Genomic DNA, 115,343 nt, shown 5'->3' with positions numbered 1-115,343 from the left:
TATTGGTGATGGCGTAATGGGTTAGTTCTACATTACTCTTTATTTTCAATTTTTCGAAAATACGTACCCGATAAGTGAAAACGGTACTAATGCTTAATTGTAAATCGGCAGCTATATCTTTTACCTTTTTACCCGAGGCAAGTAAATACATAATTTCCTGTTCGCGGTTCGACAAGGATTCATGTGGCAATTGCTCTCCTTTATCAGGCATAAAGTCAAACGCCAATTGTTCGGCCAGCGTGGTGCTGAGGTACCGGCCTTTTATAAATACTTTACGAATGGCTACCACCAACTCTTCGAGCGCTGTATCCTTACAAACATATCCCGAGGCTCCGGCTTTAAGCGTACGAAGTGCAAATTTGTCTTCGGGATGAATGCTCAGCACCAAAATGTGCATATGCGGCTTCAGTTTTTTCAGATCTCCAATTAAATCCAAACCACTGCGTCCGGGCATATTCATGTCTAACAACATTATATCACAGTCGATGTCTTTAATATTTTGTAAGACTTCATCTCCGTTCTGAGCTTCACCAACGACTACGAGGTCTGCTTCTTCTTTCAATATTTTCTTTAGTCCTTCACGAATAATTTCATGATCGTCTACAATAAATACTTTAATCATAACTATATATATTTAAGCGTTTTAGAATTTAATAATTTAATGTTATATTATGTTGCTTGGTTATCTTTTTCACTAAAAGGCATTTCTATTCTTATTTTAGTTCCTTTGCCCGGCTGACTGGATATTTTCAACTCACCATCGAGTATAAACATCCGTTCCTTCATTCCTATAAGTCCAAAGGAATCAGGTTTATGTCTTTGGTTAAGATCCATTCCTACTCCATTATCGCCTATTTCAAGAATCAGCTTATCGTTTTCACTAAAAAGAAGTATCGTCACCGAAGTTGCATTGGCGTGTTTAACCACATTAGTTAAAGACTCTTGCAAAATACGGAATAATGCTACAGACTTTTGCATGTTCAATTCAAGATCTGGAATTGAGCAATCGTAGTAGCAATTAATTCGGTGCCTTTCCTGAAACTTATTTACCTGTATTTTAACTGCTTCTGTAAATCCCACCAGATATAAGACTTCGGGTCTTAGATCCGTCATAATTTTCTTGGTTGTTTTTATTGTATTGTCAACCAAAGAAAAAAGATTATCAAAAATAGTCAAAATATTTTCTGTATCCTTATTTTTTATGATTTTTAATGTCTTTTGCTTCATCATACCCAAGTCTATCTTTATTGCTATTAAGCTTTGACCGAGTTCATCGTGAATTTCACGAGCCAGGAGGATTCTTTCCTCCTCTCGAACTGTTTGTAAATGAGACGCGAAGCTCTTTAACTGTTCTTGCGAGTTCTTCAAGGCATTCTCAGCAAGAGTTCTGTTTGTTATATCCCTTATAACTAAAATCATCCGGGTTGGTTGCCCATTCTGATTCCTTATAATATCCCCATTAACCTCAGCAAAAAACAGCGATTCATCAGCTCTCCGAATTTGGTAAATTATGGTGCCCATATTACCATTCGGCATAAGAGAAACATTTTGATATGCTCTTTGTTTGTCAACTGGAGCTACAAAATCAAACATGCTTTTCCCTATCAATTCATCCTTATCAGCACAACCATACAATGACAAAGTGGCAAGAGAAACCATACTAATAATGCCATCCAACTCGACAATAATAATTGCATCAGGCGATGCATTAAGTATAGAACGATATAGCTCCTCACTCTCTCTCAAAGCTATAGCTGCATTCTTGCGTTCGGTAATGTCTTGTACAGTCCCGATCATTTTAATCGGTTCGCCGGCAGCATTATATACCAATTCGCCTAAACCGTGAACCCATCTCTCGACCATATCTGATTGGCGAATGATTTTGTATTTTTTATCAAATTTATTTTTCCCTCCAATCACATAATCAACCATATAATCGTTCATTACCTGCTTCCACTCAGGATGAATGATGGATACCCAACCAGAAACCGATTTATCAAAATCTTGTTGTATACCAAAAATAGAATCAAGCACGTCCGAGCTAGTCCAATTTCCCGATTTCACATCCAGCAAATAGGTTCCAAGATGCCCAATTATCTGGGTTTGCTTCAGGAAATGCTCGCTCGCCCGCAAATCAGCTTCTGTTTGATACTTCTCAGTTACATCCGAGAAAACCAGTACTACGCCGGTAACTTGTCCTTGCTTATTTCGAATAGGAGCTGCACTATCTGCAATGTGATATTCGATACCTGTTTTTGAGATTAAAACGGTATGATTGGCCAGCCCTATAATTTTACCGGTTTCCAATACTTTATTAACCGGATTATCAACTCCGATACGAGTTTCGGAATTTACGATATTAAACACTTGAACTAGTGGTAACGATAAGGCATCACTAAGCTCCCAACCACAAAGATGCTCTGCCACAGGATTCATATTGGTTATCAATCCCCGATTATCTGTCGTAATCACTCCATCCCCGATGGAATAAAGCGTTATTGCCAATGACTCTTCACTTTTTTGCAATAAATCATATGTTCGCTCCAGTTCGGCAATTTTTCGTTTCAGCTGTTGTTCTTTATATATCCTTTCCGATAAATCATTTGCATACACAAATAGCATATTAGCAATCTTTTTAAATTTTTCGGTTGACATTACCGGTACTTCTCTCATCGCCTCAATGAACTCATCCTTGTTTGCCCCTATTTCATCAGCATAAGATATTAGCTTGTTTTCATCAATATCCTCATTCCTTATCTGACCTATTAACCAGTTGGCAATATGTTTGTTACCGATGGTAATACTGGCTCCGGCATCCCACAGACCTCCACTCAAACAAGGCTGCAAGGTTGGCCCAATAAGATTATGCGTTCCGATAACAGCATCAGACCGAAAACAATTTGAGCAGCCCTTCTCGGTCTTGCGAATAATATCATTGCATAACCTGCAAAAGTTACTTGGCTTTGTAATTGGAGTGCCATCGGGATGAGTAATGATTGAAGCTACACCCGTTGCGTCTGAAAACAAATCCTGTATACGCTGAATTTCTTCAACGTCAAAAATATCCTTGGCTAATGGTTCTGCACTCTCGCCAAAAACTGGAAATGGAATTCTAAATTCAGTTTTCATTGGTACTAATTTAAGGCAATTATCTAAACTCTGAAAGATAATTAATTCCAGAGCTATATCATTTATTGTAAGGCATTGTAATCTTTATAGTTGTTCCTGTATTTTTTCCACTTATTATTGCAAGTTCTCCATCCAACAAGAACACACGTTCCTTCATCCCAATAAGTCCATACGAATCGTGATTTTTCTTTTGATTTTCATCAAACCCGACCCCATTATCTATGATTTCTAATATCAGACTATCATCTTTTTGTTTAAGTTTTACTTTTACTTCTGTTGCTTTAGCATGTTTTGCCACATTATTGAGGGCTTCCTGTATAATACGAAAAAGAGCTACGGCTTGCTGTGAGCTAAATTGCAAATCATTGTCTGTGTTCTCAAACTTACATTGCACTTTGTGCCTGTTCTGAAAAGCTTTAAGATGCTGTTTTACCGCATCAATAAATCCGAGCAAATCCAACACTTCAGGCCGGAGATCCGTCATAATCTTCCGGGCTGTATGAATTGTATTGTCAACCAAACTTGAAAGACTTTCAAATTTTTCTAAGACTTCCGCCGAATGCTGATCGTCAATGCCTTTAAGAACATTTTGTTTCAACATTCCCATATCTATCTTTATAGCAATGAGTATTTGCCCCAACTCATCATGTATTTCTCTCGCCAACAATATTCTTTCTTCTTCCCGAACATTTTGAAGGTGAGCAGCAAATTTCTTCAATTGTTCCTGGGATTCAGTCAACGCTTCCTGAGCTTTTTTCCTATCAGTAATATCTGTGTGCTGAATAATAACATGTGTTGTTTCACCATCTCTGTCCTGAATAGGATAAGCCCAATTACTGAACCAAGCTTTTCTATTCTCATTTGTTGAGGAATCAGGAACACTTTCGGTAGAGCCAATTTCCCTAAACATTTCCCATTCTACTGTTTTCCCTTTAGTGAATACTCTCTCCAGCTTTTTGTTGATCCCTTTTTTCAGAATCTCTACATCTTCAAAAATATTATATACTTTCCCTTCCATGTATTTGGCTTCAACTCCAAAAAGTTGGGTTAACTTAGGATTTACTCGCTCGCACCAACCTTCCTTATCCAGAATCTGCGTACTGAGAGATGACTGCATAAACATTTGCTCGAAGAACTGCTTCTGGTCTATCAATTCCTTTTCTATCCTTTTTCTGTCTGTAATATCAATATTAAATCCGGCTATTCCGATTAATTTCGAGTTTATATTAATCGGGAATATGATTTGCTGAAAAACATGTTCTTCGTTATTCCAGAAAAATGTGTACTCCTCATCAATCATTTCGCCTTCAAAAGCCCGTTTATTATTGTATTCCCACAACTCTCTGAGTGATTCATCAATCGTCGGATCAGTGTTAGGGGTTTTGCCAATGATGGAACCAAAATGATCAACTAATTTTTTATTCTCTAAAATCCCTACGCTATTAATATCTCTTGCCCAAATCTCAAAAGGTGTATTTTCGATAAATGTTCGAAGCAACATTTCACTTTTGTGTAAAGCATCCTCGGCTTGCTTTCTGGCAGTTATATCGTGCAGGCATAAGAGTAAACTTTTACTTTTACCATAATTGATAATAGCAGTGGAGCCCAAAAGTGATACGTCTTTCTCTACGTTATTTATTCTAAAAACAGATTGATATTCTACATTCTGATGCCCTTCGCCCGTAATAAAGGTGCTCTCCATAGCCATGCGTAAGCTGCACTCCGAACACTTTGAACCATGCCCACATCCTTTAGGACTTTCAAATGAATTAATACAACCTACTACTCCTCCTACTACATCTCCAATCAAATCGACCTCTGATACGCCCGTTAACGAAGAAAATGCTTTGTTGGCAAATTGAATTTGTCTTTTCTCATCTACCACACACATCATTACCGGAGCATAATCATAAATTGTTTTTAACTCATTTCTACTCTTTTCCAATGCTTCTTCAGCTTGCTTTCGCTCTTCTTCAGAATCGATAACATCAATAGCATATGAAATATCTTCTCTGATTTCTAACAATAATTTCTGCTCTTCATCGTCAAAGAAATTGACTTCAGATGCATAGAGAGTCATAGTTCCAATAGCCTTTCCCTTCCGAAAAATAGGGGCAGCAAAAGATGATTGATAGCCTCGCTTAAGTGCTTCTTCTTTCCACAAAGACATCATTGGATCTGAGGCAATGTTATTGCAAAATATCATCCTTTCTTCTCTAAATGCAGTACCTGTAGGGCCATTTCCATTTTCTCCCATCGGATAGATTTTTAGACTTTCTAAGTATCTATCATCATCTCCTGAAGAAGCAATCGGATTTAGCATACCTGTTGCCTCATCATAAATTCCCACCCAACACATGCGGAATTGTCCAAACTGAACAGCCAATTTGCATATTATTTCAAATAACTCATCAATATTCTTAGAGCGAATAATTTCCTGATTTATCTGGCTCAGAAAAGCATACAATCGCGTAACATAATTCAGCTTCTTCTCAACTTGCTTTTGTTCAGTAATATCTACAATAAGTCCTCTTAAACCAACTGATTTATTGTCTTTATAAATAGGATTTGAATATATCAGTGCTGGAAAAGTCGTTTCATCTTTCTTCTTTACATAGTACAAGTTGCTATCAATCGGCTTGCCGGCTATCCTGTCACGTAAAACACCCTGTGCAACTTCGCGATCTGAGTATTTAATGAAATCCAAGCCGTTTGTACCCAACAGTTCCAGACCCTCTTCTTCGTTGTATCCACATATCGTGAACCCATGTTTGTTTACGTAAGTCAGGTTTCCGTGCACGTCCGATTCAAATACAATTTGAGGCAACATATTTGCCATTTCGCGGAATTTTTCTTCACTTTCACGTAGTCTTTCTTCCGCTTTCTTTTGCTCCGTAATATCAATAATTATACCTCTGGCTCCTACATTACGTCCATCTTTAACAATGGCATTTGAATAAATCAAAGCTGAGAAGATAGAACCATCTTTGGCTACTAACCGAAACTCATTATCTTCAACTCGTTTTCCTAAAAGTGCTTTTTGAACAATACCGGTTGCTCTTTTTCGTTCTGCTGGAATATGTAAATCAAGCGAGTCCTTGCCTATTAACGTTCCATTCTCGTATTTGAATATTGTGTAAGCCTGCTCATTCACGTAGGTAATAATTCCGTTCACATCCATCTCAAATACCACCTGTGGTAAAAGGTTGGCCATATCACGGAATTTTTCTTCGCTTTCACGAAGAGCTTCCTGAGCTAGTTTTCGTTCAGTATTGTCGCGGATAGCAAATACCAATCTGCTGGGATTACCATCAGCATCACGAACAAATTCTGCATTAATTTCTGTATTTAAAATAGTTTTGTCTCTTCTGTAAATCTGATATTCTTCGGGTCCTTTAAAAACTCCCCGAAACATAGATTCAACATTATTTCTAGCCCTTTGAACTTCTGATGAAACAAGAAATTGTTCTATATTTTTTCCAATTATTTCTTCACTGTTTTTATAACCAAACAACTCCAATCCTCTCGGTGAAACCATAAGTATATTACCCTGTAAGTCGGCTACAGTAATGTTATCCGGTGATGCATTAATTACCGATCGATACAATTCTTCGCTTGCACGTAAAGCCTCCTCGGTTTTTTTCCTTGCTTCATTTTCATTTTTTAAATCTTCCAGTAGGTTTAAGGTGGCGCTGTGTGTTTTCTTTAACTCAAGCGTGCGAGCCTCCACTAGGGCAGCCAGACGTATATTCTCATCGCGTCTTTGAATATTCCCTATCTTTATTTTCAACATAGCCCTTATTTGGGCAATAAGTTCGCTTTGGTCAATAGGCTTGGCCAGAAAAGCCTCACCACCAACTTCGAGTCCTTTAATTCTACTTTCTTTATCTCCTTTGAGCGCCGTGACAAAAACGACGGGAATATCACGTAACCGTTCATTTTCTTTTAACTGTCGACAAACTTCAAAGCCATCCATATCCGGCATCACTATATCAAGCAAAATCACATCGGGATCCTCTTTAGAAGCTAACAGAAGACCTTCATTGCCGCTTAATGCCTTTATAACTCTTGCATAGGGAAACGATTCAAGAACAAGTGCCTGAATAATAATTAAATTATCCAAGTTATCATCAATGGCAAGAATTTTTATCTGATCACTTTCCATAAAGTACTTTATTTATCGTTTTAAAAAAGACTTTTTCATCAATAGGTTTAGACAGATAAGCATCAAAACCATACGCCAAAATCGTTTCTCTGTCGGATGTCATTGCACTGGCAGTAAGAGCTATAATAGGAATGTGTGACAGCTTGCCATCGTTCCGAATTGCTTTGAAAGCTTCAATTCCATCTACACCGGGTAATGCTATATCCATTAGAATAAAATCAGGAATATGTTTCTGTGCCATAATTACACCCTGAATTCCATCCACAGCCTCAAAAATTTTAAACTTTTCTCCTATTATTGCCTTTACTGTAGTCATATTATCCTGATTATCTTCAACAATCAAAACCGATGCTTGACCCTCTGTTGGCAGGAGTGGAATTACTCTGCTGATTTTTTTCTCTTCTTCCAAATGCAACATACCAGCCACAGAGCTAAGCAGCTCATTGCGGTTAACATCTCCTTTTTGAATAAGCTGATGTATATTATTTTTTTTCAAAAATTTGAGATCTTCTTTCGTGATATGCTTTGCCGTAAGGATCAGCACCGGAATATGTGCTGTTGGCTCAGCTTCACGAAGGGTTTTAAGCACTTCAAAGCCATCGACCTCTGGCATCATTAAATCTAAAATCATAGCGTCCGGTATAGTGTGCGAAATAATATCCAACGCCTCGCTTCCCCCGGTGGCAGTGAGTATATTGTAACCGCTTTCTTCCAAAAAATCTTTGATCTGTATAATTGCCGGTTCACTGTCTTCTACCAACAAAATTGTTTTTGGCGAATTGTTAGCCGGTGGAAACTTAGGAGTCACATTCTTAAAGCTCGTTTCAAATCGTGGGGTTTCAACAATTCTGTTTTCTACCGAATAATTCTCTGGCAACGAAAGTGTGAAAGTTGAACCTTCGCCTAGTATGCTCTTAACCGTCACTGTTCCGCCCAGTAAGTTAGCATATTTTTTTGCTATTGCCAGCCCTAAGCCCGTACCACCAAATTTGCGCGATGTACCCCCATCAGCCTGTCTGAATTCATCAAAAATATGGTCAATATTGCTTTCGGCTATACCAATGCCAGTATCAGTAACTGATATCTCGATTGCATTCTGAGTTTTTACAACATCGATTGACACACTCCCTTTCTCTGTAAATTTAACAGCATTTCCTACTAAATTTTGGAGAATATGCCGACATTTATCTATATCGCTGGTTATCACAATATCTTTAGAAATTGTTGCTTTTATTAGATCAATATTTTTCTGTTGAGCTTGCGGCTTAATAATTGACACAATGTCAGTAACAAGTTCTTCAACAATAAACTTTGAAACATCCACCTCTTCTCTTCCTGATTCAATGCGCGAAATGTCCAAAATATCATTAATCAATGACAGAAGATGCTTACCATTTCGCTCAATAACTTCGAGATAACTTAACTCATCCGCCGGAATTTTTTCGTTCAATCTACGGCTTAAAACTCCTGATAGCGCAATAACTGAATTAAGCGGAGTTCGTAATTCATGACTCATATTCGACAAGAAATTCGTTTTGAGCCTACTCGCCTCATGTAATTGTATTTTCTGCATCTCCAACTCTCTGTTTTGCTCAGCCAATTCGCTCGATTGAGCCTCCATCTCGGTCTTTTGCGCTTCGAGCTCACGGTTTTGAAATTCAAGGGTTTTCGAAAAATTTTGAATTCGCTGATAAGACAGTACGCCTTCTATACGGGCGGTCAACGTATCAAGTATATTTTCAATCAGCAATGCCGATTGTGTGCTATAGGTTCTAACACTAGCTAATGAAATAATAGCAATCACTTCTTTTCCGGATATAATGGGGATGGAAATAATTTCTCTCGGAACAATCTTACCACTTACTGTGTGGAACAGAAAACGCGTATCCTTAGGAATGCGCTTAATGGTTTTGACTTTTCTGGTAGATAATACCGATCCGAATTCACCCTCCAGGCTTGCAATATCAAAGGTAAGTTTTGATGTGTCGGACATGCCGAATGAAGACAGATGCTCGAAACGTTTTTTATCTTCAGATAGTAGATAAATAGCCGCCATTTGAGAATTGGTTTGCTCTGCCAGTGTTGGTAACACAGTTGCAAAGAATCTGCCCGGATCTTCTTCAAGCAACATTATCTGCGAAAGTTCAGCTGTTTTATGAGTTAATTCTTCATTCGTTTGTATACTCTGTAACATCGAATTGAACGCCTTCGATAAAACACCTATTTCATTTTGGGAGTCATAATGACTCCGAATACTCATATTTCCAGATTGAAATGCTTCGACAATATGAGTCAATTTTTTTATTGGAACTTTTACATTTACTAGAAGCAGAAAAATAATAATTCCGGAGAAAATCAGAATCAAAATAATCAATATGAATAACCCCCAGTTTAATGAGTCTTTTATTTTATTGGAATTAGCATAAAAAGTTTTACTCATTCTACTCTCATAATTATCAATCACCTGAATTCGGGACATAAATTCTGTTCTGTATTTTCCTACGATTCCATCTGGAGCAACATTTTTTTTAACTTCGTCTAGTTTACCGGCTAGGGCTAATTTCGTATTTATATCACGCGTTGTTTTCCAATTTATCATGGCTTTATAAGCCAAATCTATATCTGAACGCGGTCCGGAGTATTTCTGGCTAAGAGTATTAAATTGAGTCTGCATATCGGCAGAAGCTAGTTCAATTGATTGGATGGCCGCCTGTTTTTCCTCATCAGAAACAGCAAGCATTAAATCTCTTGTTCCCAATCTCATGTTGAAGATATCAATTTTTATATTGTTTACGACTCTCCCTAGTTGCAACGGATGGTTATATAGTTCTTCAGTTTGCACATGTATTTTATCAGCCTGAATATTGGATACAATTCCGAGGATGATAACAAACAAAACCATTGCTCCAAAGCCAAGTACAAGCTGAGTTCCTATTTTTAAATCTTTTATTTTCATGTTAATTTCTTTCTTGTAAAATATAGCAACCAACAAATGGTCTGAATACTATTTTAATGTTCTGTTTAGTCTATCTACAAGTTAATACTACATAATATCATTTGAAAATAGCCGACTGAGGATAAACCTCCTGAAAACCGGCACTTAAAAGAAATTCTCTCTCTGTTTCACTGGTCAATATAAACCCATTAGATGAAAGACAATGACTGGCTTTATTGATTATCTTTGACCTGAAAGCAGGCTGATAATAAAAAAGAAGATTAGCACAAATGACTAAGTCAAACTCTCCAAAAATACTTGAAGGAGGAGACGTGTGATAATCACTTAATAAATCAAAAACAGAGAAATCAATATTCTCTTTTAAATCCTCATTTATCTTATAATTATCGCCAATCTTGCTGAACCAGTTCTTGTGTCTTCTCAATGTTACGTTGTTCAATGTAGACTCTGTATAAATTCCGGCTTTGGCTTCTTTAATCTGTAATTCAGATTGGTCAGTGGCAAAAATACGGAAATTAATTTTCTCTCCTATTGCTTGAGAAAACTCTTTTAGAAGTATTGCCAAACTGTAAGTTTCTTGTCCGGCTGCACAAGCAGCCGACCAGATTCTAATTTCTTTTCTTTTTATTCGAACTCTATCCAACATAATAGATGGAATTATAATTTTTTCTAACACAGAGAACGACAGGGAATTTCGAAAAAATTCGCTATAACTAACAGATAAAGAACTGATAAAATGTTTACTTTCACTCTTATCCTGTCTAACTAAATCAAAATAAGAATTATCAGAATCACATAGAGTCTCGATCTTTCTTTTTTGAATCGATTTATTCAGAAATCCGGCATCATATTTAGAGATATCAACTCCGTGTCTTTCCAGCAGCAATTCTGATATTGGAATATTCATTTTTTTCATTCAACAATTTTATATTTGGGTTGCTGACCGGAGTTAACTAACATTCTATTAACCTCTCGTTTTAATTCAATCATCATCATTTCACGGTCTATTGTTAGATTATGGAATCTCAATAATTCATCCATCTTCTCTTGCAAAGCAAGTTCGCTAATTTTTCGTTCGGTGATATCACGTAAAACACCCTCATGAAATAAAACATTACCGCTTTCATCAACGTTATACCAACCATGGTCTTCAATCCAAATCGCAGTTCCGTCTTTCTTTTTCAATTGAAATACACTTGTTTCTTTGTGAAACTCATCTAAAGTCAGACTTTCTCTGTCAGCCTGATTGAAATACAGTTGAGTTTTAATATCAATAGCCATCAGTTCTTCCTTACTATCATATCCAAGCATCTGAATCATAGCGGGGTTCACATCTACAAACTTACCAGCACTAGTACTTTTATAAACTCCATCAGGAATTCGCAGAACTAAATTTCGATAAAGCTCCTCGCTTGCTCGCAATGCTTCCTCGGCTTTTTTTCGTTCTGTTATATCTCGTCCAAAACTCACCACTCCTTCAATTTTTCCATTATTGTAAATAGGAGAAGTGTTGACAGAAATAGTCAATAACGTAGTTTCTGATTTTTTAAAACGTAATTCATAGGTGCAGTTTTCTCCTGCCATCGTTCTTTGAAATACATCAGTCAGCATTGCCAAATCTTCAGAGAGAACAAAAGAGTCAAAAGATTTTCCAATCCACTCATCAGAATTAATTTCAGCAGTATTTATGGCCATTCTATTCAAAAAAGTAAAATTACCTTTACTGTCCAGTGCCCAGATCAAGTCATTTGAATATTCAATCATTGTCCTGTATTTATCCTCACTCTCCCGTAACGCATTTTCAACTTTCTTTCTGTGTGTAATGTCGTGAATAATAACCAAGATTCTGTTTTCGTTACCAAAAACCACACTTGTTCCATTTAGTTCGGCAAAGAAAGTAGAGCCATCTTTGCGTTTCAATTCAAGTTCTACATCAATAGCTTTTAGTTTTTGATCAATTCCTTTATTGAATACTTCGTAAGCCATAGGCAAAGATTCTTCTACAATAAATTCTAAAAAATGATGTCCCTGCATTTCATCAGGTTCAAATTGGAATATCGTTTTTGAAGCTGGAGATGCATACTGAATAACTCCCGTCAAGTCGCAAATAGAAATATAATCGGAGATTTGCTCTGTAATAGATCTGAATTTTTCTTCGCTCACTCGAAGAGCTTCTTCTGCACGCTTATTTTCAGTTATATCGCGGAAAGACCATACCCGCCCAACAATTGAACTTTCGATACGTTGCGGAATTGAATAACGCTCAAAAATACGGCCATCTTTCAGAAAAACAGTGTCTACGCTTGTTGCTAAGTGATTATTATACAAATACTTGACATTTGAAGCAAATTCATCGGATTCAACAATTTGATCCGCAATATATTCCAAAAACTGACGACCACTCTTGGCTGCAATAACACTCGTCGGAACATTCCACATTTCGATAAATTTCTTATTGAAGATGATAGGTGTACCCTTTAAATCAACCACCATAATTCCATCGGCTGTCGATTCAAGCGTTGCATTCAGTAGCGAAAACGAGTTCTTTAATTCTTCTTCAGCCTTTTTCCGAAGTGTAATGTCCTGAACAAGAACATGTCTTGCCTTTCTTCCATTGGAGATAATGGAAACAGTAGTTATGTCTACATTTATTATGCTTCCATCCTTTTTTATATGCCTCCATTCTCCGGCAAGTTTATGCTTCTTCTCATCAGCCCGAACATCAATTAAAAGTTCCGGAATATCTTCCGGTGGACGAATATCTGTAATTTTCATCCTAAGAAATTCTTCTCTTGAATATCCATAACTATCAATTAGTGATTGGTTTACCTCCAAAAAATATAGTGTTTCCATGTCACAAATGTACATCGGCTGGGGATTGTTATCAAACAAATAACGGTATTTCTCCTCACTCTCACGGAGGTCATTTTCCATCAACTTACGATCAGTAACATCACGCGCAGTAGCCAACAATACCTCCTTATCAAAGTACTTTCCTTTATTTACAAACACTTCTTTCAAAAAAACTTCTCCGTTTTTACGTACGCCCCAAAAATCTAAATTAGCAGGTGTACCTGTTTCGAAAGATCGTTGTATTATTTTTTGCACATTTTCGATGTTATTTAATCCCGGAGCTGAAACCGATTCCGGAGTAAGCCCTATGAGTTCCTCTCTTGACCGCTGATACATCCTTTCTGCACCCTTATTCACTTCGATAAAACAGCCGGTTTCATCTATTACATAAATAGCCTCCGAAACTGAATTAAAAATATCGAAATAGCTTTGTTTAGCCTGAATAATAGCTTCTTCGGCTTGTTTCCTCTCAGTTATATCCTGAATGGTAGATCTGATTCCTGTTATATTGCCTAAGTCATCCCGTAAAACCTTGTCTTGAATTGATACAGTGATAGTTGAGCCATCTTTTCGTCGAATATCCCTTTCAAATGGAGTGACAGAATTAGATCGCCCATTAAGTTTATCTAGAGTCGATTTGATTGATCTTTGTTCATCTACTGCATTTTTCCATACATATAGTCCAATTTGTTCTTCAGCCGTGTAACCCAACATATTCAACTCCGTTCTATTAACACGTACAATGCGACCCTCCGTGTCAACTTCATGGTAACCGATTGGTGCATTATCAAAAAGGTCTATAAAATCCTCACGACTTATAGTCCGTTCTGTAATATCTCTGATAATAACCAACGACCCTTTTTGTGAACCTTGTTCGAAAGCAGTTCCGTTTAGTTCTCCTATAAAAAGTGAACCATCTTTTCTCCTCATCGTCAACTCTAAATCAACAACTCTTATATTCAGATTGACAGTATCTTTAAATGAGGACATTGCCTTTTCGATAGAAGAATCATCAAGAAATTCAACAAAATTATGACCAACCATCTCTTCGGTCTCAAATCCAAAAATAGACTTACTCGACGGTGAGACGTACTGCACAACGCCATCAACATCAGTTATTGCTATCAAATCGGTAGTTTGTTCTGTTATTGAGCGAAATTTATTCTCGCTTTCTCTGAGAGCTACTTCAGCATTTTTACGTTCAGTTACATCTCTAAAGTTTATGACCAATGCTTCAACTGCAGGATCATTCAACAAATTGCTAAATGTACTTTCAATCCATATCCAAGTGCCATTCTTGTGTTTAAACCGATATACAATCGTGGGTGTTAAACCAGGATTTTTGAATAACTCATCCAACGTACTCAAAACAAAGGGTAAATCATCAGGATGCGTTAATTCATCCGGTATTGCGACTAATTCATCTGTAAGGCTATAGCCAAACATCTTCAGAGCAGATGGACTGAAATATTTAAATTGCCCTTCTGAATTGAGCAGCACAAAACCATCAGGTGCATTTTCTATTATAGCCTGATAATGTTTACTTAGTTTAATAATTTCTTCTTCAGCTTTTTTTCGCTCGGTTATATCATGAATCGTAGATATTACACCAATAATCTCATCATCTGTATTTCTCAGTACCGATATTGAATCGGAAAGCCAGACAGCTTTTCCCGAAGCTGGATAATAGTGAAAAAACTCAATCTCCGGACCGACAATACCCCGAAGTGCTTTCATTATATTCTCCAAAATGCCTACATCCTCCAATAAAGGGCTGAATTTTGAAACATGTTCGCCGATAACATCCGAGGCAGGAATTCCGGTAAGTTCTTCCATGAATGGATTCCATGTCTGAAACTTCAGGTCTTTGTCATAAACTACAATTCCTTCCTGAGCACTGGCTACAATTTGTTTATTGAACTGATTGGATTCTATTAAAGCCAGTTCTATTTGTCGTATCTTTAATTCATTTTGTACTTCTTTACAAACCCGTGTAATTACTATCGGTATTAAGTCCAAAAAGTTAGCATCTTTCACTATATAATCTCGCGCACCAAGCTTCATCATTTCAACAGCAATTCTTTCGTCTCCTTGCCCGGTAGCCAATATAAAAGGCGGTATCATCTGATATTCAGACATTAAATCAGCAATGAATTCTTTACCATTCTTATCGGGCAAGCTGTAATCAAGAAGAATCAATGAGGGTGTTTGATTTTTAATCCAATCAAATGCCTCCCTAGCCGAATTTACATTAGCTGTCTGAAATCCCTGCTCTTGTATCCTCTCATTCAGCAATTCAACTAAACCCGCATCATCCTCAATAATGAGTATAGTTTCTTTCAACGCTTCCATTTTCTGCTGGTTTTAAATTTTTATAATCTGTATAAACAAACCGAGCCTGGTTAGCATTTCGGTGAATTTATTGAAATCAATAGGTTTAGTAATGTATATGTTGCAACCCAATTTATAACAGGCCTCTACCTCCCTTGGGTCATCGGTTGTCGTGAGCATCATAATTGGGATTTCCTTTAAATCATTATCCGATTTCATTAGTTTCAATACCTCAATACCGTCCATTTTTGGCATATTGATATCAAGCAGCAATAAATAATTATTTTCCTGAATAGTTTTCGAATCTTTTGAAGAGAAAAAACTCCAGAGCTCTTCGCCATTGGAAAAACGAATAATTTCATTCTTAACTCCCGATTCTATTAATCCGTTATTAATTAATTCGGCATGTCCATCATCATCTTCAGCAATGAGGATGATTAATTTTTTATAAACTTCCATGATTAATGCGTATTAAATTAAAGTTCTAAGAAATCTTGTTTTTGCAATTCTATAAAGAATGTACTACCTTTTCCTTCAACAGATTCTACCCAAATCTTGCCATTGTGTTTACTGGCAATTCTTTTAGCAATACTCAATCCAATTCCTTCACCCACTTGAGAAGACTTTGCATCAACACGGTAAAAAACATCCCAGATTTTTTCAAAACTGTGAGAGCTTATTCCAATCCCGGTATCAGAAATTGCATATCGAACTTTTTTGTATTGAACCTCTGACGATATTTCAATTTTCAACAGTCTGTTCGGATCGTGATATTTCAGAGCATTATCAATAATATTTGAAAAAAGCTGATTCAATTGATTTTCATCTCCATAGCAATAGTCAAGGTTCTGAATAATAACTTGGGCCGAAAGTTCTGTGATTTGATAGTTATGAGCAGCAATAATTTTATTAATTAGCTGATTCATATCTATTTTATTCACATTCAGCATTAGCCGTCCACTCCTCGATATCTGCAACAGGCTCTTAATGAGCGTATCCATTTTAGAAACATTAGACAATATAAAGTCCACTGTTTTGGGCATTCCTTCATTTGTTATTTTATCGATTTCGGCCTTCTTTTCCGATTCTGATTTTGAGTCCGCCAGTATGGCTTTTATATCTTCAGATTGCTTTTGTAATCGCTGGCTAAATCCTTGTATATTTATCAATGGAGATCTTAAATCGTGCGAAGCCACATAAAGGTAGTTTTCAAGCTCCTTATTCTTATCGGTAATCAGCTCCTGAATTCTTTGAATATCAGTTATGTCTGATGCAATGGTAGAAAAACAGTTTTTCTTTGTTGAGACCGCTGAGATTAAGAAATGCCTCCCTGCAGGAGCATAGAAAGTATTGAATTCATACGACTCGCCCGTGATTCCAACCTTACTGTATAGTTCCAGATATGGTGCCGATTCGCAATGATAAAACTCCGTTGCCAGTTTTCCGATTACATCTTCTTTTTTTATTCCAAAAATTTGGCAGTAAGCATTATTACAATCTGTTATCTGGTAATTAATTACATTTCCATCCTCATCAAATACAAGTTCGTGCATAGCCACCATTTCTGTCATAGAGCTAAAAAGCGTACTGAGTTTTTCTTCGCTTTCTTGCAGGGCCTTTTCGGCTTGCTTTAGTTTATCAATATCTCGTGTGATGTTTAGAACATGTTTAACTCCATCTAATTCTATAATAGAAGCAGACATCATACCGTACACAAGTTTACCGCTTTTTGTTCTGAACTGCGCTACAAGATTTTCAATAAACCCCTTTTCTTTTACTTCATTGACCATTTTTTTACGGTCATTAGCATCCACCCATACATTCTTATCGATAGATGATTGTCCCAGTATTTCATCTCTATCATATCCCATGATGCGCGTAAATCCATCATTTACTGAAACATAAACACCATCTTCCAATCGATTAATACTTACTGAATCCGGACTTGTTGTAAATGCCTTCTTAAATTTCTCTTCGCTTTCATTCAGAGCCTTTTGCGCTCTGACCCGACTGGTAATATCATGTATTATCGTAAACAGAAAATTTTTATCTCCATCCTTTATTGGTGTAGAAAAAGCTTCTATATCACGTAGTTCCCCATTAGCTTTTCGATGAACAAAGTGAAAATGTTTCCGTCCTTTCAACTTCGCATCTTTCATTACATTAAAAATTTCATCGGAAGGAAGTATATTTATATCGGTTATCTTTTTCGTACAGATCTCATCATAAGTCCAGCCGTAAAACTCACAGGCCGTAGGATTTGCATCTACAATTTCTGCTGTTTCTGGATTTATCAACAACATGACTGAAGTATTATTTTCGAACAATGAGCGATACTTTTCTTCACTGGAACGAAGACTATTTTCTACAAGTTTTTGTTTCGTAATATCTCGTGTAAGGCTAAGTACATGAGGAATTCCGTCCAACTCAATGATAGCAGCTGATACCAGCGCATAAATTAATTCCCCGGTCTTAGTCCTAAATTGAGTCACAAAGTTATCCACTTTCCTATCTTCAAATAATATTTTAATCCAATTGTCCCTCTCTGCTGGATTGAGCCAAATATTCATTTCTAAAGAAGTCCTACCTATGATTTCATTTTCTGTATATCCTAAAATCTTTGTAAATCCTTCATTAGCCAAAACGTATGTTCCATTATCCAGCCTGTTGATATTCAAACAGTCCGGACTTGTCATAAATGCCTTTTTAAATTTTTCTTCACTCTCACGCAAAGCCTGTTCTATCTTCTTTCGCTCAGTAATATCTTGCATAGTTGATAAGATGCAACGTTCTCCGGCTAGTTCTGTAATTTGTACAGAAAACATTAGTACCAGTGGCTTCCCTGATGCCGATTTCGCCTGAACCTCAACATCGGTTAATATACCATTCTCTATCAACTGAGCTTTCAACTTTTGTCTGGTATCTTTGTCAATTAAATTAAGTTCTTCGGGGGTTTTCCCGATTACATCCTCTCTATGTAATTCCGCAATAAGAAGGAAACTTTCATTTACAGCAATGTAAGATCCATTTTTTTGGTTAGCAATGCTCATTGCCGCAGGACTTGCATTAAATGCCTGTGAAAACAGAATCTCCGTTTCCCTGATTTTTTCTTCAGCTTGTCTTAGCTCCGTAAGATCATGAATTATTAATTGTACAGCATGTTTACCATCAAATTCAATGGGTATCGATTTTACTCCTACATCTACATAAGAGCCATCCAGTTTTATAAGCCTCTCATTTATCAAAGGTAAAACCTTATGGTTTATGGATGCCTCTTTCATGCGGCTTGCGGCCAGTTCTTTAAATTCAGGATGTATAAAATCAAGTACCTGTTTATCAATCAGCTCATTTCTGGTTGTAGCTCCTATTAATTTGAAACATGCATTGTTTACAAATACAACCTTTTCGTCACAGTAAATTGCAATAGCATTCGGAGAGTTATCCACCAAGCCTCTGTATTTCAGCTCGCTTGCCTTTAATGCATCTTCTATTGCTTTTCGTTCAGTTACATCTTTGGAAAATATCGACACTCCAATCACTTCATTCTTACGGTTCAGAATCGGACTGTGCGAAACTTCAGAATAAAGCTGCTTTGATCCCGAATATCCTAAATAAACATACTCCGTAAATGTTTCACCAGCTAAAGCCTTGTCAATAAATGATTTTGCTTTAAGCCAATCAATCTGTAGGGTTTGATAATCGGATAATTTATCTCCTAACTTTACATCAACATTGTATAGCTCCTTCATGCGCCTGACATGTAACTCATTATAACCGGTGTAACGGTATTCAAAGTCAACCGAGAAAAAAGCATTGGTGATACTATTAAGAATTCCATTGACTAATAAGTCATGGTTTGCTTCTGCAATAGTAATTGAGTTTGCATGCATCTGTTTTTTCATGTCACAGGAGATTAGTCCATCCGGTTTTTAGCTATGCTGAATACAGTGTAAACTGCAAATAAAATGTCAAAACAAATTTTGATTTACATTTTTATGCTACTGTAGTAGTGGCAAATATAATAATAATTACATATTAATTTAATAGAAAGACAGATATATTTAAGGTTATATGTTTAGAAGCAGATATTTCAGGCTATTTTTGTAGCAATTATTCTATTTGACTGAGGCGCAAATTATTACATGCGCTGTTTTTATGTAACAGTTATAAGTCGACATCTTTATAAAAAGAAGCATAATCCGGCTCAAAGAAAATCCTTAGATCATAAAGATTTTAAGATATGAATAGGCACTGTGTGATAAGTTGAGAGTTAGTTATAAAAACGGAAAAATACCGCGAGACGTATTTAGTGTAAATAATACCCTTAAAAAGGCTTCAATTCTCTTAAATATAGGGGCAAAATAGCAAATATATGTTATAAAACATGCTTATAGAGCATTTTTTCATGGAAAACTATTGTTTTGTATTGGAAAAACCCGTAATTTTGCATCGTGATTTTTTCATAGTATTAGATTTAAGGTTAACAAAGATTGGTAGTAAGGCGTTACTACCTTTCGCGTTTTATAGAGACATGTTTTTGAATAATAAAGGATTTGTTCATAAAATCAATATATACCCAAAAAAGCCGCTGAAGATTTTAATCTTAGCGGCTTTTTTCTTTAGAATATTTCCAAAAACAATTTACATGAAGTTATTATATGTTATAAAACATGCTTTTAAAACATTTTTCTTGGAAATTTCTTGCATCGTATTGAAAAAACACATAATTTTGCATCGTGATTTTTTCATAGTATTAGATTTAAGGTTAACAAAAGATTGGTAGAATGCCGTGAGGCAAGCTACCTTTCGTCTTTTATAGGGGTTTGTAATTTTCATTCGGAATTAATGTAAACCAAATGTAACATTTTTAGTAGTCCCTCCTCCTACCATTATCTTTATGTTTTATACAAAAATATCTTTCTTTTCAAGTCGAATCGTGTGTGTTTTTATTAATTAAGTATAAATTCAAGCTACAAGAACAACTATTTAACGCATTTCATTTGGAAAACATTAAAACGCGATATATATTTGCATCATGATTTTTTCATAGTATTAGATTTAAGGTTAACGAAAGATTGGTAGAGTGCCGTGAGGCAAGCTACCTTTCGTCTTTTTATAGAATACACTTCAGGCTAACCAGATGGAATTCTGACAAAACTTTCCTACAGACTTCAACATCCCCTCACTCCCGCCCGACAAAGCAATATCTCTTGCCTCTTTCAAACAAAAAAGCTACTTTTGCAACTCAAATTCATTCAATTATCACATATGAACATTCTTCTCCTCGGTTCAGGCGGACGCGAACACGCAATGGCTTGGAAAATAGCTCAAAGTCCTAAACTCACGACACTTTTCATTGCTCCGGGCAATCCGGGAACAGCCAACGTTGGAACAAATCTTCCCATTGCGGCAGATAATTTTCCGGCTATTAAAACCGCTGTATTGGAAAATAACATCAATATTGTGGTTGTAGGGCCTGAAGATCCCTTAGTGAAAGGTGTTGTTGATTTTTTTGCTGCTGATAAGGAGTTGAAGGATATACCTGTTATCGGACCCGATAAAATTGGCGCTCAATTAGAGGGCAGTAAAGATTTCTCGAAACAGTTTATGTTCCGCCACAATATCCCTACTGCGGGCTACCTGAGTGTGACCTGCGAAAACATTGCAGAAGGTATTGAATTTCTCAAAAATCATGAAGCTCCTTATGTTTTGAAAGCCGATGGTTTGGCTGCCGGTAAGGGAGTACTGATTTTGAATGATTTGGACGAAACAATTTCGGAATTGAAATCTATGCTCGATGGAAAATTCGGCGCCGCAAGTAAAACGGTTGTTATCGAAGAGTTCCTATCTGGCATTGAATGTTCGGTATTCGTAATCACAGATGGTAAAAATTATAAGATTCTTCCGGAGGCGAAAGACTATAAACGAATTGGTGAAGGAGACAAAGGTTTAAACACAGGCGGTATGGGTGCCGTTTCGCCCGTTCCGTTTGCCGACAAAGATTTCATGCGTAAAGTTGAAGAACGCATTATAAAACCAACAGTCGATGGACTTAACAGCGAAGGCATAGTTTACAAGGGATTTATTTTCTTTGGATTGATTAAAGTAAACGGTGAACCGTACACCATTGAATACAATGCTCGTATGGGCGATCCAGAAACCGAAGTGGTAATGTTGCGGATTAAAAGCGACTTTGTGGATCTACTGGAAGGGGTGGCCAATGGAAATCTGAATGAAAAGACAATAGAAATAGATGAACGAAGTGCAGTTACCGTCATGCTGGTAGCAGGAGGATATCCCGAAGAGTATGATAAAGGAGATGAAATCATCGGTTTGACGGAGGTAAGTGAAAGTATTGTTTTCCAAGCAGGAACTGCTCTGAAAAACGGTAAATTAGTGACAAATGGCGGTAGAGTCATGGCCATAAGCTCGTATGGTTCAAGCAAAGCTGAGGCATTGGCAGTTTCGTTTTCAAATGCTCAGAAGATTCAATACAAAGGAAAATACTTTAGAAGCGACATCGGATTTGATTTATAAAACAATATGGCAAAAATACTGGTAATTGACGACGAACGCAGCATACGCAATACGCTCAAAGATATACTTGAATTCGAAAAACATCAGGTAACTTTAGCCGAAAACGGTAAGCAAGGACTTGAAGCAGCACAAAATGCTGTATTCGACCTTATTTTTTCGGATATAAAAATGCCCGAAATGGATGGTATCGAGCTTCTTGGTCATTTACACGAGATAAGTATTGAAGCCCCTATTGTTATGATTTCCGGTCATGGAAACATTGAAACCGCTGTAGAATGCATCAAAAAAGGAGCATTTGATTTCATCGTTAAACCAATAGATTTAAACCGTTTACTGATTACTGTCAGGAACGCTTTGGAACGCAATACACTGGTTACCGAAACTAAAACACTGAAAAAGAAAGTAGCCAAGCGACATCAAATGATTGGTACATCTCCGGCAATAGAAAAAGTACGTTTGATGATTGAACGCGTAGCACCGACTGATGCCCGGGTTTTAATTACCGGCGATAATGGTACAGGTAAAGAAGTGGTGGCGCGACTTCTTTTTGAACAAAGCAACCGTACAGAAGCACCCTATGTGGAAGTAAACTGTGCAGCCATTCCATCGGAACTTATTGAAAGTGAGCTTTTCGGGCACGAAAAAGGAGCATTTACTTCGGCTATCAAACAACGTATCGGAAAATTTGAACAGGCTGACGGAGGAACAATTTTTCTGGATGAGATTGGCGACATGAGCCTGTCGGCACAGACAAAAGTGCTCCGGGTACTACAAGAGAACGAACTTACACGGGTGGGTAGCGACAAAAGCATCAAAGTAAATGTGCGCGTATTGGCCGCAACAAACAAAAACCTCAAAAAAGAAATAGAAAGCGGAAATTTCCGCGAAGACCTGTTTCACCGCTTGAATGTTATTCCCATTCACGTTCCAAGTCTGGATGAGCGGAAAGAAGATATACCATTGCTGGTTAGTCATTTCTGCGAATTAATCTGCAGCGAACAGGGCATTCAACCCAAAACTTTCGAAGAAGCGGGAATCGAAACACTTAAATCTCGCTCATGGACAGGCAACATACGCGAACTTCGCAATGTTGTAGAACGTCTGATCATCCTTGGTGGAGCTACTATCAGCAAAGAGGATGTTGAAATGTTTGCCTGAAATCCACTACCCCACCATCATTTTATATTTTGCCACAAAAAAAGTTGAATTGCCACTGGTGGTATGTTCAACTTTAATTGTCATACAAACGGAGAATGCTAAGCCGGAAATATAATTCACAACAAAAATTTATATCTTTGTCGCTAGACTGGTAAGGAATAGTAATTCATTATTTTCAAAACATGTTAGAGACAATAAAGGATTTGCGGGAAGGAAATCACTTAGCATTTGAGCAACTTTTCGACGATTGTTATGAGGCATTGTGCAGGTATGCATACTCTATTTTAAGAGATATGGATGATGCCGAAGACATTGTTCAAAAGACATTTTGCAAATTGTGGGACCAGCACGAATCGCTGGATATTCAAAGTTCCGTCAGTTCATACATGTATCGCATTGTACACAATAATTGCCTGAACACTATTCATCAGAAAACCAGTCATCTGGAACATAACCTGAACTACATTTCGTCAATGAATACAGATGTAAACTCAACAGCAGATTACATAGAGAGCACAGATTTACAGAAAGCCATTGACACTGCCCTGGCAAGCCTGCCACCGCAATGCCGGAAAGTATTTGAAATGAGCCGTATAGAACAGTTATCGTATGCTGAGATAGCGTTGCAACTTAATATCTCTACCAATACGGTAGAAAATCATATTTCGAAGGCTCTGAAAATCCTCCGGGTAGAATTAAAAGATTTTTTATTTTTATGTTTATTGCTTCGGTTACTAAAATAAAAAAGCCATGAAAGAAAATACAGATAATTTACTGGCGCGATATTTTGGTGGAAATTCATCAGAACAAGATATGCAGGCATTGGAACTATGGATTTCAGAGTCGGCCGAAAATCAATTGTACTTTGATGAACTAACCGAGCTTTATGCCAAATTGGGCACTGCCGATAGAAATATACCCAAACCAAACACCGAGCGTGCGAAAAAATCGTTCATGGCTTACATGGCATTGCAGACAAACAACAAAACACAAGCGGTTGAAACAAAACACAAACCCTTGTTCAAAAGTTGGTTATTCCGGGCTGCGGGAATTGCTCTAATACTAGCTTTTTCCTTTTCTGCCTGGATGATTTTCTCGGAACACGATGTGGTGCTAGCCTCCAAAGAAACTACAAAAGAGGGCACATTGTCCGATCAGACAGAGATTAAACTATCAAAAAACAGCAAAATTATTTACAGCTCAAGATACGGAAAGAAAGCACGGAAAATACGGCTGGAAGGTCAGGCATTTTTTGCTGTCGGACACAAAGGGAAAGGTATTTTACAAATACATGCCGACGAGACATTTATAGAAGATATCGGAACAAAATTCACAGTATCCGCTTATCCTGATAGCGACAAGGTAAAAGTAAACGTGAGTGAAGGTAAAGTACACTTTTACACAACCACCAACGACGGAATTATTCTGTCGGCAACCGAAACCGGCATCTACGATAAACAAAGTAAGAAATTTTCGGTTATAAAATCAGAAGTATACTCTGTAACCAAAGACATAAAACATATAGAGTTCAACGGCAAAAACCTACACGACGCCATGGATATAATAGCCAAAGAATACGATATAAAAATACGTTTTGAGGAAGCCTCTATCGGCAATCGTAAAATAACCGTAAACTTCGATGGCGAAAATGTGGATATGGTGCTCAATGTAATTGCCGAGACACTTGATTTAGACGTAAAAAAAGATACCGGAGGTTATCTTCTGCAAAACAATAACAAATTACCCAACTAATGACTAAACTGATTAGCCGTTTGATTATTTGCATTCTTTTATTATTTCCGGCAAGATTGGTTGCACAAAACAGTTATGCCAATAAGATAGTCAGTTTCCCGGCAGGACACAGTACCTTAAAAGTGGCTCTTAATACATTGAGCAGGCAGACGGGTTGCGTTTTTTCGTACGATCCCACAAAAATAAACGATAAGCAGGAGTTTACGTTCCCACAACTCAACAAACAACCCCTGAAAACTGCGCTCCAGAAATTATTACCCAAACCCATTAAATTCAAATTTACAGGAAAATATGTGGTTTTGCTGAAACCTGATGCGGCAAAAATTGACCCTCCGGTTAAGACTCCGGCGTTATCTGTTCATACCGTTCCGGTAAATACTAAAACAGAATTTAAAATTGCCGAAAGTTTCACTATCATTGCAGCAACTGACACCATACAACCAATAAAAGAGACCTCTACTGCCTATACAGTAAATCCACCCGCAGACCCGATACCACTGGAAACAAGCCCTACAGTAGAAACACCTGTGGCACAAACTATTCAAAAAATTACAACAGCTACGCCCGACACTGTAAAATCCAAAACAACAAGTTCAATAATTGACCTGGGCTTTGCTGCCAACAAACACTTATCAGGTTTCTTTGCTCATATTGGCGTCAACCAGCTTTATGCAATTATTTCTACAGGTTCGGACTATCATAAATCCTACCATTTGGGATTGGGTGCAGGCGTAAAATTTCAGTTCACTAAACACTGGGGAATAAATATAGACCTGATTCAGTATGCACTCGTCAGAGGAAAATCCTATAAAGTCAATGTAAGAGCAGCCACCACCGAGCTGACCCCTATGTTGGACTTCGCTGTAGTACCACGCCTTAAGCTCTTTGCCGGACCTTCTTTCTATCTCATAAAATCGAGGTATTTAAACGGAAATCCCACCGGCAGTTTAGGAAAATATGTCGGATACAGTGCATTGCTGGGGCTTAAGATTGATTTGGGTAAGTCGAAAGTGCGTAAAATATAAAGAAATCGTAAAAAATATTTTCGACATAAACTACATATTTACAGCTACCTACGGCAAAATTCATCTTCATTACAAAATATTTTCTAATCTAAAAGACATTTTTTTCAACTTACAATAGTGGTACTGATTCAATTGTTTGTCTTAGGTATATAAAGCAAACAAAATTATCAACAACTAATAAAAAAACTATTATGAAAAAAGTAAATCTATTGGCAATAATTGCTATTTCATTCAGTCTTTCTTCGCTAGTGTCGTGTACTACTGATTTAACCGGAACAACCGATGCATCGTTAACTGCCACAGCAACCGATGAAGGTCAGGCAGCAACTGTAAATGATCAGATTGTAAGTACTGCGGACGACTATGTAAACGTTTTGGATGCATCGGGCTATCAGGCAGTGAAAAGCACAACCGATTCGAACCCGCAAAAAACAAACATCAAAATTACGATGGACAGCGTGGTAATTACTGTTGACAGAGTGGGGTTAAACGATTACCCAAAAAATATCTGTCTTGATTTCGGCACCGGCGTTACTGTAAAACGCGGCAACAGACTTAAAGGTAAGATATACATTACTGTTAGTGCTAAAATGAACATTGCAAATTCAACCAGGACATTTACTTTCTCTGACTTTTACGTAAACGATAACCAGCTTAAAGGCGGAAAAACTGTGACTTTCAAAGGCTATACCGACCTACAGGAACCTTACTGGAGAATTGTAGCCAAGGATACACTTGTACGCACCGATGGAACAAAAGTGATATGGAACACCGAACGTACGCGTACACGCATTGGCAACAACAATACACCGCTTATCTACTGGGATGATATCTATTCGATAACAGGATCATCAAGCGGCGTGAATGCTAAAGGAGTGGCTTATACGATGGTAATTCAGGATTCCAATCCATTAATCATAAGCGGCAATTATCCATACTTTACCAAAGGATCTGTTGTAATTACTACCGATAGCAAAACAGTGCTGGTAGACTATGGCGATGGAACGAAAGACAATAAAGCAACTGCCACCATTAATGGAGTAACAAAAGAATTTACCTTGAAAAAATAATTTCAGTTACAAATTACAAGATAAGAAGTTACTAGCGACACTTCAATTTAAAGTCAAAAGGTCTGTCAGAATAAACTGACAGACCTTTTTGTTTGGAGCAGATTGCGTTATAACTGTATAAGATCAATGTAATGTCTGTCAGAATTCACTTTGTCATCGGGGATGAAAATTTAATCCAACTTGTCTTCTCTATCAGGCTTAAACATGAATTGGATAAAATATGTGAGATATGATGGTAGTGTAGATGCTTATAATAGTAAGAGTTTGACGTCGTATTCTTCCATCTTTTCTTGACATTTCTTTCCGCCGTGGGCGGAAAGACCAAAATGACCGTTTTTATGATTCCGCCGCAGGCGGAAGTTGTTTCTGATCACTATTTAGCTTTCCGCCTTGGGCGGAAATGTTTTACAGCATGTTTTCATGATTCCGCCCGCGGCGGAAAGGGTATGATGATTCTTTTTGCTTTTCCGCCCGGGGCGGAATATTGATGATTAAAATATTGACGCGCATTTATAGGTTGTGAACAAAAAAACATTGATTATTTAAATGAAAGGAGGTCTGTCGAAATGAATCGGCAGACCTCGTTTAAGATTGGCAATAGCCCCTTTAGGGGTTGGGGTCATTTACACATTAAAGCGGAAGTGCATAATATCACCATCGGTCACCACGTATTCTTTACCTTCAACACTCATTTTCCCGGCTTCTTTGCAGGCAGCTTCCGAGCCCAGGGTGGTGAAATCATCATACTTGATCACTTCGGCACGGATAAATCCTTTCTCGAAGTCGGTGTGAATAACGCCGGCACACTGTGGAGCTTTCCAGCCGCGTCCGAAAGTCCATGCACGTACTTCCTGTACACCGCAGGTAAAGTAGGTCTGTAGGTCTAATAAATGGTAGGCTGCACGTATTAAACGAGCCACGCCCGATTCGTTGAGTCCCACTTCCCCGAGGAACATTTGACGTTCTTCGTAAGTTTCCAGTTCGGCAATATCGGCTTCGGTAGCCGCAGCCACAATTAGAATCTCAGCTCCTTCGTCTTTAACCGATTCACGCAAGGCATCAACATAAGCATTACCTTTAACAGCTGACGCTTCATCAACATTACATACGTACATCACAGGTTTGTCGGTAAGCAAGTACAGGTCTTTTACCAGTTTTTTATCCAACGGATCCAACTTTACCGTACGTGCCGATTTTCCCTGCAATAAGGCATCACGATACTGAACATAAATATCATATACCGTTTTGGCTTGTTTGTCGCCGGCTGCAGCTTGTTTCTGTACTTTGCTAATGCGGCTCTCTACTGTTTCGAGATCTTTGAGCTGTAATTCATAGTCGATAATTTCTTTATCGCGCACCGGATTGATGCTTCCATCCACGTGTGTAATATTATCGTTATCAAAACAGCGTAACACATGTAGAATAGCATCCGTTTCGCGGATGTTGGCCAGGAATTTATTGCCTAACCCTTCGCCTTTGCTCGCACCTTTTACCAGTCCGGCAATGTCCACAATTTCTACGGTTGTCGGAACAATACGTTGTGGGTGAACAAGTTCTGCCAGTTTATTTAGTCGTTCGTCCGGAACTGTGATTACGCCTACATTGGGTTCGATAGTACAAAAAGGGAAGTTTGCAGCTTGAGCTTTAGCATTTGAAAGACAGTTGAATAACGTTGATTTACCAACATTGGGTAAACCCACGATACCACATTGAAGAGCCATATTTTTTGAATGTTTAGTTGTTGAATTGTGTAATGACTGAATCGGGTCAGCATTTTCGGGTTGCAAAGATACGATAAAAAACCGGAGCAGAAAATAGGATTGTGTGACTTCAAACTAAGCAATGCCAGCTACTTACTACTTGCAGCTTACCGCTTGCAACTTGTGACTTGTTGTCATCCCCATAAATTGGCAATTACTTCAGGGAAATACCGATGTTCCAGCGTGTGTACTTTTTCGGCAATCATATCGGGGGTATCTGTTTCAGACACCGGGCAAGTTGCCTGAAAAATGATATTGCCTTCGTCGTAGTTACCATTTACATAATGTATGGTAATACCGGATTCGGTTTCGCGGGCATCAGCCACCGCTTTGTGCACATGGTGTCCGTACATACCTTTACCGCCAAACTTTGGTAATAGTGCCGGATGTATATTGATAATCTTATTAGGGAACAAATCGATAAGCGTTTGTGGAATTTTGAGCAAGAACCCGGCTAGTACGATACAGTCTATATGGTGTTTTTGTAAAATATCGGGAATAGTTACTCCATCCAAAAATTCATCACGCGAGAAAGTAACCGAAGGAATTCCAAGCAAAGCAGCACGTTGATGAACATAGGCATCCGGCTTATTGGAAAGAATGAGCGGAAAATCGAACTTATTATTTCCGGCAAAATATCGAATTATATTTTCGGCATTCGAACCGGATCCGGAGGCTAGAATCGCTATTTTTAAAGGCATTTCATTTTGTTTAAACCTGCACAAAAGCAAGGGATTTGTGCAAAAATAACATTTTTTTTCATGAAAAATGAGGTTATGTCGATAAAATTTGTTTCCTTTGCACCGCAAAATTATAAAAACAATTTCAATTTATAAACTTTAAAAAAAAATTATGTCAGAAGTAGAAGCTAAAGTAAAAGCAATCATCGTAGACAAATTAGGCGTAGAAGAAGCAGATGTAACTCCAACTGCTAGTTTTACAAACGACTTAGGTGCTGATTCATTGGATACTGTAGAATTGATTATGGAATTCGAAAAAGAATTCGGCATTTCTATTCCAGACGAACAAGCTGAAAAAATTGCTACCGTTGGTGACGCTATCGCTCACATCGAAGCATTACAAAAATAATCGTTTTCCAGAATAATTTATTATGGAATTGAAAAGAGTTGTAGTAACAGGTTTAGGTGCAATTACTCCATTAGGAAATTCTACCCCCGAATTGTGGGATAATATACTAAATGGTGTTAGTGGAGCCGGACCTATTACTCATTTCGATGCTTCTCAGTTTAAAACCCGCTTTGCATGCGAGGTAAAAGATTTCGATCCTTCGAAGTATTTTGACCGCAAAGAAGCCCGCAAACTGGATATTTACGCGCAGTATGCCATAGCAGCTGCCAAAGAAGCAATTGAAAACTGTGGGGTGGATTTAGAAACAATTGATAAAGACGAAGTAGGAGTTATTTTTGCAGCAGGTATTGGTGGTATTCTTACTTTCGAGCAAGAAATTGCATACTACTATACCAATAAAGAACAAGGACCTAAGTTCAATCCGTTCTTCATTCCAAAAATGATTTCGGATATTGCCGCCGGTCAGATTTCCATCATGTATGGTTTCCGCGGACCAAATTATTCGACCGCTTCAGCCTGCGCTTCTTCTACCAACGCTATCATCGATGCTTTTACATACATCCGTATGGGTAAAGCCAATATGATTGTAGCCGGTGGTGCTGAAGCTGCAATAACTCCCGGTGGAGTTGGTGGTTTTAATGCTTTAACGGCTTTATCAACCCGCAACGATGAACCAACTGCTGCTTCGCGTCCATTCAGCAAAAGCCGTGATGGCTTTGTAATGGGTGAAGGTGCCGGCTGTCTTGTTCTTGAAGAACTTGAACATGCCATTGCCCGTGGAGCCAATATTCTTTGCGAAGTAGTTGGTGGAGGTATGTCGGCTGATGCTTATCACCTGACTGCAACACACCCCGATGGTTTGGGTGCTAAACTGGTAATGAAACGTGCATTGAAAGATGCCGATTTAAATCCGGAAGATATTGATTATATTAATGTTCACGGAACATCTACCCCGGTAGGAGACATCTCTGAGTCAAAAGCGATCAAGGAAGTGTTTGGTGACCATGCATACAAACTCAATATCAGCTCTACCAAATCAATGACAGGCCACTTACTGGGTGCTGCCGGTGCTGTTGAAGCTATTGTTTCAGTATTGTCTGTAGTTAACGATATTGTTCCTCCAACCATCAATTTTACTGAAGGCGACGAAGATCCTGATATCGACTATAATCTTAATTTTACCTTCAATAAGGCTCAAAAACGAACTGTAAATGCAGCATTGTCCAACACCTTCGGGTTTGGCGGACATAATGCGAGTGTAATTGTAAAAAAATACTCAAAATAAGTTTGTGATTAAGAATATTCTTTTAAAAATAAGGCTCCTTTCGAAAGCTCGAAAAGAGCCTTATTTGTTATTCCACAAAGTACTCGGTTTTTATCCTGATAAAATTGAGTATTATCAATTGGCGGTTCGTCATAAGTCCGTATCCATCCCTACCGAAAACGGACGCAACCTGAGCAACGAACGACTGGAATTTCTGGGAGATGCTGTGCTTAATTCTGTTGTAACAGACATCCTTTACAGACGCTACAAAGAGGAACGTGAAGGTTTCCTGACCAATACAAGATCAAAAATTGTAAAGCGTGACTCGCTCAACAAGCTGGCACTTGAAATTGGGCTGGACAAACTGGTTAAGGTCACAAAGTACGTCAACGCACACACCAACAACAATATTTACGGAAATGCACTTGAGGCATTATTGGGTGCTATATACCTGGACTACGGCTATAAGAAATGCAAAAAATTTGTAGAGCAACGCTTGTTCAAAAGTTTTGTAAATCTTGATAAAGTAGCCGAAAATGAAGTCAATTTTAAATCGAAACTGATAGAATGGTGTCAGAAAAATAAACTTGAAACAGAATTTATCCTCCTGAGCGAAACCATGAGCGGCTCCAATAAACATGTTTTCTTGTCGGGCTTAATGATTCAGGGACAAAAAATATGTGAAGCGAGCGGAATGAGTAAAAAGGAATCTCAACAGAATGCCTCGCGAATCGCTTTTGAAATAATCGAATCAAATCCGGATATCCTGAAAGAATTAAAATCCGACCAGAATCAGGTACCGCAAGAAAATATGTCTCCTCCCGACCAAGCTATTGAATTCATTGATATTCAACAATAATAGTCCAATAAAATAAGCAGCATTTGCACATTTTGAATAAAATCGTGCAATACTTTTATGTTTATATATATCTTTGCATATAGATATAATACCATTGCAAGAAAACCAAAAAAACAAACGATATGGAAAACTTTCACCTTTCGCATTTAATCTCATCGCAAGCAAAGAAATACGGAGAAAGAGCTGCGTTGTATCATCGCGAAGAACAAACCGATGAGTGGACTAAAATTTCGTGGAACAGCTTCGCCAAAGAAGTGTCTTCAATTTCAAAGTCATTTGTGGAGATTGGAGTTTCTGAACAGCAACGCGTGGCTCAGTTTTCGCAAAACAAAGCTGAAAACCTGATTATTGATTTTGCCTTGTTTGCCAACAGAGCTGTTATGGTACCACTGTACGCAACTTCATCGGCTCAACAGGTGGAATACATTGTAAACGATGCAGAAATCGGAGTAATATTTGTTGGTGACCAACAGCAGTATAATATCGCCTACGAAGTAGCTCAGCAATCCAAATACCTGAAGAAAATCATTGCTTTCGACAAAAAAGTGGTATTTGCCGACGCTGCAAATGCAATGTACTATAGCGATTTTCTATTGATAGGCGAAAAGTCTACGAAACACTTTGAAGTAGATCATCGACATAGCGAAACCTCAGAGAGCGATCTGGCGTGCATTTTATACACCTCCGGCACTACGGGCAACCCCAAGGGTGTAATGATGCCTCATTCGTGCTTTACAGAAGCCATGCGCATACATAATATACGCCTCACAAGTATTACCGATAAAGATACCAGCATTGCTTTCTTGCCGTTATCACACGTATTCGAGCGCACATGGTGTTATTTTTGCATTTTCAAAGGAGTGACTATTTACATCAACCTCCGCCCTACCGAAATACAACAAACCATCAAGGACGTTCATCCGACCTTAATGTGTGCAGTACCTCGTTTCTGGGAAAAAGTTTACGCTGGGGTGAAAGAAAATTTGTCCAAATACTCTCCTATCATGCTTGGTGTTATAGCATGGGCTGTAGCTACCGGAAAGAGACACAATGTCGACATACTTCGGAAAGGAAAACAACCGGATGTATTCTTAAAATTCGGGTACTCAATTGCCGATAAATTAATCTTCTCGAAAGTAAAAGAAACATTAGGAATAGAAAATGCCAATATGCTTCCTACAGCCGGAGCCAAATTGTCCGACGAAATTGCATTATTCTTCAGAAGTATCGGAGTTCCTATCGTGTATGGCTACGGACTTACCGAAAGCACAGCCACTGTATGTTGTTACGAGTATGTTGGATACGAAATAGGCACAGTAGGCAATATTATGCCCGATGTGAGCGTGAAAATAGGTGATGACAACGAGATACTGCTCAAAGGAAAAACAATTTTCCCGGGATATTATAATAATCCTGAAGCAAATGCGGCTTCTTTTACCGAAGATGGCTGGTTCAAAACCGGTGATGCCGGATATATCAAAGACAATAAAATTGTTTTGACCGAAAGGATTAAAGATTTATTCAAAACATCGAACGGGAAATACATTGCTCCACAGGAAATAGAAACCCGCCTAGCGCTGGACAAATATATTGAACAAGTAGCTGTGATAGGTGATGAACGCAACTATGTTACGGCTATTATTGCACCTAACATTCCGGCTTTGGAAGAATATGCTCAGAAGCACAGTATAACTTACGAAAATATTGATGACTTGCTTAAATCGCCAAAAATTCATGAATTTCTACAAGCCCGGATCATCGAACTGCAAAAAGGGATGGCTAATTATGAAATAATCAAGCGATTCACTTTGATCCGCAAAAGTTTTGCTATCGAAACCGGCGAACTTACCAATACTTTAAAGATACGCCGTGCAGTTGTTATGCAAAAATACAAATCATTGATTGATGAAATGTATGCAAATTGATCTTTAGCTTAATAAAAGCAACAGCTTTTTATTCAAATTGTATGTTTTACAACATATTATTTGTAATTTTACGCCGACATTTATTTACTTATAACAACGTTTTTAAAACAAACAATTATGTTATCTGAAAAAATTGGAAGCAATGCAGGTCTGGTATGGACAGCATTGCAGCATGGCGAACTGAATGTAAAAGCCATAAAAAAGCTAACTAAACTCAACGAGAAAGACCTGAATTTGGCTCTCGGTTGGTTGGCACGTGAAGGAAAAGTAAAGTTTGGTGAATCAGAAGGTGAATTAGTCATCAAGCTGACCTGACTCCGATTATGTAGAGGATTTTATTGATTTAATATCAATACACACTTTAGCAAAAAAGGGATTATCAATTTGTGATAATCCCTTTTTGAGTTTGCTACAGAAACTAACAGATTACTTTCCTGTGCCGGAGAGCGCTATAACCCGATCAGGCAAACCACCTCCGGAAACAGTGAGAATTGCATTATGAGTTCCCAACGTAGTGGGAACATAATTAATCGAGACGGTAGCACCACCAATGCCGTTTCCAGCACTTTTTGTAACAGTGCCGGCAGAAAGAGAAAACAATGAAGCATCTGTACCTGAGATGGTAAGACTTAAATCTCCTACAATATCTGAAGTAGTAATGTTCAGTGTTTTGGTATTTGTAGTGAAGAGTTTTGTTGGCAAAAACTGTAGTGTATTATCAACAGTTCCTGCAAAAATAACAGGAGAATTCGGACCAATCGATGCAGTTCCACTTACACTATAGGTTGTGGTGGTTAGATTATCAGAGCTAATATTTAATTGATCCGTCTGAGTTCCGGTAGATACAGGGTTATAGCGTATCTCAATAATTGCATTCACCGCTCCTGAAGTTGGTACTATGGTCAGTGATTTAGACCACGTTTCGTCAGTCGAGAGCTTTACTTCAAAATTAACTCCATCCCTGAATGCTACATTCAGATTAGAAATTAGGTTCAGAGCAGAAATGCTGATTTTTTGAGAAGTTGTTGGCGTACCAAAGAATGTACTATAATTCACCAAATTAGCCGAAGTGGAAATTTTTGGTGGCATAAAATCAAAAGTGATATTATCGGGTGTTTTCGTGATGTTTTTAATCGCTCTGTTTATATCCACACCTGCCCAGGTTGTAGGGGTGAATGAACCGCTGGTAAATGCGCTTCCGGTGGTTGCTAAAGAACCATCGGTAGGTTGCAGATACAAATGCATATGATTGGTGGCATTCTGCGTATTTCCACTGAAATAATTGATTGAATTGTTAGTCCATGCAGTTTGATTATAGTCGATGTGCCAAACACACATTCCTTCGGCAGGTAAATACGTATCCCAGCCTGTTTTTTTCCTATATTCTGCTATAAAAAATTCATTTGGACTTGGATTTGTTGCACTTAAATTGTGATTAGTTGCCGAAATCAGGTATGCTTGCCCCGAAGTGCCAGCTGGTTGGGTAGTTCCCTGATAAAGTGGATATAAAGTCAGTTTAGAAGCTGTACTCACCTGCTCCGGAGTAAAATATCCCAGATAAAACCTGTCGTAAGCAGAATACAATGGAGGTGTTTTGCCATTGTTATTATAGTTTCCGGCGTCCATAATACTCCATGAATTCAGAGTATTGCTATGGGATCCGGTTGTATCGTAATAGTCCGGAAGTCCCAGTACATGTCCAAACTCATGGCAGAAAGTCCCGATACCACACATATTACCACCTGTGTAGCCACTTAATTCGGAAGTACAAGCAAAGCCAGACAATAGTTTTCCGTTGAAAGTGATAGACTCTGTAGTTCCCGTGTAATTCCCATTCACAATAACAGACGAACTTTGAGGCCAGACAGTATTTGCATTAATACTACCATCCGAACCGTCTTCTGCTTCATTATAGCCTGCATAGCATACAAAAACATTATCAATAACGCCATCGTTGTCCGTATCGTATTGAGAAAAATCCACCCCTGCCTGACTCGCAAGCGTACAAGCATCAACTACCATTTGCACCGGATTGGCATCGCCGTTAGCACCGTCGGCACCATAAAAAGCCATATTATTAGGCAATGTTACCGGACCTACAACATCAAACTGTGGAGACAACTTACCGTATGTACTTGCCATAAAATAATCGCGTGCAGAGCCTGTGGCACCGTTTGAATTATATCCTTCTTTATTCAGTAAATCAGCAAAAGCTGTTTTTGGTGAAGGAGTTATAAAACTTACATCCGAAAAATTTACCAAAATCACCAGTATTTTAGGAGATCCGGCAACGGCAAATACATTTTTACGTTGACTTTGTATATTTAATGCCTTTACTTTTGATGGTGCTTTCTGTATTTTTTCGATCTGAGACGCCTGATTTATATTCTTCAGGTATTGCAGCTCGTCAAAAGATCTTTTATTTGCATTTTTGGCTATAAAATTGCTTTCTATCAGATCCCCGGTAGCACTAACCGAAGCATAAGTCAAAAAACCGTTTCTATTCTTTTTGAGTAAAAAGCCGTCCTCTGTAGTGGTATAATGTCTAAATTCATCCCCTTGCCTAACTACGGTCAATAGCGTGCCGTCGGGTTGTTTTATTGTGAAGGGACGAGGATATGCTTTAACTGCATAAACCTGTAGAAATATAAGTTGATAAAAAAAGACACTAAGCGTCACGAGTATAAGTCTTTTGTTCATAATAATAGACATTTTACAATTTATTTTTCTTGGGGCAAATGTAGCAATAATTTTCGATTGTTACTTTTACTTAAACCACTTTATCGCAAATAATATGACAAAATTTCATGTATGATAATTTTTTCAAAGACGAAGTAACATAGATTTATTTCTTTGTAAATAAGTTTGTTTTAAAATTTCAGTCTTTCTACTCAAATCATTTTTCTAAAAAGCACCTGACTAAATGACTGTAACACATTGATAAAGTGAGACATAATGGCACGTTTCCATGTCTGGCATTTTATTTGAAAATTGGTTTTCAACAAGAATAAAACTAATTGTTTAATTTATAAAAATGGAGGATTAAATTATGTCACTCGTTAGATTTTCAAACCAGTTACCATCGGTTTTTGACCGTTTTTTTGAAGGCGATTTATTCGATTGGTCAAACCGCAACTTTTCTGTTACAAATACTACATTACCATCTGTAAATATCAAACAAAATGCTGAAGAATTTACAGTGGAAGTAGCCGCTCCTGGATTCGAAAAAGCTGATTTCAAGCTGGAAGTACACAATGATTTACTGACAATATCGTCAGAAAAAAAAGTGGAAAACGAAACTAAAGAAGGAGAACAATTCACCAAACGCGAATTTAGCTATCAGTCTTTTACGCGTTCGTTTACTTTACCTGAAATAGCCGACGGAGAAAGAATTGAAGCCAACTACGAAAATGGAATTTTGCGTATTGTGATTCCGAAAAAGGATGAAGCTAAACCAAAACCGGCACGTATGATTGAAATTCAATAATACGTACGGTGCATGCCAAAGGAAAGGGAAACAGAGTGCTGTTTCCCTTTTTTATTGCCAACACATTCAATTCAGAAAGTGTAATTAAGTATTTTCAATAAAAAAACAAACATTTATATCGAATATCAATAAATATGTTTTGTTATTCAAAAAAAAATATCTTTCTTTGCACAGAATATTCAGTTTTAATATATAATCATCATTACATTATTTTATGAAACAGTTTTTGAAATTTACTCTTGCCTCTATCGTTGGTATTTTTATTACCTCTTTACTGGGCGTACTTATTTTCTTTATTGTGTTGGGCGCTGCAGCTAGTTCAGGAGAAAAAACCACTGTCTTAAAATCAAATTCTATTTATGAGCTAGACCTGGAAGGATCGTTGGTTGACAGGTCAGAGGATAATCCGTTTTCAAATGTTTTGGGCAAAGCGCTTGGTTCAAGCTCTGAAAACTCGCTCGGACTTGATGAAGTACTCAAAAACATCGAAAAAGCTAAGAATGATGATAATATTGTTGGTATTTACCTCAAAGGGGGTTCACTTTCAGGTGGAATCGCTTCAGTAAAGGAAATCCGTAACGCGCTGATTGATTTCAAAAAATCGGGTAAATTTATCGTTGCTTATGCCGATAATTATTCTCAAAAAATGTATTATCTGGTATCTGTGGCCAATAAAATTTTAATCAATCCGCAAGGAATGCTCGAATTAAAAGGGCTTTCTACCGAAACCATGTTTCTAAAAAATACGCTGGACAAACTGGGCATTGAAATGCAAATCGTAAAAGTTGGTACATTCAAATCGGCTGTAGAACCTTACATACTGACCAAAATGAGCGATGCAAACCGTCTGCAGGTAAATGTTTTCCTGAATTCTATCTGGAATACTATATTGAAAGAAATATCTGCTTCGCGGAAAATTCCGACGGAAAAACTCAATAGTTATGCCGATGAAATGATGATGTATCAACCTACCGAAAAATCTAAACAATACAATTTAGTCGATTCACTTGTATATGCAGATCAGGTTGATAGCATACTTCAAAAATATGTCAAAGACTTTAAGAAAGGCGATGATCTTGTTTTCGTCAAAAACTCAGCTATGAGCAAACTTCCTGACAACAGTAAATACGATAAAAATAAAGTCGCAGTTATTTATGCTATTGGCGAAATCACCGACACAGAAGGTGACGAAATTGTAGCGCGTGATATGGTCAAAACAATCAACGATGTAGCAAAAGATTCAGCCGTTAAGGCAGTGGTATTACGCGTCAGCTCTCCGGGTGGTAGTGCTTATGCCTCCGAACAAATATGGCATGCGCTGAGTATGCTTAAAGCAAAGAAACCATTAATTGTATCTATGGGTGATTATGCAGCTTCAGGAGGATACTACATATCCTGTTTGGCCGATAAAATTATTGCACAACCAAACACAATTACCGGTTCCATTGGTATTTTCGGAGCTATTCCAAACATCAAAGGTCTGAATGAAAAACTTGGTCTGACTTATGATGGTGTAAAAACCAATAAAATGAGCGACGGTATATCCATCAATCGCTCGTTTACTCCGGAAGAACGTGATTTGATGCAAAACTACGTGAACCGTGGATATGAGTTATTCGTAAAACGTTGTGCGCAGGGACGAAAGATGAAAGTTGAACAGATCAAAGCCATTGCCGAAGGAAGAGTTTGGACAGGCGAAGATGCTATCAAAATTGGACTTGTAGATAAAATAGGTGGACTGAATGATGCTATAAAACTGGCGGTAGATAAAGCAAAACTTAGCTCATACAACCTGAAAGAATATCCTGAAAAAGAAGATTTTACAGCTAAATTACTAAAAAGCTTAACGGAGGATGTAGAAGCTCGCGTTATGGAAGCTCAACTGGGTGAGCAATACAGTATTTTGAAAAAAATTAAAAGCCTCGATAAGATTAACGGAATTCAGGCTCGATTACCATACGACCTGAATATTCGATAATTTTCTTTTTGCGTTTTTTTATATATGACAGGGGGAACAAAGCGCGATGTTTTGTTCCCCTTTATATATCAACCGAAAACAATATGACGCCTCTAAATTTGCATGTTTATTCAATAAATTTTCCTAGATTTGCCGGATAAAATTAAAAACGCATTCCATGAAAAAGATCATAATACTAGCTCTTTGCGTTCTGTATGGCATTTCCTCCACAAGTAAAGCAGCTCAACCGAATTTACGCGTAATGATATTTACAAAGACAGCCGGATTTTACCATGCTTCTATTCCTAATGCAATGAAAGCATTTTACGAAATAGGCCGTAAACAAAAATGGCAAATTACTTTTACCGAAGACTCTACCTTGTTTACAGATCAAGAATTGAAGAAATTCGATGCAGTGGTATTCTTACTCACAACCGGAAATAATTTATTGAACGAGAAACAGAAAGTAGCGCTCCAACACTATGTTGAAAACGGAGGTGGGTTTGTTGGAGTTCACACTGCTACCGATACCGAATATAAATGGCCCTGGTACGAGAAATTAGTCGGTGCTCATTTCTTAGGCCATCCGCCGGTACACGAAGGAAAACTGGTGATTGAGAATAAGAATCATCCTTCCACCCAGTGTTTTGAAGCCGACACGGTGAAATGGACAGATGAGTTTTATACTTTCGACAGAAATCCTCGCCTGAATACCAACCTGGCGATTTTAGTCTCTATTGATGAAAAATCGTATAATATCACTGAAAATCCTTGGTTCAAAAATGTAAATCTGGTGATGGGCGATCATCCGTTAATCTGGTGTCAGCAGGTTGGCAAAGGCAGAAGCTTCCAAACGGCATTAGGACATACGCCCGAGGTGTATGATAATTCCTTGTTCAGAAAACATCTTACCGGAGCCATACAATGGGCAGCGGCAAAAAACAATTAACTTCCAATTTGACTTTTCCTTTAAAAAACAAAACAAATTCTGTATGAAAAAAAATCTTTCAAAAGTACTGGTTGTGTGCATCATACTCTTATCATGCGCCACTTCGTGCAAACAAACCAAATCCGGCAACGATAAGGCTGATTCATTAGCATCGCACATCGACTCAACAGCTAAAGCAGGAGACGATTTCTTTCAATATGCAAACGGTCGGTGGTTTAAACAAAATGCCATTCCTGCAAGCGAGCAAAGCAATGGTATTTGGCAGCTGATACAAGACACTATCAACGCCCAAATTCGAAAAGTTTGTGAGTCGTCGGCAGCAATTAAAGATGCCAAAACCGGAAGCAACAAGCAAAAAATCGGGGACTTCTTTTACTCGGGCATGGACAGTGTATCGCTAAACAAAAAAGGGATAAGCGACCTGAAAATAGATTTGCAGGCCATAGACAATATCAAAGATATGAAAAGTCTAATCAGGGAAGCAGCCTATATTCATACGGTTGCGGCATCTCCGCTGATGGGCTTTTACATAGCACAAGACGATAAAAACAGTACCAAATATCAGGTGTATATCACTCAGGGCGGTCTAAGTTTGCCCGATCGGAGTTTTTATTTTGATACTGACGCAAAAGCAAAAACTATACGTGAAAAATTCGTGGTACATGTAAGCAATATGTTCAAAATCATGGGCTATGAACCGTCTAAAGCCAAACTATCGGCTGAAAAACTGATGGAAATGGAGACAGCCATAGCCAAAACATCGCGCAAAAGAGAAGATACCCGCGACCCGCTCACCAACTATCATAAAATGACTTTTGAAGCATTGACCGCGCTGACACCCAATATAAGCTGGACCACTTTTGTGAACACTGCCGGATTATCTAAGGTAGATACAGTCATTGTAACCCAACCTGAATTCCTTACTGCCCTGAATGGGTACTTAAAGAAATATAGTCTCGACGAATGGAAGAATTATTTGAAGTTCCAATTATTGAGCGGATTGGCAGCTTATATGGACGATAAAACATATAATGAGGATTTCAGTTTCTTCACTGCTACTTTGCGTGGCGTGAAGGAGCCTAAACCACGTTGGAAACGTGTAGTTCAGGAAACCGATGGAGCACTGGGCGATTTGGTGGGACAGGTTTATGTCAGCGAATATCTACCCAAAGGCACTAAAGAAAAGCTTCTGGAAATAGGTAATGCCATCAAAACTGTTTTTGCCGAAAGAATAAAAGGACTTGACTGGATGAGTGCCCCTACAAAAGAAAAAGCGCTCAAGAAACTGGATGCCGTAATTATGAAAGTAGGTTATCCTGATAAATGGAAAGATCTTAGTTCGATGCAAATAAACCGCAACTCGTATGTAAAGAATGTGATGAATGCTAATCAATGGGGCTTCAATCATATGATACAGAAATATGGGAAGGCTGTAGATCGCACCGAATGGGACATGCAACCACAAACCTATAATGCTTATTACAATCCGTCGAACAATGAGATTGTAATCCCCGGATGTAACATTATTGTGCCGGGCTACGAAGGGAAAATGCCCGACGATGCATTATTGTATTCAATTATCGGAGGCACTTTCGGACACGAAATTACACATGGCTTCGATGATCAGGGCTGCAAATACAACGAACTGGGTAACCTGAGCAACTGGTGGACTCCGGAAGACAGCAAAAAATTCAACGCGAAAACCAAGATGATTGTAAAACAGTTCAATGACTACGTTGATGTTTACGGACTACATGTAAACGGTGAACTGACGCAAGGTGAGAATATTGCCGATTTGGGTGGTGTAATCATGGGTTACGAAGCATTCAAGAAAACAGCACAATTTAAAAATAATGAACTGATAGCCGGACTCAATCCGAGTAAACGATTCTTTCTGGGCTATGCGCTGGCATGGATGGTGAATATGCGTCCCGAAGCAATAGCCAACCAAATAAAGAGCAACGAACACGCTCCGGCCAAATGGCGGGTTATCGGACCATTGTCCAACATGCCTGAATTCTTCAGCACTTTCGGTATCAAGAAAGGCGATAAAATGTGGCGGGCAGAAGATCAACTGGTGAAAATCTGGTAATACTTAAAGCGGGAACAAAATAAGATATTTTGTTCCCGCTTTTTTATCAGTAATAAGATTGAGCTTATTTAATCCCTACCACTTCATATCCTACATTATCGACCGCTGCTTTAAGTGTTTCATCACTTACCTCTTTCAATAAAGTAACTTTGGCTGAATTAGCTTCCAGGTCCACTGCTGCTGTCACGCCATCGATGGCGTTTAAGGCTTTTTCTACACGAGCCGAACAGTGACCGCAGCTCATACCTTTAATTTGCAATGTTTTTTCTGACATAATTATAGATGATTTATTAATTGATTATTTATCATTCTCTACGCTAGGTTTAAAGCGCAATAAGCGAAGTGCGTTTAATACGACTGTAACTGAACTTAGACTCATAGCCGCAGCTGCAAACATTGGATTAAGCTTCCAGCCGAGCACACTATAAAACACACCTGCAGCCAATGGAATACCAATGATATTATAAAAGAACGCCCAAAACAAGTTCTGCTTGATATTCTGCATTACCGCTTTGCTTAGTCGAATAGTAGTGACAGCATCCAATAAATCGCTACGCATCAACACTACGTCGGCCGATTCAATTGCCACATCGGTTCCAGCCCCAATGGCTATGCCTAGGTCGGATCGCATCAATGCCGGAGCATCGTTAATACCATCGCCCACCATCGCCACATTTCTTCCGGCAGCCTGTAGTCGCGTTATTTCTTTATCCTTATCTTGCGGAAGCACCTCGGCAATTACTGTGGAGATATTCAATTGTTGTTGCATAGCCATAGCAGTCTTAGCATGATCACCGGTAAGCATTACCACGTCCATACCCATCTGCCTGAATCTTTCAACAGCCTCTTTGCTGGTGGTTTTAAGCGTATCGGAAACAGCAATAATACCCAAAACCTCTTTCTGATTGGCTATAAACAAAGGCGTTTTACCCTCATCAGCCAGTTTATCGGCCAATGCATTAAAATGCTGAAAATCGAGTCCCCGATTATTTATCAATCTATGATTGCCTGCTAAATACTTTGTTCCATTCATCGAACCTTCTACTCCCTGCCCGGGAATAGCCTGAAAATCTTTAACGGGCAGAATCTCTGCTTTTTGGTTTTCTGCTTCTAGCAGAACAGCTTCCGCCAAAGGATGTTCGGACAGTTTTTCGAGCGATGCTGCAATGATCAACAATTCAGAGTCTGATATAGACTTTGAACTAAAAATATCTGTTACGCGAGGCTTTCCTTCGGTAATCGTTCCGGTTTTATCGAGTACTATTGTATCTGTTTTTTGCGCCTTCTCCAGCGATTCGGCAGATTTAATCAGGATACCATATTCAGCTCCTTTGCCTGTTCCCACCATGATAGCCACCGGTGTGGCAAGCCCCAACGCACAGGGACAGGAAATAACCAATACTGCAATGCCTATGGACAAAGCAAAATCAAAAGGATAACCCAATATAAGCCAAACCACTATTGACAACAAAGAAATAGTAATAACCACCGGTACAAAAACCGCACTTATTCTATCGGCCAGTTTAGAAATAGGAGCTTTGGAAGATGACGCATCTTCCACCAAACTGATAATCTGCGAAAGCGTAGTATCTTTTCCTATCTTTGTTGCTCTCAATGTAAAAAATCCAGATTTATTGATGCTGGCAGACAGCACCGTATCGTTTTTTTCTTTAAAAACAGGGATGCTTTCACCTGTTAAAGCCGATTCGTCGACTGACGAACTGCCACTTTCTACAATTCCATCCACCGGAATACGTTGCCCGGGACGAACAACTACCACGTCGCCCACCAAAACCTGTTCCACCGGAATTTCCACTTCTTCATTGTTTCGGATGACCACGGCGGTTTTCGGAGCTAAATCCATTAATCGTGTAATAGCGTTCGAAGTACGGTTTTTCGATTTAGCCTCAAGGTATTTACCCAACGTTATAAGCGTTAGTATGGTGGCACCCGACTCAAAGTATAAATCTTCAGAAAATCTCGCGGCCGTTTGCATATCGGCATGCCCCAGAGCATAGCCTATCTTATAAATTGCGAAAATTCCATACAGAATTGCTGCCGAAGAACCGATTGCAATCAACGAATCCATGTTGGGAGCAGCTTTAAACAAGGACTTAAATCCGTTTTGAAAATATTTCTTATTGACAAAAACTATGGGCAATGTGAGCAGAAACTGAGTGAATGCAACCATCAATGCATTTTCGGTGCTATGAAACGTGTGTGGTATCGGCAGTCGCAGCATATGCCCCATGGAAATGTAGAGTAACGGCAACAGAAAAACAAAAGAAATCCACCAGCGCTTTTTCATTTCATCCTGTTCCAACTTCACAAAATCAATCTTAGGTTCTTGTCCGGTAGTAACATTAGCTGCATCAACCCGGAGGTGAGCTTCATAACCAGCCTCCTCAACCGATTTTTCGATAGCAACGGTATTGAGATTCAGTTCGTCAAAACTAACGGTCAAGCTGTTTGTCAGTAAATTGACATTGACATTTTTTACTCCGTCCAGTTTGCTTACACTTTTCTCAACATGCGAAACACATGCAGTGCACATCATACCGGTAACATCGAATTTTTCTGTCTTCATTTTTATAAATGGGATTTTGCTCACAAAACATTTAAGAACAAATTAAGTTCATCGGAAAAGTACCTGAACTGATTTCATCTCAAAAAAACGAACAGAATTTTCAGAGTCCATCGTTTTCTAATATCTTTGCAAACGTATTTGGTTTACTATCTGTTTGTGAATTCTCATCGTAGAATGTTCAAAATTACAATTAATTATAAAAAATGACTGACAAACCTGAAGATAAATTACCGTCTATTGAACAAATAGCTGATTTACTCATTGATATAGCTTGCGAGCTTATGACCTCAGGCGCTCACACGATGCGAATTTTACAAAATGTTTCGCGTATGGCCGAGAGTTATGGTTATAAACTGGATTTATCGGTATTTCAACTGAGCATCATGATGACCATCACCAGTAAAGATGATGAATCAAAGCGACTCACATTAAACCGAAAAACAAAACCGCTATTAATCAACTACAGATTTGTTTCGAATCTAAGTTCGCTGAGTTGGGATACCTACGATAAACACTTAACGTACAAAGAAGTAAAAGAACGTTTTCATGAAATAATTTCTGAGAAACGAGTTTCAAGATGGCTCATCCTCATCCTTGTATCGTTTGCCAATGCCTCATTTTGTGGTCTGTTTAAAGGCGACATATACGCTGTAGGACTTGTATTCATAGCTACTTTGATAGGTTTCTTTGTGCGTCAGGAAATGATGATCCGACATGTCAATCATTTGGTAATCTATGCTTCGAGTGCATTTATTGCCGGTCTTATAGCCGGGATGGGATATATTTTTCATTTAGGAAATACCCCCGAAATTGCATTGGCATCCTGTGTTCTGTACCATACACCCGGAGTTCCGTTGATAAATTCTGTTTTAGATATTATTGAAGGGCACATACTTACGGGCATTTCCCGATTAGTGAACGCGTCAAGTTTAATTGCTTGCACTGCCATTGGATTATTTTCCGCAATGTTATTATTAGGATTAGATAAGTTATGACAACACCAGAAATGATGCAATTAATTATTATTGATGGAGTAATGGCAGCAGTAACTGCTATTGGTTTTGCTATCAGCTCTAATCCATCACGTAAAGCTATTTTAATATCGGCTCTTTTGGCTGCCATTGGACACGGGCTGCGGTTTGCTTTCATACAGTCAGGGATGGATATTTCAGTATCAACATTTATAGTTGCAACGCTTATCGGGCTGTTAAGTATTTTATTTGCCCGTATAATCCATTGTCCTGCTGAGGTCTTTTCTTTTCCTTCGCTTCTGCCAATGATCCCGGGGCTATTTGCATACCGAACCATTCTGAGCCTGATCAAATTTATGCAAAATACAAGTCCGGTTAAAAATCAGGAATTCATTATGGACTTTTTTCACAACGGGATGACGACTTTGTTTATACTGTTGGCATTGGTTGTAGGAGTTTCTTTGCCTGTGTTATTGTTCCCAAAACTTTCTTTCTCGGTAACACGCAGGTATTAAAATACAAAACCTTTATTCCAACAAATAATCTCAGTATTTTCCAGAAAAAGTTAAATACCAATATTTCTTTCGGTTTTTAAATCCAAATCAATCACTCGTTTCGTCTAATCAGAAAACAAATTGAAGTTTTACCATATAATTTTACGAATATGAAACAAATTGGTTTATTATTACTGGCTTTGACACTGGTTGTCGGAGCACATGCTGCAGAAAAATCTGTGAATATAGATAGCCTTAAACGCGAGATTATCAACAACAGCAAAGAGCTTCAGGAACAAAGGAAAGATTCCCTAATGCTTTCAAAACTAAGTCCGGATCAATTATTGGAATTGAAACAGCAAGAATTAGAGGTTAGAAAAAAAGAAATAGAGAAAGATAGTCGTCAAGAAATGCCTTTTAGCTCGTTTCAGCTGCTTTTAATTATGGTTTTACCTTTTGTTTTTGTTACCCTGATTATTTATCTAACGTCGATGTCAAAGAAAGAAGAAGCCAAACGCCGCTACGATCTTTACACCAAATCGTTAGAAATGGGGCAAAGTGTTCCCGATCATTTTTTTGATGAGCCGAAGAAAACTAATCCGGTTTCCGATTTGAAAAAAGGAATACTGTGGCTCGTTGTTGGGATAGCAATACTCATTTCATTTGTTGTAATGGATCACAAAAATGGTCTGATAATAGGTATAGTTCCAACCTTTGTTGGTATTGGTTATTTACTGGTTCATTACCTGGAAAAACCTAAAACCAATACAACAGGAAACAGCGATGAGCAACGCTGAGGACATCCGTTGGGTGACACAGGTTGCATTACTTGGAGATAAAAAAGCATTTGATAAACTAACCTGTAAATACCAGTCGTCCATACGTCGGTTCTTTCTGAACCTGACTATGGGCGATAGTCAGTTAAGCGACGATCTGGCACAGGAAACCTTTATCAAAGCCTACCTGAATATATCAGCTTTCAAAGGAATATCGGGTTTTTCAACGTGGCTTTACAGAATTGCTTATAATGTGTTCTATGATTCTGCGCGGGCTCGGAAGCACTATGATGATATTGATAACGAGCAAATAGATTATCAGCATCAAACGCTCAACGAATTTTCAGCCGAAAAAATGGATATTCACAAAGCATTAAGGATATTGCGTAAAGAAGAACAAACGGCTGTTTTATTGTTTTATATGGAGGATAAAACGCACAAAGATATTGCCCGAATAATGAATTGCCCGCTCGGAACGGCAAAAACCTACATCCTGAAAGGGAAAGAAAAATTAAGTGTCTATCTAAAACAAGCAGGATATGAAAACTAACGAAACTGACATCATGCTGAAAAAATTTTTCAGTGACCAGAAAAAGGAAATTGACGATATCGGATTTTCCAGACGCGTCTCTCAGAGACTTCCTGAACAGAAGGATCGTACCTGGATAGTTTGGGTTTTTGCCTTAGTTGGAATGACTATTTCACTTTTACTCGGAATTCGCTCCGGCTTGTTCCAAAACCTGATGGCTTACATTACACATATACCTATCAATTATCTGATTACCGGAGTTTTTTGTTTTCCGTTGGTTGGTTCTGCAGCATATTATTTCGTACAAAAAAAACAATACAGACTCATTTAAAAATAGAAACATAAATTCCTTAATTTTAAAGCCGAAGCACTGCAAAAGTGTATCGGCTTTTTTTATTCAATCCGCTGATTTTAAATAATTAGTAGGCAAAATATTTATTTAGGAATTTAACGAGAATTTAATGCATGTTATTTTTCAAAAATTATGTTCTACAACATGATTTATTTCTTACCACTCACCCTATTTTAGATTATTTTTGTGTGCTAATGAATAAATGTATAAAATACAATTAATAAATTATCTGATAATGACAGTTCAAGAATTAAAATCAGCTTTCCAATCGGCTTATGGCAAAACTGCTGAGGCCGTTTATTTTTCTCCCGGACGTGTAAATCTTATTGGCGAACACACCGACTACAACGGTGGTTCTGTTTTCCCATGTGCTTTGAGCTTTGGGACTTACTTATTGTTGGCTAAGAACGATAAAAAAGTAATCAATTTCAAATCATTAAATCAACCTGAAATTATTTCGCTCGGATTCGACCAACTCACTACTCCACTTGACAAATCGTGGGTTAATTACCCGCTGGGCGTTATTGCTCAATTCGTAAAACGTGGGGTAGCTATTACGGAGGGTTATGATATTTTAATTTGGGGTAATGTGCCTAACGGTGCCGGACTTTCATCGTCGGCTGCTTTGGAGGTAGTTACTGCCTATGCATTCAACGACCAACTGGAAACAGGTTTCAACCGTACCGTTCTTGCTCAAATCGGTCAAAAATCGGAACACGAATTTGCATTGGTAAACTGCGGTATTATGGATCAGTTTGCTTCGGCTAATGGTGCCAAAGATCATGCTATCCACCTGAACTGCGATACCCTGGAGTTTGAATTGGTACCTGTAAAACTGGAAGGCGTAAAAATACTTATCTCCAATACCCACAGTCCACACAAATTGGATTCAGGTGCATACAACCAACGCGTTGCGGAATGTAAACTGGCCGTTGAGCAACTAAACAAAGTGCGTCCGTTGAAATATCTGGCCGAATTGACCGAAGCCGAATTTAAATCTATCGAATCGGCCATTACCGATCCTGTAGCTCACAAGCGTGCCCGTCACGTGGTAGGCGAAGTTCAACGCACCAGCGATGCGGTAAAAGCATTGAAAGCCGGAGATTTGACATTGTTCGGACAATTGATGAATGCTTCGCACGTTTCATTGCGCGACGATTACGAAGTAACCGGACCAGAACTGGACACAATGGCTGCCGAAGCCTGGAAAATTGATGGCGTTATCGGTTCACGCATGACCGGTGGTGGTTTTGGTGGATGTACCGTTTCGTTGGTAAAAGACGAAGCTATCGACACCTTTATCAAAGAAGTAGGCGCAGCTTACGAAGCCAAAATTGGTATCAAACCGGAGTTCTATATTGCCGAAATTGGTAACGGAGCTTGTAAAATCGGGTAATGGTTAACTGGTTAATTGGTTGAATGGTTTTGGATTTCAACAACCAACAAACTAATTAACCAATCAGCTAATCAACTAATCAACTAAAAAATGAAAACAGTAAAAGAATTGGAATTGGAACTGAACGGTAAACCGGTATCGCTTTACACATTGTTCAACAAGAAGGGGGTGTCTGTTGACATTACCAACTATGGTGCTAAAATTATACGCTTGATAGTTCCCGATAAAAACGGTAAATTTGACGATGTAGTGATGGCTTTCGACACCTTGGAAGAAGTTATCGAAAAAGAAATCTATTTCGGTGCCGTTTGCGGTCGATTTGCCAACCGTATCAAAGATGGTAAATTTACACTCGACGGTGTAGATTATCAACTTCCGGTGAATAATGGAACAAACTCGCTACACGGAGGAATTCACGGCTATAACGAAAAGGTCTGGACTGTAAAATCCGTTTCGCAACAAGAATTGGTGTTGGAACTTTTCTCGCCCGATGGTGAAGAAGGTTACCCCGGTAATCTGACAGTTACCTGTACCTACATTTTGACTGATGAAAACGAAGTAAAAATTCATTATGAAGCTACTACCGACAAAGCAACCATCATTGGGTTGACCAATCACTCGTACTTCAACCTGAAAGGTGCCGGAAACGGAACTATCCGCGATCATCAATTGCAAATCAATGCCGATTTTTATACTGTATTGGATGATTCTTTTGCTTTGTCAGGCGAGATCAGACCGGTAGAAGGTACTCCATTCGATTTCCGCAAACCAACGGTAATTGACGAACGTGTGGATCACGAAGCATTTGTTCCGGGTTGGGGTATTGATAATAACTGGTGTATCATTAAAAATCAGGCAGGCGAATTAGCTTGGGCAGGTACTGTTTACGAACCTACCAGCGGACGTAAGATGGAAACTTTCACCACACAACCCGGATTGCAGGTTTACTCAGGCAACTGGATGGATAAAATTGTAGGAAAAGAAGGTAAAATATACGATCGTCAGGATGCCATTTGCCTAGAAACACAAGGTTTCCCTAACTCACCGAACATTGCTCACTTCCCAAGTCCTGTGCTTCGTCCCGGCGAAAAATACGACGAATGGTGTGTGTATAAATTCAGTGTTGAATAAGCATAGGATTCAATTAAAAACAAAAAATGGTGAGAATAAAGCTCACCATTTTTTGTTTTCAAGAATTTGATTTTCTCTCCTTAAACAAATTATCAGATTTCACCCCTCATTGTTAACCCGATACACCTATGCAGACAGCATTTTGTTTCAATAATACTTTGACAGCTCAAAAATTTTCTCGTACTTTGCTCGTTATGAGCGTTGATTATTCAACACCTTAAAAATTTGGCATTAAAGAATATCAAAATGCCTTTTAATATCACAATAAAAAAAATATCAATCCATGAAAAAACTTAATTCGCTTTTGATTTTTATCTCGCTCTGCGCTACTGTATGGGGTGCTGGTTCTACAAAAGAAATCAACAGAGTTCAAAGCTTTAATAAGAACTGGAAATTTACATTAGCCGATAGCACACTCAATGCATCTCAGGTGTCTTTTGACGACTCTAAATGGCGATCGCTTAATCTCCCGCACGACTGGAGCATTGAATCTGATTTTGGAAAAGACTTTCCGGCAAGTCCGGGAGGCGGAGCATTACCAGGCGGATTAGGCTGGTATCGTAAAACATTCACCGTAGACAGTAAAGATAAGAACAAACGGATATTTATCGACTTCGATGGAGTATACAGAAACAGTGAGGTGTGGATTAATGGCACCTGGCTCGGGAAACGTCCGTACGGCTATTCTTCATTTCAGTATGATTTGACGCCCTATATCAAGTTTGGCGCTTCCAATGTAATTGCTGTAAAAGCAGATAACTCTAAACAACCTAACTCGCGCTGGTATTCCGGTTCGGGCATTTACCGCAATGTCTGGTTAACCACCACCAATCCTGTTCACGTCGATCATTGGGGAACTTATGTCACCACACCTGTGGTCTCAGCCACCAGTGCCGAGATAGCCATTCAAACCACAATTAAAAACGATGACAAGAACCTTAAAACAGTCAGAGTTGAGCAATCACTATACGATGCTCAGGGGAAACTGGTAAGCAAAGTTGACGGTCCGTTGTACGTAAATACAGGAGTAGCGCAACAATATCTTCAAAGAATTATTGTAAGCAATCCTAAGTTGTGGAACATCGAAAATCCATATCTCTACAAGCTAGTTACGCGCACTTATGTTGCCGGTCGTCAAACCGACGAATACGCCACCAATGTGGGTATTCGCTCGTTCAAATTTGATGTGAAAAAAGGATTTATACTCAATGGCAAGCGGGTAAAAATAAATGGAGTGTGCAATCATCACGACTTAGGGGCGCTGGGTGCAGCAGTAAATACCCGCGCTATCGAACGCCAGTTGCAGATTTTAAAGGAGATGGGTTGTAACGGAATTCGCACATCGCATAATCCTCCGGCTCCGGAATTACTTGACCTGTGCGATAAAATGGGCTTTATTGTTATGGACGAAGCATTTGATATGTGGTTGAAACAGAAAACCAGTAACGATTATTCCCGCGATTTTGCCGAATGGCACGTACGTGATTTAACGGACATGGTTAAACGTGACAGAAATCATCCTTCGATTTTTATCTGGAGCATAGGCAATGAAGTGGGAGAACAGTGGGGAGAAGGAGCTTCTAAAGAAATGGACTTACAAACAGCCAATGTGTTGCTGAACAACAGAAAGGTTGCCGATACAGAAGATGTTCGACTCGGCAGATTGGGCAAATTCGCCTTGCTTACCAGCCATCTGGTTGATGTAACAAAAGATGCAGACCCTACCCGTCCGGTATCTGCTGCTTGTAATGGAACTGAAGATAATAATCCACTATTTAAATCAGAATCAATGGATTTGATCGGATTTAATTATCATGAAAATGAGTTCGAAAAAATAACCGACCGTTTCCCTAAAACGCCATTCTTCGTAACAGAATCAGTTTCCTCATTACAATCTCGCGGGTTTTATCTGATGCCTTCGGATAGTGTGAATATTTGGCCTGAAAGATGGGACAAACCATTCAACAATCCGTTGCAAAAATGCTCGGCATACGATAATAGCCGTGCCCCCTGGGGCTCTACCCACGAAACGACATGGAAACTTGTGAAGAAATATGACCACATTGCCGGACAATATATCTGGACCGGCTTCGATTATCTGGGCGAACCGACTCCTTACTGGTGGCCATCCCGCAGCTCATTCTTTGGTATCGTGGACTTAGCCGGATTTCCTAAAGATATTTATTATATGTACCAAAGCGAATGGACAACCAAAAACGTGTTATATATTTATCCGCACTGGAACTGGAATCCCGGACAAACTGTAGATGTTTGGGCTTACTATAATAACGCCGATGAAGTGGAATTGTATCTCAATGGACAATCGCTGGGTAAACGAAGCAAGAAAGGCGATGACTTACACGTGATGTGGCGCGTACCTTATACTCCCGGCACTTTAAAAGCTGTTTCTCGTAAGGGTGGAAAAGAAGTACTGACCAAGGAAATAAAAACTGCCGGAGAAGCTGTTAGCATACGTTTGAGTGCCGACCGTCCTACCATATCATCCGATGGAGACGATTTGTCCTATGTTACGGTTGAACTCTTAGATAAAAATGGGGTTGCCTCTCCACTGGCCGATAAACTAGTAAAATTCTCTGTCGAAGGTGAAGGCAGCATTGTCAGTACTGACAACGGGGATCAAAACGACCACGTATCGCTAAAGAAGAATGAACGCCATCTTTTCTTTGGGAAGTGTCTGGCCATTGTACAGTCGAACGGGAAAGCCGGAAACATTACGCTAAAAGCTTCGGTAGAAGGATTACCAACGCAACAGCTTGTGATTACAAGCAAATAAATGATCAAATTCGGCGCGACTTAAAGTTGCATACTGAATAGACTAACTCCCCTTGTCCAATCAGGACGAGGGGAGTTTTTGCGTTGAGACAGGTTGAATGTGCCCGCTGCAAGTAAACAATCAGGATAACAACACTAATCAAACTGACTTTAATTATATGTATATTCAATACAGACTTCAGATAAATCAAGAATACGACCGTTGTATCATGACTACCAATTCAGTTATAAGCCTCTTAGATAAATTGCACTTTCGTGGCATTTGAGTAAAATTTCAAGTCCTGTAGAGATTTAAGTTTACTAACATTATTTTAGTACGCATGACATAAAAAAGCAAGGTTTTTTCATTAATTTTTTCAGCTTCAAAAGGCTTGTCCTAATTTTGACTAAAAATACTTTTCCAAAATACTCATTATGTGATATATACAAAAACGGTTGTCTCAATTATTTTTGACCTTTTTTTTGGTTGTTATAGCATTTTAGTTTATTTTTGTAATATAAAATTCAATTTTTTGTTTACGACTGTAGTATTTTCTTTATTTTCCTGTAGCTAAAAGTAGGAATATTGAGTATTGAATCAAACGAGTTTGTTATACATTACGTTAATATCAAACAACACTTAAATACACATTCAATAATTGATTATTTATATAACCTATCCATTTATGGAACATTATCCTTTTTTATTTATCAACATCACATTAATTGTCGGCTGTATAGCTTTGGCAGTTGTTTTTCTCACCTTACCACTTCCCCAAACCGAAACTTTAAATAAGTATCGGATTTCTCTGCGGTTTTTAGCTGGCGGATATATAACTATGGCCATCGTCAAGGTACTTGTCATGGTTTTTAATTTGTCTTTAGTAAATATTATATCGTTGGATACACTCATGACTGCATCTTTACAGGCAACTTTGTTTGTATTATCGTTGATCATACTAATCAACCCTCGATTTGTTACCAAAAACTATCTCTATAAACAGCTGGCACCTGTCTTTGTCCTGACGATACTGTATATGATATTTTGTTCCATTTGGGGAAATGTCCAGATACATTCAATAGCCGAACTTATCCGGTACAAATTTCATCCCGTAATAATTATCAGAGAGCTATTTCTGTTCTATTATATCTTCCAGTTATTCTATCTGACGCGATTATTTTTTCGTCAGGCAGAATTATTTGGCAGTGAAATGGATAACTATTTTTCCGAATGCTCCAGTGCATGCCTTCCATGGATCAAATATAGTTTTTACGCAGCGTTTTCTGTTGGGATTGGGGCTTTGCTATCCTGCTTCATGTTCGCAGATTCATGGATATTTATCTTTACAGTTATTTATACCCTATTCTACTTAGGTTTTGGTATTTATTACATACAATATCCAAGCAAGTTTATCTATATTGAACCGGCTATCTATCCGCAAAGCTCTTTTGCTGATAAGGCGTCTAACAATAAAAAACGACTTGTGTGGGATGAACTAAAGAATAAGATTATTGATGATAAATATTATCTTAAACCCGGGGTCAATATTGAAGACATGGCTCAATACCTCAAAATTGGGCGAACCACTCTCTCGACATTTATCAACAATGAAGAAGGCATGAACTTCAATCTGTGGATTACTTCATTACGTATAGAAGAAGCTAAAAATCTTTTTGCAAATTATCCCGATTATTCCCTCACTCAGATTTCCGAATTGATTGGTTACAGCGAACCCTCTAATTTCAGTAGGCAGTTTAAACTGATTACCAACGAATCACCTTCGGTATGGCGGCAAACTTGCCAATTGGAATCGGCCAACTACAGAAACAATTAAACAGAAACATTCAAAAACATGCTTTAGGCGGATAGATAGTACGCTATTGACCTAAAGTGTTCTTCATCTACGTGCCTATATAGACAAGAAAGAACCAAACATTCATCTCTGTACCATAAGATTAAGTATCTTCCGTACCCCTTCCAAAAAAAATTTCAATTTATCAAATGATACGCTCACTTTGTATCTATTGATAAGTGACACACTGATTCTTCCCACTATTTTTACCTCCATAAAATTACTATTCTTTTAAGCAATAGTGCGCAACATTGTTTGACGAAATTGTAATACGTTCGTGGGTACCGTTAAAACACCACCGTGGAAACCGAAAAACGTTATGAGTAGGAACAAACATTACTAATACTATTATTTATGAGTTACACTGTCATTGACAAAAAAGCCGAACATCATAGTTTTGGTGTATGGCCTGTGAAAATTAACGTGGATACCACACTTACTTTAGTAAAACAAGAAAACGACCATTTGGGTATCAGTTACGATTGCGTATTTAGCGGAGTGAAAAGCGGACATGTACAGGGAGGCCCCATTCAGGTGGATGGCGACATGACCAAAGTGGTAAATGACAATCCTAAAGTGCTGGTGATTATCAGCGGTTACCAGAAAACAGCTGCCTATGCTTCGATGCATGTGAAGATAACAGTGGATGCCCCTGTGATTGGTACAATTACCATTTTCGATTCTACATTGGGCGGAAATATCCCTGCCGGAAATGCTTGGGAACTGATTGCCGAAGGTATGAAAGCAGAACTGAATGCAAAATAATTCATCAGTGAGACAAGCTGTGCAAGCCAATGTACATACATTGTAGTTGTTCACAATTCAATATAAGAACCACAGAAGTAATAAACTATAGGAGATTATTATCATGAAATTACAAGAAGTATTAAACAAAATTCAATTTGATAAAGAGTTGACTGCAGAATTTTTAAAAGATCCACAAAAGGTTCTTAAAGAACAAGGATTGGATACAAAAGATTTATTTATTGATGAAATGCAAAGTCCCAAGAGTGTTAAAGCAGCTCCTGATTTATGTGTCAAAGTATGTGCAAAAGTTGGTGCTCCATTTGTTGGATGTCATGAAGTTGGACATAAAGAAGGATTATGAAATTATTAATTATTTTTTAATTTAAAATTTTACTTCTGTGGTTGTTTAAATTAAGCGATATGTATTCAGATCTTAGAATTACAAGTATTGATGATTTTTTATTGTAAGTAATCCGAAAATAGGGGCATTGAGTGTGCTTACGGCAGAAGAGCTTGTCATTATGAAAATGATAGAACTATCTGCCCGTAACACTCAAAAAGATATTATTCTAGATTGCTTTCGGTTGAGCGGTTATGATAAATTAGTTTCTGAAAGAAAAGCATATAATTTATTTAATAAAATTGTTGATGACGGTTGGTTAAATAAAAACATAGAGGAAGCTATAGAGAAGCCAATACAGTTGATCTATTTAAATTTGACTCAAGCGTGTAATTTTAGTTGTCCATATTGCTATAAGGGTAATGCCCACAAAGCAAAATATATGGATATGAGTACATATTGTGATATTATATCAAAAGTCTCATCAATTAATTCAGAATGCCATTTTGTAATAACCGGAGGGGAGCCGCTTATGCATCCTCTGTTTGTGGAGTTTATTGATTTTCTCGAAAAAAGGAAAAATAGTTATTCAATATTGACAAATGGTAGTCTTCTTAAAAACGAAATTGCTCGATTATTATCAAAATGCAAATACTTAAAAAGAGTCCAAGTTAGTTTAGATGGGTTTACGCCAGAAGTACACAAAATTACAAGAGGGAATACATACAATGAAGTAATAAAGGGCATTAAAACATTAATTGCTCATAAAATACCTTTCTCTATTGCACCAACAGTACATGATTTCAATGTGCAGGAAATATACGACATAGCAAAATTTGCATTTAACCATAATGGAGATATTGCACCTAATAATTTAAGGTATGTTCCTGAAAATAAAATGAAAAGCCTGTCGCTTTCACCGGAGAATTTGATTAAATCACTTAATTTAATCAAAAAGGCCAGAATGGAAGTGAAAAGTTATAATTTAAAGGGCAATGAACTAAAGTGTAAAGAATCAGATGTTTATAATAATGAAAAACACTTGGTTTGCGGGTTAGGAAATACTGTTTTCGATATAGACGTAAATGGTGATATTTATCCATGTCATGTATTATCAAGAAAGGAATTTAAATTAGGAAATATATTAGTAAACAATTTCGATGAAATTACTAAAAAAGTAGCTAGTCTGAAAATTAGGTCAAAGTCAACTGAAATTGAAAAATGTAGTACTTGCCATTTTGTGACCACGTGTCATGCAGGCTGTAGAGCAGACTCATATTTTTATCATAATTCGTTTGATAAACCTGACAGTTTATGCGAAACTTTATACAAGTTCCAATTAAACAATATTATTCTGCTAAGAACAGGAAATAATATTAAAGATAAAGATTATAGTATTATTTAAAAATGATAACAATTTGTACAAGTAATAACTGTAAGAAAATAAACTCAGACGTTTTTAATTCGCCCGAGGATTGTCTTGGTTCTATAGGAAAATATCAGGTAAGCCGCTATTATTCAGACAATCTACTATTGTATCTAAAAAAAAACAGAACTATTAAACCGCAGCAGCCGAAAAGCGGAACAAAGAGTAGGCATAAAATCTAATACCTAAAGAAAATGAGTACAAGTAAGGTCGGTGCATGGACAGCATACAGCACCAGTATCTCAGCAGAAGCAATGGCAGCTTTTAAAGAAGCGCTTAAAGGACATGTAGGAGTAAATTACACTCCATTGGCAGTGGCCAGTCAGATGGTAAGCGGAACGAATTATCGTTTCTTGTGCGATGCACAGGTGGTTTATCCTGATGCCCCACATTATGGAGCACTTGTGCCGGTTTACAAACCTCTTAACGGACCGGCAGTACTTTCTGCTCCTATTAAACCGATTGAATAAAACCGGTTGACAATAAAAGAACAGGCTAAGGTATTGGTTAGCCTGTTCTTTTAAAAAAAATGAACAAAAAAACAGGAAATGAAGGATAGCCGGTCGTAATAAATCCCTGTGGGAGGGTCTGTAAGGCGTTATCCAGGGTTGAAAACCAGCCACAGATGCGGCGCAGACTTTCAACCGAGGTTGAAACCTTCCTGCTGGTAGCGGCGAGTCGTCATCCAGGGTTGAAAGCTTCCCGCTGATAGCAGCAGACCGTCAACCCGGGATTTTTTTGTGCCGCTGACAGTTTGGAGAAAAAATCCAGGGTTGACGATACTACAGAAAACTCCGGTACACTTACAGCCAAGGATAAAAGCCGACGGATGAAAAGACAGGCAACTTCAGGTAATGATAAACATTGCAGGGGCATTTGATAAGCCCTGTCAATTCAGAATAATACAATCAAAATTTTATAAATTATTTATGGAAATACAGACATTGAAATTGGGTGAATTCAGAAATGAAGAACATTATAAGTTTCATTCTGATTTCTCGAAGCTGATTGCAACGAACCCCGTGGCAGTTCAGGGCTTGGGAGATAAACTGCCGACGTATGTGGCAGGTATTGAACAGGAAAACAATATGCTTAATGTGTTACGTGCCAGCGATATTACCGACGATCTGTCGGAAATGGACAGGATGCGGGATGCTACCTTCAGCGGCATGTCGGGCACTATCAGTTCGGCACACAACCATTACGATGCCAATGTGCGCAAGGCGGCTGATAGGTTGAGCCTATTGCTGGATACTTACGGCGATGTACCACACAAACCTTACGATCAGGAAACATCGTCCATAGTAAAACTGGTGGCCGAACTGGAAGGCACTTATGCTGCCGATGTGGCTATAGTGGGCATAGGTGGATGGGTACCGGAACTCAAGACAAGGAATACGGCATTCGATAACCTGAAAAACGAACGTTACTCCGAAAACGGAGCCAAACCGCAGGAAAACCTGAAACAATCGCGCCTTTCTACCGACAATATTTACCGTACGGTGCTCAAACACCTCAATGCGTTGATAGAAGTAAACGGCGAAACGGCCTATGCGCCACTTGTGACGGAGCAAAACCAGCGGGTGGGAAATTACCGTAACCTGTTGGCTCAACGCCATGGACGGAACGCCAAAAAAGATGGAGAGGACGAAACCGATACGGACAGTCCCAAGAAAACCTAAAAAACACCGCCCCCGGAAGAGTGGCAACATGCAGCCGGGAGCAATAAATAATTCTCAAAATAATACTAATCATTTAAATTTAAATTTTATGGAAACCTTTTTGGCATTTATCGCAGCTTTTGGATTTAATTTTCCTCCTTATTATTGGGCTTCTTGTGATGGCACACTGCTTCCAATATCTCAAAACTCGGCTCTTTATGCATTGCTTGGAACACAGTATGGTGGCAATGGATCAAGTAATTTCGGTCTGCCTGACTTACGGGGTCGGGTGATGATTGGTGCAGGCCAAGGCCCAGGTTTAGCGCTTTATGAACAAGGGGAGTCGGGTGGTACTGAAAATTGCACTACTTTAGTTGCCCATAATCATACAGGTATCATAGGGACTGCGTCGGCTACTATTAAAGCCTATTCGGCATCAGGTACATCGGCTAACCCGGTTGCACGTGGGAGTATTAATGTTTTGTCGGGTTCTACGGGTGGTTCCATTTATGGTACCACAGATCCCGATACAGCATTAAATGTAGGTGGTGGTGCCGTAACAGGAAGCATTGTCACCAATGTAACAGGTAGTGGATCTTCATTTAGTCTTATGCAACCTTATTGCCCGATAAATTTTTGTATTGCTTTGTCAGGTATTTACCCATCAAGAGGTTAATAAAAGAAAAAGCCCCGGAGAAAATATTTCTCGCGGGGCTATTTTAAAAAAATATGAATAAGGTTATTAAGATCGGATTTCTTTTTCCATACTCATCTATCCATCCCAATATGTCGAACGATATAATGGATGGATTTTTTGCTGCATTGCCGGCGGCGTACCGCAGGTACTATCAGTTCTATCCTGAATTTATTGATCAGGGAGGATCGGAACCGGTAAAGGCCGCTATCAATAAGATGCGTATGTTTCATCAAGTGGATATACTGTCGGGCTTCGTGAGTTATATGTTGTTGCCCGAAATTCTGCCTTTGATTTCGAAAAAAGACCAGCTATGTTTTTTCTTCGATATGGGCGAGTATCTTCCGCCTCTGTATCCTCTGCCTGAAAACTGTTTTTTCAATAGTTTTCAGTTCTGGCAACTGGAATATGCGCTGGGTAACTGGGCGCAAAAGCGATTCGGAGGGAAAGGTGCCATGTTGATGTCCATCTACGATTCGGGCTATCATATTCACAGTTCGTTTTGGCAGGGTGCCATATTTGCCGGTGCTCAGGAAATCGATATGCACATAGTGCCTTACAACCCACAAATGCCGGATATTAAAGATGTTCTGCCCGATTATCTGAGTCGGATTGAAAAGAGCGGGGTGGATTATCTTCATGCGCTGTTTTGTGGCAACGAAGCACTTAGTTTTTTCAGTATGTATAAACAGTCGGGTCTGCACAACAAAATACCTCTGTTGGTTTCGCCTCACATGGCATCCGACGTTGTGCTCTCTAAAATAAGCCATCTGGGTCTCGGCTTTTATTCGGCATCGGGATGGAACTATCAATTAAATACAACTCAAAACATATTGTTTAAGCGGCAGTTTGAACAGTCTACCGGCAGGAAATCTACTGTCTTTGCAGTGATGGGTTACGAAATGGGATTGGCTCTCCTTCCTACTTTGCCACAGATGCAAAAAGGAGACATTGAAAGTGCTATCAGTTATCTGAAAACATCCTGGATAGACGGTCCGCGTGGGAAAAGAAACTTCAGTATCCAACACAATTTCGAAAAACCGGATGTGGAAATTGAAAAGATTTCGCTGCAATCTACCCAATACACCGAAATGGTAATGGAACAGGGTACCCCGATGGAATATAACCATCTGGTGTTCGAAGATATTCATAGTCAATGTGTATCGGGCTGGAAAAATCCTTATTTGTGTGTGTAAATATAAACGATTAAAAAAGTACTAATTAATATATTATAATATGAGAAAAGATATACTTTTAAAAATTAGATGGCTGTGTGCATTGCCGTTCATGTTTAGTTCTTTGAGCTATGCTCAATATGTTAGTCCGGCAAATCAATCGTATGCATCGCCAGGAGATTATATTTCTAATGTTTCTTTCAATACAATTAATAATACTTCCACTCTTTCAACATCCGGATCTGCAACATTATTCGGAGATTATTCAAATATTTCAACTACTGTAAATCCGTCATCAACATATTCACTGTCGGTTTCAACATTTTGGTCGGAATATAACGTAGATAAACTGTATGTATATGTGTTCTTTGATTGGAACCATGATTATGATTTTACAGATGCAAATGAGTATTATATAATAGCCAATGGAACTACACATACAGGCTCGGGAGGTCATACCTACAATTTGACTGCACAGAATATTACAATCCCTTCAGGTGCCTCCCTTAGCAATATACGTATGAGGGTAAGAATGATAACAGCGTCATCCGATCCGGGTATAATTGGAATGAAAAATTTTACAGGAGGATATTTTGGCGAAATAGAAGATTATACAATAGTGGTGGCTGCTCCTGTATCTGCCCCTACCATTACGAGCATTTCGCCAACAAGCGGAACAACAACAGGAGGGACTTCGGTAACTATAACAGGAACAAACTTCACGAGTGGCTCAACAGTGAAGTTTGGTACAACGAGTTCTTCAAGTGTTACCTTTAACTCTGCTACCAGTCTTACTGCTACTTCACCTTCGGGATCTGGTACAGTTGATGTAACTGTTACAACTCCCGGAGGAACAAGTACGACAAGCACTAACGACCAGTTTACGTATGTTGCTGCTCCTACTATTAGCAGTATTTCGCCAACAAGCGGAACAACAACTGGAGGAACTTCAGTAACCATAGCAGGAACAAACTTCACGAGTGGCTCAACAGTGAAGTTCGGTACAACGAGTTCTTCAAATGTTACCTTTAACTCCGCTACCAGTCTTACAGCTACTTCACCAGCTGGCTCTGCTGGAACAATCCATATTACAGTAACAACTCCCGGAGGAACGAGTACGACAAACACCAACGACCAGTTTACGTATGTTGCTGCTCCTATTATTAGCAGTATTTCTCCATCAAGTGGACTAACTACCGGAGGAACATCGGTAACTATTACCGGTAGTAATTTTACCAACGCTACTGCCGTAAAATTTGGCAGTTCTAATGCAACTGGTTTTTCTGTAAATTCAGCAACTTCAATTTCGGCAACATCTCCTTCGGGATCTGGAACAGTTGATATTACTGTTACTACAACTGGCGGAACGAGTGCAACAAGTGCTGCCGATAAGTTTACCTATTTAACCCCAGGTACATGGACAGGCGGCGCAGGTAGCTCTTACTGGACTGATGCCAATAACTGGGCTGGAGGAAGCGTTCCTACTTCTTCTACCGATGTTACCATTCCATCTAGCGGAATAACTTATTTGCCCATGATTTTCCCAACAGAAACAGCCGAATGCAATAACCTTACTACTGAAAATGGACAACTTGAAATTCAATCTTCTTCCTCGGGTACCGGATCGTTAATAGTACATGGTACTGCCTCTGGCAAAGTTTGGTCGGATGTTTATCTTACCGCGGCCCAATGGCACATCGTTGCTCCTTCTGTTAATGGTGGCAACATTAGCTCGTTTCTGTCTAACAGCAGTAATGGAATTTCTTCTAAAGTTGAAGGATCTACTACTACTTACGCCATAGCTGATTATAACGAAGGTAGCAATGCATGGAAGAGCTATTTTACAAACGCCACATGGGGACCTTTTGAATCTGGCAAGGGATACTTAATGCGTCGTGATGATGCTAATTATGTTAGTTTTTATGGCGATATTATAACCGGAACAAAAAACGTTAGTTTGACAAAAACAGGTCAAGGTTGGAATTGTATTGGTAATCCATATACATCGGCTATTGGAATGAATGCATCGGCATCAAGTACCGAGAACTTCCTAACCAAAAACAGCAGCATTTTCGATCCGAATTATGCTTGCGTTTATATTTGGGATCCAGTTTCATCTACCTATAAAATAATTGGTAACTTACCTTCCGGTTTAAGTAACGGACGTTTATTATTACAAAACTATTTACAAGTAGGTCAGGCATTTTTTGTCAAGGCAAAAGATGCAAGCCAAACTGCCAGTTTCACCCCAGCCATGCAATGGCATCAAACAAATGCTCCATTCAAAGCACCGACTGTAAAAACAAGCTGGCCAGGAATAGCCCTAAATGTGGCAAGTCTAGATGTATCGTCTTCAGCCATTATTGCTTTCAATGAAAAAATGACTAAAGGCCTTGATCCTACTTACGATGCCGGATTGCTTCGAGGAACAAATGGTCTGTCGCTTTATACCCGATTAGTGGAAGACAATGGTGTTGATTTTGCCATCCAATGTTTGCCCGAAAATTATAGCAACTTGGTTATTCCTGTGGGAGTAGACTGTAAAGTTGGCGGTGAAATTACGTTTAGTGCCGAAACTGCTAATCTGCCTGCAGAGTGCAAGGTCGTACTAGAAGACAAGACGAACAATACCTTTACTTCTCTGACTGATGGCGCAACCTACAAGACGACTGTTGCGGCTGGCTCGACTGCGGTTGGACGATTTTATATACATACTGGTCTCAACACTACAACCGGAACATCTGGAATAACAACAGATACAAATAGCCTTAAAGCATATATAGCTAATGAAGCGATTATCATAGAAGGTGAAGTTGGTGATCAGGCAATAGCCACTCTTTATAATTTGCAAGGTCTGAAAGTGCGTGTTAACCCATTGCAAAAGGGGTCTTTAAATAGTCTTCCTTGCTCGGATCTTACGAAAGGTATTTACTTGTTGATTATTCAACAGAATGGAGAAACAGCGACTAGAAAATTAATAAAGGAATAAGATCATTTAATAGAAAATTCAGTTATGGAAAGAAAAATAGAAAGTACGGAAAAGAAGGCTTATAATCCACCACAAATTGAAAAGATTACGCTGGATAATGAAATTTCACTGACAATGGAATCAGCGCCAGCAGATCCACCCAGCTGGTCCGAAAATAAGGAATACTTCAACAACGATCCGTTTAAAACGAATGTTGGATAAAAACAGAATAAGGTTGCCTGATAGTACAGGCAACCTTATTTTATTCTATTAAACACAGAGCACACTTTACTTCAACGACAACTTACGCAATACCGGGTTAACTTTGGCTGTAGTAGCTACCACAATCAACGTCATGATTCCGCCAAAAGCCACAGAAGGAACCAGCCCCATTAGTTTTGCCGCCATTCCCGATTCGAAAGCTCCCAACTCATTTGACGAACCGATAAAAATACTATTGACCGAAGCTACCCTTCCGCGCATATGTTCGGGTGTGTAAAGCTGTAGGATAGTTCCACGTATTACTACACTTACATTATCAAACAGTCCGCTTAACAGCAGCAGTAATGCCGAAAGCCAGAACCAGTGCGAGAATGCAAAACCAATCATACACAATCCGAAAGCGGACACCGCCAATAATAACGTACGACCACTATTCTTTACCGGTGGATTAAACATCAGGTAAAATGACATGAAAATAGCTCCCAGTGCAGGACATGCACGAAGAAATCCCAGCCCCTGCGGACCGACGTGCAGAATATCTGAAGCAAAAACGGGAAGCATAGCCACTGCGCCTCCAAACAGTACGGCGAACATGTCCAGCGAAAAAGCTCCAAGCAATTGTGGTGATTTCATCACAAAACCTATGCCCTCACGTATTCGGCTAAAAATATCTTCTTCGCTTACCTTATCCGAAACTATTCTGCCGGCTACTTCTACTCTGCTTATCATCCATAATGAAAACATGAAAAGTATGAACACAGAACCATAGGCAACAGAAATGGATGAAAATCCGTAAATCAATCCTCCCAGAGCCGGGCCCATAACGGCCGCCACCTGCCAGTTGGCACTGCTCCAGGTAGCAGCGTTGGCATAATCTTTCTTGTCAACCAGCTGCCCGAGTAAAGCCGTGTTCGCCGGCATAAGAATACCTCTCGATAATCCGGTAAGGAATATTGTTATAAACATGGGCCAGATGCCTAAATGCTGATAAGAATGAAACGATTCAATGCTGTAGAGTGTAAGAATTGCCGAACCTGCCAGCAATAAAAGGGTGGTATAACGCACAATTTTCTTGCGGTTCCATAGGTCGACATAATGTCCTGCAAAAAGTGAAATAGAAATCTGAGGGAAAACCTCTACCAGACCTATAAGACCGAGCCAAATCACATTTTTAGTGAGGAAATACATGTGCCAACTGACTATGACCGACTGCATCATAGTGGCCATTGTCATCAAAAAACGATAGCCCAGAAAATACCTGAAATTATAATTGCGCACTGCTGTAAAAGCCTCGCTGCCAAATAATCGAATAAACATAATCTCTCTTTTTTATACCACTGCAAAGGTATGGATTATTCTTTTTGCAAAAACAAAATATAAGGCAGAAAATAAAAAATCCCCGAACTAACTTGCATTAATTCGGGGAGTAAGAAAAGTGTGTAGTGCTTATTTTAGCGAGATTGAAGCTTTACTTCCATCGTAGTGAATTGTTTTAAATTCTTTCGACGGCTGATCAATACCCAGCGGTTTGGTCTGATCTACAAGAAAGATTTGGAAATTACGTTCTTTGGCCATGCCTTTAAAACTTCCTTTTCGGGCTGCAATGTTTAATACCTTGTCCTTATCGTTGTACGAAAATTCAATCGTTGAGTATGCATTTTTTTCGTAATTGTAGTTCACATTTTCATCTTCATACAACGTAAAAGTTCCGTTTCTACCGGCATATACATAGATTTTCAAATCTGTTTGCGCTTGCGTGGTGTTTTGAATTTGCTGTCCTATGGGGAGAATACTTCCGGCTGCTACATAAATCGGCATACGATCGTATGGTGCATCCACGGTTTGTTTCTGCCCTCCGGCAGTATATTTCCCATCGTACAGGTTATACCAGCCAGTTTGTTTAGGGAAATAAACATCGCGTGTACGGGCTTTGTATTTGTACACCGGACATATCATCAGTTCCTTGCCAAACATGTATTGATCGCCGATGTTCAATACGTTCTTATCCGCCGCAAAATCCATCATCAAAGCACGCATTATCGTAAAATCGTTGAAGTAACCCATGCCTGCCATGGTGTAAATATATGGCATTAACCTGTAACGCAATTGAGTATAATACAACATGGTTTTGTAGGCAGGATGAGTGTCAGGCGCAATGTTCCAAAGTTCGCGGTATGGGAACTGACCGTGTGTGCGGAACAATGGTACAAATGCTCCAAACTGATGCCAACGGACATTCAGCTCACGCCATTCATCCCTGTCTGCCGAACCTTCTTTTGCCATTTCGTAGCGTCTTTCAACACAGAAACCGCCATTGTCCATTGTCCAGTAAGGAACACCGCTCATTGAGAAGTTTATTCCGGCAGAGATTTGCGCTTTCATATCTTCCCAGCGTGTTGCAATATCGCCACTCCATGTAGCGGTAGAATAACGTTGTAAGCCCGAGAATCCGGAACGTGTTAGTAAGAAAACACGTTTGTTATTGTCTTCTCCGCGCTGTCCATCGTAAATAGCTTCAGCATTCATTAGCGCATAAGCATTGAAATATTCGGTTGAGGGTCCCAGTGCAGTTGGGCCGCAAAGGGCTTTTCTGTAAGGCATATCGGTACAGTCACGCACATTGGGTTCGCTGGCATCCATCCACCACGCATCCAAACCGAGCGGATATAAATGATCTTTCATCTGTTTCCAGAAAAGTTTGCGGGCATCAGCCGAGTAAGCATCGTAGAATGAACCCACGTAGCCCGGTCCTACCCAATCACGAATACTATCTTTGACAGCCTGCATGTACATCCAGCCTTTGCTCTCAAATTCCTTGAAATGCTCGGTGTTATGGTAGAATTTTGGCCAAACAGAAATCATGATTCGTGCGTCCAGTGCATGAATTGAATCAACCATTCCTTTCGGATTTGGAAAGCGACTTTTTTCAAACTCATGGCTACCCCACTCTGTTTCTGGCCAATAGTTCCAGTCGAGTACTATGTTGTCAATCGGAATTTGACGATTGCGAAATTCTTTCAATGTACCTACAATTTCAGCTTGCGTTTTGTAACGCTCACGGCTTTGCCAGAAACCCATAGCCCACTTAGGCATGATAGACGCTTTTCCGGTTACCTGACGATATCCACTGATAACTTCGTCGGGATTGTTCCCCCGAATAAAGTAGTAATCCATTTGCTGACCCATTTCCGACCACAAGGATAGTCTGGTTTGCTCAGCCTCCGGTACCGGACTCAATGCTTTAAGCCCCATGTACGATACGCCACCATCCGGCAGCCAGTCAATTCGCAGTTTGTGTTTTTTGTTGGCGCTCAGCTTTGCCGAAAACTTATAGCTGTTGGGGTTCCATGCGGTGCGCCAGCGCTCTGCAACAACCAGGCTGTCATCCAGATAGACCTTTGTATAACCTGCATAATACAAAATAAAACGGAACACGCCGCTTTCTTTTGGTTGTATTTCACCTTCCCAGGTTACTGATGCGTTCGCTAAATTTATCCCTTTGGGAAAATTCTTAATCGTTTGTATATTCTCATAATCTATCACCGATTCACGCCGTTCCAGAGAAACCTGATTCAAGTTTTTATTTTGGCGGTAAGTAGCAGTTAGCCCTCCTTCTTTGCCGTTTTTATCGTACAATTTAAACTGATCCAGATTCGTGTAGGGACGCGGATCGCCAAAACGGCTCATTGAATAATTGTCCCAAAGAACTCCGTAATTTTTATTAGAAACGATAAAAGGAATGGATACTTTGGTATTGTATTGAAACAATTCTTCGTTTTTGCCTTTATAATTAAACTCATCGGACTGGTGTTGCCCTAAGCCATAAAAAGCTTCGTCAGCAGGCGATTCGAAAACCTGACGAAACGAGAATCCGGATTTTCCTTCCACTTCTATCGGCTTGAAGCTTTTTCCTCCCCCGCGTTGTTCTTGCAATATGATGTTTCCTTGTAAATCAGTAAACCTGATTTCTCCCGTTTTTATCGAAACAAAAGCTTTGGTAGTAGCCGTTGTCAACACCACAAAATTTCCTGATTGTTTTGCACTCCATCCTGTTTTTTTTGTGTCAGCATAAGTGGTAATCAAGCTTTTTGTCTCCTGAATCTTTGTCAACGGAGTAGCCGTAACCCTGATAATATTATCGGTGATAACCTGCAGCCTGATGGTTCGGGCTTTGGTAGACGAACTTTGGTTTAATGAGACAATTATCCCATCCGATATTTTTTGGAAAGACGCCGCCAAAACAACTATCGGCATTGTCAGAAAAACGAAAAATAATAAAACTACTTTGTGCTTTCTCATGGTAATGAAATAAATTATACAAAAATACAACTATACTCTGAATTTCAATGCTTTTTTAAACTTAAGTAAAATCCCCCGACTAAAGCAAGACAGTCAGGGGATTAAACCAATAAAAAAACTAATACACTATTGATCTTGGAAAAAAAATGTTCATTAAATACTAAAAAACAACGCTTGCTCTTTGAATGTAAACCATTTAAATCGTGGTATTAAATACAGCATCAGAACTTTTGTTGAATAAAAAACAAATGTTCATCAAGATATTTGAAAAAATACCCCTGCCTGCTGGCAAATGGCTTGTGTTTTTTGGATTCCTCCAACCGGTTTCCTCCAGCAGAACTACCGGAATTTTTTTTATATCTCACTTAATCTGTTGAAATTATACTGGTAATTTCCACTTTACAAATATACTTGCTATTGATCATATTAAATAGCGCAGATGTTCTTATCACTGGGCATATTTGATAACAGACAGGGGTCAAATGTTTACATGGAAGGACTAAAATGATAATAAGTCTAATGGTCTGAAATTTAAACGTATTTATTTTATACATTTGTCTGAGAAAATAAAATGCTTATATCTTTTATGAAAAAATACATACTTGCATTTTTCCTGTTTGGAGTTTTAGGCTTACATGCTGAATCTTTTAATTTTGCCAGACTTGACAACACAAACGGATTGTCGAATAATCAAATTAAATGTATCTTTAAAGATAGCAGAGGATTCATGTGGTTTGGGACTAATTATGGTCTTAACCGATATGATGGCTACAGAGTAAAAATTTACAAATCAGTTAAGAACGACACTACCAGTTTAAACTCAAACTCAATCAACGATATTCAGGAAGATTATAACGGAAATTTGTGGATTGGAAACAACAACGGTTATTGCATATACAATATTCTAAATGAGAATTTCAATCGCAATTTATCTCCTTTGCTTTCAGAATTCGGAATCCATTTCAAACCCTCCATTGTAGAAATCGATAATCAGAAAAATTTTTATTTCTATGAAGCCAATCATGGTTTATTTGAGTACGATATAAAAAACAAGAAACTAATACGTTTTATCATTCAGTCCAAAAATTTTAAAAGTACAATCAGCTCAATAAAAGCTCAAAATGATTTTATCTGGATTCTTTTTACGAACGGATTAATTGAACGATTTAATAAAAATTAAAAAAAATTGATTTCAATAACACGTTCATAACTCAGAATGACAAAGGATCAACCCTAACCAAGCGACTATTTATAGATGCGGATGGCAGCCCCTGGATTTATCCGGGTCTTATGGATAAAGGAACCTTGTATTTTGACATGAAGAAAAAAGAGTGGAGCTGTTTTGGGAATAATATTAAAAATATACCGGGGTCAATACTATATTCTATAAGTTCCAACTTGGTTCGGTCAATTGAACAAGACAAAAAAGGCCGTGTATGGATTGGAACAGATCACGGTGGAATTGAAATATTTAATAAGACATCAAAACAACTGATATTGCTCCGCAACGATCCTGCTAATCCTAATTCAATCAGTCAAAATTCTGTCATTAGTTTACATTGCGATAAAACCGGAATAATGTGGGTAGGAACATACAAAAACGGAGTCTCATACTTTTATCCGGGAATATTTAAGTTTGAAAAATCGCCTTTATTTTTTTACAATAATCCTGAGATGGAAAATAAAGATTGTAATGCAATTCACGAAGACAGAAAAGGTAATCTCTGGATTGGGACAAACGGAAGTGGTGTGCTGAAACTGGACAGTAAAATCGGGAAATTTAAACTATACAGAAATCAAGAGGGCAATAGTTCAAGCATTTCATCCGACATTATTATCTCCATACTGGAAGATAAAAGCGGCACGATGTGGTTTGGCACCTTCTGGGGTGGACTGAATAAAATGGTAGGTGAACGTTTTCAGAATTATCAGCCTGAACTGAATAATCCAAATTCTTTATCCAATAATAGTGTTTACGGACTGGTAGAAGACCGCAACCAGAATATCTGGATTGCTACATTGGGAAGTGGGCTTGATGAACTTAATAAATCCAGAAATAATTTCAGTCACCACAAAACCAATTATGTGAAAGGAATTTCTTCAAATTACATAGTTTCTTTGTTCAGCAAAGACTCCATGTATATATATCTATGTACATCGGTTGGTATTGATGTGCTTAATACTTCAACTCGTATAATTAGTCCCCTTTTCAAAGATTCGTCTCAGAAAAACAAGCTTTCCGACCTGACGATAAATAATGTGCTTCTCGACAAAAAAAATCAGATTTGGATAGCCACCGACAATGGCATTAACATCTACAATCCAGCTAATAAGACGATAGAATATATAGATAAGTCGAGTGGACTACCGAGCGATCAGGTTGTCTCGTTGGTAGAAGATAATAACGGGAACATTTGGGCAGGCACAAGAAACGGGTTAACGTGTATATACTGCAAGCAGGATCCGGTTTCGAAAAAAACGGTTTACAGTGTTGTTTCGTTCGATGAAAACGACGGATTATTGAGCGCAATCTTTAATCAGAATGCTATTTTTAAAAACAAACAAGGTAAAATTTACATTGGATGTACCAAAGGTTATACAGTATTTGATCCGCAGAACATCCATTATAATACGATAGCTCCACAACCTCGTTTTACAGAGCTACTTATTGGAAATGAGGAGGTAGAACCGGGTTCTACATTGAAGAAACGAATAGTACTAGACTCATCGATTGTACTTACAAACAAGATAGAACTACATTACAATGAAAAAAACTTTACGGTTAACTTCTCTGCAATGAGCTATATTCATCCCCAGAAAAATAAATACCGCTATAAACTGGAAGGATTTGATGAGAACTGGATTGATATAAAAAATGGAATAGGTTCTGTAAGTTATTCCAATCTAAATCAGGGAACTTACCAACTAAAAGTGTATGCCAGTAACAATGACAATGTGTGGAGTAAATCGCCGGTTGTTCTTAGTATTGTTATTCTTCCCCCTTTCTGGTTAAGTTGGTGGGCATATTGCATTTATTTCATCCTGAGTTTGATAGCACTTTGGAGCATTGTGAAGTTCAATCTGAGAAAGCAAAAAAAACAATTTGAGCGCGAAAACCGCGAAAGAGAAATAAAACAGCTGCACGAAATAGATGAAATGAAATTCAGGTTTTTCACCAACGTGAGTCATGAATTTCGCACACCGCTTACATTAATCATAAATCCAATTGAAAAACTGCTGAAAGAAGCAAAAACGGATGAAGAAAAATCGGTGCTTAGTATTATTCAACGAAATGCAAACGGATTATTGGAGTTAGTAAATCAGCTACTTGACTTCCGTAAGCTCGATGTACATAAAGATACGTTGAATTTGGCTGTAGGCGATGTGGTGACTTATATAAAAGATATCTGCTACTCGTTTACAGATATGGCTAATCAAAAAATGATCAGTTTTTCCTTTTCAACATCCATTCAGGAATTCCAAATGGAGTTTGATCCGGCAAAAATGAAAAAGATAATTTATAATCTGCTTTCGAATGCATTTAAGTTCACCCCTAAAGGCGGCAAGATAGATGTTAACATGAGTCTGATTGTTCAGCAGGATAATGAACAGAAAACGCTGAGAATAGATATTTCTGATAGCGGAACCGGAATACCGGAGAAAGATCTGAATCGCATTTTTGATCGATTTTATCGGGTAGAAAATGCCGAAAACGGACATCAAACCGGAACGGGAGTGGGATTACATATCGTTAGTGAATATGTAAAACTCCACGAAGGCAGCATTAATGTTGAAAGTCAAATAGGAAAAGGTTCTGTCTTCACTGTACAGATTCCAGCCAGGCTTCATATTCAGGAAGAAATTATCAGTCTGGGTCTGGATCTTCAGGAAAAATCAAACGAACCAAAAGTCGAAGAAGAAACAACATTGATTGCCGAAGATAGCCGGAATAAACTGCCTCTCATGTTGATAGTTGATGACAATGAAGATTTCAGAGAATTTATTTCAAGCATGTTTATCGAAAATTATCGGATTTTGAAAGCCGAAGATGGTAAAATAGCTTACCAACTGATTTTGGAAAAAATGCCCGACTTAGTGATAAGTGATGTGATGATGCCCAACATGGATGGATTTGAGCTGTGCAGACTGATGAAACAAGATATTCGCATTTCGCATATTCCTATTATTCTTCTTACAGCAAAAGATGGTGAAGAAAACAAATATCACGGACTGGAATCGGGAGCTGAAGATTACATTCCAAAGCCATTCAACATGGAGATGCTTTCGCTCAAAGTGAAGAAAATCGTAGACCGTCAAAAGAAAATCAGAGACCAGTTTAAACACAAAGTTGACATCACGCTAGGCGAGGTTCAAATTGTATCGATGGACGAAAAATTCGTCAAAAAAGCAGTAGCGCTTGTTGAAGCCAATATTTCGACAAGTGAATTTCTGGTCGAAGACTTGTGCCGCGAAATGGGTATGAGTCGTGTTTATTTTTACAAGAAAATTTTAGCACTTACAGATAAAACTCCGTCCGAATTTATTCGTTTTATCCGGCTTAAACGAGCTGCCGATTTATTGGAAAAAAGTCAACTTTTTGTCAACGAAGTTGCATTTCAGGTGGGTTTCAACGATCCGAAATACTTCCGTAAGTACTTCAAAGATGAGTTCGGAGTTAGCCCAAACGAGTACAAAAAGAAATTCTCCAATTGAATTTATTAGTTCAAAACAGATAAATACTGCCGAAATAGAATTATTAAACTGATTATTTGTCACAAATATTGCTACAAAATGTTGTTATTTAAAAATTAGATTATAACTTTGCACTTTCAAATAACTTGTTTAATAACCAGTTATTTATTTCCAGTGTGATAAAACAGCATTAAATCTTTCAACAAAATTTTATTATGAAGAAAATTTGTAGTCTAATTATTATTTTATCAGCATTCCATTTTGCAGCTTCGGCTCAGTATACTCAAGGAAAAATTTACATTGATGGAAGTGTAAATTACAATAATGACAATATGAGTATTGCTACATTAAAAGTCGGAGAGGCAACAAAAACAACATCGAATAATCTTACTATTTCTCCAAATATAGGCTATTTCGTTTCAGATAATTTTGCAATTGGTATAGGTTTGGAATATATATCTTTATCTAGTTCAAATACAGCACTCACAGGTATTGAATTTGATTATATTAAAAAGAATTTAGTGAATAAAATTATAGATGAATCATCAAGTAAGTGGAAAGAATTAGCTCCTACGCTTTTTGCCAAGTATATTATTCCTGTTTCAGACAAATTGAGTTTCTCGTTGAAGGCTAAGTTTTCACACGGGTTACTAACAGACGATATAGCGATTAATTCAACAACAATTAATTATGACGATAAAGGGTCTGTTTCAAGTCAAACAAGTAGTACGGTTGTAAGTGAAAAACCATCGAAACAAACCAATCGTTTTAGCATTTCACCTGAATTTCAATATCTTATAACTAACAAAATCGGCTTGCAGATAAATTTCACCGGATTTAGTTATAATTCAATTCCAGTAATCAATCCTAGTTTTGAGCAAAAGGATGACGGCAATTTTTATCATGTGGTGAACTATGGCACACAAAAAACAACAAGCTTTACTATTAATCCTTCTTCGTGGAGTTTTGGTGTATTTTTTCTATTGGGAAAAGGAAGCGAATCAAAAGAAATAAAGACCGGCGAATAAATAGCAAAAAAATATCGCGTAAATATATAAACGACACAGATCAATCATCAACGGTTGGTCTGTTTCTTTTTGTACTATTTCAACCCCAAAATAGAAACATCTTATTCGGTTTCATTTTCATATTAAGAGTACTTTTGTCTTGTTATTAAATCTATACTTAAAATGAAAACCCACACTATTCTTTTGATCTTTGCACTGTCCTTGATGAGGTTACAGGCAGTTTCTCAAACAACTTTTCCTTTTCAGAATACCGGTTTACCAGACAATGAACGACTGGATAATCTCCTTTCGTTGATGACGCTGGACGAAAAAGTAAATGCGCTTTCTACAAATCTGGGAGTTCCGCGTCTCGGAATTCGTAACACAGGACATTCCGAAGGATTACACGGGATGGCTCTTGGCGGTCCCGGAAATTGGGGCGGTTCGGAAAGAGGTGTTGCCAAAACCTACCCAACTACGATTTTTCCTCAGGCTTACGGACTCGGCGAAACCTGGGATACGGAATTGATTCAGAAAGTAGCCGATATTGAGGCTACCGAAATCCGGTTTTATGCCCAAAATGCAAATCTCCAAAAAGGAGGAATGGTGATGCGTGCTCCCAATGCCGATCTGGCTCGTGATCCACGGTGGGGACGTACCGAAGAGAGCTATGGTGAAGATGCATTTTTGGGGTCACGACTCACAGTAGCATTTGTCAAAGGGCTGCAAGGCAATGACCCGAAATACTGGAAATCTGCATCACTTATGAAACATTTCCTGGCCAATAGCAACGAAGATGGTCGAGATTCTACTTCGTCCAATTTCGACGAACGACTTTTCCGCGAATATTATTCTTTCCCATTTTATAAAGGCATTACCGAAGGTGGTTCTCGGGCTTTTATGGCATCGTACAATGCCTGGAATGGTGTGCCAATGACTGTAAATCCGATATTGAAAAAGATTGCACGCGACGAATGGGGCAATAATGGCATTATCTGTACCGATGGTGGTGCGCTTTCGTTGTTGGTGAATGCACATCATGCATTTCCTACATTGACTGAAGGTGCAGCAGCTGTGGTGAAAGCTTCGGTGGGGCAGTTTTTGGATAACTTCAGATCATACATTTACGAGGCATTAAAAAAAGGGTTGCTAACCGAAAAAAATATTGACAATGTCATCCGTGGAAATTTCTACGTAGCATTGAAACTGGGATTGCTGGATGCCGATCAATCGAAAGTGCCGTACACCGGCATTGGTGTAACCGATACTGTTTCACCCTGGAATAAGCAGGATACGAAAGCTTTCGTCCGAAAAGTAACGGCTAAATCGGTTGTTTTACTCAAAAATACTGCCGGGTTATTGCCATTAAACAAATCAAAAATCAAATCCATAGCTGTTATCGGACCTCGTGCCAATGAGGTGTTGCTCGATTGGTACAGCGGAACGCCACCTTACGCAGTAAGTATTTTACAGGGGATAAAAAATGCTGTTGGAAAAGACATAGAGGTTTTCTATGCACCTTCCGACGAAATGGATAAAGCAACCCTGGCTGCCCGAAAAGCCGATGTGGCAATTGTTTGTGTCGGCAACCATCCGTATGGAACCGATGCACGTTGGAAAATATCTCCCGTACCAAGTGATGGTCGAGAAGCTGTCGATCGTAAATCCATAACATTGGAACAGGAAGATTTAGTAAAGCTGGTCATGCAGGCTAATCCTAAAACAGTGATGGTGTTGGTCAGCAATTTTCCGTTTGCTATCAATTGGTCGCAAGAAAACGTACCCGCTATTCTGCACGTAACTAACAACAGTCAGGAATTAGGCAATGGTTTGGCGGATGTCATTTTTGGTGATGTAAGCCCAGCCGGTCGTACAACGCAAACCTGGGTGAAAAGCATTACCGACCTTCCACCGATGATGGATTACGATATTCGTCATGGCAGAACATACCAATACTTCAAAAGCAAACCGCTTTATCCTTTCGGATTTGGGTTGAGTTATACTTCGTTTGAATATTCTGGATTGGAAACTTCAAACCCAACGCTTACCGACTCAATTTTTGTTTCTGTAAAGGTAAAAAATATTGGGAAACGAGATGGTGATGAAGTGATCCAACTCTATGTTTCTTATCCCGATTCCAAAGTGGAACGCCCAATGAAACAACTGAAAGGATTTAAAAGGGTATTTATTCCTGCCGGCAAATCGAAAACGGTAGAAATTCCATTGAAAGCATCGGATGTAGCGTATTGGGATATAGCAAAACATGCTTTTGTGACTGAAAAGAGCAAGCTGAAGTTGATGATCGGAAGTTCATCGGCTGATATAAAACTGACAAAAGTATTACCCCTAACCCCAAAAGGGGAATAAGTAATTTGATTTAAAATTAATACTAATATTTTCATAACCAAACTCTCTATTCCCCTTTAGGGGCTAGGGGTCTTTATTTTATACAACATGAAAAAACATCTTTTTCCCGCTTTGCTTTTGTTGGCGTGCAGTTGCGTGCAGCCGCTCGTGGCACAACAAAAACGACTCCTCGGTGATCCCGTGGATATGAGTCTCGATTTTAAAGATTTTCACAACACCTTTTTCTTTGCCGATAAATTAGCCAGTTTTGACCCGGCTACAGCCAAAGGAAAAATCAGCTGGAAACGCTCGTCAATTTATACCCGTCAGGCTTTTGATGTGAATACCATCTTGCCACAGGACTTGAAGATGCTCGACTTCCCCGGTGAAGCCTATCAACAAAACCCCGAACTGAGTTTTACAGTGGATTTTATTACGCCCAGAACCTTGCGCATCCGTATGCTGACAACTCCGGTGGAACCAAAACCTTTTGATTCGCCTATGTTGGTGAAAGAGCCCGGCAAAGACAATTCGTGGAAATATGCCAAAACAAAAAATGGATACAGCTACACCAGTGCATCTGGAAAATTATTGATTGAAGAAAATCCGTTTCGTATTGTACTGATGGATGCCAAAGGCAATCGCCTGACCGATACCTGGCGTTGGAAAGATAATGACTCGTCGCAGGTAAAAATACTTCCGTTCAATTTTATCAAAAAAGGCGTTGACAATAGCCGTGAGATTAATCCGGTGTTTTCATTGTCTCCTAACGAAAAGATATTTGGTTGTGGTGAGTCATTCACCAAACTCGATAAGCGCGGCCAAAAAGTGAACCTGTTCGTTACCGACCCACAGGGTCCGGAAACCGACCAGATGTACAAACCGATTCCATTCTTTATGAGCAACCGCGGGTATGGTATGTTTATGCATACTTCTGCCCCCGTTACCTGCGATTTTGGAAATACCTATGTGGGAGCCAACAAACTTTTCATGGGTGATGAAGCTTTGGATTTATTCATTTTCGTGGGCGAACCAAAAGATATTTTGAATGAATATACCGAGATCACCGGTAAAGCGCAGATGCCTCCACTTTGGTCATTTGGAACCTGGATGAGCCGCATCACGTATTTTGAACAAAAGGAAGGATACGAAGTGGCTGCGAAACTGCGCGAAAATAAGATTCCAGCCGATGTGATTCATTTCGATACCGGATGGTTCGAAACTGACTGGCAGTGTGATTATAAATTTGCTCCATCGCGTTTCTCGGACCCGCAAAAGATGATCAGCGATTTGAAAAAGGATGGCTTCCATATTTCATTGTGGCAGCTTACCTATTTCACCCCGAAAAATAAGTTTTTCCCCGAAATCATCGACAAAAACTTGAATGTAAAGAACTCTAAAGGCGAAATGCCGTACGAAGATGCCGTGCTCGATTTTTCGAACACGAATACCGTAAAATGGTATCAGGATAAGCTGGCCGGATTGCTCAAAATGGGTGTTGGAGCTATCAAAGTAGACTTTGGTGAGGCAGCACCGCTGGAAGGTGTTTACGCATCCGGTCGTGGTGGCTGGTACGAGCATAATCTCTATCCTTTGCGCTATAACAAAGCGGTGGCCGAAGTGACCAAAGCTACCAACAACGAGAATATTATCTGGGCACGTAGCGCGTGGGCCGGTAGTCAGCGTTATCCGTTGCATTGGGGTGGCGATGCGGCTAATAAAGACATTGCCATGGAATCGGAATTACGTGGCGGTTTGTCGTTTGGATTAAGCGGATTCTCGTTCTGGAGTCACGACATTGGTGGATTTGTCCAATCTTCACCCGAAGCCTTGTACCGTCGCTGGTTACCTTTCGGCTTCCTGACTTCACACAGTCGCGCACACGGAGCTCCTCCCAAAGAACCCTGGTTGTATAATCCAGGATTTGTGAAAGCTTTCCGCGAAGCGGCTGAAATGAAATACAAGCTTATGCCTTACGTATATGCTCAGGCTAAAAACTGTACCGAAAAAGGTTTACCGATGGTACGGGCACTCTTTGTGGAATTCCCGAACGATCCCGGAGCATGGACTGTAGATGATGCTTATCTTTTTGGTTCGGATATCTATGTAGCACCGTTGATGGAAAATACCAAAGGTCGTCAGGTGTATTTGCCGGGTGGAAAATGGATCGATTATCAAACAGGAAAAACCTACGATCGTGGTTGGAACGACATTGAAGCTGGAGCAATCCCTTGTATTATTCTGGTACGTGACGGAGCTGTGATTCCTCATGCTAAGCTTGCACAATCCACGGATAAAATTGATTGGTCAACCATTGATTTAAAGGTTTATGGCAATCAACAAACGGCTAAGGGACTGATTTGTCTACCTACTGACAATATTTTAGTATCTTTGGTCTTGAATAAAAAAGGAGATTCATATCAAGTTGAAAAAGGAGCAATTGCTGGAGTAAAGTACCAAGTCAAATAATATAATAAAACTATTCAATGAAAATAAGATCGTTATTAGCATCACTTATTATCCTGTTTGCGGGTTCTGCTCTTGCTCAAACGAATATCAACCCTTCATCCGAACGGGTCATCAATGCCGATTTCAACAAAGAAAAAGGCACCTTCAATACCATGTTCAAAGAATGTATAGGTGCCGGGCGTGCCAATGAAGGATTGCGGGCCGACTGGCAACAGCAACTGGCCTATGTGAAGAAGAATTGTGATTTCAGGTATATCCGCATGCACGGTTTGCTAACAGATGACATGGGAGTTTATCGGGAAGATAAAAACGGAAAGCCGGAGTATAATTACCAATACATTGATGTGCTGTTCGATTATCTTCAAAGTATAGGCATCAAACCATTTGTGGAACTTGGGTTTATGCCGTCGGCACTGGCAAGCGGTCCGCAAACCATTTTTTGGTGGCGGGGAAACGTTACTCCTCCGAAAGATTATAATAAATGGGCAGATTTGATAAAAAATCTGACAACACACTTCACAGAACGTTACGGAGTAGAAGAGGTAAAAACATGGTATTTTGAAGTATGGAATGAACCGAATTTATCTCCCGGATTCTGGTCAGGAACACAGGAAGAGTATTTCAAACTTTACAGATATTCTGTAAATGCCATCAAAAGCGTAAATAAAGATTTTCGGGTAGGTGGCCCTGCCACAGCGGGGGCTGCCTGGGTACCGGAAATGATTAATTTTTGCAGTAAAAACTCTATTCCGCTCGATTTTATCAGTACGCATTCTTACGGTGTAAAGCAAGGTTATTTAGACGAATACGGCAATTCTGGAACTGTTCTGAGCAAAGATTCGATGGCTGTGAGTGGCGATATTCTGAATTCGCGAAAGCAAATAAGTGTATCAGCTATGCCCGGACTTCAACTTCATTATACCGAGTGGAGTTCGTCATATACACCAGCCGACCCAATTCACGACAGCTATCATCAAGCGGCGTACATATTACAAAAAATCAAACAGGTTGGCGCTGCTGCCAATTCAATGTCTTATTGGGTATTTACCGATATATTTGAAGAATCAGCACCCCGGTTTACTCCTTTTCATGGCGGTTTTGGACTGTTGAATACGCAAGGTATCAATAAACCGGCCTTCTATTCGTATAAGTACATGAATAAGCTTGGAAACAAGGAACTAATTAATTCCGATTCGACATCGTGGGTATGCAAGGACAATAAAGGGAATATTCAGGTGTTGCTTTGGGACTTTACGAATACTCATCCGGGCGATTCGGTAAATAATCAGGTGTATTACATCCGCGATTTACCGGCTAAACCGAAAGGAAAAGTCAAAATACATTTGTCGGGAATCCCTCAGGGCACTTATAAACTTGAAATTCATAAAACCGGTTACAAAGCAAACGATGCCTATTCAACTTATTTGAGTATGAATAGACCTGCACAGCTAACAAAATTGCAGGTTGAGCAAATAAAAAAACAGAATAATGATTCCCCTCTCCTGACTGAAAAAATAATTGTAGGCAAAAACAAATTACTGGTGAAGGAGCTGAATATTCGGGAAAATGATGTTTATTTTTTGAGTATCAATAAAATTCAGCATTAAATCAATAAAAAAAGAAATGATAAAATTTCGGTATTAACCTTTTGATAAATATAAAATGAAGAAAACAATGACAGCTATTCTGTGTTTGCTGGGAATTGCAGGTATGCAGGCACAAACAAAACCGGTTTATCTCGACAATAGAAAAACAATTGAACAAAGAGTAGAAGATGCCCTTTCGCGCATGACTATCGAAGAGAAAGTGGCCATGTGCCATGCTCAGTCTAAATTTTCATCACACGGAGTACCTCGTCTGGGTATTCCTGAAATATGGATGAGCGATGGACCACACGGTGTACGCGAAGAAATAGAATGGGATGCATGGGGCGCAGCCAAGTGGACTAATGACTCCTGTACGGCTTTTCCTGCTCTAACCTGCCTGGCGGCCACGTTCAATCCTAGCTTATCGCACGAATACGGAGTAGCCATTGGCGAAGAAGCCCGCTATCGCCGTAAAGATATTTTGCTGGGTCCGGGTGTGAATATCTATCGTACACCGCTCAACGGACGTAACTTTGAATACATGGGTGAGGATCCTTATTTGGCAGGTCGCATGGCTATACCGTATATCAAAGGAGTTCAAGAAAACGGAGTAGCAGCTTGTGTGAAGCATTATGCCCTTAATAATCAGGAAGTGTGGCGCGGACATATCAATGTAAACCTGAGCGACAGAGCGCTGCACGAAATTTATTTACCGGCTTTCAAAGCAGCTGTCGAAGAAGGCGGAGCATGGTCTATCATGGGTTCATATAATCAGTTTCGGGGAGAACATTGCTGCCATAATGACTTGTTGCTCAACAAAATTCTGAAAGGTGACTGGAAATTTGACGGGGTGGTGGTTACCGACTGGGGCGGAGCACACGATACAAAACAATCGGTATTTAACGGACTCGATATAGAAATGGGAAGCTACACCAACGGTTTGTCATCCAGAGCTATGTTCGGCTACGAAGATTTTTACCTGGCAAAACCTTTCCTTACGATGCTCAAAAAAGGAGAAGTGCCTGTGTCCGTTCTGGATGATAAAGTACGTCGTATCCTGCGTCTGACATTCCGTACGAATATGATGCCCGACAGGCCTTACGGTCGGTTTGTATGTAACGACCATAGCACTGCAGCTCGTAGAGTGGCTGAAGAAGGTATCGTGCTGTTGAAAAACGAGAAACAGTTCTTGCCAATTTCAACGAACCAATACAAAAAAATTGCGGTAATCGGAGAAAATGCCTCGCGCAGTCTCACCGAAGGAGGCGGATCATCTACCCTGAAAGTGAAATACGAGGTTTCACCACTCGATGGCTTCAAACAGACATTTGGTGCCGATAAAGTTGTTTACTGTAAAGGATATTCATCTGGTCCATCCATGTATGGTCGTGTGATAGCGCCAAAGGAAAACCAACAGCAGCTATTTGATGCGGCGGTAAAAGCAGCCAAAGATGCAGACATCGTGTTTTTTGTAGGCGGTCTGAATAAAAACCACCAGCAGGACTGTGAAGCAGGGGATCGTATTACGTACAATCTTCCTTTTAATCAGGATAAATTAATAGAAGAAATTCTGAAAGTCAATAAAAACGTGGTAGTTCTGCTTGCCAGCGGTAATGCAGTGGCTATGCCTTGGCTGAAGGATGTTCCTGCTGTTTTGCAAGCCTGGTATCTTGGCTCTGAAAGTGGCAATGCAATAGCCAACGTGATCACCGGTAAAGTAAATCCGAGTGGCAAATTACCGTTCTCTTTCCCTGTAAAACTGGAAGATAATGCTGCACATTCGTTTGGCAAACTTTCATATCCCGGCGACAGCACCAATGTTTTTTACAAAGAAGATATTCTGGTTGGTTACCGTTGGTTCGATACTAAAAAGATTAAACCATTGTTCCCCTTCGGATACGGACTTTCATACAGTACTTTTGAATATGGCAAAATAGCTACAGACAAGAAAACTTACGGACAGGACGAAACAATCAAGGTATCGTTTACGCTGAAAAATACCGGCAAAGTAGATGGTGCAGAAGCTGTTCAGGTATATGCATCGCAACCCAAAGCCTCGGTTATGCGTCCGGCTAAAGAGTTGAAAGCATTTGCCAAAGTATTTCTTAAAGCAGGCGAAACACAAACCGTGGCATTGGAAGTAAAGGTAAAAGATTTGGCTTTTTACAACGAAAAAACGAATAACTGGACCGTGGAATCGGGAGAATTCGTATTGCGTAATGCGGCCTCTGCTGCCGATGTAAAGAGTAGCGTAAGTATTCAGATAAAATAGAATCTTCTTATTCGGAATGCGACTTGAAGTCGCACTCCGAATAGTTGAAACACAAACAGCCCGAAAGTTTAGTACTTTCGGGCTGTTTTTTTATAATTAAACTGTATCAAAAATCTATGGCATGTTTGAATCTCCAATCCTCAAGGATATATCTATCTAATTCTTTGCAGAAAGATGCTGGTTGATGATTGGGATTACAAATTCCACCAAACAGTGCCATTCTTTACTCATCTAATTAAGAACATATCCGCTTAAACAGGGGCTTTCCAAAGTATTAGAAAGTTCTTTTATGTTTAATAGCATACTCTTTATCATTTGTTTTGATAATTAAAACATATTGTATATTTTTACGCTTTTATATGTAAATCTATAAATACTAGTCAATGAAAAAACAAATTCTACTTTTTTTATGTCTAAGCTCTTTTTTATTGTCCATTCCAAAGTTATAGCAGTTTCTGACGTTCAAAGTTTAAGCGTTTTAACTACTACAGTAGCGACTTCTATAACAAAAACTACAGCAGTTACAGGTGGAAACATTACAGATCAAGGCTCATCGGCTGTTACAGCGCGTGGCGTTTGTTGGAGCACATCCCTTAATCCCACCATTGTAGATGCTAAAACGACTGATGCAGATGGTACGGGTGCCTTTTCAAGCTCTATTACCGGTTTAACTTCCGGTGTCACCTATCATATTCGGGCTTATGCCACAAACGATACTGGCACCGCTTATGGTGCTGATTTGACATTTACAACATTGGGAACCGAACCAACAGTTACAACAACAACGGCAAGTGTAATAACAAAAACGACAGCCACTGCCGGTGGTGAAGTAACAAGTGCCGGAACTTCCCCTGTTACAGCACGCGGTGTTTGCTGGAGTACGTCAGCTAATCCCACCATTACAGACAATAAAACTACTGATGCAGATGGTGCGGGTGTCTTTTCAAGCTCTATTACCGGTTTAACTTCCGGTGTCACCTATCATGTTCGGGCTTATGCTACCAGTGCTGTGGGTACATCGTATGGTGCTGATTTGACATTTACAACATTAGGTACTGAGCCAACAGTTACAACAACAATAGCAACCGCAATCACAAAAACAACGGCCACTGCCGGTGGTGAAGTAACAAGTGCCGGAACTTCCCCTGTTACAGCACGCGGTGTTTGCTGGAGTACGTCAGCTAATCCCACCATTGCAGACAATAAAACTACTGATGCAGATGGTGCGGGTGTCTTTTCAAGCTCTATTACAGGTCTAACTTCGGCAATAACCTATCATGTTCGAGCTTATGCAACCAGTGCTGTGGGTACATCGTATGGTGCTGATTTGACATTTACAGCATTAGGTACTGAGCCAACAGTTACAACAACAATAGCAACCGCAATTACAAAAACAACGGCCACTGCTGGTGGTGAAGTAACAAGTGCCGGAACTTCTCCGGTTACATCTCGTGGTGTTTGTTGGAGTACTTCAGCTAGTCCCACCATTGCGGATGCTAAAACTACTGATGCAGATGGTGCGGGTACTTTTACAAGCGCTATTACCAGTTTAACTTCAGGTGTTACTTATCATATTCGGGCTTATGCCACCAGTGCTGTTGGAACATCGTATGGTGCTGATTTGACATTTGAAACTTTAGGGACATTGCCAACAGTTACAACTACTGCGGCTAGCTTTGTGACATCAACTACTGCTACTGCCGGAGGCGAAGTAACAAGTGCAGGCACATCGCCAATTATTACCCGGGGTGTTTGTTGGAGTCTCAATGCTAATCCGATATTAGCAAATGCCAACTCTCTGGGAAGTGGTTCAGATAAATATATATGTTCAATTACAGGATTAAAATCTAATACGACCTATCACATCCGGGCTTATGCTACCAGTGCTGTAGGTACAGCCTATGGCGAGGATTTAACCCTGACTACCATCATTGCCGATCCAACAATTACCGTTAATGTTCCTACAGCAGGAACATTAAATACGTTGATTTCTACCGGAGACAAAACATCGATAACTAATCTGACGCTAACCGGAACCATTGATGCCAGAGATGTGAAATTTTTACGTGACGAACTCGTCAATCTTGAAGTTTTAGATATTATTGCCGTGAATATTACTGCCTACAGTGGAGGTGATGGCACAATTAACTCAAGTATTGATTATCCTGCTAATGAACTGCCAAAATCTTCTTTCTGTTTTACAGATGGAACAGGAAAAGCTCACTTAAAGAGTATTAACCTGCCCAATTCAATTACATCAATAGGCAGTATGGCTTTTCAAAACTGTACTGGTTTGACTAACATCATAATACCTAATTCTGTAACTTCGATAGGATCCTCGTCTTTTTGGGGATGCTCTAATATTAACAACTTAATGCTTGGCACTTCGGTTACAAGCATTGGAAATGCTGCCTTATTTATGTGTTCTAAACTTACGACTGTAACACTACCAGCATCATTAAGCACAATAGGAAGTGAAAGTTTTGGAAATGAGTGGGCAGTGAAAGAGTATATTGTTGACTCAAACAATCAGAATTTTTCTTATGTTGATGGTGTATTATTTAATAAAGATAAAACCACATTAATTCTATTTCCAAAAAACGCCAATACTACTACTTATGCTATACCTGTTACTGTAAGCACAATCGGTGATAAAGCTTTTCAATATAGTTCAGTTACTAGTGTAAGTATTCCAGCTTCTTTGACTACCATTGTAGAAAATGCTTTTGGTAATTGCCGGAGCTTGACAGAATTTGTCGTTGATCCGGGTAATATGAATTTCTCAACATTGAATGGTTGTCTTTTTAATAAAAATCAATCAGCATTAATTATATCCCCGGCAGGGAAAAAAGGAAATTACACAATTCCCAATACGGTTACTTCAATTCGAAATTATGCATTCAGTGGCAGCACAAGTCTTACAAGTGTTGTAATTGGGAGTTCAGTTTCATCGATAGGATCTGGGGCTTTCGTAGATTGTTGGAATTTGGCATCTATCTCTTCAGCTAGGGCTATTCCTCTTAGTTTAGCTAATCCTTTTGCATTTGGAGGTATGAATAATACTAAATGGACTTTATACGTTCCTGTAGGTTCAAAAACTGATTACCTAGCTGCAGATCAGTGGAAAGATGTTCCAAAAATAGTGGAAGGCTTTCCTGCCATTGTTGAAACAGATAACGCTAGTTCAATAACAGCAACCACCATTGTTACAGGAGGTAATGTTTCAACCGAAGGTACTTCAGCGGTTACAGCTCGCGGAGTTTGTTGGAGTTTTGATGCTTTTCCAACAATTGCAGGTTCAAAAACTACTGATGGAGCAGGTTTAGGAACATTTACAAGCAATATTAGCAATCTTTCGCCAGGTCAGGTTTATCATGTCAGAGCATATGCCACAAGTGATGTAGGTACTGCCTACGGTACAGATTTGACATTTACCACTGTAGGAACTCCTCCAACTGTTTCTACTACTGAAGCTAGTTCTATAACTAAAACAACAGCGATATCAGGTGGAAACATCACAAGTTTTGGAACTTCTTCAATTATAGCTAGCGGTGTTTGCTGGAGCACAAATGCTAATCCAACCATAGCTGATAACAAAACCACTGATGGTACAGGTTTTGGAGTGTTCACAAGTTCAATATCAGGACTAAGTTCTGGCGTCACCTATCATTACAGAGCTTATGCAACAAATAATTCTGGAACATCTTATGGTTCTGACAAGATTTTTTCAACTCTAGGCACATTGCCTGCGGTAAGCACTAGGTCTGCAGCTAGTATCAGTACAACAAGCGCAACAGTAGGTGGTAACGTTACAAATCAAGGTTCCTCATCTGTTACTTATCGTGGGATTTGCTGGAGTAGGACTATTAATCCAACTACAGCCGACAATATAACCACTGATGGTACTGGTGCAGGTATATTCTCATCGTCTATTACAGGCTTAACGCCGGGTGTAACATATCATTTCAGAGCATATGCTACCAATAGTGTGGGAACTGTTTATGGTGATGATTTGACTTTTGTAACGGTGACTACCGGATTATCCGACGAGAAAATAAGTTCTATCACTCTTTATCCAAATCCGGCTATTGATGAGTTGCAAATTAAAAATTTGGATGGAGTAGCTATCTTTACATTGAGTGATTTAAGTGGCCGGCAGCTTATAAATAAAAAGATTGCAAATGATGAATTAGTTTCGGTGAGCACTTTGCCAAAGGGTATTTACATTGTAAGAGTAACTACAAAAGACGGAACTATAGAAAAGAAGATTGTGAAAGATTAAAACATTCGTTTGACAAATAGTACAACGAAAAGCTGCTTCAAGAATTTGAAGCAGCTTTTTTATTAAGTTACATCCACTTAAGTATTGTAAATAAGAAATGAGCTGTCTGAAATTCATCAAACAGCTCATTCTATAGTCAAGTTATGAGTTTTAATGCTCTTTTTTATCTTTTCGATATTTCATTTCAATCAAAAAGGCAATCAATAAACCCAGACCACCAAATAATAAAGTAGATGCACCATAGATAACTTCGGATGTGCGATAAGAATAATCGCCGTTATTATAGTAGCCCGGTATAGTGCCATAACAAATAAAATACCCCACAAGTAATCCCAGTCCAACACCAAGCAACAAACAAGCAACCTTTAGTGTACCAAATCCTCCTTCAAATTTAAAATTAAGAGGAAATGAAAACTTGTTTTCAATCATGGAAGAATCAAATTTGTCACCGATTTTTTCGATAATTGCCAGACGCTCTTTTTTGCGTACGAACAAATCAAACAATTTGTAAATGCCAAGGGTTATCATTCCAACAACCAATGGAATAGTAATAAAGTCCATCATAATCTTTTGTTTTTAAATAAATAATTTCGTTCTTTGTAGTGTTTGACGCAGCAACCCGAAAATGGTTACACATCTCCTTCTTTTTTATTTTGTCTGAAAAGAATCTGTAACCAAAACGGAACATGTGCGTCTTATACAATATATGAATAATCAGGACGAGATAAACTACATAGTGCGTATACTTGCCGGCGAAACGAATTTATATTCGCATTTCGTCAACTCGTACAGCAACTCTATCTACTCGTTGATTGTTCGTATAGTACAGACCAATGAAGATGCCGAGGAACTGACGCAGGATAGTTTTCTGAAAGCGTTCAAAAAACTGGACAGTTTCAAAGGCGATTGCAGTTTCTCTACCTGGTTGTTCAGGATAGCTTATAACACGGCTATTTCGGCCACCAGGAAGCGAAAAATGGAGTTTCCGATGGTGGATGAAGTAATGATGGAAAGCGTTCCTGACGAGGCAATAGAAACTTTTTTCGATGGGGATGAGAATGAGATCAGATTACAAAAGCTGGAAGAAGCCATAACGAAACTCAATGTAGAAGAAAAAACGCTGATAACGCTTTTTTATACGGAAGATAAATCGGTGGCAGAACTGGCTCGGGTGTTGGATCTGACTCCGGAGAATGTGAAGGTGAAACTTCACAGAGTGAGAAAGAAATTATATGTATTAATGACGAAAGGAAATGAAAATGAACAACGATAAAGCAATCAGAAAAGCACTTCAATCGACCGAAAGCCCCCGACTCTCTGCGGACTTTAATTCGCGCCTGATGGCGGAAGTGTATCGCGCCGTAGAACGAAAGAAAAAACGGGAGTATGTGCTGGGCATCTGCCTTATCTCGGGGGCTTCGCTGGCATTAATAGGATTGGCCGTTTACGTGTTCCTCACCTACATTCCGTGGAACTTTACATTTGAACTTCCCAAGTTTCCGAAAGTACATTTATCGTCTGAGTCTAAATCGATGTATGCATTTAGTTTCTACATAGCTTTTTTGAGCCTTATTCTTATCGGGCTTGATTATTGGATTCGCCGTAAGTGGATGATGAAAAAGATGAAATAAAATAGGCTTTCTTCATGCTCCTATAATCAAACAGACCGATTCTCACGAACCGGTCTGTTTTTTATTATCTAACTTTATCAAAAAGCTATGGCATAATTGTGAATTATCAAATCTATTTTATTCTATCAATACTCACAAAACAGTTTTAAATTCAAAATAGTTTACAATACTTCAAATAAAAATCAATATTTCCCCTTATTCAGCACATGCTTATCCGAGTCAGTATATATTTAATGGCATAGAAATCAGAACATAAGCACTCAGAGATTAGATGGGATTTAGCTTGGAACTTTATACGAAAAAAATGAGCTGTTCGATAATTCGAACAGCTCATTCTATTATTATCAGCAAAAGTACTTAGCTCTTACTTTCTTACGTCTTACTTCTGATTACAATTGTGGACCTGAAGGAATCAATGCTTTCGCATCGTCGTTGTCACAGTATTGTTCGAAGTTCTTGATGTATTTAGCAGCAAGTGATTTTGCTTTAGTTTCCCATTCTGCAACATCTGCATAAGTATCACGTGGATCAAGGATGTTTGAATCAACATTGTTCAAAGCAGTTGGAGCTACCAGATTCAAAATTGGAACGTGTACTGTTGGAGCATTTTCGATTGAACCATCAATGATAGCATCGATGATAGCACGAGTGTTTTTCAACGAAATACGTTTTCCTGTTCCGTTCCAGCCAGTGTTTACCAAATAAACTTTAGCGTTGTGTTCTTTAGCCTTGCCAATCAATGTCTTAGCATACATTGTTGGGTGCAAAGTCAAGAAAGCTTCACCAAATGCAGGCGAGAAAGAAGGAACCGGTTCAGTGATACCACGTTCTGTTCCGGCTAATTTTGAAGTAAAGCCTGAAAGGAAGTGATATTGAGCTGATTTTTCGTCCAAAATAGATACCGGAGGCAATACACCAAATGCATCAGCCGACAGGTAAATAATTTTCTTTGCGTGTCCTGCACGTGAAGGAGAAACGATTTTGTTGATATGATAAATAGGGTAAGAAACACGGGTGTTTTCTGTTTTAGACGCAGCAGCTGAATAATCAGGAGTACCATCAGCACCTACAGTTACGTTTTCCAACAAAGCATCACGACGGATAGCTCTCCAGATATCTGGTTCTTTGTCTTTTTCCAAATCGATTACTTTAGCATAGCAACCACCTTCGTAGTTGAACACTCCGTGATCGTCCCAACCATGTTCGTCATCACCAATCAGGTAACGTTTTGGGTCTGCAGAAAGAGTAGTTTTACCAGTTCCTGACAAACCGAAGAAGATAGCTACATCACCATCTTTACCAACGTTAGCAGAACAGTGCATAGAAGCGATTCCACGCAATGGCAAGTAGTAGTTTTGCAGCGCAAAAATACCTTTCTTCATTTCACCACCGTACCAGGTACCACCGATTACCTGCATTCTTTCAGTCAGGTTGAACAATGTAAATACTTCAGAGTTCAATCCTTGTTCTTTCCAGTTAGGATTTGAAGTTTTAGAACCGTTCAAACATACGAAATCTGGTTCACCGTAGTTAGCCAATTCGTAGTGAGAAGGACGGATAAACATGTTAGTCACAAAGTGAGCCTGCCATGCTACTTCCATAACGAAACGTACTTTCAGGCGAGTATCTTCGTTAGTTCCGCAGAATGTATCAACTACATACAATTTTTTTGCAGTAGAAAGTTGTTTTGTTACAAGATCTTTACAGTGCGCAAATACTTCAGGAGTAGTAGGGCGGTTAATAGTTCCATCCCACCACAAGTGCTCATCGGTTACTGCATCTTTTACAAAGAATTTATCCTTAGGAGAACGACCTGTAAATTTACCTGTATCAACGGATACCGCACCTGTTGTTGTTAACACTCCTTTTTCAAAACCTTCGTTTGCAGGATCGATTTCTGCCTGAAACAATTCTTCGTAAGTTGGGTTGTGCAGAATTTCAAAATTTCCTGAAATCCCGTACTTGCTTAAATCCAAGTTTGCCATTTTTTTTAAATTAAGTGATCTATAATTGTTTTTACTATCTCGCTAAATCAGAATCTTTTTTTCAATCACAAAAGTAATCTTTTTTTTTGTAGCACAAAAGGAATTAAAGAAATTTTTCTTTATTCCTGTATAAAATTCTTCATATTGTAATAAATATGCAATTATTAAGTTTGATCAACACCTGTTCTACTGTAGTTACTCTTTGATATTTGCTGATATATTGATATTTCGGACGATTTATTTAATAAATATTTCAATTACGATTGATTGTATGAAAATACTTTATTTATGGTTAAATGGCTTTTCATTGAAAAGAAAAACCCGCAACAAATAACATGCTGCGGGTTAAATAAGAGAGAATCAACCATATAGAAGATGGCTTATTTCTTTTTAGCTTTTTCAAAATTTCGTTCGAAAAACAATAACTGATATTGGATGGAATTAGTCCAATAAGACCAATCATGCTCACCGGGTCGTTCAATATAATCGTGGTTAATGCCTAAGTTCATTAACCGACGATGCAGAGCTGCATTAATCTGATAAAAAATATCTGAAACTCCGCAATCAATTATCAGGTTCAACTCATCGTTCTTGAGCGAATTTACCATATTTATGACCGATCTGTTATCCCACTCAGTAGCGTTAGTTTCTATGTTTCCAATACGTTTAGCGATGTCAAAAAGTTTGGTTGAGCTTCGTAAATCAACACCACCACTCATACTTCCGGCATTGGCGAATAAATCTTTGTTGCGAATGGCAATGTACAATGCCCCATGACCACCCATGCTCAGCCCCGTAATAGCTCGTTGCGAACGTTCGGCTATGGTGGAATAATGTGTATCAATGTAGCTCAACAAATCTTTAGTAATAAAGCTTTCGTATTGGTATGTTGAATCAATGGGACTATCCATATACCAACTGCTATAACCTCCATCGGGGCAAACCAGAATAAACTGGTGCTTATTGGCAAGTGCCTTGATAGAAGGGACCGTATTAATCCACTTTGCATAATTATCACTGTAGCCATGCAATAGATATACTACAGGGTATCGCTTTTTCACGTTATAGTTCTCAGGTACAATCACTACGTTTCTTATTTCTTTCTTCATCTTTGTCGAGAAGACTGAAATGGTATCTACCTGATTTCTAGAGAAACCAACAACACAGAAAAATAACGCAACTAAAATAAGATGTAATTTTTTCATATACAATATACTACAATAATAAAAAACATAAATTCTCTAACTTAGAGATATAAAAATTGATTTAAAAACAAAAGTAGTAAATTGCCTCGAAATGAAATACAGCTAAAGTATAAGAAATGCATTAAAAGAAGAAACCGTTTTATAATTTCTTCTTTTAATGCAGCTGACTTTACAGGATTCTTACTTTGACTTTATTGAAGCCAGCATCACGGCTTCAGCTTGGGAATGGTTTTTTACGTCAGTAATATTTACATATTCCGACCCCAGGTAAGCTATCACTTGTGAAAGGCATATATTTCCGTCCGGAGTTGCCATTACCGATAATTTCAACCCATCGCTCACCGAAGTTTTTAGATTTTTTACTTCATCTATCCGACTTTCAGCCATCAGATTAACCAGCTTATTCTGTTCGCCCGGTTGAAAATAAATCTGCGTAAGTTTCAGTTTCTGACCACTCACTGCTGAGTAATAATGATCTTTCCTAAAAAAGAACATTAAAACACCAATGATTAAAAACACCGAGCCCAATATAAAAAGGAAATGAGGCAGAGCATCGCTAGTTTTCCAATCGAAAGAGGTGTAAATACTAAAAGATACAACTCCAAGAACGATTAGCGATAAAGACCAAACGAAAGAAGACTTTTGTTTATACAAAGTATTTTTGTCCATGTTCTCCAGAACATGTGTAATTGATTTTTTATTTTCCATGAGGATATAATAATTCAAAGCGAACATAACAGGTATATTCACCATTGTTTATAGTAATTTTTAATTGAAAAAAGGAAATTTTTTGCTCAGAAATCAGAGCATTGAAAGTTTGAGAATCAAATCAGGAGTTTTCGGAGATGGTACAGATAATACCCATCCAACTGTTTAAAAGATGATTTCAGCAGAAAAAGCGTATATCCGGTTGAAATCCGGAGATGTATCAACTGAGCAGAACGGATTAGCCGCAATGTATTGGCAGAAGAAGATAAAACACGATTAGTAATTTGCTGAAAAGCATTGGAAATACGAACCTGCTCATTGCCTACTCCAACCGACAAAAGAATGTCTGCTGCCGACAAAGTAAATCGCTCTTGATCAGTCGGTAATGCTTTCTGATTGTGCCCAGAAACATTAGTTTCGAAACCCTTCCGGAATGATGTGAAAGTATAAGTCACTCCGATAAACAAAGTGACCGCAACCAGACAATATGAAAGAAAGCGTCTCATGTTGCAAAAATACAAAAATAAAAGACTTCATCCAATTCCGAAATAATTTTGGGAAAGCTAACTATTTGTAATATACGAGGAATATTCTATCTTTGCAATAAAAATACAGTTTTTACCCCAATAGTGAATAATAATAAAATATAAATACAAAAAAGCAATATCTTATGTTTAAAACAAATCAATACTTTGATGGAAAAGTGGTTTCTATCGGGTTGGAATCAAATGAAGGAACTGCAACAGTAGGTGTAATGGCAGCAGGCGAATATGAATTCGGAACGGGTACCGTTGAAGTTATGACTGTGATTTCCGGCCAACTCACTATTCAGCAACCTGACGAAACAGAATGGAAGACTTACAAAAAATTTGAAAGTTTCGTGGTAGCAAAAGATGTAAAATTCAAAGTAAAATGTACCGAAGATACCCCATATCTTTGTCTGTATAAATAAAACACCAAATTCCTAAAGGGATTTAAAGAAAGAGCTTGTTTCCGATTCGAAACAAGCTCTTTCGATTATTTTATATTCATGAATCAAAGCGGTTTAATTATCAATGATACATTGCGAATTCTTCATTAATACCGTATCTTTGCACCGAAATTAAAACAACTTTCGACAATGTCAAATTACGATGAAACGGAGACTTCAAAAACGTTTGAAGTTGACTATAAAATGCTGGTTCTCGATCTCGACGATACCTTGCTTCGGGATGATCACAGTATTTCCTCCCGCAACAAAAAACTATTGACCGAAGCGCAAGAAAAAGGCGTAAAAGTAGTGTTAGCTTCCGGTCGTCCCACGCAAGCCATGCTGCAATATGCCGAGGAACTTCAGCTTGCCTCCTTCGATTCATACCTCATTTCGTTCAACGGAGCTGTGGTTACGTCGATGAAAAACAATGAAATTTTGTTTCAGAAAAACCTCACACGCGATGAAATTCACAGCTTGTACGATTTTAGCATTACCAATAACGTGCACATTATCACCTATTCCAACAAAGGAATAGTGAGCGAAACCGATTCGGAATACATCGACGTGGAATTGAACCTCACAGGCATTCCCCACCACAAAGTACCTTCCTTTAAAAGCGAAATTACCGGTTCCGCGGTCAAATGTATTTTGCTTGAAGATCCCTCCTTCCTCAGACAGGTAGAGAAAAAGCTAAAAGCAGAACGCACCGACTTGAGCGTGGCTCGTTCCAAACCATTCTTTCTGGAAGTAATGCCACACGGTATCGATAAAGCTGCCAGCATTGATTTCCTTGCAAAAAAACTAGACATTGAACAACACGAAGTAATAGCAGTTGGCAATGCCGGAAATGATCTTTCCATGATTCAATATGCCGGACTGGGAGTTTGGGTAGATAATGTTACTCCCGAACTTCGACACGAGGCCGATGTGATAGTAGCTTCCAATAACAACGATGGTGTAGCCGAAGTAGTAGAACGTTTTATATTGAAATAGAATTCTACCGAATGAGATATTAATGCTATAATTGCTAAAAAAGCCTGTTCTCAAAAAGAACAGGCTCTATATCTATCTGGAAAAATTTCTTTAGAAACGCTTAAATCCGATTATTTCGCGCACATCACGAATGGTCTTAGCTGCGCTTTCCTGCGCTTTTTCTTTGCCCATACGTGCAACCTTGGAAATGTACTCTTCGTTGCTTGAAATCTCTTTAATTCGCTCGTAGAACGGTGCTGTAAAAGCAATCATATCCTGTGCCAACTGCTTCTTCATATCTCCATAGCGAATCTGACAAGTATTGTACTGCTCATCAAAGAAAGCCAGCGTTTCAGGAGCCGATACCACTTTCATTAATTGGAAAATGTTCTGAATAGCTTCCGGCTTAGCCTGATTAGGTTCGGTTGGACCCGCATCAGTAACAGCTTTCATCACCTTCTTACGAATAGCTTCCGGTTCATCTGCCAAATAAATGGCATTTCCTTCTCCTTCCGATTTTCCCATTTTCCCACTTCCATTCAGTCCGGGTATTTTTACCAGTTCATTACCAAAATTGAAAGCTTGCGGTTCGGGGAAATAGTCCACATTATATAATCTGTTGAAACGATTTCCGAAAGTACGAGTCATTTCCAAGTGCTGTTCCTGATCCTTTCCAACTGGCACCTTAGTAGCCCGATGAATAAGAATATCCGCGGCCATAAGCGTTGGGTAGGTCAACAGTCCTGAATTTACGTTTTCCGGCTGCTGGCGAATCTTGTCTTTAAATGAAGTACAACGTTCCAACTCACCGATATAAGCATTCATATTCAGGAACAAATATAATTCAACAACTTCAGGGACATCACTTTGAATATAGAGAGTTGATTTTTCAGGATCAAGACCGGCAGCCAGATATTCCACCAAAATCTGACGGACATTTCCATGCAAATCGTGCGGTGTAGGATGCGTGGTAAGTGAGTGATAATCGGCAATAAAAAAATAGCAATTATGCTCATTCTGCATGCTGATAAAATTGCGCAATGCGCCAAAATAATTTCCTAAGTGAAGGTTTCCGGTCGGCCTGATGCCGCTAACAACTGTTTCCATTTTTTCTTTCAAGTGACGTGTTACAAGTTACGTTTACATGAAAGTAAACGGGTAAACAAGTAAACGATATATTTTAATATTAATTGAGTCAGAACACTGAACCTCTGACTATAAAACACATTTTATAAACTACCCATTATTCTATCGGAATAGTTCTTTTGATTCGTTGATCAAGCGAAGTAAGTGTTTCGGTGGTTGCTACTCCGGGAATTTCCTGAATTTTTCCGTTAAGCAATTCCATCAAATGGATGTCATTTTTAGCGTAAAGTTTAATCAGGATGGTATACGAACCAAGAGTATATTGCGATTCTACAATTTCGGGAATTTTTTCTAGCTCGTCAACAACTTCTTTGTACATCGAGCCACGCTCAAGGGTTATTCCAATATAAACACACATTTGGAATCCGAGCATCTTAGGATTCACATTGTAACCTGAACCTGTGATAACATCAATATCAATCAATCGTTGAACACGTTGATGAATAGCTGCTCGTGAAACTCCACACTCTTCAGCCACATCTTTGAAGGGCATACGAGCATTCTTAGTGATAATTTGCAAAATCTTGCGGTCTAATTGGTCTATCTTTTCCATGGTTGCTGATGTTAGTCGTTAATATGCTTGGTTTTATGTATAATATGCTTATGAATATTCAATTAATAACGTCGGCTGCTGCCTTTAAGTTTATCATTTAGCCAGCAAAATTACATATAATAAATGGAAAGTGAAAGATTATATTCATGAATATCTCAAAAGTTAGGATAAAAGATAGTTTTTTAGCTTAAGTTACTGTCTTTTTGATAAAAAAATTAGCCGAAGTGAAATTCACTTCGGCTAACCAAATTAGTTACAAACAAAAATTATCTTCTTTGTTGTTGCATTTGTTGTTGAAGCTGTTTAATCTGCTCAGCACTCAATTGCTGTTGTGCAGGTTCATCTTTTTCTATTGAAATCAATTCGATATCAAAAATCAACGTAGAGAAAGGTTTGATAGCACCACGATCAGTAGCACCATAAGCCAACTGTTGAGGTACAAATACTTTATATTTTGAACCTACAGGCATTAATTTTAAAACTTCTGTCCAGCCTTTGATAACCTGATTAACAGGGAATACAACAGGTTCTTTACGGTCAACTGAACTATCAAATACTGTTCCGTTAATCAAAGTTCCGTGATAGTGTACTTTTACTTTGCTTGTTTCAGTAGGGATAGGACCGTTACCTTTAGTGATAACCTGATATTGCAATCCGCTGGCAGTAGTAATCACTCCCGGTTTTTTTGCATTTTCCTTGAGGAATTTTTCATTTTCGGCTTTTTGCGCACCAAATTTTTTCTCCATGCTTGCAGCCATACGAGCAGCCATGGCTTTGTTGAAATAAGCTTGTGCTTCAATTGCTGTCATTTGAACTTTTGAACCTTTCAAGCCATTAATTAAACCTTGTTTAATCAAATCGATATCAACTTTCAGCGTTGAGTCACCCAATAAACCTTTGGTCTTTTGTTGTTTTAGAGCAGTTCCGATTTCAGTACCAACTTCTGCAATTTTAGCAGTTTCCTTATCAAGTTTACCTTTGGTTGATTCGTCTATACCAGCCAAGATAGATTCGATTGCTTTTTTCGCAGAATCACCTTTAACATAATTAGTCTTCAGATTATCACCATAAGCTACACCAAGTGCATAATTCAAACTGTCATTTTCTGTTTTTAATGTTGGCAATTGGGGTTTGTTGCTATTGCATGAAGAAAACGCAAATGCGGCTACTAAAGCCACCGCAATAAATATATTCAGTTTTTTCATTTTTCTGTTTATTATTTTTTATTTGAACTATTATTTAACTGGTTGCTGTGGTGCTTGTTGAGGCGCTTGTTGTGGTGCTCCCTGACCCTGAGGCATTTGTTGCTGACCTTGACTCTGCATCTGTTGTTTCATCATTTCCTGTTGACGTTTCATCATCGCTTTTTGGATATAGTCCTGAGCTTGTTTAGAAGTCATGCCTTTATCAAAGCCGTTGATTCCGTTGACCAAACCTTGTCTAACCAGTTTTTCATTGAATTTAATAGTTGAATCGCCCATAAATCCACTTGCTTTTTGTTGTTTAATAGCAGTTCCCACTTTGGTTCCCAAGGTGTACATTTCGCCTTTATCCGAGCTTTTGTACGCTTTATCCAATGCTTTAATCATTGCTGCTACTGGTTTATTCGAGCTATCAGATTTCAAAAAAGAACTTTTAAGATTCTCTCCGTTAAACAATCCGAGTGTATAGTTCAAACTGTCATTTTGAGTTTTCAAAGTGACGGTTTTTGCTTCGTATTTACTGCACGAAGCAAGTAAGAAAATGGCAACCAAAGCTACCAACGATAAAATACCTTGTTTTTTCATTTGATTTTCAATTTTATAAATTTCTATTATTTCTTTTGTTCCAAAGTTATTTCTTAGCTTTACTAGTCACTTTGGGTTTAATAGCAGCTTTTTGGGGTGTAACAGCTTTTTTTGCTTTAACGTCGACTACCAGAGCTTGAACTGCCGGTTTGATCGAAAGTAATTCAACTTCAAATATAAGAGTTGCATATCCGGGAATAGCTCCGTTGCCGTATCCGTTTTCTCCATATCCAAGGTTATAAGGGATGAAGAATTTGTATTTTGAACCGACAGACATTAACTGCACACCTTCTGTCCAACCGGGAATAACCTGATTAAGTGGAAATGTAACCGGTTCGCCACGATCTAAAGAGCTGTCAAATTTGGTACCATCTACCAAAAATCCCTGATAGTGAACAGTTACCGAGTCTGTAGCTTTAGGCTTTGGACCATCTTTAAGTGTCAACACTTTGTATTGTAATCCGCTGGCAGTAGTCTGAACTCCTTCAGCAGTCTTATTATCAATCAAAAACTTCTGATTAGCTGTTTTACGGGCTTCCAGTTCCTTTGTTTGTTCTCTGGTAATGTAGTTACGGAAAAAAGCTGTTGCAGCATCCATTTTCATCAAAGCTGAATCACCTTTCAACGCAGTTACAAATCCTTTAATGATTAAATCAATATTTGATTTTCCTCCAGGGATTGCTTTGAGGCTCTTTGAAAAATCTGCTCCTACATTCAATCCGAATGCATAACTCATCGAATCCACTTCGTTAGTCATAACTGTTACAGGCTCCTGAATCACCGGAGCAACAGCTGTTTTTTCAGGTTTTTTGCTTTTTGCATTCACAGAGGTCAATGTCAAACCTACTGCCGCAATTAATAAAATACTTCTCTTCATTATTTTTTCTATGATTTTTAAGATTAATTTCTTGTAGTTACACTATATCAAGTAGCTCCACTTCAAAAACCAGTGTTGAATGAGGGGCAATAGCTTGTCCTGCTCCTTGCTCACCGTAAGCGAGGTCTGATGGGATAAATAATTTCCATTTTGAACCTACAGGCATCAATTGCAATGCTTCAACCCAACCACTGATTACCTGAGTTACTCCGAAAGTAGCCGGCTCGCCACGACTTACCGAACTGTCGAACACGGTTCCATCTATTAACGTTCCATGATAATGCACTTTTACTGAATCAGCTGCGCTTGGTACGGCGCCTTCTCCTTTAGTTAATACTTCGTATTGCAATCCACTGGCCAAAGTAGTCACTTCGGCACGCTTAGCATTAGCTTCCAAAAAGGCTTTACCTTCGCCCTGAGCTTTTTCAGCCATTTTGGCTTGCAGGTTTTGAAAAAATTCACCGATAATTGTTTGAGCTTCCTGATAACTGATTTCAGGCTCTTTTTGCTCCATAACATCCTGAATTCCTTTAGCCATCTGAGCATAATCCAGCGATTTAACACCACTTCCTAACAGGTTATTACCCAAACTCAAGCCCAATGCATAACTTACTTTCTTCATTTCAATAGTTTTAAATTAATCCTGAACATGGAATGACAGAAACAGGATTAGTTCTGATTATAATTTATCTTATTATTTTCAAACACAGAAATTTAAATATCGCGGTTATTATTTATCGCAAATCAATTTCAGGTGGTTTTTTATTCTGCCCTATGTCTCAGGAGTTTAAAAAAACGCTGCAAAGATAGCTGATTTGTTGGACAATAACACGTTAATATTTCAAAATTATCGAGTTGAAACTACAATAGGTAATTTTATGATTTTTTTTGCTCCTGTTTGGGGATTAAACATCTCTACATAAAGCACATAAATACCGGAATTTGCAATCTTACCCTTGTCGGTTCGTCCATCCCAGGTCAGAAAACCCTCAGAAGAAAGTAAAATGCTTGAAGCCAATTGATACACTTTCATCCCAACCTGATTTAGAATTAACACATTTGCCACATATCCGGTGGTATCGGTTTTATAACGTATAAAACAAACATCATTTACCCCATCATTATCCGGAGAAAATGCTTCTGGGTCAGTTCGGAAAATTTTCGGATCAACTTCACTCACGGAAATATCCCGATACTGAGAATTTTGGTATCCGGGTGTACCGTAGTTTACTTCGGAAGCTGCCGAATGCCACGAAGCAGCGCTTTGAGTGGGTAATGACGGATTAATACGCTCAAGCGCCACTCCTTTTGGATGTTTCACGAATGCATTATGCCACTTCACATTATAATTCAATTCATCGTAAATCGTATCTTTGGCTGCACTCGCCAAAACTAACGTGGAACTCTCGTTATTCAGTGATGACCAGTTTCCGGTTACAGTCAGGATATTGGCTTCGGCAGGACAATGATGATAATTTTTTACTGAGTCGGCATTAGCACACAGAGCCAGATAAGCATGTGGTAGCAACCAGGTTTTCAGTGGAACTTTGCTACCGGTATTCAGTGTCCCGTCAGTTTTTCGGGTGGTAACTACCAGGTTGGAGATATCCAACAGTTTGTCCGATTTGTTGTACAGCTCCACATATTCAAGAGAGTTCAGCGGATTTTCAAACATCACTTCGTTCAGTATCAGATCTCCCACTGCTTTTTGTTCTACGATTCCGATACTTCGGGTAGTTTCCATAAGCGCATTTCCAGCTAGGTCTGTTAGCCCTGAAAGTTGTAGTTTATAGATTTTTCCTTTTTCAAAGTTAGACGTAAAAATCAAATCAATACTCTTTTTATCATCCGAAATCGATATCGTTGTAGGAGTGTTTATTCCTTGATCTACACTGAAAGTTGCTTTCCTTACATCCATTCCTTCTGAGAAAACCAACTTTAATTTATTCGGCTGTTCGAGGTTGAGCGAAGTCCAAATCGGAGCTTCTGTGTCAACATACACCGAGTTGGCAAATCCGGGGGTACCGTTGTTGGTAGAAGCGGAAACACAGGAATGCCAGGAAAACTGATTTTGCGTTGGCAGATCGGAGCCACTTCGCTCCAGTGAAATTCCCTTCGGGTTCGTCACCCACGTGTTATGCCACTTCACATTATAATTCAATTCATCGTAGATCGTATCCTTGGCAACACTAGCCAAAACCAAGGTCGAACTTTCGTTATTCAATGCCGACCAGCTTCCGGTTACTGTTAGGATATTACTTTCAACTAAGCATTTGTGATAGTTCCGAACCGAATCAGCATTAGCACACAAAGCCAGATAAGCATGCGGTAGCAACCATGTTTTCGGTGGGACTTTACTACCGGGATTCAACGTGCCGTCGGTTTTTCGGGTTGTAACTACCAAGTTCGAAACATCCAACAATTTTTCGGATTTGTTGTAAATCTCAATATATTCCAGAGAGTTCAGTGGATTTTCAAACATCACTTCATTCAGTATCAAATCTCCAACTCCTTTTTGTTCTACGATTCCTATGCTTCGGTTACTCTCTGCTAAGGCATTTCTGGCAAGATCGGTTAATCCTGAGAGTTGTAATTTGTAGATTTTTCCTTTATCAAAGTTTGATGTAAAAGTCAAATCAACAGTTTTCTTATCATCCGAAAGAGTTTTGGATGATGGAGTACCGAGGTTATTATCAACAGTAAACACAGCCTTACTCACATCCATTGCCTCTGAGAAAACCAACTTTAATTTATTAGGTTGCTCTAACGTAAAACTTGTCCAGACTGGAGCTTCTGTGTCGACATACACCGAGTTGGTAAATCCGGGGGTACCGTTATTATTGGCAGTAGAAACGCAAGAATGCCAGGAAAATTGATTTTGTGTTGGCAGATCCGGAGCGCTTCGTTCAAGTGATATTCCCTTCGGGTTGGTCACCCATGAGTTATGCCATTTTGTGTTGTAAGCCAACTCATCATAAATGGTATCTTTGGCTGCACTGGCCAAAACCAACGTGGAACTCTCGTTATTTAGTGGATACCAACTTCCGGTACCTGTAAGAACATTGGCTTCTGCAGGACAATGATGGTAGTTCCTTACCGAATCAGCATTAGCACACAGAGCCAGATAAGCATGCGGTAACATCAATGTTTTTTGTGGAACTTTGCTTCCTGTGTTCAGCGAGCCATCGGTCTTGCGGGTGGTGATTACGATATTAGAAACATCCAGTAGTTTATCCGATTTATTATAAAGCTCCACATATTCCAGCGAGTTCAACGGATTTTCAAACATGACTTCGTTCAGAATCAGTTCACCCACTGCTTTTTGTTCTACGATTCCGATAGTTCGGAAGGTTTCTGCCAAGGCATTTCCGGCGAGATCTGTTAGGACTGAGAGTTGCAGTTTATAGAGCTTTCCTTTCTCAAAGTTCGATGAAAAAATTAAATTAACAGTCTTCTTGTCCTCCGAAAGAGTTATGGTTGTAGGAGCATTTATTCCCTGATCTACACTGAAAACGGCTTTACTCACATCCATCCCTTCAGAAAATACCAGTTTCAGTTTATTGGGTTGTTCGAGACTAAACAAAGTCCAAGTTGGAGCTTCCGAGTCAACATACACCGAATTGGTAAATCCTGGTGTGCCGTTGTTAGTGGCAGTGGAAACGCAGGAATGCCACGAGAACTGATTCTGCGTTGGCAGATCCGATCCGCTTCGCTCGAGTGATATTCCTTTCGGATTCGTTACCCACGTGTTATGCCACTTCACGTTGTAAGCAAGTTCATCGTAAATGGTATCTTTAGCTGCATTGGCCAACACAAGTGTAGAACCGGTATTATTGAGTGAATACCAACTGCTTGTTGTTAGAATATTAGCTTCAGTAGAACAATGATGATAATTCCTCACCGAATCGGCATTGCCGCATAAAGCCAGATAAGTGTGTGGCAGCAACCATGTTTTCAGTGGAACTTTGCTGCCGGTATTCAGTGTGCCGTCGTTTTTTCGGGTAGTGATTACGATGTTGGAAACATCCAGCAGTTTGTCTGATTTATTGTAAATCTCAATATATTCTAGAGAATTCAGTGGATTCTCAAACATGACTTCGTTCAGGATCAGATCACCCACCGCTTTTGGTTCTACTATTCCGATAGTTCGGAAGGTTTCCGTCAAGGCATTTCCGGCGAGATCAGTCAATCCAGAAAGTTGCAGTTTGTAGATTTTACCTTTCTCAAAGTTCGATGCAAAAGTCAAATCAACAGTCTTCTTATCATCCGAAACCGTTATGGAAGATGGAGTTCCGAAGTTATTATCAACGCTAAACGCAGCTTTACTCACATCCATTGCCTCCGAGAAAACTAACTTTAATTTATTTGGTTGCTCGAGGTTGAGCGAAATCCAGTTCGGAGCTTCCGTGTCAACATATACCGAGTTGGAAAATCCTGGAGTTCCGTTGTTGGTGGCAGTGGAAACGCTGGAATGCCATGAGAACTGATTTTGCGTTGGCAGATTCGGAGCGCTTCGCTCCAGCGATATTCCTTTCGGATTCGTTACCCACGTGTTATGCCACTTCACGTTGTAATTCAATTCATCGTAAATCGTATCTTTGGCTGCACTAGCCAAAACCAACGTGGAACTTTCATTATTCAGTGCCGTCCAGCTTCCGGTTGCATTCAGGATATTGGCTCCGGTGGGACAATGGTGATAATTCCGCACCGAATCAGCATTAGCACACAGAGCCAGATAAGCATGCGGTAACAACCATGTTTTTGGGGGAACCTTGCTACCGGTATTCAGGGTGCCATCGGTTTTTCGGGTGGTAACCACGATATTGGAAACATCCAGCAGTTTATCTGATTTGTTGTAAAGCTCTACATACTCCAGCGAGTTCAGCGGATTTTCAAACATGACTTCGTTCAAGATCAGGTCACCCACAGCTTTCGGTTCTACGATTCCGATAGTTCGAAAGGTTTCTACTAAGGCATTTCCGGCCAGGTCGGTTAATCCTGAGAGTTGCAGTTTGTATATTTTCCCTTTTTCAAAGTTCGATGCAAAAGTCAAATCAACAGTTTTCTTATCATCCGAAAGGGTTATGGTCGATGGAGAATTTATTCCCTGATCTACACTGAAAGTTACTTTACTTACATCCATTGCCTCCGAGAAAACTAGCTTTAATTTATTCGGTTGTTCCAACGAAAAACTTGTCCAGACTGGAGCTTCTGTGTCAACATACACCGAATTGGTAAATCCGGGGGTTCCGTTATAAGTGGAAATTGAAACGCAGGAATGCCAAGAGAACTGATTTTGCGTTGGCAGGTCGAAGCCACTTCGTTCCAGTGATATTCCTTTCGGGTTCGTTACCCACGAATTATGCCATTTCGTGTTGTAAGCCAGTTCATCGTAAATTGTATCTTTGGCAGCACTTGCTAAAACCAGCGTGGAACTTTCGTTATTCAATGTCGACCAACTTCCGATTGCTGACAAAATATTGGCTTCCGCAGAACAATGATGATAATTTCTCACCGAATCTGCATTCGCACACAGAGCCAGATAAGCATGCGGTAGCAACCATGTTTTCAGGGGAACTTTGCTGCCTGTATTCAGTGTGCCGTCAGTTTTTCGGGTGGTGATTATGATATTAGAAACATCCAGTAGTTTATCCGATTTATTATAAAGCTCCACATATTCCAGCGAGTTCAACGGATTTTCAAACATCACTTCGTTCAGGATTAGATCACCAACAGCTTTTTGTTCCACAATGCCTATACTTCTGGAGTTTTCGATTAAAGCATTTCCGCCTAAATCGGTTAATCCTGAGAGTTGTAATTTGTAGATTTTTCCTTTATCAAAGTTTGATGTAAAAGTCAAATCAACAGTTTTCTTATCATCCGAAAGGGTTATGGCTGATGGAGCCCCGAGGTTGTTATCAACGCTAAAAACAGCTTTACTTACATCCATTGCCTCCGAGAAAACTAGCTTTAATTTATTCGGTTGTTCCAACGAAAAACTTGTCCAGACTGGAGCTTCTGTGTCAACATACACCGAATTGGTAAATCCGGGGGTTCCGTTATAAGTGGAAATTGAAACGCAGGAATGCCAAGAGAACTGATTTTGCGTTGGCAGGTCGAAGCCACTTCGTTCCAGTGATATTCCTTTCGGGTTCGTTACCCACGAATTATGCCATTTCGTGTTGTAAGCCAGTTCATCGTAAATTGTATCTTTGGCAGCACTTGCTAAAACCAGCGTGGAACTTTCGTTATTCAATGTCGACCAACTTCCGATTGCTGACAAAATATTGGCTTCCGCAGAACAATGATGATAATTTCTCACCGAATCTGCATTCGCACACAGAGCCAGATAAGCATGCGGTAGCAACCATGTTTTCAGGGGAACTTTGCTGCCTGTATTCAGTGTGCCGTCAGTTTTTCGGGTGGTGATTATGATATTAGAAACATCCAGTAGTTTATCCGATTTATTATAAAGCTCCACATATTCCAGCGAGTTCAACGGATTTTCAAACATCACTTCGTTCAGGATTAGATCACCAACAGCTTTTTGTTCCACAATGCCTATACTTCTGGAGTTTTCGATTAAAGCATTTCCGCCTAAATCGGTTAATCCTGAAAGTTGCAGTTTATAGATTTTACCTTTCTCAAAGTTCGATGCAAAAGTCAAATCTATCGACTTTTTATCGTCCGAAAAGGTTATGGATGATGGAGCTCCCAAGTTATTGTCAAGATTAAACACAGCCTTACTTACATCCATTGCCTCGGAGAAAACCAACTCTAATTTATTCGGTTGTTCGAGGTTGATCGAAATCCAGGTTGGAGCTTCTGTGTCAACATACACTGAGTTGGCAAATCCGGGTGTGCCGTTGTTGGTAGAAGTGGAAACGCAGGAATGCCACGAGAACTGATTTTGTGTCGGCAGGTCGGAGCCACTTCGTTCCAGAGAAATTCCCTTCGGATTCGTCACCCACGTATTATGCCATCTCACGTTGTAAGCAAGTTCATCGTAAATGGTATCTTTAGCGGCATTGGCCAACACAAGTGTAGAACCAGTATTATTGAGTGAATACCAACTGCTTGTTGTTAGAATATTAGCTTCATTAGAACAATGATGATAGTTGTGTACCGAATCGGCATTGGCACACAAAGCCAGATAGGCATGCGGAAGCAACCATGTTTTCTGTGGAACTTTACTGCCGGTGTTCAGCGTGCCATCGGTTTTTCGAGTGGTGATTACCAAGTTTGAAACATCCAGCAGTTTGTCCGATTTGTTGTACAGTTCGACATATTCCAGCGAGTTCAGCGGATTCTCAAACATCACTTCGTTCAGAATCAGATCACCGACTGCTTTTGGTTCTACAATTCCAATTTTCCGACTGGTTTCTGCAAGAACATTCCCGGCTAAATCAGCTAATCCTGTTGTTTGTAGCGTATAAAGTTTACCCTTTTCAAAATCAGTGGCAAATGTCAGTTCTAGCGTAGTTTTATCATCAGAATATACTTGCGAAGTAGGACTTCCCATTCCCTGATCAACACTAAACGCAGCAGAGCTGAAATCCATCGGTTCCGAAAAACTTAGTTTCAACTTATTGGGTTGCTCAATACTTAACCCCCTCCAGACAGGAGCTTGCCTATCCTGCGCCTTCGTTCCGCTGACTACTATATCATCAAAGTAATATTTCCAACCTGTACTCGCTGTATTTACAAACATCAATCCAAAATAAGAACTACTTGTTATGACTTTATTTTGTGCTGTTCCTTCCAGAACATAATCTGTTTCTGAAGCCAGCTTACTATATAAAGCAAAATTTCCATCGGCATCACGTGTTACTTTTATTTGCAACTCCACCGAATTTCCAACCGTCCTACCATCCGTTCCGTCAATTATTTTAGTTTTCTTTGTTCCTTCCTGCACGAACAACGACACCTCATCGGCTGTTCCACCTACCTGAACATAATATCCGTTGCAAACTGTGGTATTATCATTCTTGTCGGACGTAAGATAAATGACGGCATAATTGTTTCCTGAAGTGGAAGTGGTCATTTTTACCCAACACTCCCAAGTGGCATTTTCTATCGCTTCGGATGGGGTAAAAAGAAAAGAGGTAGACTCAGTGCTTGCTTTCGATTGAAGCTGAAAAGAGGAATTGACGTAAAAGTTGGATGTTGTGCCAACCCAATTTGGGTTATTTATAAAGTTTCCATCCAAAAAACTTTCATTCACCTGACCAAAACAAAAAATCGGCACAAAAAACACGAAAAACAGGCTTAAATTCTTCATATTGTGTGATAATTCTATTGAAATGAATTACTTTTGCAGACCATTTGGGTGACAATCGGTTCTTATTCCCGATGGAAAGTTAAGTTAGTTTTCCGATTGATGTGCAAATATATAAATAATTTCACAATACATATTAACGCTGATATTATTTATTTAATTTATACAATACAAACAATAAAATCAAAATAAAAAAAGTTTCAAATTTCGCTTCGCTGTCTCCATTCCGGATACAGGAAGTATTAAAATCAAAACAATGAGAGTAGCAATTGTAGGTGCCAGTGGCGCCGTCGGCCAGGAGTTTTTGCGTGTGTTAGCCGAACGCAATTTCCCATTGACAGAACTGAGCCTTTTTGGTTCGTCGCGCAGTGCGGGTAGTGTTTATGAGTTCAAAGGTGAAAAACTCACCGTCAAAGAGCTTAAACACGGCGACGATTTTAAACCTTTTGATTTAGTATTCACCTCTGCAGGTGCAAGTATATCCAAAGAATTTGCCGAAGATATTACCAAATTTGGTGCTGTAATGATTGATAATTCGTCGGCTTTCCGCATGGATACCGATATTCCGTTGGTAGTGCCCGAAGTAAATGCTGCCGATGCCAAAGCGCGTCCACGCGGTATTATTGCCAACCCCAACTGTACCACCATTCAGATGGTAGTGGCACTGAAAGCCATCGAAAATCTTTCGCATATCAAACGCGTACACGTTTCTACTTACCAGGCTGCATCGGGTGCCGGTGCTGCTGCTATGGACGAACTGGAATTGCAATACAAACAAGTGTTGGCAGGCGAACCCGTAACGGTAAATAAATTTGCGTACCAGTTGGCATACAACCTTATTCCGCAGGTGGACGTGTTTACCGATAACGGATACACCAAGGAAGAAATGAAAATGTACCACGAAACCCGCAAGATTATGCACTCCGACGTAGAGGTGAGTGCCACTTGCGTACGTGTACCTGCTTTGCGTGCTCACTCGGAAAGCGTATGGCTCGAAACCGAAAAACCGGTAAGCGTGGAAGAAGCACGTGCAGCATTTGCTGTAGCTCCCGGTGTGGAAATAATCGACAATCCGGCCGAAAAGAAATACCCAATGCCATTGTTCCTGTCGGGCAAAGACCCAGTACACGTGGGACGTCTGCGCAAAGATATTTCAAACCCTAACGGACTTACATTCTGGTGCGTTAGCGACCAAATCAAAAAAGGAGCTGCACTCAATGCCGTTCAGATTGCCGAATACCTGATTGCCGAAGGCGATATCAAGTAAAAAGAGTAATCTTAAAATATAAAAGACCTTGCTTCCATGAAGTAAGGTCTTTTTTTTGCGTCTTTGCGAATTTAAGAGAAACGTATTTATATCACTGTCGTTACACGCTCGGTGGCAATCATAAAATACCGTGCAAAATTCTCATCTTTCATATGTTCTATCAGCTCTTTCTGCCAGGTTTTAGCCTCTTCAGACAGTGCCACCAGTTTTTTATTGTTATCCAAATGATCGGGATCCTTTTTCTGAAATTTCGCCATTCCGTGAAACTCATCCAACCATTTTTCGTACATCTTCATAAACTTCGTTTGTTCGGGCGTAAGTTTGTATTTTTCCTTTTTATCGGTTATCAGTTCCTCCACTTGTGCCATACCTGTAGTCGACAGCACCGTAGCACCCGCTATCAGTCCCAGCTTTTTCAAAAAATCCCGACGATTTGATTCATATCCATCCATAAATATACCTGTTTAAAAATGATTCTCTGTATTATATTAGTTCTCAAATTATACTTGCTCCTTACCTCTCACTCCTCACCTCTTCCATAAACCGTCTCCAGTCCCTCTATATCGGTGATAAATTGCTGTATCTTTCCCTGTCCGTAGCTTCCTGTTTCCAGAGCCGCAAATTCGGCCAGCAAATGCTCCTGTTCGGCAGCGCTCAGCACACGGTCGGCCATGCGGAAGAGCACATTGTTTTCCTTCCCTATATGCGCCCGCAGCAGGTCAATGTAGCCCTGCATAGCGCGGTATATTGGGGGTATAGCCGTGTCGTCTCCCTGTTTGTAGCGCTCAATGCCCTCGCTCATCATCTTTACGAAGTTGCGCCCCTGCACATGCTCCTGCAGCATCACCGATATCGGCCCCTGCTCGTTCGAAAAACCCTTTTGCAGCATCAGCGGAAAAAGCAGATTTTCTTCTTTGGCATGATGAAATCCATCCGCATACTGCCGGATAAGTTTCACCACCAGTTCCATCCCCGATAAGTCGGGCGAGAGTGTCACCACCATGCGCTCCATCACATCAATCAACCGGAGTATATAGACGTGGTCGTTTTCCAGATTTTGTGTCGCCGTATTCATAAGCTCTTTCTTTTTATCCGGTGCGTTCAGACCTATGCGTAGCTCAACCACCACCTTATGCATCCGCTCTGTTACGCATCAACTGTGATTATAACTTTTTTTACCCCGTTTTGTTCAGCCACTCACCACACATTTTTCCAAAAAAAGAACAGGAACAGAGCCCGTGGTCCATTCCTGTCGTATGTTGTTTCTGAAGAATCAAAAAGTAAGTTCGGAATAACAAAAAACTCAACGTCAATTAAAAAGCAGGTTTCAGAATCCTGAAAGGATTCAATGTGAATAACCGTGGGTGCAACCCGTGGTATAGGTAAATAATAATCAGAACCCCGAACGGGGTTCAATATCCGATAACTATAGCTTGAACCCCATACAGGCTTCCGATTCAGGTACTGCTCTCTCCACGGGCTACACCCACGGTTATTGACATTTCATAACAGAACCTATAAATTCCACCCAGCTTGATAGAGGATCGACCTTGTCCGGTGAACCGAAAAACAAGGGAGGAAAGCGTAGAAATACCCACTGTTTGAAGACCATAGGGAGGAGTTTGGGTATTTTAGCTTTCAGACCGCCAGTTTTTCGAGTGAGGCGGGCACAGTCTTGACCTTTTTTGCTTCGTTTTTTGGGTCAAGCCAAAAAATGAAGTGGGGTTTGGGGCGGAAGCCCCGATAAAATACAACAACTTCTCTTAAACAGCCTCGGTACTCTCTCTCCTACTTCTTCAGCTCAAACGGTATCGAAATCAAATACTCACATTCCGTTTTACGTCCTTCGCACACTGCCGGATACCACACATCAATCATATTCACCACCCGCAGCGCTTCTTTGTCAAGTGCCGCGTCCACCGACTTGCGCACACCCGAACCCACACGCACACCTGTTCTGTCTATCCGTACACCCACCACCACAGTGCCCTGTACGCCTTCATTTTTCGCTTTCTCCGGATAAGTGAGGCTACGGCTTAGAATAAAGCTCAAATCGCCGTACATCGGAAACGGAGGCGACGATACTTCCTTTAGCTTCCATCCATTCGCCATTTTCACGCGCATCCGTGTTGAGTCGTTACGCCCCCACACATATTCCACCACGCTGTCTCTTTCAAAATTAAACCTGCGCGACACTTCGCCCGCCTTGTTGCTGAAAGTCCACACGCCCACACGCGTATTTTTCTTATACTCACCCGTAATATAGACCTTCTTGTCCGCCCCCTGCAACTGGTACGAACCCTCTTTTATACTCGGTTCGTCGTCCAGCACATAGTACGTTTCGGTCAGTTTACTCACCTTATTTTTTTCCACTACACGCTTTAGCTTTTCCTGCGCACTGCCCGCCAGAGCAAAAACACACAAAACACAGAGAATCAAATTCCGGTTTTTCATAACTATTCTTGTTTGAATTAATATTTTTTATTGTTCAAAGGTATACCTATTGTAAGTAAATACAACCTGTTTTCTGAAAGCAAATCCTCATAAGCAGTCTTTGCAAGCTCGGAACTATAAGCTTGTAACTAATTACTTCATTTTCTTCCTCACTTCCATCCTTGCTTGCGACATTCGTTCTCGCAATCCACCTTCTTCCAGAAATTCTTTTTCAAGTGTTCTTATCTGCTGCGCCAGAAGATACGAAGTTACGTTTATCAAACTTATCATCACATTGGCCGAAACTTCAGGATCGGGACTTTCAATGCCTTTCCTATACATTTCGTAAGTAGCATTCGGAGTTTTATGTTTCTCGGTAAGCTTGCCGTAATACGGATGAGCTTTATCCCAATATGTAAGCTTGTTTGTTCTCAAAAAATCCTTGTAATCAATCAACAATTCTTCAAGCGATGCCCGTGCAACATTGGTCAGTTTAATTTCCGTTTCCTTAGATGTACCTGAAGCCATACTAGCCTCAACGATATTCTGTTTCCCCGAACGCGCCGCCTGCACCATCTGGTCAATCGTTCGGTCGAATCGTTGAAAGTACTTTTTGCAAAAGTACTGCGTACCATCATAAATAATTTCCGACTTCTGGTAAGTTATCAATCGCTCGTAACCACCATGCTTGGGTATAAAACCATCTTCATTGTACTGCTTGTCCATGGCTTAATGCTTTTATTTTTATCTTAATTTCATTCTTCCCTGGCGACTTTGGGGACACTTACGACCGCTGTGCAGCGTGCAACTTTGTCGAAAAGGTCCCAAATGTCCCCCAAAACACACTGCTATATTATCTTTATCCCTATCTCTTTTAAATACTCAAAAGTACTATCATAATACTCTGACTTTCGGGTATGATCTTCTTCATTTCCTTCTGGCACAACAATCACCATACCTTGACGAGCACGTGTCAATAAAACCCTATAAGCATTTTTTAAGTATAGCTTTCGTTCCTCCTTATTGATATTCTGCCATCTATTTCCTACAAACGAATATGTTTTCCAGCCTTCGTCTGAATATCTAAAGTCACCATCCCAAGTTACACATGCCCAGTCCAACTCTAATCCTTGAACTTGAAATTCGGTTGCCACATCCTCCAAATAATAGGACGAACGAACATCATCTTTTTCACCCAAAAACCAATGTACAGGATCTGTCTCTACACGAACATCCATGGCTAGCGGTTTTAACCGGTAAGCTTGAGATGAAACAATAATTCCATATCTTTCTGAACCTCGAGCCTTTTCTCGCAGCCATTTTTTCGCTGTTTCAACATTTCTGGTTAGTACTATCGGATAATTATTTGATATTTTTGATAACGTTTCCTTAGCTTCAAACGTATTTATATCTAAAATTTGCTTGATAAAAAGTGAAACATTTTCAGCACGATAGGAACGCATTGAAACTGATAAATGTAAATTAGAATCATATTTAGCCACACATGTGCTTTCTACTTCTGCAATCGCTTCTACCGCATTATATTCACTATCTGTCAAATTCGGAGAAATACTAACTTCCCATTGGGGAAACGAATTTTTAATTGCATAAAGCCATTCAGAAATACCTGCCTCACCAGTATTTATTTCCTGGCCTCCACCAACAAGACAAACAATAACAGCCCAATCTTTATGTCTGTCAAGACAAGAAATCAGATACTCAGGCTCAGAATACTTGAAATCAGGTTGATTCTTTTTCCTTCGCATAAAATTGATTGTCTGTTCTTTATTCCACGCACGTTGAGCTTCATCAAATATAGCAACGTGGTCATAAGGCGCATTAGGGTCAATCAAATAGGCATCTCTATAATGATGAATAATTTGAATAAAAGCTTTTACACCCTCACGGGCAGAACTCTTTGTGATTCTATTTCCTTTTTCCTTTTCTTGTTGAACTTTGTCTCTCGTTAAGGCTTCTTGAAGAATAGCAACAAGCGGACCATTACCAGATAGAAAAACACTTGTTGTGGCTTGTTCTTTATCTAAATGCTTAGTGGCAATATTCAATCCTACAAGTGTTTTTCCAGCACCTGGAACACCTGTCACAAAACAAATAACTTTCTTATTTTCCGCTTGCGCATATTCAATTATTTTAGAAACAGAATTAGTAGTATCTGTCAAATTTTTAGCGTCAGCATCCCTCCTTGTTATTTCATCTACCGAGTGATTTTTATACATCGAAACAGCTGCTTCAATTATTGTCGGAGTTGGAGAATAGCTACCTTTTATATATTCATCACCATCAATATCTAGATTAGTTGCTAGGTTTAGAAGGCAATATTTAACCACCTCACTAAAATTTATTTTATTTGCTTTTAATGGCTTAATTAATTGGTCTTCATGTGATGTTTCAATAATTTGAATGGCTAAATCTTTCGCTTCTGTTGCTAAAAGAATTGGAACCAAAACTGCGCAGTGACTTGGTTTATGGAAGTTTTTTAAATCAAGAGCATAATCCCAAACCTGATCATAGTTTGCACTCAGATATTCTTTTTCACCAACCTTGAATTCGATCACAAAAACAATATTTTGAATAATCAAAATGCAATCAACACGCTTACCCATTCGAGGAATTGAGAACTCAAAATAAATCATTCCTTCTAATCCTACAAGTGACTTTTTCAAAATTTCAATTTGTTGCTTCCAGGATTTATTCTGATTCGTATTTGAATCAAATTGATTTGAAAGAGTGATTGCTCCAATTATTTCTTCCGTATTTTTTCGGAAAAAGTTATCTATAGTATCACCAAAATAATAGTTCAGCATCTAGAGTTGAGTTTAGATTCATCTTTATATTTTTACAAAACTAGTCATTAACTTCTAATTTTGCAATAAAAACAATGAATTTAAATTTAAACACCTATATTACAAAGACTTATATAACATATATGTGAAGATATAAGATTTAAAGCACAGAAATAAAATAATCGATACTACAATGAAATAATTCAATTATAATTTTCTTTACTGCATAAATCCTTACAATTTTATAACTTTGCAGCCCTAAACATTAGGTATTTACCCAACGTTATAAGGGCGCTTAATGTAAGAAAGAATAGTAAAACGGGAATATATCAGCGTCAGTTGAAAACTCCGTAGGAGTTTAATGTCAATAGCCCCCGGTATAGCTTGCGAAACCGGGGGTAAATAACAAAACAGACACCAACCCCGTAGCGGGTTGAACATTAGAGAAGAAACTTCCAATATGGTGCACGTTGAAACCTGATCTATCTTTCCTGAATTGGACATTGATAATTTACAACTGATAATTATAAATAATGGATTTTAAGTACGATGTAATCGTTATCGGTGCAGGCCATGCCGGAAATGAAGCCGCCTGCGCAGCAGCCAACATGGGTTCAAAAACCCTTCTCATCACCATGGACATGAACAAAATAGGTCAGATGAGTTGCAACCCCGCCGTGGGAGGAATAGCCAAAGGACAAATTGTGCGCGAAATTGATGCGCTCGGCGGTCAGATGGGTATCATTACCGACCGCTCCGCCATACAATTTCGGATGCTCAATCGCTCCAAAGGACCCGCCATGTGGAGTCCCCGCTCGCAGAGCGACCGCCATCAGTTCATCCAACACTGGATTAGCACCATCACCAACATCCCTAACCTCTACGTTTGGCAGGACACCGTCAAAGAACTGGTGATTGAAAACGGCGAAGTCACCGGACTAATCTCCGCTCTTGGGGTTCATTTTCGTGCCAAATCCGTAGTGCTTACCGCCGGCACATTCCTTGGCGGACTCATGCATTTTGGCAAAAACCAACTTGTCGGAGGTCGAATTTCCGAACCGGCATCGTTCGGCATTACCGAACAACTCAAATCTATCGGTTTCACCACCGACCGTATGAAGACCGGAACCCCCTGCCGTATCGATGGACGTAGCATAGATTTTTCCAAAATGAGCGAACAAAAGGGAGAAAATGACTTCCACAAGTTCTCTTTTCTGGAAGAAGCCAAACGGGAATTGAAGCAGGAAAGTTGTTGGATCACCAACACCAACCAAACCACCCACGACGAACTACGCAAGGGTTTGGCCGATTCTCCCCTG

80 protein-coding genes (2 of these 80 cut by a window edge) are annotated in these 115,343 nt (G+C 39.2%); 47 read left to right on the top strand and 33 right to left on the bottom strand.

The features are described from left to right. The 8 genes from PALPR_RS10865 to PALPR_RS10830 form a co-directional block, all read right to left on the bottom strand. Positions 1 to 622: the 5' portion of a response regulator gene (locus PALPR_RS10865; RefSeq protein WP_013445678.1), read on the bottom strand. 14 nt of this gene lie to the left of the window's left edge; the window shows 622 of its 636 coding nt (coding positions 1-622); it begins with the start codon at positions 620 to 622; its stop codon lies off the left edge, out of view. A 47-nt stretch (positions 623 to 669) separates the two neighbouring features. Further along, positions 670 to 3,129: a PocR ligand-binding domain-containing protein gene (locus tag PALPR_RS10860; RefSeq protein ID WP_013445677.1), complete on the bottom strand. Its 2,460-nt coding sequence runs from the start codon at positions 3,127 to 3,129 to the stop codon at positions 670 to 672. A gap of 58 nt (positions 3,130 to 3,187) precedes the next feature. Continuing rightward, the gene (locus PALPR_RS15470; RefSeq protein WP_013445676.1) at positions 3,188 to 7,294 is read right to left on the bottom strand and encodes a PAS domain S-box protein; all 4,107 of its coding nucleotides are present in this window, start codon (positions 7,292 to 7,294) and stop codon (positions 3,188 to 3,190) included. Continuing rightward, positions 7,284 to 10,250, bottom strand: coding sequence for a response regulator (locus PALPR_RS10850; protein ID WP_148226470.1), 2,967 nt, complete (start codon positions 10,248 to 10,250; stop codon positions 7,284 to 7,286). The genes PALPR_RS15470 and PALPR_RS10850 overlap by 11 nt, the downstream gene beginning before the upstream one ends. 97 nt (positions 10,251 to 10,347) lie before the next feature. Beyond that, complete coding sequence (locus PALPR_RS15465; protein WP_171805041.1) at positions 10,348 to 11,157, bottom strand: CheR family methyltransferase; 810 nt, start codon at positions 11,155 to 11,157, stop codon at positions 10,348 to 10,350. Between the two features lie 5 nt (positions 11,158 to 11,162). Next, entirely contained in the window at positions 11,163 to 15,455 is a 4,293-nt protein-coding gene (locus tag PALPR_RS10840) for a PAS domain S-box protein (RefSeq protein ID WP_013445673.1), read from the bottom strand. Between the two features lie 12 nt (positions 15,456 to 15,467). Then, complete coding sequence (locus tag PALPR_RS10835) at positions 15,468 to 15,893, bottom strand: response regulator (protein WP_013445672.1); 426 nt, start codon at positions 15,891 to 15,893, stop codon at positions 15,468 to 15,470. Positions 15,894 to 15,910: 17 nt separating this feature from the next. Further along, positions 15,911 to 19,336 carry a PAS domain S-box protein gene (locus PALPR_RS10830; protein WP_013445671.1) on the bottom strand — a complete coding sequence of 1,142 codons (3,426 nt, stop codon included), beginning with the start codon at positions 19,334 to 19,336 and terminating at the stop codon, positions 15,911 to 15,913. A 1,366-nt stretch (positions 19,337 to 20,702) separates the two neighbouring features. Between PALPR_RS10830 and purD the strand changes: the two genes are divergently transcribed. The 6 genes from purD to PALPR_RS10795 all read left to right on the top strand — a co-directional run bounded on the left by purD (position 20,703) and on the right by PALPR_RS10795 (position 26,976). Next, a complete protein-coding gene (gene purD, locus PALPR_RS10820; RefSeq protein ID WP_013445669.1) occupies positions 20,703 to 21,971 on the top strand; it encodes a phosphoribosylamine--glycine ligase in 1,269 nt (422 codons plus the stop codon). A 6-nt stretch (positions 21,972 to 21,977) separates the two neighbouring features. Further along, positions 21,978 to 23,129 carry a sigma-54-dependent transcriptional regulator gene (locus PALPR_RS10815; RefSeq protein WP_013445668.1) on the top strand — a complete coding sequence of 384 codons (1,152 nt, stop codon included), beginning with the start codon at positions 21,978 to 21,980 and terminating at the stop codon, positions 23,127 to 23,129. Positions 23,130 to 23,311: 182 nt separating this feature from the next. Then, positions 23,312 to 23,872, top strand: coding sequence for an RNA polymerase sigma-70 factor (locus tag PALPR_RS10810; protein WP_013445667.1), 561 nt, complete (start codon positions 23,312 to 23,314; stop codon positions 23,870 to 23,872). Positions 23,873 to 23,879: 7 nt separating this feature from the next. Beyond that, the gene (locus tag PALPR_RS10805; RefSeq protein ID WP_013445666.1) at positions 23,880 to 24,881 is read left to right on the top strand and encodes a FecR family protein; all 1,002 of its coding nucleotides are present in this window, start codon (positions 23,880 to 23,882) and stop codon (positions 24,879 to 24,881) included. Further along, complete coding sequence (locus PALPR_RS10800; protein WP_013445665.1) at positions 24,881 to 25,906, top strand: hypothetical protein; 1,026 nt, start codon at positions 24,881 to 24,883, stop codon at positions 25,904 to 25,906. The genes PALPR_RS10805 and PALPR_RS10800 overlap by 1 nt, the downstream gene beginning before the upstream one ends. Before the next feature lie 191 nt (positions 25,907 to 26,097). Then, the gene (locus PALPR_RS10795; protein ID WP_013445664.1) at positions 26,098 to 26,976 is read left to right on the top strand and encodes a hypothetical protein; all 879 of its coding nucleotides are present in this window, start codon (positions 26,098 to 26,100) and stop codon (positions 26,974 to 26,976) included. A 623-nt stretch (positions 26,977 to 27,599) separates the two neighbouring features. Here the strand turns inward: PALPR_RS10795 and ychF are convergent. Together ychF and purN are read right to left on the bottom strand one after the other, a co-directional pair. Continuing rightward, positions 27,600 to 28,697 (bottom strand): redox-regulated ATPase YchF, encoded by a 1,098-nt coding sequence (gene ychF / locus PALPR_RS10790; protein WP_013445663.1) that lies wholly within the window; start codon positions 28,695 to 28,697, stop codon positions 27,600 to 27,602. A gap of 173 nt (positions 28,698 to 28,870) precedes the next feature. Continuing rightward, positions 28,871 to 29,437, bottom strand: a complete 567-nt coding sequence (gene purN, locus PALPR_RS10785) for a phosphoribosylglycinamide formyltransferase (RefSeq protein ID WP_013445662.1) — start codon at positions 29,435 to 29,437, stop codon at positions 28,871 to 28,873. Between the two features lie 151 nt (positions 29,438 to 29,588). Here purN and PALPR_RS10780 point away from each other — a divergent pair, with 151 nt between their 5' ends. From PALPR_RS10780 to PALPR_RS10760, 5 genes are all read left to right on the top strand, one after another. After that, positions 29,589 to 29,825 carry an acyl carrier protein gene (locus PALPR_RS10780; protein WP_013445661.1) on the top strand — a complete coding sequence of 79 codons (237 nt, stop codon included), beginning with the start codon at positions 29,589 to 29,591 and terminating at the stop codon, positions 29,823 to 29,825. 22 nt (positions 29,826 to 29,847) lie between these two features. Further along, complete coding sequence (gene fabF, locus PALPR_RS10775; protein ID WP_013445660.1) at positions 29,848 to 31,110, top strand: beta-ketoacyl-ACP synthase II; 1,263 nt, start codon at positions 29,848 to 29,850, stop codon at positions 31,108 to 31,110. 4 nt (positions 31,111 to 31,114) lie between these two features. Next, positions 31,115 to 31,948: a ribonuclease III gene (gene rnc, locus PALPR_RS10770; protein WP_013445659.1), complete on the top strand. Its 834-nt coding sequence runs from the start codon at positions 31,115 to 31,117 to the stop codon at positions 31,946 to 31,948. A gap of 122 nt (positions 31,949 to 32,070) precedes the next feature. Beyond that, complete coding sequence (locus PALPR_RS10765) at positions 32,071 to 33,873, top strand: AMP-dependent synthetase/ligase (RefSeq protein WP_013445658.1); 1,803 nt, start codon at positions 32,071 to 32,073, stop codon at positions 33,871 to 33,873. A gap of 117 nt (positions 33,874 to 33,990) precedes the next feature. Then, positions 33,991 to 34,188, top strand: coding sequence for a winged helix-turn-helix domain-containing protein (locus PALPR_RS10760; RefSeq protein ID WP_013445657.1), 198 nt, complete (start codon positions 33,991 to 33,993; stop codon positions 34,186 to 34,188). Positions 34,189 to 34,299: 111 nt separating this feature from the next. On the opposite strand, the gene PALPR_RS10755 is transcribed toward PALPR_RS10760, so the two are convergent. Then, positions 34,300 to 36,573 (bottom strand): M6 family metalloprotease domain-containing protein, encoded by a 2,274-nt coding sequence (locus tag PALPR_RS10755; protein ID WP_013445656.1) that lies wholly within the window; start codon positions 36,571 to 36,573, stop codon positions 34,300 to 34,302. Between the two features lie 349 nt (positions 36,574 to 36,922). On the opposite strand from PALPR_RS10755, the gene PALPR_RS10750 reads away from it, so the two are divergent. From PALPR_RS10750 to PALPR_RS10735, 4 genes are all read left to right on the top strand, one after another. Then, positions 36,923 to 37,360, top strand: a complete 438-nt coding sequence (locus tag PALPR_RS10750) for an Hsp20/alpha crystallin family protein (protein ID WP_013445655.1) — start codon at positions 36,923 to 36,925, stop codon at positions 37,358 to 37,360. Positions 37,361 to 37,574: 214 nt separating this feature from the next. Then, positions 37,575 to 39,338, top strand: a complete 1,764-nt coding sequence (gene sppA, locus PALPR_RS10745; protein WP_013445654.1) for a signal peptide peptidase SppA — start codon at positions 37,575 to 37,577, stop codon at positions 39,336 to 39,338. A 157-nt stretch (positions 39,339 to 39,495) separates the two neighbouring features. Continuing rightward, positions 39,496 to 40,266, top strand: a complete 771-nt coding sequence (locus PALPR_RS10740; RefSeq protein WP_013445653.1) for a ThuA domain-containing protein — start codon at positions 39,496 to 39,498, stop codon at positions 40,264 to 40,266. A gap of 43 nt (positions 40,267 to 40,309) precedes the next feature. Then, positions 40,310 to 42,358: a M13 family metallopeptidase gene (locus PALPR_RS10735; protein WP_013445652.1), complete on the top strand. Its 2,049-nt coding sequence runs from the start codon at positions 40,310 to 40,312 to the stop codon at positions 42,356 to 42,358. 64 nt (positions 42,359 to 42,422) lie between these two features. On the opposite strand, the gene PALPR_RS15950 is transcribed toward PALPR_RS10735, so the two are convergent. Then, a complete protein-coding gene (locus tag PALPR_RS15950) occupies positions 42,423 to 42,632 on the bottom strand; it encodes a heavy-metal-associated domain-containing protein (RefSeq protein WP_013445651.1) in 210 nt (69 codons plus the stop codon). Positions 42,633 to 42,656: 24 nt separating this feature from the next. Then, positions 42,657 to 44,945, bottom strand: coding sequence for a heavy metal translocating P-type ATPase (locus tag PALPR_RS10725; protein ID WP_013445650.1), 2,289 nt, complete (start codon positions 44,943 to 44,945; stop codon positions 42,657 to 42,659). A gap of 203 nt (positions 44,946 to 45,148) precedes the next feature. On the opposite strand from PALPR_RS10725, the gene PALPR_RS10720 reads away from it, so the two are divergent. From PALPR_RS10720 to PALPR_RS10685, 8 genes are all read left to right on the top strand, one after another. Beyond that, the gene (locus PALPR_RS10720) at positions 45,149 to 45,940 is read left to right on the top strand and encodes a threonine/serine exporter family protein (RefSeq protein ID WP_013445649.1); all 792 of its coding nucleotides are present in this window, start codon (positions 45,149 to 45,151) and stop codon (positions 45,938 to 45,940) included. Then, on the top strand, positions 45,937 to 46,431 hold the full coding sequence (locus PALPR_RS10715; protein WP_013445648.1) for a threonine/serine exporter family protein: 495 nt from the start codon (positions 45,937 to 45,939) through the stop codon (positions 46,429 to 46,431). The genes PALPR_RS10720 and PALPR_RS10715 overlap by 4 nt, the downstream gene beginning before the upstream one ends. A gap of 149 nt (positions 46,432 to 46,580) precedes the next feature. Next, positions 46,581 to 47,207, top strand: coding sequence for a DUF6249 domain-containing protein (locus tag PALPR_RS10710; protein WP_013445647.1), 627 nt, complete (start codon positions 46,581 to 46,583; stop codon positions 47,205 to 47,207). After that, positions 47,194 to 47,736, top strand: a complete 543-nt coding sequence (locus PALPR_RS10705; RefSeq protein WP_013445646.1) for an RNA polymerase sigma factor — start codon at positions 47,194 to 47,196, stop codon at positions 47,734 to 47,736. The genes PALPR_RS10710 and PALPR_RS10705 overlap by 14 nt, the downstream gene beginning before the upstream one ends. Further along, positions 47,726 to 48,046 (top strand): DUF5056 domain-containing protein, encoded by a 321-nt coding sequence (locus PALPR_RS10700; protein WP_013445645.1) that lies wholly within the window; start codon positions 47,726 to 47,728, stop codon positions 48,044 to 48,046. The genes PALPR_RS10705 and PALPR_RS10700 overlap by 11 nt, the downstream gene beginning before the upstream one ends. A 256-nt stretch (positions 48,047 to 48,302) precedes the next feature. Then, entirely contained in the window at positions 48,303 to 49,463 is a 1,161-nt protein-coding gene (locus PALPR_RS10695; RefSeq protein WP_013445644.1) for a galactokinase, read from the top strand. A 90-nt stretch (positions 49,464 to 49,553) separates the two neighbouring features. Further along, the gene (locus tag PALPR_RS10690; protein WP_013445643.1) at positions 49,554 to 50,594 is read left to right on the top strand and encodes an aldose epimerase family protein; all 1,041 of its coding nucleotides are present in this window, start codon (positions 49,554 to 49,556) and stop codon (positions 50,592 to 50,594) included. A 283-nt stretch (positions 50,595 to 50,877) separates the two neighbouring features. Then, complete coding sequence (locus PALPR_RS10685; protein WP_013445642.1) at positions 50,878 to 53,388, top strand: glycoside hydrolase family 2 TIM barrel-domain containing protein; 2,511 nt, start codon at positions 50,878 to 50,880, stop codon at positions 53,386 to 53,388. Positions 53,389 to 54,060: 672 nt separating this feature from the next. Here the strand turns inward: PALPR_RS10685 and PALPR_RS15945 are convergent. Further along, positions 54,061 to 54,231 carry a hypothetical protein gene (locus PALPR_RS15945; protein ID WP_171805039.1) on the bottom strand — a complete coding sequence of 57 codons (171 nt, stop codon included), beginning with the start codon at positions 54,229 to 54,231 and terminating at the stop codon, positions 54,061 to 54,063. 46 nt (positions 54,232 to 54,277) lie between these two features. Between PALPR_RS15945 and PALPR_RS10675 the strand changes: the two genes are divergently transcribed. The 10 genes from PALPR_RS10675 (at position 54,278) to PALPR_RS15940 (ending at position 64,452) form a co-directional block, all read left to right on the top strand. After that, on the top strand, positions 54,278 to 55,201 hold the full coding sequence (locus PALPR_RS10675; protein WP_171805038.1) for a helix-turn-helix domain-containing protein: 924 nt from the start codon (positions 54,278 to 54,280) through the stop codon (positions 55,199 to 55,201). Between the two features lie 372 nt (positions 55,202 to 55,573). Next, a complete protein-coding gene (locus PALPR_RS10670; RefSeq protein ID WP_013445639.1) occupies positions 55,574 to 55,984 on the top strand; it encodes a hypothetical protein in 411 nt (136 codons plus the stop codon). A 103-nt stretch (positions 55,985 to 56,087) separates the two neighbouring features. Continuing rightward, on the top strand, positions 56,088 to 56,327 hold the full coding sequence (locus PALPR_RS10665; RefSeq protein WP_013445638.1) for a hypothetical protein: 240 nt from the start codon (positions 56,088 to 56,090) through the stop codon (positions 56,325 to 56,327). 160 nt (positions 56,328 to 56,487) lie between these two features. Continuing rightward, positions 56,488 to 57,711, top strand: coding sequence for a radical SAM/SPASM domain-containing protein (locus tag PALPR_RS10660; RefSeq protein ID WP_148226469.1), 1,224 nt, complete (start codon positions 56,488 to 56,490; stop codon positions 57,709 to 57,711). A 215-nt stretch (positions 57,712 to 57,926) separates the two neighbouring features. Then, positions 57,927 to 58,202: a hypothetical protein gene (locus PALPR_RS10655; RefSeq protein ID WP_013445636.1), complete on the top strand. Its 276-nt coding sequence runs from the start codon at positions 57,927 to 57,929 to the stop codon at positions 58,200 to 58,202. Positions 58,203 to 58,661: 459 nt separating this feature from the next. Beyond that, positions 58,662 to 59,414, top strand: a complete 753-nt coding sequence (locus PALPR_RS10650; RefSeq protein ID WP_013445635.1) for a DUF6261 family protein — start codon at positions 58,662 to 58,664, stop codon at positions 59,412 to 59,414. Positions 59,415 to 59,502: 88 nt separating this feature from the next. After that, positions 59,503 to 60,069: a phage tail protein gene (locus PALPR_RS10645; RefSeq protein WP_013445634.1), complete on the top strand. Its 567-nt coding sequence runs from the start codon at positions 59,503 to 59,505 to the stop codon at positions 60,067 to 60,069. A gap of 53 nt (positions 60,070 to 60,122) precedes the next feature. After that, positions 60,123 to 61,283 (top strand): ABC transporter substrate-binding protein, encoded by a 1,161-nt coding sequence (locus PALPR_RS10640; RefSeq protein WP_013445633.1) that lies wholly within the window; start codon positions 60,123 to 60,125, stop codon positions 61,281 to 61,283. Positions 61,284 to 61,323: 40 nt separating this feature from the next. Beyond that, positions 61,324 to 64,251, top strand: a complete 2,928-nt coding sequence (locus tag PALPR_RS15460; protein WP_013445632.1) for an IPT/TIG domain-containing protein — start codon at positions 61,324 to 61,326, stop codon at positions 64,249 to 64,251. 24 nt (positions 64,252 to 64,275) lie between these two features. Next, a complete protein-coding gene (locus tag PALPR_RS15940) occupies positions 64,276 to 64,452 on the top strand; it encodes a hypothetical protein (protein ID WP_013445631.1) in 177 nt (58 codons plus the stop codon). Positions 64,453 to 64,518: 66 nt separating this feature from the next. Here PALPR_RS15940 and PALPR_RS10630 read toward each other — a convergent pair whose 3' ends face one another. Both PALPR_RS10630 and PALPR_RS10625 read right to left on the bottom strand, forming a co-directional pair. After that, entirely contained in the window at positions 64,519 to 65,769 is a 1,251-nt protein-coding gene (locus PALPR_RS10630; RefSeq protein WP_013445630.1) for an MFS transporter, read from the bottom strand. Between the two features lie 129 nt (positions 65,770 to 65,898). Continuing rightward, positions 65,899 to 68,706 (bottom strand): TIM-barrel domain-containing protein, encoded by a 2,808-nt coding sequence (locus PALPR_RS10625; RefSeq protein WP_245544441.1) that lies wholly within the window; start codon positions 68,704 to 68,706, stop codon positions 65,899 to 65,901. Between the two features lie 631 nt (positions 68,707 to 69,337). On the opposite strand from PALPR_RS10625, the gene PALPR_RS15455 reads away from it, so the two are divergent. The 8 genes from PALPR_RS15455 (at position 69,338) to PALPR_RS10590 (ending at position 87,405) form a co-directional block, all read left to right on the top strand. Then, positions 69,338 to 69,931, top strand: coding sequence for a ligand-binding sensor domain-containing protein (locus PALPR_RS15455; RefSeq protein WP_013445628.1), 594 nt, complete (start codon positions 69,338 to 69,340; stop codon positions 69,929 to 69,931). A gap of 110 nt (positions 69,932 to 70,041) precedes the next feature. Further along, on the top strand, positions 70,042 to 73,464 hold the full coding sequence (locus PALPR_RS10620) for a hybrid sensor histidine kinase/response regulator (protein WP_013445627.1): 3,423 nt from the start codon (positions 70,042 to 70,044) through the stop codon (positions 73,462 to 73,464). A 194-nt stretch (positions 73,465 to 73,658) separates the two neighbouring features. After that, on the top strand, positions 73,659 to 74,471 hold the full coding sequence (locus PALPR_RS15450; RefSeq protein WP_013445626.1) for an outer membrane beta-barrel protein: 813 nt from the start codon (positions 73,659 to 73,661) through the stop codon (positions 74,469 to 74,471). 162 nt (positions 74,472 to 74,633) lie between these two features. After that, entirely contained in the window at positions 74,634 to 76,817 is a 2,184-nt protein-coding gene (locus PALPR_RS10610; RefSeq protein ID WP_013445625.1) for a glycoside hydrolase family 3 C-terminal domain-containing protein, read from the top strand. Positions 76,818 to 76,904: 87 nt separating this feature from the next. After that, positions 76,905 to 79,265, top strand: a complete 2,361-nt coding sequence (locus PALPR_RS10605) for a glycoside hydrolase family 31 protein (protein WP_013445624.1) — start codon at positions 76,905 to 76,907, stop codon at positions 79,263 to 79,265. Between the two features lie 17 nt (positions 79,266 to 79,282). Next, entirely contained in the window at positions 79,283 to 80,872 is a 1,590-nt protein-coding gene (locus PALPR_RS10600; RefSeq protein ID WP_013445623.1) for a GH39 family glycosyl hydrolase, read from the top strand. Between the two features lie 55 nt (positions 80,873 to 80,927). After that, on the top strand, positions 80,928 to 83,123 hold the full coding sequence (locus tag PALPR_RS10595; RefSeq protein ID WP_041620380.1) for a beta-glucosidase: 2,196 nt from the start codon (positions 80,928 to 80,930) through the stop codon (positions 83,121 to 83,123). 409 nt (positions 83,124 to 83,532) lie between these two features. Next, positions 83,533 to 87,405: a leucine-rich repeat domain-containing protein gene (locus PALPR_RS10590; protein WP_013445621.1), complete on the top strand. Its 3,873-nt coding sequence runs from the start codon at positions 83,533 to 83,535 to the stop codon at positions 87,403 to 87,405. A 150-nt stretch (positions 87,406 to 87,555) separates the two neighbouring features. On the opposite strand, the gene PALPR_RS10585 is transcribed toward PALPR_RS10590, so the two are convergent. Further along, entirely contained in the window at positions 87,556 to 87,969 is a 414-nt protein-coding gene (locus PALPR_RS10585) for a DUF6249 domain-containing protein (RefSeq protein ID WP_148226468.1), read from the bottom strand. Between the two features lie 142 nt (positions 87,970 to 88,111). Here PALPR_RS10585 and PALPR_RS10580 point away from each other — a divergent pair, with 142 nt between their 5' ends. Next, the gene (locus PALPR_RS10580; protein WP_041620379.1) at positions 88,112 to 88,678 is read left to right on the top strand and encodes an RNA polymerase sigma factor; all 567 of its coding nucleotides are present in this window, start codon (positions 88,112 to 88,114) and stop codon (positions 88,676 to 88,678) included. Then, positions 88,665 to 89,036 carry a hypothetical protein gene (locus PALPR_RS10575; protein ID WP_148226467.1) on the top strand — a complete coding sequence of 124 codons (372 nt, stop codon included), beginning with the start codon at positions 88,665 to 88,667 and terminating at the stop codon, positions 89,034 to 89,036. Before PALPR_RS10580 ends, PALPR_RS10575 begins: the two co-directional genes overlap by 14 nt. A gap of 389 nt (positions 89,037 to 89,425) precedes the next feature. Here the strand turns inward: PALPR_RS10575 and pckA are convergent, their stop codons facing one another. From pckA to PALPR_RS10555, 4 genes are all read right to left on the bottom strand, one after another. Beyond that, positions 89,426 to 91,021 (bottom strand): phosphoenolpyruvate carboxykinase (ATP), encoded by a 1,596-nt coding sequence (gene pckA, locus PALPR_RS10570; RefSeq protein WP_013445617.1) that lies wholly within the window; start codon positions 91,019 to 91,021, stop codon positions 89,426 to 89,428. A gap of 380 nt (positions 91,022 to 91,401) precedes the next feature. Further along, positions 91,402 to 92,226 (bottom strand): alpha/beta hydrolase, encoded by an 825-nt coding sequence (locus PALPR_RS10565; protein ID WP_013445616.1) that lies wholly within the window; start codon positions 92,224 to 92,226, stop codon positions 91,402 to 91,404. 180 nt (positions 92,227 to 92,406) lie between these two features. Next, positions 92,407 to 92,934 (bottom strand): hypothetical protein, encoded by a 528-nt coding sequence (locus PALPR_RS10560; RefSeq protein ID WP_148226466.1) that lies wholly within the window; start codon positions 92,932 to 92,934, stop codon positions 92,407 to 92,409. A gap of 116 nt (positions 92,935 to 93,050) precedes the next feature. After that, positions 93,051 to 93,440, bottom strand: coding sequence for a hypothetical protein (locus tag PALPR_RS10555; RefSeq protein ID WP_013445614.1), 390 nt, complete (start codon positions 93,438 to 93,440; stop codon positions 93,051 to 93,053). A gap of 164 nt (positions 93,441 to 93,604) precedes the next feature. Between PALPR_RS10555 and ppnP the strand changes: the two genes are divergently transcribed. Both ppnP and PALPR_RS10545 read left to right on the top strand, forming a co-directional pair. Next, positions 93,605 to 93,886: a pyrimidine/purine nucleoside phosphorylase gene (gene ppnP, locus PALPR_RS10550; protein WP_013445613.1), complete on the top strand. Its 282-nt coding sequence runs from the start codon at positions 93,605 to 93,607 to the stop codon at positions 93,884 to 93,886. Between the two features lie 168 nt (positions 93,887 to 94,054). Then, positions 94,055 to 94,900 (top strand): Cof-type HAD-IIB family hydrolase, encoded by an 846-nt coding sequence (locus PALPR_RS10545; RefSeq protein WP_013445612.1) that lies wholly within the window; start codon positions 94,055 to 94,057, stop codon positions 94,898 to 94,900. Between the two features lie 90 nt (positions 94,901 to 94,990). Here the strand turns inward: PALPR_RS10545 and trpS are convergent, their stop codons facing one another. The 7 genes from trpS to PALPR_RS10510 all read right to left on the bottom strand — a co-directional run bounded on the left by trpS (position 94,991) and on the right by PALPR_RS10510 (position 107,523). Beyond that, a complete protein-coding gene (gene trpS, locus PALPR_RS10540) occupies positions 94,991 to 95,986 on the bottom strand; it encodes a tryptophan--tRNA ligase (RefSeq protein ID WP_013445611.1) in 996 nt (331 codons plus the stop codon). 136 nt (positions 95,987 to 96,122) lie between these two features. After that, complete coding sequence (locus tag PALPR_RS10535) at positions 96,123 to 96,578, bottom strand: AsnC family transcriptional regulator (protein WP_013445610.1); 456 nt, start codon at positions 96,576 to 96,578, stop codon at positions 96,123 to 96,125. A 266-nt stretch (positions 96,579 to 96,844) separates the two neighbouring features. Next, on the bottom strand, positions 96,845 to 97,783 hold the full coding sequence (locus tag PALPR_RS10530; RefSeq protein WP_013445609.1) for a BamJ family beta-barrel-assembly machinery protein: 939 nt from the start codon (positions 97,781 to 97,783) through the stop codon (positions 96,845 to 96,847). Between the two features lie 30 nt (positions 97,784 to 97,813). Beyond that, the gene (locus PALPR_RS10525) at positions 97,814 to 98,365 is read right to left on the bottom strand and encodes a hypothetical protein (protein WP_013445608.1); all 552 of its coding nucleotides are present in this window, start codon (positions 98,363 to 98,365) and stop codon (positions 97,814 to 97,816) included. 46 nt (positions 98,366 to 98,411) lie between these two features. Then, positions 98,412 to 99,242: a BamJ family beta-barrel-assembly machinery protein gene (locus PALPR_RS10520; RefSeq protein ID WP_013445607.1), complete on the bottom strand. Its 831-nt coding sequence runs from the start codon at positions 99,240 to 99,242 to the stop codon at positions 98,412 to 98,414. Positions 99,243 to 99,279: 37 nt separating this feature from the next. Beyond that, positions 99,280 to 99,870, bottom strand: coding sequence for a BamJ family beta-barrel-assembly machinery protein (locus PALPR_RS10515; protein WP_336433309.1), 591 nt, complete (start codon positions 99,868 to 99,870; stop codon positions 99,280 to 99,282). Positions 99,871 to 100,089: 219 nt separating this feature from the next. Continuing rightward, positions 100,090 to 107,523: a lamin tail domain-containing protein gene (locus tag PALPR_RS10510; RefSeq protein ID WP_013445604.1), complete on the bottom strand. Its 7,434-nt coding sequence runs from the start codon at positions 107,521 to 107,523 to the stop codon at positions 100,090 to 100,092. 253 nt (positions 107,524 to 107,776) lie between these two features. On the opposite strand from PALPR_RS10510, the gene PALPR_RS10505 reads away from it, so the two are divergent. Further along, positions 107,777 to 108,787 carry an aspartate-semialdehyde dehydrogenase gene (locus tag PALPR_RS10505; protein ID WP_013445603.1) on the top strand — a complete coding sequence of 337 codons (1,011 nt, stop codon included), beginning with the start codon at positions 107,777 to 107,779 and terminating at the stop codon, positions 108,785 to 108,787. 86 nt (positions 108,788 to 108,873) lie between these two features. On the opposite strand, the gene PALPR_RS10500 is transcribed toward PALPR_RS10505, so the two are convergent. From PALPR_RS10500 to PALPR_RS10475, 5 genes are all read right to left on the bottom strand, one after another. Continuing rightward, positions 108,874 to 109,239 (bottom strand): twin-arginine translocation signal domain-containing protein, encoded by a 366-nt coding sequence (locus PALPR_RS10500; protein ID WP_013445602.1) that lies wholly within the window; start codon positions 109,237 to 109,239, stop codon positions 108,874 to 108,876. 68 nt (positions 109,240 to 109,307) lie between these two features. After that, complete coding sequence (locus PALPR_RS10495) at positions 109,308 to 109,862, bottom strand: hemerythrin domain-containing protein (protein ID WP_171805037.1); 555 nt, start codon at positions 109,860 to 109,862, stop codon at positions 109,308 to 109,310. Positions 109,863 to 110,575: 713 nt separating this feature from the next. After that, positions 110,576 to 111,241, bottom strand: a complete 666-nt coding sequence (locus PALPR_RS15445) for a TonB family protein (RefSeq protein WP_013445600.1) — start codon at positions 111,239 to 111,241, stop codon at positions 110,576 to 110,578. A 132-nt stretch (positions 111,242 to 111,373) separates the two neighbouring features. After that, a complete protein-coding gene (locus tag PALPR_RS10480) occupies positions 111,374 to 111,946 on the bottom strand; it encodes a four helix bundle suffix domain-containing protein (RefSeq protein WP_013445599.1) in 573 nt (190 codons plus the stop codon). A 122-nt stretch (positions 111,947 to 112,068) separates the two neighbouring features. Next, positions 112,069 to 114,045, bottom strand: a complete 1,977-nt coding sequence (locus PALPR_RS10475; RefSeq protein WP_013445598.1) for a DUF2075 domain-containing protein — start codon at positions 114,043 to 114,045, stop codon at positions 112,069 to 112,071. A gap of 512 nt (positions 114,046 to 114,557) precedes the next feature. Between PALPR_RS10475 and mnmG the strand changes: the two genes are divergently transcribed. After that, positions 114,558 to 115,343, top strand: the start of a protein-coding gene (gene mnmG / locus PALPR_RS10470) for a tRNA uridine-5-carboxymethylaminomethyl(34) synthesis enzyme MnmG (protein ID WP_013445596.1). 1,089 nt of this gene lie beyond the right edge of the window; 786 of the gene's 1,875 nt are visible here — the first part of the coding sequence; its start codon is at positions 114,558 to 114,560; its stop codon lies beyond the right edge, outside the window.

Source organism: Paludibacter propionicigenes WB4, assembly GCF_000183135.1.
Classification (GTDB): domain Bacteria; phylum Bacteroidota; class Bacteroidia; order Bacteroidales; family Paludibacteraceae; genus Paludibacter; species Paludibacter propionicigenes.
Note: the sequence above shows the minus strand (reverse complement) of the source record. Positions and strands in the feature narration are given on the sequence as shown.

Bases quoted from the DNA above. Each gene is read 5' to 3' on its own strand.
- PALPR_RS10860 (WP_013445677.1), bottom strand. From the start codon at position 3,129: ATGAAAACTGAATTTAGAATTCCATTTCCAGTTTTTGGCGAGAGTGCA.
- PALPR_RS15470 (WP_013445676.1), bottom strand. From the start codon at position 7,294: ATGGAAAGTGATCAGATAAAAATTCTTGCCATTGATGATAACTTGGAT.
- PALPR_RS10850 (WP_148226470.1), bottom strand. From the start codon at position 10,250: ATGAAAATAAAAGATTTAAAAATAGGAACTCAGCTTGTACTTGGCTTT.
- PALPR_RS15465 (WP_171805041.1), bottom strand. From the start codon at position 11,157: ATGAATATTCCAATATCAGAATTGCTGCTGGAAAGACACGGAGTTGAT.
- PALPR_RS10840 (WP_013445673.1), bottom strand. From the start codon at position 15,455: ATGGAAGCGTTGAAAGAAACTATACTCATTATTGAGGATGATGCGGGT.
- PALPR_RS10835 (WP_013445672.1), bottom strand. From the start codon at position 15,893: ATGGAAGTTTATAAAAAATTAATCATCCTCATTGCTGAAGATGATGAT.
- PALPR_RS10830 (WP_013445671.1), bottom strand. From the start codon at position 19,336: ATGAAAAAACAGATGCATGCAAACTCAATTACTATTGCAGAAGCAAAC.
- purD (WP_013445669.1), top strand. From the start codon at position 20,703: ATGAACATTCTTCTCCTCGGTTCAGGCGGACGCGAACACGCAATGGCT.
- PALPR_RS10815 (WP_013445668.1), top strand. From the start codon at position 21,978: ATGGCAAAAATACTGGTAATTGACGACGAACGCAGCATACGCAATACG.
- PALPR_RS10810 (WP_013445667.1), top strand. From the start codon at position 23,312: ATGTTAGAGACAATAAAGGATTTGCGGGAAGGAAATCACTTAGCATTT.
- PALPR_RS10805 (WP_013445666.1), top strand. From the start codon at position 23,880: ATGAAAGAAAATACAGATAATTTACTGGCGCGATATTTTGGTGGAAAT.
- PALPR_RS10800 (WP_013445665.1), top strand. From the start codon at position 24,881: ATGACTAAACTGATTAGCCGTTTGATTATTTGCATTCTTTTATTATTT.
- PALPR_RS10795 (WP_013445664.1), top strand. From the start codon at position 26,098: ATGAAAAAAGTAAATCTATTGGCAATAATTGCTATTTCATTCAGTCTT.
- ychF (WP_013445663.1), bottom strand. From the start codon at position 28,697: ATGGCTCTTCAATGTGGTATCGTGGGTTTACCCAATGTTGGTAAATCA.
- purN (WP_013445662.1), bottom strand. From the start codon at position 29,437: ATGCCTTTAAAAATAGCGATTCTAGCCTCCGGATCCGGTTCGAATGCC.
- PALPR_RS10780 (WP_013445661.1), top strand. From the start codon at position 29,589: ATGTCAGAAGTAGAAGCTAAAGTAAAAGCAATCATCGTAGACAAATTA.
- fabF (WP_013445660.1), top strand. From the start codon at position 29,848: ATGGAATTGAAAAGAGTTGTAGTAACAGGTTTAGGTGCAATTACTCCA.
- PALPR_RS10765 (WP_013445658.1), top strand. From the start codon at position 32,071: ATGGAAAACTTTCACCTTTCGCATTTAATCTCATCGCAAGCAAAGAAA.
- PALPR_RS10760 (WP_013445657.1), top strand. From the start codon at position 33,991: ATGTTATCTGAAAAAATTGGAAGCAATGCAGGTCTGGTATGGACAGCA.
- PALPR_RS10755 (WP_013445656.1), bottom strand. From the start codon at position 36,573: ATGAACAAAAGACTTATACTCGTGACGCTTAGTGTCTTTTTTTATCAA.
- PALPR_RS10750 (WP_013445655.1), top strand. From the start codon at position 36,923: ATGTCACTCGTTAGATTTTCAAACCAGTTACCATCGGTTTTTGACCGT.
- sppA (WP_013445654.1), top strand. From the start codon at position 37,575: ATGAAACAGTTTTTGAAATTTACTCTTGCCTCTATCGTTGGTATTTTT.
- PALPR_RS10740 (WP_013445653.1), top strand. From the start codon at position 39,496: ATGAAAAAGATCATAATACTAGCTCTTTGCGTTCTGTATGGCATTTCC.
- PALPR_RS10735 (WP_013445652.1), top strand. From the start codon at position 40,310: ATGAAAAAAAATCTTTCAAAAGTACTGGTTGTGTGCATCATACTCTTA.
- PALPR_RS15950 (WP_013445651.1), bottom strand. From the start codon at position 42,632: ATGTCAGAAAAAACATTGCAAATTAAAGGTATGAGCTGCGGTCACTGT.
- PALPR_RS10725 (WP_013445650.1), bottom strand. From the start codon at position 44,945: ATGAAGACAGAAAAATTCGATGTTACCGGTATGATGTGCACTGCATGT.
- PALPR_RS10720 (WP_013445649.1), top strand. From the start codon at position 45,149: ATGACTGACAAACCTGAAGATAAATTACCGTCTATTGAACAAATAGCT.
- PALPR_RS10715 (WP_013445648.1), top strand. From the start codon at position 45,937: ATGACAACACCAGAAATGATGCAATTAATTATTATTGATGGAGTAATG.
- PALPR_RS10710 (WP_013445647.1), top strand. From the start codon at position 46,581: ATGAAACAAATTGGTTTATTATTACTGGCTTTGACACTGGTTGTCGGA.
- PALPR_RS10705 (WP_013445646.1), top strand. From the start codon at position 47,194: ATGAGCAACGCTGAGGACATCCGTTGGGTGACACAGGTTGCATTACTT.
- PALPR_RS10700 (WP_013445645.1), top strand. From the start codon at position 47,726: ATGAAAACTAACGAAACTGACATCATGCTGAAAAAATTTTTCAGTGAC.
- PALPR_RS10695 (WP_013445644.1), top strand. From the start codon at position 48,303: ATGACAGTTCAAGAATTAAAATCAGCTTTCCAATCGGCTTATGGCAAA.
- PALPR_RS10690 (WP_013445643.1), top strand. From the start codon at position 49,554: ATGAAAACAGTAAAAGAATTGGAATTGGAACTGAACGGTAAACCGGTA.
- PALPR_RS10685 (WP_013445642.1), top strand. From the start codon at position 50,878: ATGAAAAAACTTAATTCGCTTTTGATTTTTATCTCGCTCTGCGCTACT.
- PALPR_RS15945 (WP_171805039.1), bottom strand. From the start codon at position 54,231: ATGACAAGTACCTTGACGATGGCCATAGTTATATATCCGCCAGCTAAA.
- PALPR_RS10675 (WP_171805038.1), top strand. From the start codon at position 54,278: ATGACTGCATCTTTACAGGCAACTTTGTTTGTATTATCGTTGATCATA.
- PALPR_RS10670 (WP_013445639.1), top strand. From the start codon at position 55,574: ATGAGTTACACTGTCATTGACAAAAAAGCCGAACATCATAGTTTTGGT.
- PALPR_RS10665 (WP_013445638.1), top strand. From the start codon at position 56,088: ATGAAATTACAAGAAGTATTAAACAAAATTCAATTTGATAAAGAGTTG.
- PALPR_RS10660 (WP_148226469.1), top strand. From the start codon at position 56,488: ATGAAAATGATAGAACTATCTGCCCGTAACACTCAAAAAGATATTATT.
- PALPR_RS10655 (WP_013445636.1), top strand. From the start codon at position 57,927: ATGAGTACAAGTAAGGTCGGTGCATGGACAGCATACAGCACCAGTATC.
- PALPR_RS10650 (WP_013445635.1), top strand. From the start codon at position 58,662: ATGGAAATACAGACATTGAAATTGGGTGAATTCAGAAATGAAGAACAT.
- PALPR_RS10645 (WP_013445634.1), top strand. From the start codon at position 59,503: ATGGAAACCTTTTTGGCATTTATCGCAGCTTTTGGATTTAATTTTCCT.
- PALPR_RS10640 (WP_013445633.1), top strand. From the start codon at position 60,123: ATGAATAAGGTTATTAAGATCGGATTTCTTTTTCCATACTCATCTATC.
- PALPR_RS15460 (WP_013445632.1), top strand. From the start codon at position 61,324: ATGAGAAAAGATATACTTTTAAAAATTAGATGGCTGTGTGCATTGCCG.
- PALPR_RS15940 (WP_013445631.1), top strand. From the start codon at position 64,276: ATGGAAAGAAAAATAGAAAGTACGGAAAAGAAGGCTTATAATCCACCA.
- PALPR_RS10630 (WP_013445630.1), bottom strand. From the start codon at position 65,769: ATGTTTATTCGATTATTTGGCAGCGAGGCTTTTACAGCAGTGCGCAAT.
- PALPR_RS10625 (WP_245544441.1), bottom strand. From the start codon at position 68,706: ATGCCGATAGTTGTTTTGGCGGCGTCTTTCCAAAAAATATCGGATGGG.
- PALPR_RS15455 (WP_013445628.1), top strand. From the start codon at position 69,338: ATGAAAAAATACATACTTGCATTTTTCCTGTTTGGAGTTTTAGGCTTA.
- PALPR_RS10620 (WP_013445627.1), top strand. From the start codon at position 70,042: ATGGATAAAGGAACCTTGTATTTTGACATGAAGAAAAAAGAGTGGAGC.
- PALPR_RS15450 (WP_013445626.1), top strand. From the start codon at position 73,659: ATGAAGAAAATTTGTAGTCTAATTATTATTTTATCAGCATTCCATTTT.
- PALPR_RS10610 (WP_013445625.1), top strand. From the start codon at position 74,634: ATGAAAACCCACACTATTCTTTTGATCTTTGCACTGTCCTTGATGAGG.
- PALPR_RS10605 (WP_013445624.1), top strand. From the start codon at position 76,905: ATGAAAAAACATCTTTTTCCCGCTTTGCTTTTGTTGGCGTGCAGTTGC.
- PALPR_RS10600 (WP_013445623.1), top strand. From the start codon at position 79,283: ATGAAAATAAGATCGTTATTAGCATCACTTATTATCCTGTTTGCGGGT.
- PALPR_RS10595 (WP_041620380.1), top strand. From the start codon at position 80,928: ATGAAGAAAACAATGACAGCTATTCTGTGTTTGCTGGGAATTGCAGGT.
- PALPR_RS10590 (WP_013445621.1), top strand. From the start codon at position 83,533: ATGTCTAAGCTCTTTTTTATTGTCCATTCCAAAGTTATAGCAGTTTCT.
- PALPR_RS10585 (WP_148226468.1), bottom strand. From the start codon at position 87,969: ATGATGGACTTTATTACTATTCCATTGGTTGTTGGAATGATAACCCTT.
- PALPR_RS10580 (WP_041620379.1), top strand. From the start codon at position 88,112: ATGAATAATCAGGACGAGATAAACTACATAGTGCGTATACTTGCCGGC.
- PALPR_RS10575 (WP_148226467.1), top strand. From the start codon at position 88,665: ATGAACAACGATAAAGCAATCAGAAAAGCACTTCAATCGACCGAAAGC.
- pckA (WP_013445617.1), bottom strand. From the start codon at position 91,021: ATGGCAAACTTGGATTTAAGCAAGTACGGGATTTCAGGAAATTTTGAA.
- PALPR_RS10565 (WP_013445616.1), bottom strand. From the start codon at position 92,226: ATGAAAAAATTACATCTTATTTTAGTTGCGTTATTTTTCTGTGTTGTT.
- PALPR_RS10560 (WP_148226466.1), bottom strand. From the start codon at position 92,934: ATGGAAAATAAAAAATCAATTACACATGTTCTGGAGAACATGGACAAA.
- PALPR_RS10555 (WP_013445614.1), bottom strand. From the start codon at position 93,440: ATGAGACGCTTTCTTTCATATTGTCTGGTTGCGGTCACTTTGTTTATC.
- ppnP (WP_013445613.1), top strand. From the start codon at position 93,605: ATGTTTAAAACAAATCAATACTTTGATGGAAAAGTGGTTTCTATCGGG.
- PALPR_RS10545 (WP_013445612.1), top strand. From the start codon at position 94,055: ATGTCAAATTACGATGAAACGGAGACTTCAAAAACGTTTGAAGTTGAC.
- trpS (WP_013445611.1), bottom strand. From the start codon at position 95,986: ATGGAAACAGTTGTTAGCGGCATCAGGCCGACCGGAAACCTTCACTTA.
- PALPR_RS10535 (WP_013445610.1), bottom strand. From the start codon at position 96,578: ATGGAAAAGATAGACCAATTAGACCGCAAGATTTTGCAAATTATCACT.
- PALPR_RS10530 (WP_013445609.1), bottom strand. From the start codon at position 97,783: ATGAAAAAACTGAATATATTTATTGCGGTGGCTTTAGTAGCCGCATTT.
- PALPR_RS10525 (WP_013445608.1), bottom strand. From the start codon at position 98,365: ATGAAAAAACAAGGTATTTTATCGTTGGTAGCTTTGGTTGCCATTTTC.
- PALPR_RS10520 (WP_013445607.1), bottom strand. From the start codon at position 99,242: ATGAAGAGAAGTATTTTATTAATTGCGGCAGTAGGTTTGACATTGACC.
- PALPR_RS10510 (WP_013445604.1), bottom strand. From the start codon at position 107,523: ATGAAGAATTTAAGCCTGTTTTTCGTGTTTTTTGTGCCGATTTTTTGT.
- PALPR_RS10505 (WP_013445603.1), top strand. From the start codon at position 107,777: ATGAGAGTAGCAATTGTAGGTGCCAGTGGCGCCGTCGGCCAGGAGTTT.
- PALPR_RS10500 (WP_013445602.1), bottom strand. From the start codon at position 109,239: ATGGATGGATATGAATCAAATCGTCGGGATTTTTTGAAAAAGCTGGGA.
- PALPR_RS10495 (WP_171805037.1), bottom strand. From the start codon at position 109,862: ATGAATACGGCGACACAAAATCTGGAAAACGACCACGTCTATATACTC.
- PALPR_RS15445 (WP_013445600.1), bottom strand. From the start codon at position 111,241: ATGAAAAACCGGAATTTGATTCTCTGTGTTTTGTGTGTTTTTGCTCTG.
- PALPR_RS10480 (WP_013445599.1), bottom strand. From the start codon at position 111,946: ATGGACAAGCAGTACAATGAAGATGGTTTTATACCCAAGCATGGTGGT.
- PALPR_RS10475 (WP_013445598.1), bottom strand. From the start codon at position 114,045: ATGCTGAACTATTATTTTGGTGATACTATAGATAACTTTTTCCGAAAA.